The organism is Chryseobacterium sp. 22543, from assembly GCF_052044565.1.
Taxonomy (GTDB): Bacteria; Bacteroidota; Bacteroidia; order Flavobacteriales; family Weeksellaceae; genus Chryseobacterium.
In genome coordinates this window covers 366,337-481,679 of record NZ_JBQENH010000004.1, presented here as the reverse complement: position 1 = coordinate 481,679, position 115,343 = coordinate 366,337, and the positions used below count along the sequence as shown (strand labels likewise).

Genomic DNA, 115,343 nt, shown 5'->3' with positions numbered 1-115,343 from the left:
TTTTTGCTCTATCAGCAAGGTTGTCTTTTTCTTAATGAAAACAGCATAAATGAAGATCATTGTCAAAACAACGATGAATAAAGTAATCGTAAAGATGATGACCAAATTATTCTCTTCCATATCTGAAAAGGATTTATCTTATTTTTTCTTGTTTGTTCCAAATTAAGCCCAATATGAGTATACCGTTACTGATCAGATTCAGCATAAATAAAATGAAGAAATAAATAGTCTCCGAAACAGTAGTTCTGAAAAAGAGTATCGGAATACTTCCAATAAAAAAGATCAGTAAAGCCACTGATATCCAGAATGGTAAATAGCTCTTTATTTCCAGTATCTTATCAGAATTAAAGGTTTGGTACAGGAACAAAATAATTGAAAATAACAACAGAAGAATATCTACATACAGCATATTAAAAGAAAAATGATGAAGCAGATCGTCTTCCGTAGAAAACATTACAGCAATATTGAGGACGAAAAGAGCCAGGATGATAGTCTGTATCTTTTTGAGCAGCGGAACATATAATAACTGGTGATAATAAAATAAATACAAAAAGAATACGATCATTAAAAACCCAATTACATAAAATATGTCCGTAGGCAGGTTTGTCAGGTCGTAGTAGAAATAACAGAAAATATCAATCAGGGAAAACAACAGATATCCAATAATAAAAAATAAGTTCTCCTTTCCGGTTTTTCTATGTTTTATGACCATTAAAAGCATCACTATGATGGATAGGATTATCGATATCTGTTTCCCTGTTTCAATATTCCAGTTCATAATTTTGTGTTTTTAAGGCATGGTTCCTGACAGGGTTTTTGGAGGTGGTGCCAGATTGGTCATATTCATAGATTCTATAGAAGGGACGTCTGTATTTTCCTCGGTGGACGCCGATCTGGCCATCGCATTGTCACCTTTTCTTTTTTGGGATGTAGGAACTAAAAATATGGTTTGATAGCCTGCATATTCAGGTTTTGCCATTTTGTTTTTAGGATGATTCACAGGATATTTTCCCATATAGATCCTGATTCCCGGATTTTTTAATTTTTGTTTTTTGGCATTTTCTTTTACGTATTTAATATAGCCTTCCATATCTTCCAGTGAAAACCAGTACCATCGGGAATCAGGTTCACCGTTTCTGTATTTCATGAGAATTTCATGATTGGTTCTCGTGTATTCATCAAAAAGGACCCGGCCTTCACGATAGCTTATCAGTTTCTTTTTATAACTGTTACTAACGGGTTCTTTAGGAGGTTCAGAGCAGCGGGTGCAGCTTAAAAAACAGAGCGTTAGAATAAATGCTGCACAAAGCAAACTTAAAGTCTTAGTAAAAAAGGAAGTTTTCATTTTTATGGTTTTTAATTTTATGGAACAAAATTAGCTAATGGCACAACTATAAAAAAGAGGGAAAACACTGTTTTTATCCTTTACTAAATTTACGGCTTTTTAATATTCAGTTGAATATGAATTATTGATTTGTTTTTATTTAAAAAAAAATATTAATTATGATTATTAAAATAACAATATCTGTTTGGTTCCGAAACTAAGTATAAAAAACAGGACCGGGAAGAGATTTCCGGTCCTGTCAAACAAGATTAAGTGTAAAATTTAGCCTTTAAAGGCAAAAAGGATAATTCAAAATGTGTTCAGATTTTTATTGATCTTAATCTATGTTTAGGGGAATTGATAGTAATGGTACTTTATTTTTATAAGCCATTATAGCTGTTTTACTTCGGTGAAAAAGAGATTCTATAAGGTTGTATTTGTAGGGAACCATAGTCAGAAGATCCGGGTTTGTGAGTCTGATTTCCTCCTCAATAGCTTTGATAACTTCTATGGATTGAGTCATTTTAAAACTATATTTAATATCATCCAGATCATATCCGGAATTCAGGTCAATATCATGAATAACCTCGGCAAAATCTTCCAGCCTTTCACTTACATTGAATACCTCAATCTCAGCATTAAACTTATTAATGAAATAATAAATATCATTCATTGCTGTCCAGGTCATGCTTTTGTGGGTATCATAAGCAAAAAGAATTTTCCTGATTCCCGTATACTCTATATGGGCAGGGACAATTAATATCGGCTTTTTTATTCTATGGATAGCTCTTGTTACACTGTTACCCAAAAGCTTTTGTTCAAGCGTTTTTTCTGCGATTCCCATCACAATAAAATCACATTCGTGGATCTGTATGCACTTTTCAAGCTCTTCAATAAAATTGCCGGAAGCCAGATGATATCCGGTTTCTATAGCATAAAGCGTCGTAAGTCCGGCGGCCTTATCGTCCAGTTTTTTCTGATTTTTAAGCGTTTGAGCATAGAAAAAATCTGCTGAAGCCTGGGCATTCAAAGCATGAATGGATACGGTTTGAAGATTAAAAAGTATAATCCTGTATTTATTTTCTTTAGCCATAGATGCCGCATAATGAGTAGCATTTTCAGCTTCGTGGGAAAAATCTGTGCAGACAATTATTGTTTTCATTGTTCCGGATTTAATACTGCAAAACTATGGTATACAGGATTTCACCTATGGTAAAAATAAGGTGACATTGCATAAAATGATGATGAACTGTCTTTTTCAGGTGATGAAGCGTCACATCCATTTGAACGCTGCTATTTTACGTTTCAGGTACGGTTTTGGCGGTCTCGGCTAAAATAGGAGGGATTCGTCTAAAATCTATTTCTATATTTACATTCATAAAATCCCGGATATGAATAGGATTTCTACCATCAGAAAAAATATAGTAAGAAATAAGAAGATTCTTTCTACCATGAAGAGAAGGCTCGTGATCTGGGCAGTAGCAGTAGTTACTTTCTGTGTTTTTTCCTATCTTATTGATCCTTTTGACCCTATTTGGAAAGAATATTTGAACGCTCCGCTGAGGATGATTCTGGAAGATGCCTCATGGATTGTCTTTTTTTCTATCATCATCTCAGAGGTAAGTATATTTATAGACAGAACACTCAATAAGCTGCTTCCCTGGAGTAACAGAACCGTGAAGCGATTGCTCATCCAGTGTTTGATTCAGATCGTGGGAAGTGTCATGATTGTGATCATTATTAATGCCATTGTAGACTGTACCTCAGTGACATTACCCGAAATGGATTCCCGCAAAGAATACACGCTGTTGGGACAATGGATCGCAACTAATATTGTAATATCGTTGATTATCAGTGCCTTTAATACCGTGGATTATTTACTTGAAAACTGGAAAAAAACTGCCGTAGAAGCAGCCCAGCATAAACTTAGGGCATCAAAACACAAGCAGGCTGCTATGGCGGCAGAGCTTCAGGCTCTTAAGCTTCAGATAGACCCTCATTTTATTTTCAACAACTTAAGTGTACTGTCAGAACTCATCCTTGAAGATCAGCAGCTGGGGTATGAATACTCAGAGAAGTTTGCAAGAGTATACAGATATCTGTTGGTCAATTCCAAAAAAGATATTATTGCAGTAGAAGAGGAGCTCAAATTTTTAGAATCCTACATCTTTCTGATTGAAAAAAGAATTGGTGAAGGTGTTATATTCAAAATAGATATTCAGGAAGAATACAGGTCCAGATTTACCCTTCCACTGTCTTTACAATTGTTGGTTGAAAATGCCATTAAGCATAATCAAACTTCTAAATTAAATCCTCTGGAAATTCACGTTTATACAAACCCTGAAGGAGAATTGGTGGTTTCCAATACATTTCTGCCTTTGATCAATAAGCCGGATTCCTCAGGAGTAGGACTCACCAATATTATTGCACGGTACGAAATCCTGGGATATCCTAAGCCTGTAATTGAAAAAACGGAAGATAAATTTATTGTAAAACTCCCATTGATATGAAGATTAATAAAGTTTTAATCGTTGAAGACGAAAGACCCAATGCTGAAAGATTAAAAAGACTGTTGTTGAAGTTAAGACCCCATATCGAAATCCTGTCTGTAGAAGACTCGATAACCTCAACAGTACACTGGCTGGAAAATAATGTCGTTCCGGATGTCATCATGATGGATGTACGCCTTGCAGATGGGCTCAGCTTTGAAATATTCAACAAGCATGAAATTAAAAGTGCAGTTATATTCACTACAGCATACGATGAATATGCAGTACAGGCATTTAAATACAACAGTGTAGATTATCTGCTGAAACCCATTGAAGAAGAAGAGCTGGATGCCGCTTTAAAACGTTATGAAACCTTTATGGAAGCCGTTCCGGTAGTAGGAACAGCTATTGAAGGATTATTGAATTATATTCAGCCGAAAGATTACAGAAAGCGCTTTCTCATAGCCCACAGAGATGGATATAAAACCGTTTTGGCAGAAGATATCCTATACATTTATACTGAATTGGGAATCAGCAAAGCGATGTTGAATACAGGGGTGGTAGAGAATGTTCCGCAAACGCTGGAAGAACTTGAGAAACAGTTAGATCCCAAATTCTTTTTCCGGGCCAACAGACAATTTATTATTCACATCAATTCAGTAAAGCAAATCTTTAATCATTTTAATGGAAAGCTAAAACTGGAACTGAGAAAACAGCCCGATATGGAAGTGGTTGTAAGCCGTGAAAAAGCCTCTATTTTCAAATCCTGGATGGATTATTAATCTCATAAAAACAAAAAAAGACTACTTTATCTAAAAGCAGTCTTTTTTTTGTTTCAGTCTTATTTTACCCAGAAAATCTTTTTTTTATCAGATTTATAAGAGAAAACAGCTGTTTTCCCTTCATTTTTACTATCATACGTTTCACCTGCGATTAATGACACTTCACCCAATTTCTAAGTGAATATCCTTATTATATGAAGTTATTTTGCTCCTGTAAAATTTAAAAACTCATGTTATGAATTACAGAAAAGGATATCTGGTACTCTCACTTACAGCTGCAGCAATACTGTCCTCGTGCGGTTCCGGGAATGGCCAGGAAAATGCCCAGCAGATGCAGCAGGCATTGCCTACAGATTTTATCCAGGTGAAGTCCGGAGATGCCGATGTGTCTACAGGATACCCGGGAAGCATAGAAGGGCAGGACAATGTAGATATTAAAGCACAGGTAACAGGTTATCTGGAAGCAGTATATATCAAAGAAGGACAATATGTAAGTAAAGGACAGACCCTTTTCAGAATAAATCCATCCGTATACAACGAACAGGTAAATACCAATGAAGCCGCTTTAAAATCTGCTCTGGCGGCACAGGAGACAGCAAGACTTGAAGTTGAAAAACTAAAACCTCTTGTCGAAGGAAAAGTAGTTTCTGATATGCAGTTGAAAACAGCTCAGGCAAGCTATAAAGCCGCTTCAGCACAAGTAGCACAGGCACAGTCATCATTAGGATCATCAAAAATCAATGCCAATTTTACCTATATCAAAGCTCCCGTGAGCGGATATATAGGAAGAATTCCAAATAGAGTAGGAAACCTTATCAGTCCGTCAGATGCTTCTCCTTTGACAACACTTTCAAGCATAAATAGTGTGAATGTATACTTCTCAATGAATGAAGCTGATTTTATCGCGCATAGTAAAGCTTCGGTATCAGGAAATAATGCAGAAGATGTAGAACTGATCCTTGCAGATGGTTCCACCTATTCTCTTAAAGGAAAATTGGAAAATGCCAGCGGAAACTTCGATAGAAATACAGGAAGTATTCAGATGAAAGCTGTTTTTCAAAATCCCGATAAATTATTGAGAGCCGGAGGAACAGCAAGAGTAATGATTCACAATGCACTGAATGGGGTGATCAAACTTCCGAAAACATCTGTGAAAGATATTCAGGACAGGTTCTTTGTCTATAAACTGAATGGTAAGGATAAAGTGAAAATGACCCAGATTACCGTTTCTGGAAGCACATCTCAGGATTACTTTATCAACGAAGGCGTGAATGCAGGAGACAAGATTGCCATCAACAGAATTGATGCTCTTACAGACGGCGCACAGGTTGTTGCGACAACAGTTCCTTTGAAATAGTTGTATAACCATTCTTAGAAAATTCAAAAAATGTTAAAAAAGATAATAGACCGTCCGGTACTGGCGACGGTAATATCCCTTATCATTGTTATTTTAGGGATCATAGGATTAAACCAGCTGGCAGTGACCAGATTCCCGGATATTTCCCCACCTACCATTACTGTTTCAGGATCGTATCCGGGAGGAAACAGTGAAACAGTGATCCGTTCCGTGGTAACTCCACTGGAAGAACAGATTAATGGAGTGGAAGATATGGAGTATATGAAATCCAGTGCAAGTAATGACGGCACATTTTCGATCTCCATCATATTCAAACAAGGTGTGAATGCAGATCAGGCTGCTGTAAATGTCCAAAACAGGGTACAGCAGGCCACTCCGATACTTCCTCAGGAGGTGGTGAGAATGGGACTGACTACATCCAAGCAGCAGAACAGTATGGTATTGATTTTCAATATTTATACTGAAGATAATAAACAATATGATGAAACCTTCCTTCAGAACTACGCGAATATTAATCTTATTCCGCAGGTCAAAAGGGTAAAAGGAGTAGGGCAGGCCATGGTATTTGGGTTGAAAGATTATTCCATGAGAATATGGCTTAACCCTCAGAAAATGTCATCTTACGGTCTTGAGCCGGCAGATGTTTCCAGAGCGATTGCTGACCACAGTTTGGAGTCAGCTCCGGGTAAGTTGGGAGAAGAATCTGATGCGGCTTTAGAATATGTCATCCGATATAAAGGGAAAAAGAACAAGCCGGAGCAATATGAGAATATCATTGTTAAAAATACCGGAAGTCAGGTAATCAGGCTTAAAGATGTGGCCCGTGTAGAGTTCGGAGCGATTTCAAATACGGGAGATAACCTTTCCAATGGGAAAAATGCGGTTACTGTAGCGATTATGCAGACCACAGGATCCAATGCCAATCAGATTGAAATAGGAGTAAACAAAGCCCTTGATCTGTTGTCAAAATCATTCCCTCCAGGTATTAAATATACAAAGGTAATGAGTACCAAAGAGAGATTGGATGAGGCTACAGGACAGGTGAAGTCTACCTTGATAGAAGCATTTATACTGGTATTTATTGTAGTATTTATCTTTTTACAGGATTTCAGATCTACTATTATTCCGGCAGTGGCAGTTCCGGTAGCGATTATCGGTACCTTCTTCTTCCTTCTGGTCTTAGGATTTACCATCAACGTACTGACGCTTTTTGCCCTTGTACTGGCTATCGGTATTGTCGTCGATGATGCGATTGTAGTAGTGGAAGCCGTCCACAGTAATATGGAAGGAACTAACCTTTCAGGAAGAGAGGCTACTCACAAAGCGATGAGTGAGATTACAGGAGCTGTTATTTCTATTACGCTGGTAATGTCTGCAGTATTTATTCCTATCGGATTTATGTCCGGTTCAGCAGGATTATTCTATAAGCAGTTTGCCTATACATTGGCTATAGCGATCATTATTTCTGCGGTTAATGCATTGACTTTAACTCCAGCTTTATGTGCTGTATTTTTGAAGAATAACCATTCGGGAGAAGGTAAAAAGCCAAAAGGATTCGGGCAAAGATTTGCGGTGGCATTCAATGCCGGATTTAATAATATGACCAACCGTTATGCAAAAGGAGTTCGATTCTTAATTGGACGTAAATGGATTGCAGGAGGGTTAATAGTAGTGGTTATCGGTGTCGCAGGATGGCTCATGTCAAGCACTCCAAAAAGTTTTGTACCCATGGAAGATGACGGATTCTTTATGTACACCTTAAGCATGCCTCCGGGAACGGCATTGACAAAAACTACGGAAGTTTCCAACAAAATCAATGAAATCTTAAAAGGAGTAGATGCCGTTCAGGAAAATACTTCCATTACAGGATACAACCTGCTTAGTAACAGTGCGGGGCCAGCTTACGCCATGGGATTTGTTAAACTGAAACCCAAAAAAGAAAGAGGTGAAGTTCAGGATATCCAGGAGGTTGTTGATATGGCTAATGCAAAATTGGGAGTGATCAAAGAAGGAAGTGTAATGACCTTCAGAATGCCTCCGGTAGAAGGATACGGAATGACGAATGATGCAGAGGTCGTACTTCAGGACCGTATGGGAAGAGATCCTCAGGTTCTTAAGGCCAAAGCGGATGAATTAATTGGTCAGCTGATGAAGGTCCCGGAAGTAGCATTTGCCTACACGATGTTCAGGGCAGATTATCCTCAGATGGAGCTTGAAGTGAATGAAGATAAAGCAAAACAGCTGGGAGTAAGCATTTCAAACCTGTTAGGAACCGTTCAGACGTATTTCTCAGGAGATCAGTCTCAGAACTTCTCAAGATTCGGGAAATTTTACAGAGTGAATATTAAGGCAGATGGTGTTTTCAGAATGGATGAGCAGGCCTTCAATGATATTTTCGTGAAAAATGAAAAAGGAGATATGGTGCCGGTGAATACACTGATCACTTTGAAAAAAGTCTATGGTCCGGAATCTGTTCAGCGTTATAACCTTTACAACTCATTAAATATCAACGTATCTCCAAAACCGGGAGTAAGTAACGGAGAATTGATGGGGAAACTGGAGCAGACCTTAAGCAAATTGCCTTCTGACTACAGCTACGAATGGACGGGATTGAGCCTGGAAGAGAAATCTGCAGGAAATCAGACGATTGCCATCTTCGGATTATGCTTGCTTTTCGTATACCTGCTATTGGCAGCTCAGTATGAAAGTTATATCCTTCCTCTGGCAGTAATGCTTTCTATCCCAACGGGAATTGTAGGAGCGTTCCTGGGAATAAAAGCGATCGGACTGGATAACAATATTTATGTGCAGGTAGGATTGATTATGCTTATTGGATTATTAGCCAAAAATGCCATTCTTATTGTTGAATTTGCTATCCAAAGGAGAAAATCAGGGCTTTCGATCCTGGATTCTGCACTGGAAGGAGCGAAGGCGAGATTACGTCCGATTATCATGACTTCATTAGCCTTTATTGTAGGAATGGTTCCGCTGATGATTTCTTCAGGAGGAATGGCTTCAGGAAATAAATCAATCAGTACAAGTGCAGCAATGGGAATGCTGAGTGGAGTGGTTTTGGGAGTTTTTGTAATTCCTGTACTCTACATGTTTTTCCAGTATCTGGATGAGAAATTCTCTGCCAAAAAGAAGTACAATACGATAGAAAATCAATTGACAAATGAGAATATTTAATATAAAAAACTTCCTTATTTCAGGCGCAATGGCATCACTGCTGATGTCTTGTGCCGTAGGGAAAAAATATACAAGAACAGACCTTCAGGTTCCGGAAACGTACAAAGAATCTGTACAGGTAACAGGAGATACGGTGGTTCTTCCATGGAAAACTTTTTTCAAAGATCCTAAATTGATAGGCTTAATAGATAAAGCACTTTCAAGAAATAACGAAGTAAACGTAGCCCTGAAAAATATCGAACAGCTGGATCTGATCTATAAACAAGCCAAGCTGGGACTGATGCCGACATTGGATTTAACCGCTGGGGCGAATAGAAGCTGGGCGTCCAAAAATACTCTTAACGGCTCTCTTAATGAACAGTTTGTTGGAACAAAGTATATGGATGATTTTAGTGCCGCCCTAAGGCTTTCCTGGGAAATAGATATCTGGGGAAAAGCTAAAATGCAGAAAGAATCTGCCGCGGCAGAATATTTTGGACAGAAAGAAAACCTGAATGCGATAAAAAGCAGGATCGTAGTTCAGGTTGCGCAGGCTTACTATAATCTCATAAGTCTGGATGAACAGCTGAAAATAGCCGAGCAGAACATTGAACTCAGTGACAATACTCTTACAATGATGAATCTGCAGTTTAAAGCTGGACAGATTAATTCATTGGCAGTTCAGCAGTCAGAAGCCCAAAAGAAAACAGCTGAGCTACTGATCCCTTTAGCAAAACAGAATATTTCTATTCAGGAAAATGCACTGAGCATTCTTTGTGGGGAATATCCCACCAGAATAGAAAGAGAAGGAAATCTTAAAACAATGATTCCGGAAAATAGATTGTCTGAAGGATTGCCCGCCCAGCTGCTGAGCCGCAGACCGGATCTGAAAATGGCAGAATTTAACGTAATTAGCCTGAATTCCAAAACCGGACTGGCAAAAGCAGCCATGTACCCAAGTATCAGCCTGAGCCCGCAGATAGGAGTGAACTCAAATAAGTTCAGCTCATGGTTTGACATTCCTGGATCTATTACCAAAACAATTGCAGCAAATCTGGCAGCCCCGATTTTTCAGAAAAAACAATTGAAAACAGCTTACGAAACTGCATTGATTGAACAGGAAAAAGCAGTCATCAACTTTAAACAATCTGTAATGACTGCTGTGGGAGAAGTTTCCGATGCCATGGCCAAGTCTAAAGGTTCTTCAGAAAGACTGCAGCTTTTAGAACAGAGAACAGCCATTCTGGATAAAGGAATCAATGATGCCCTGAAACTGTATAAAAGCGGGATGGCAACCTATCTTGAAGTCATTACAGCTCAGAACAATAAACTTCAGAATGACCTGGAAGCCATTAATGTAACCCTTGAAAGATTAAATGCAGAAGTAGACCTGTACAGATCGCTTGGAGGAGGAGTACAATAACATGTAAATAATAGATATTAAATTAAAAGGAAGCTGCATCTTATAGCTTCCTTTTTTTTGTTATTTCTAAAGGTAAATACAATTTAATTGAGCATAAGGTCCGGAATTTGCACAGGAGTGATGAAATTTTACACTCATTAAATCAGTGATTTATGAAAAATTTTATCTTTTTTTCAAAAATAGATGCAAGATTTTTGAAAAGTAGGATTTATATAGATGAGTACTCGAAAATAATTAATGTTTAACGAAAAAAGTAATGCAATGAAAAGATTGACAGTACCCCGATTTTTTATAACAGTTTTAATGGTTTTAGTAGGATTTACTTTATCCTCTTGTAATGATAATGATGGTCCGGACATACCTCCTGTAAAAATGGAAGACTTAAAAGGAAACTACAAAGGTAAGCTGGTTATTGTGCAGGGAAATAGCAAAAGAGAAGGAATAAAAGAATTTAAAGTAAAAAAAGATACAATCTCGTTTGCTGAATTTCCAATAGAAGAAATTGTAAAAACTGTGGTGAAAAATCCTGCAAAAGCAGAAACCGCATTGAAATTAATGGGAAAAGTGAAGTATGACCTTAAGTATGCTGCAGTAATTAATACTGCGAATAATGTGATAGAACTTACATTTGCTCCTAAGGCTATGGAACTTCAGATCCCTGTAGACGGAGTGAATAAAAAGACCGTTGTAGAATTTGTAGCGAAACAAAAAGGATATTATGTAGGATTGGACCAGACACTGAGGTATGCTGTAACAGCAGAAAAAATTACAGTAGATGGTACATTGATTACCCCTTATGAGGTGATTGATTATAATTTTCCATTCTGTATAAAAAATTAATTAATAGATATTATCATCAATGGATTGCACTTTATTGTTAAGATGCAATCTATTTTTGCTTGACAGTTTTATAACATCCCAGTGGATACGGAGGCAGCAGTATATGGAAGAAAGTAAAGAACAGATTTTGGTAAAGCACCTTCTGAAGAAGGAGGAAGCTGCCTGGAAAGAGCTTTTTGGAGCTTATTCCGGAAATCTGGCTTATGTCTGCTCCCGTTATGTGGCTGAAAAAGAAGATGTTCATGATATACTTCAGAACAGTTTTATCAAAATGTTCCGTTCGATAGAATCTTTTGAATACAGAGGAAGTGGGTCTTTGAAAGCCTGGATGACCCGTATTGCTGTCAATGAATCTTTGAAACATATCAAACAGAAAGGAGATTTTAATTCTGCGGTGGAAGTGGATGATCTTCCGGATATTCCTAATGAAGAAGAACCGGACTTTGAAGAGGTTCCGCGTGATGATATTATGATGATGATAAGAGCGCTTCCTGAAGGGTATAGAACTGTTTTTAACCTGTTTGTATTTGAGAAAAAAAGCCATAAGGAGATTGCCGGACTGCTGGGAATTGCAGAAAATTCTTCTGCATCTCAGTTTCACCGTGCAAAAGGACTGCTTGTTCAGAAAATAAAAGAATTTAAAATGTCAAAAAAAGCACAATATGAATAATGAATGGCTAAATAACCTGCGAAACAGAATGGATGACCATGAAGAGGACGTTCCGGAAGGATTGTGGGATGACATCAAAGATGAACTATTTTCCGGGGAAGAAAACAACAGTATTCCCGGGTTTATCCCAGAAATTCATGAAGGAGGAAAAAACAAGAAAGAGAAGGGAACCGGTGCAGGAAAAAAAACGTTATTCTATCGTCTCGGAGGTATTGCAGCTGCCATTGCACTGCTCTTTTTACTGACGAAACTCCTGCCACAGAATGATACAGGTAAAACCCTGTCTCAGAAACCGGCAGATGTGAAAAAAGAAAAGGAAAAGAATTCTTTAAAACCTTTGGAAACTGAACATCTCTCAAACGGTGAAGTGAAATCCGGAACAGTACCTTTTTTAGCTGAAAAAATATCAAAAGCAGGTGGTCCGGAGAAAAAGTCAGGACAGAAATATTTTAATACTGAAGAAAAAAATGAAGTAGGGAATATTCAGGATATTCATGAAATCATCAAACTTCCAGCTGTAATGGAGCCTTTTCATCAGGAGAGCAAGATCGCTCAGAAAGTATCTCATACCGATGATACAGTAAAAGAACCGGCCATAGAGAAGACCCCTGATGAGGTTCTTTTCAAACAGGAAGAATTAAAAGAAGTGTATGCAGAGAATACAAAACATACCACCAAAAAATCCCGTGACAAAAAGTCGTGGATGCTGAGTATGCTTACAGGAAATGTTGCTTCCAATTCTGCAGAACAGCAGTTTCCGGGATATGCTTCCATCACTGGAAAAGCAATGAATGTTGAGCAGGTCTGGAGTACTTCTGAATATCATGATGATCCTCTGACAGCAATCTTTCTGGCAAATCAAAGTCAGCCGGTTGAAGCAAGAATCAGACATAAGGTGCCTGTTACATTTGGATTGTCTCTTTACTACAATTTAGGAAAAAGATGGGGAATAGGAACAGGACTGAATTATACGAAACTTTCTTCTGAATTGCATTCAGGAACGGAGAACAATTATATTAAAGGAGATCAGACAGTTCATTATATAGGAATTCCGGTGCAGGTCAATTATAATATCATTCAGAAAGGGAGATTTACAGGATATGTTACAGGCGGAGCACTTGTTGAAAAACCTATAGCAGGAAATATCACAACAACTTATGTGGTGAATGATGAAATAAAGGAATCCTCAAAAGAGCGTGTGGAACCAAAACCTTTTCAGTTTTCGGTTAACACTGCGGTAGGATTTCAGCTGAAGGTCATAGACAAAGTCGGAATTTATGCTGAACCGGGAATAGGATATCATTTCAAGGAAGAAAATGCTCCTAATACCATTTATAAAGAGAAACCATTTCATTTTAACATGAAATTCGGGATCAGAGTGCTGCTGGATTAATGTTGGGGATTTTAAAACAAAACCAAACTTAATTATTATATATGAAAACAAAACTAATTTTTTTAGTGTTTTTACTATTCAGCATTCTGGATATAAAAGCACAGTGTACCCCTACCATTACCAGTCCGAGACTTGGACAGAAATATCCGGGAACAATTTTGTTCTGTGATGTGGAAGATGAAATAATTTCTACTACACAGACCTATGGAAGCTATCAGTGGTACAAACAGGAATGGACTTGGCAGACACCCAACAACAATCCTTGGGTGGCCATTCAGGGAGCTACATCGCAGCAGTTAACCGTTAGCGGTAATGACCAGCTGAATTATTTTAAAGTAGTCGTTACAGATGGGGATTGTACAGCAGAAAGCCCGGCAGTATTTGCTGATGGATTTGTATATGGTCTTCCGGCTATGATGACAACTTATACTCCCGGAACCTATCAGGAAAATATGGGAACCGTGAATGTATGTAATGGAGCATCTGTACAATTTGATAATATATTTCCTGTTGTATATGGCAAACATACCTGGTTCAGATGTGTACCAAGCAGTAATCCTGCGTTGCCGGGAGATCCCTGCATCATTCCTGGAGTGATAGGAGATACATATGTTGCGACAAGTTCCGGAAAATATGGCTTTTATGCCTGTACAGAATATTGCCCGGATCAATGCCAGATGCTGGATCCGTTTGCCTTTGTGGAAGTGAATTTCGGAAATTGGGATTTCTGCACCAATCTGGGAACAGGAGAGGTGAAGACTAAAGATAATAATCTGAAAATCTATCCCAATCCTACAGCGCAGCATCTTTATATCGGAAAAGAATCGGATAAAATCTATAAGGAAGTTACCATTATAGACATGTCCGGAAAACTTGTTCTAAAGAAAAATGACCACAGGTATAATCAGGCGATTGATGTAAGTCAGCTCGTGCCAGGAAACTATATCATTGTTTCTAAAAGCGCAGATGGAAAAGAATATAAAAATAGATTTATAAAGAAATAAGATTACATAGTCTGAATGTGTTAAAATTTTGATTGTGGGAAGGAAGATTGGATGTCAGAGGAGGGATGTTTCTTGTATTGAAGAAGAACTAGAGTAATTTATTTTAATACTTTACGCTCAATAGATAAAATTTCATCCTTGTTAATCTAATGACGTCATAATTACCCCCAAAAAGGAATTCTCTCTTTCCGGCATCCGGCTTCCTGACTCACATTTGGCATTTTATCCGGAATTCAGATGAAATAATCTCTTTCGTTAGTTTTTAATAATGGTTGGATCGGTACAATTTTTTGTGCCGATTTTTTTATTTTGAGTTTTTCTTAATATCTTTTTAAATATCCCTTTCTGACTAGAATATCATTCATGTAAACATCAGATTTTCAAAATAGTATATTCATTATTTTTACTTCAAAAACACACCATGCTGATCAAAATTTATGGAAGTGCAATTCATGGAGTGGCTGCACAGACAATAACAATTGAAGTGAATGTAGATACCGGTGGAGTAGGATACCATCTGGTGGGTCTTCCTGATAATGCGATTAAAGAAAGCAGCTATAGAATCTCTGCCGCACTGAAAAATGTAGGATATAAAATTCCCGGAAAGAAAATCACAATCAATATGGCTCCGGCGGATCTCAGAAAAGAAGGTTCTGCCTATGATCTAAGTATTGCCATTGGTATTTTAGCGGCTTCAGATCAGATTTTGGCTGAGGAAATTGAACATTATGTTATTATGGGCGAGCTTTCTCTCGACGGAAGCCTGCAGCCCATCAAAGGTGTTTTGCCCATCGCTATTCAGGCAAGAGAAGAAGGCTTTCAAGGAATTATTCTCCCCAAACAAAATGCCAGAGAAGCCTCCATTGTCAATGATCTTGACGTATATGGGGTAGAAAATATCAGAGAAGTTATTGATTTCTTTAATGAAGGAAAACCGCTTGAAAAAATGATATTGGACACCAGAAAAGAGTTTCATGAGAGAATCAACGATTTTCCTTTTGATTTCTCCGAAGTTAAAGGTCAGGAAACAGCCAAAAGAGCGATGGAAGTCGCAGCTGCAGGCGGACATAATATCATTTTGATCGGTCCGCCAGGAAGCGGAAAGACCATGCTGGCTAAAAGGATTCCCAGTATTTTACCTCCATTGACCCTGAAAGAAGCTTTAGAAACAACAAAAATTCATTCCGTAGCCGGAAAAATAGGAACTGAAGCATCATTGATGACCGTTCGTCCCTTCAGATCTCCGCATCATACTATTTCTGATGTTGCTTTGGTAGGAGGTGGAAGTTATCCGCAGCCCGGAGAGATTTCCCTGGCTCATAACGGAGTGTTATTTCTGGATGAAATGCCAGAATTTAAGAGAACCGTGCTGGAAGTGATGAGACAGCCTTTGGAAGATCGTGAAGTAACAATTTCAAGAGCACGGTTTACAGTAAACTATCCGGCAAGCTTCATGTTGGTAGCCTCTATGAATCCCAGCCCAAGCGGCTTCTTCCCCGATGATCCTAACAATACCTCATCTGCTTATGAAATGCAGCGCTATATGAATAAACTTTCAGGGCCGCTTCTGGATAGGATTGATATTCATATTGAAGTTCAGAAGGTGGAGTTTGAACAGCTTTCCGAAAAAAGAAAAGGAGAAATGAGCAAAAACATCCGGGAACGTGTCCTGAAAGCAAGAGATATTCAGAATAAAAGATATCAAAGCCTCAATATCAGCAGTAATGCTCAAATAGGGCCTAAGGAAATTGAAGCCTTTTGTGAGTTGGATGAAACTTCTTTCGGTCTCATCAAGTTGGCAATGGAGAAACTAAATCTTTCGGCAAGAGCATATGACAGAATACTGAAAGTCGCCAGAACAGTTGCTGACCTTGAGGGATCTGAGAATATCCTGTCTCATCATATTTCTGAAGCGATACAGTACAGAAGCCTGGATCGTGAATTTTGGAATGGTTAGTTTTATATTTGATTGATTTTAAAATAAATAGAAAAGATGTTTTCATAAGTTTAATTCGACTCTCTGGAATAAACATAGTAATTATGTAACGCATAGGTTAAAATATTATGTTAAGTTTGATTACCAAATTATTAAAAATATTACATTATGGAAATCAAATTTTTAAACACTGAATAAAAACTTACCTCTCGTTTCTGAAGAATATATAATCTGTTTTTCTTCTTTCCGATTCAATAAATAACGTTTGAACGCTGTTTACTGTTCTGCTCTCTGAGTGGATCGCTTAAGGCTTTATGTCATTCAGTTTTTTAAACTATTAAGCAAACACATTTAGTAACTAAGCTGTGGTTATGCCTTATGTCTGGTTGTTTCCTTATTTCATAGAGTCTAAAATCAACTTAGAATAGGGTTGAAGCCATTAATTACAAATTTTTAAACCAAATCAAATTATTATTATGTCAAACACAATTCCCTCATTAGAAACCTTATCAATAGGTACAGCTGTATTACTGTCGCCTGAAGACAGAGAAAAATTGTTAAACGGATTCAATAAAACCGGCTGGGACTATCATCATGAAGAAACATTAGAGTCTCTTTTCCGAAAACAGGCACTCCTTCATCCCGATAAAACAGCCGTTGTTTATCAGGATCAGGAGATCACGTATCGTGATTTAGATGAGAAAAGTAATCAGATTGCCAATCTGTTATTGAGCCATGGAATCAAAGAAGGTAAGTATGTTCCTGTCTGGCTGGACCGTTCTTTAGAATGGGTTGTTGCTGTTCTTGGCGTGATCAAAACTGGAGCAGCATATGTTCCTATAGATCCTGCTTATCCTGCTAAAAGAGTAGAATTTATTCTTTCGGATACCGCCGCTGATATTATTATAACCAATCAAAATCTTGAAAACCTTTTATCCGAAACTGAAAGAACAAAAGTATTTGATCTGAGCAGCATGGAGAATCTTAATCATCTACCTTCTGAGTATCCGGAAATTATAATTCACCAGAATAGTCTGGCATATACAATTTATACTTCAGGCTCTACCGGAAAACCGAAAGGGGTAATGGTAAGTCATCAGGCTATACAGCACCTGGTAACCTGGCACAATCATCATTTTCACGTGGATCACAGTTCAAAACTGACCCTCGTAGCAGGATTGGCATTTGATATATCTGTATGGGAAACCTGGTCTGCCCTTACTTCCGGTGCAACTCTTTTTATTGCAGATAATGAAGACAGAACAGACACTCATGCATTGGTAGATTACTATAGGAGAAATCAGATTACACACGGTTTTGTGCCTTCTGTTTTAGCGCCGGGTGTAGTTAATTACTCGCGGAATTATAATGATCTGAAGTTGAAATATCTCTTTACCGGAGGTGAAAAACTGAAGCCTGTACTTACTACAGAATTAAGCTACGAACTGATAGACTATTACGGACCTACGGAATGTACCGTATTTGCAACATTTAAAAAAGTGAAAGATATCAATGGAAAATATATCTCTTCAATAGGGAAACCCATTGCTAATGCAAAAGCCTATATTTTAGGTGAAAATAGAGAGTTATTACCTGTAGGAGCTGTGGGAGAACTGTGTATTGGAGGAAATATTTTAGCAGATGGATATCTTAATAATAAAGAGCTTACAGATTCCAAATTCATTCCCAACCCATTCAATGAAAAAGAAAAGCTTTATCGTACCGGTGATCTTGCCAAATGGAAGCCGGATGGCAATATTGAATTTCTTGGAAGGATAGATAATCAGGTGAAGATTCGTGGATTCAGAGTTGAACTTGGAGAAATAGAACGCACGCTGGTTCAGCAGAAAGATATCAGAGAAGCCGTGGTCATTAGCAAAGATACGGAAGGAAGCACCAAATATCTGATTGCTTTTATTGTATTAAAGCCTGATGCAGCAAAAGATGTTTCGTCAGTCCGAAATACTTTGAAAGAAGAACTTCCGGGTTATATGATTCCTGCCCAGATTATTTTTATAGATAAAATTCCGTTGACGGCAAATGGAAAAACAGATGCTCAGGCTTTAAAAGATCTGGCAGATAAAGAAGCGAAAGAACTTATTTCATTTGAGCCGCCAACCAATGAGACAGAACGGATTGTTGTTGATATCTGGTCTTCAGCACTGGAAAGGCCTGTTATTAATATTACAGATAATTTCTTTGATATCGGTGGAAACTCTCTGTTAGTAGCAACAGTTGCTGTGGCATTGCAAAGAAAGCTGGATATAAAAGTGTATCTGCGGGATATTTATCAGTTTCCGGTGTTGCAGGAGCTGTCGGAAGTTCTTATAGCAAGATCCAAAGCAACAAGAGAGGCTGTTCCCATGGAAGATGTAGAACCTTATGTTGAATTGCAGAAAGATGTTTATCTCGCTCCCGGAACTGTTTTTGCGGGTGGATTTGATCCTAAGCAGGTGGAAAATCCAACGACCATATTTTTAACGGGAGTTACAGGATTTGTAGGAATTCATCTTTTGCAGGAGCTTCTGGATACTACAAATGCTGATATTTACTGCCTTGTAAGAGCTCAGGATCAATTTCATGCGATGGAAAAGATAGAGAGGTGTTTTAAACAATATAAAATTCCTCAGAAAGAAGAGCAGAAATCGAGAATTATTCCGGTCATCGGAGATCTGGCATTGCCGGCTTTGGGACTGTCAGAAGAAATATTCTCAAAACTGGCAAAACAGACCGATCTGATTTACCATTCCGGAAGTTCCGTAAACTTCATTGAGCCTTATTCTTACATGAAAGCTCCAAATGTAGAAGGATTAAGAGAGATCATCAAATTGGCCGGAGCAGAAAGGACCAAATGTCTTGCTTTGTTATCCACCATTTCGGTATACAGCTGGGGACATGTGTTTACAGGAAAAACAGTAATGCTGGAGTCTGATGATATTGAACAGAATTTAATGTCTGTAAGCAAAGACATCGGTTATGTGAGAAGCAAGTGGGTAATGGAGGCAGTAGCAGATCTGGCGGCAAAAGAAGGGCTTCCATTGATTACTTATCGTCTTGGATATGCAATGTGCCACAGTGAAACAGGAGCAAGCGCTTCCTATCAATGGTGGTCCGGATTGGTGAAAAACTGTATAGAATTCAAATCTTATCCTGCATTGACTGAACTTAGAGAAGGGCTTATCACAGTAGATTATATGACGAAATCTATGGCTCATATCACAAAAAATAAAGAGGCAATAGGTAAGAAATTCAACCTGATTGCCCGCCCGGAAACCAATCTTACGCTGGAAGGATTCTTCGGACTCATGAAAAAGTATTATCCTTTCACCCTGAAAGATCTTCCTTATAAAGAATGGCGAAAACAATGGGAAGATGACAGTAAAAATCGGTTATATCCACTGACAAGCCTTTTCAGGGACAATATGCATGAAGGTTTATCCACCGTAGAGCTTTATCAGAATACTTATGTATGGGATTGTTCCAATGTGATTCAGTTTCTGGAGGGTTCAGATATTCAGGAACCGGTATTTGATAAAAAAATACTGGATTCCTATTTAAAATATCTGGGAATTCCGGTTGAATAGTATTTAATAATTGAAAAAGCCCAAACAGATTCTGCTTGGGCTTTATAATGCTTATTCTTGTTTTACTACAATTTAAAAATCAGACATTCATATCGTCTCATCTTTTCTTTATTTGAAGATTAATTGATGGTTACTTTAATTACATTCTGAACAGCAGGAACAGGATACTGGGTTCCTACTTTGGAAATGACCTTACTTTCAATTTGTGGTGTTCCTCCAAATAATGCCTGATGATTTCCAGCTCCAGGATATTGGTCAATACCTGTTCCGGAATCAAATAATGAGGTTTTTGAACTGATGTCTCCCTTAGTGTTGGCATCAATGCTTTGTTCATTGGCATAGAACCAATCATTGGAGAAACCAAACATTGTTGCATAGGCAATTTTATCACCCGGTTCAGCATTGAAATTTGTTGTTGCCTTACTTCCCGGTGCTACAGGAGCATTCCCGGCAACATATACACCTTGTACATTGGGTAAAGATTTTAAACTGTTTTGAAGTTTGGCTACATTTCCAAACTGGGCAATGTCTTTCAGTCCCATTCCGTTATCTGTTTTACCCAATTCATACATTGGATTTTTATCACCACGGTAAACAACAATCAATGCAGGAGAAAGTCCTGTCATAATTCCGGTATTGGCATTCAGTTGAGTCATCATTTTACTGATATTCCCAATTTGAGCAATATCTGTGATTTCAGGATTTGATAAAGCGTTAGGAGTAAAGAACGGGGCACTGTTCAGCAGCTGAGAACCATTGTAGTTGGAAACAGCCCATACTCCGGGAGAAAAAGGAGTTTCGTTGGCAGTTCCGCCAGATGTATTGGTAATGGTGAGGGTGAATTCCGAAGTTACATCATTGTAAGCCAGACTGAGCTTCATAAGCTGTGAAGCGTTTACATTAGGAACCTGCATGATGGGTTTACTTTCAACCTGTCCTGTGGTATCATCTTTAGTTCCGTTATCCCATAGCCGTACGCTTGAAGAAACATCTCCGGTAATTGCATTTCCATTGGTGTCAAACAGTTTGATGCCCGGCTGTTGGGAGGCAAAAAACCAGTCTTTTGATGCTCCGTACATTGTAGCAAACATTAACGCTTGTGTTTTTCCTGCACTGAATGTAACAGAAACAGATTGTCCGGGCGAAATAATAGGAGCAGTTCCCATTCCCTGAAAACTTCCGCTTTCTACAAAATCTTTAGGCGTTACCACATTTTCAAAGGTAATTGTTCTTTGAAAAGCCATGTCCGTCATCATGTCGCCATTTGAATCACTGCATGAAGAAAGAGTGAATGCCGCTAGAGTAGCCGCTGCTAAAACTGATGTTCTAAAAATAAACTTGTTCATAAAAGTAATTTTTTATAGTTATAAATGGTATTTGTAACTATAGTCGGCTACTTTTTGAGATCCTGACAAAAAATATTTTCTTAATTCAATTTTTTTTCAATGTATAGTTTCTGAGAATGAAAAGTAGGGTAAATTATATTCCTTTTTTTCCATCCAGAATCATCTGAATCATTTTTATCCTCCTGTTTTCTCTTGTTTCCGGCTTCTTGGCTTCTTCAATCCAGCGGATGTATTCTTTTTTGTGCGTGTAGCTCATTTTGTCAAACAGACTTTTTGCGTCCAGATTCTCATTAAAGACAGAGACGATATCATCGGCAATTTCAACGACCCTCTCTTCTTTGTCCTCAGTAAGAGAAACGGAAACCTCATCCCCGAAAGTTTTCCCAAGCTGCTTCCTGATCTCCTGTGTAAGGCCTAAAATATGACAGTCTGATTTCATTTTGGCAAGGCTTCCACGATATTCAACATTGTCATCAAATATAGCTTTAATCTTTACTAACCCTTTTTTATTAAACAGTTCTTCTGTAGAAAAAGGAAACTCTACAAATGCAGCGTTCATCTCTCCGTTTTGCTGAATAATAGCTGAAAATTTGATCATTTGAGGATTCATGATGAAAGATTTTAATGGTTAAAAATAAAAAAACCGTGAAAGTAAATTTCACGGTTTCAAAAATAAATCAAATAAGATTATTTTTTATTGATTTTCTTAGGCGTTGTTGTAGTACCTGAGTTTTTAGTTTTTGTATCAGCTGGAGTGTTTTCTCCTCTTACAAGCTTCAATTCGTCAACTAATCTTCTTGCACCAGCAAACTTATCGATTGTCCAAAGAACGAAACGAACGTCTACGTTGATTGTTTTCTGCCATTCCTGCTCGAATACGATATCACCGCTTAATGCTTCACTGTTACCGTCGAAAGCAATACCGATAAGGTTTCCGTCTCCATCAATTACCGGAGAACCAGAGTTACCTCCTGTAATATCATTGTTAGAAAGGAAGTTTACAGGCATATAACCTGCTGCATCTGCATACTGTCCGAAATCTTTAAGGTTGTAAAGGTCAATCAGTCTTTGAGGAAGATCAAACTCTTCATCCCCTTTCTTGTATTTTCCAACAAGACCAGTCATATCAGTATAATAGTTATCAGTAATACCGAAATAGTTTCTGTCATTTCTGATAGGTAATTTATCTACAGTACCGTAAGTTAATCTCATGGTAGAGTTAGCATCCGGGTAGAATTTTTTCTCAGGCATAGCCTTCATTAATCCAGCTAAGAACAGACGGTTGTTTTTCGCAAAATTATCATCTATTTTAACAAATCTTTCTGTGCTTATCTTTTGATCTGCAATAATTCCGTTAGCTGCTTTCCAAAGTGGATCAGCATCAAGTTTCAATGCATCTGGATTCAATAAGAAGTTCGTTGCAGAAGTCTTATTAGCGAAGATTGAAGAGTAAGCTAGATTAGAAACATTCTTAGAGTCCAACCCTAAAATAGTAGCAGAAGCAACCTCAGGATTTTTAACTCTTGCTTGGTAAAGACTTGTCATAGCTGCAAGCATTTCTCCTTCCAAAGATGGATTAAAGTTTTCATAAGCCGCTTTGATAGCTGTTTCAGTTTTAGCTTTCATTGCCAGCCTTCCCTGCATATCCTGAGCTGCATAAGCTTTAAGAGCAGATCCTACCTGTAATGCAAGGGTAATATATTTTGCGTTTCTTGAAAACTGTGAAGCATAGTTTCTTTCAACATTTCTTTCAGAAACTTGCTTGTAATACATTCCAATATCTTCCAAAACACCATTGTACTGATCGTTTCCTGGCATTGCAGCCCATTTGTTGTAAGTTTCTTCGATCTTTTGTTTGTCAGAAATAGTTCCGTTTTTCTCTACAGCATCAATAGTTCCCTGTCTGTTTTTCCAGTAGTTTGCTACTGAAGCATATTGAGAAGCATAGTTAAGCTGAGTTGCTTTATCCTTATCCATGTACTTTTTCATTACATCCATGGCAAGTTTAGAAGCTTCAACCCAAGCCGGATAATCTTTAGTTACCATTTGCTGAATTCCGTAAGAAGTCAGGTAACGGTTTGTTCTTCCAGGGTAACCTAAGATCATTGAGAAATCACCAGGTTTAATTCCCTTAAGAGAAACCGGAAGGAAATGTTTAGGCTTCAAAGGAGTATTGCTTGGAGAATATTCAGCAGGATTTCCTGCAGCATCAGCATATACTCTGAAAACAGTGAAGTCTGCTGTATGTCTTGGCCATTCCCAGTTATCTGTATCTCCCCCGAATTTTCCTAATGAGGAAGGTGGAGCACCTACTAATCTGATGTCTTTATAATCCTGATATACGAAATAGTAGAATTCATTTCCGTTGAAGAAATCTCTTACCACTACAGTATATTTTCCGTTCTCAGAGTTTTCTGTTTGAATTGCTTTTGTTTCAGCATCAATAACAGCTTTTCTCTCTGCTCCGGTCATATTGTTGTTTAGTTTAGAAGTGATTCTCTGCGTAGCATCATCCATTCTCACTAAAAATCTTACATAAAGATCCTTTGCGTTGAATTCGTCTTTCTGTTTCATAGCCCAGAAACCGTTCTTCAAATAATCTTTTTCTGGCGTAGAAGCCGCAGCAACAGCACCGTAACCACAGTGGTGGTTTGTAAATATAAGTCCTTTATCCGAAACAATCTCACCTGTACAGAAACCACCGAAACTTACGATAGCATCTTTTAAACTTGAATTGTTCACAGAATAAATTTCTTCAGGCGTAAGGTGTAGACCCTCTTTTTGCATATCAACACCGTTAAGTCTTTTGATGAGCATTAGCAGCCACATCCCCTCATCCGCCCTCATCTGAGCAAAGCCCAGTAAGAAAGTGAATAGTAGAAATAGTCTTTTCATTTTATAAAATAATTTTTGTGTCGCTAATTTACTAATTTTTACGAGATTCTGTCCCGGATTGGTATGAAAATGGGATGATAATCCGCATGAAAAAGATACTCTCATCAATTTTTGCAGTTTTATTTTTAGGACTTGTTTTAAATTGTTCCTCAGTGCCGGATAAAAATCCTTCCCTTCAAAGGCAGTGGATGTTGATTTCTTTTGATGGTTTTTCAAAAGAACAGTTGATTGCTAATAAAGCTGAAATGAATCTGACAGCCAGTATGGTTGACAATAAAATTCAAGGGAATGCCTATATGGGATGTAACCAGATGTCTTTTGTTTCTGAATTTAAAAAAGGAGGAAAAGTAAAGATTTCAAGCGGAATAAGTACCATGAAAGCCTGTCAGGATATGAATCTTGAAGCCTCTTTTCAGAAAAAAATTGAAACGATGACTAAGTATTCTATTGAAGGACATTTTCTTACCTTGTCCGATGATCAAGGAAATACAATGAAATTTGTAGCTGCTGATTGGGATTAATAATACCCATATCATAATATAAAAGTCCGCCTTGCAGCGGACTTCTTTGTTTGAAAAATCTAGTTTGGTTATCAGCTTTTTGCGGTTATTAGCTTTTGAGGGTCATTAGTTTTTGGGAATTGTTTTTTTTATGTCTTCCAGGGTTGCTGTGTTAGGCAGCCCGGTAACTGTCATTTTTGTGTTCCTAGAATTTATAGTATTGTGAGATGCCTGTCTGTTTGGGATTGTTTTTTTTAGGTCTTCAAGACTTGCTGTATTAGGAAGAAGTTTTCCTGAATTATCTGCAGCTGCTTTGGGCTTGGAATCCTGTTTTTTTACTTCAAGTCCATGATCAGTAACAAGACCTGAGTTTACAGTTTTCTTTTCATTGTTTTCCTTGGCTTCCTGCATTAGTTTTGCCTGTTGTTCCTGTGCCTGTTTTACAACCAGTGTTTGATCTTCCTCTATCGGAGCCGCTTTTTTATTTTCCTGAGCATAGATAATACTGCTTAAAAATAATAACGGGATAATATATGCTATTTTCATGACGGTTTATTTTATGTTGACTAATACTTGAATTTTTCCAATCTCTTTTTGGTCATAATCCTGAAGTGCTTTTCCGATTACCTGTCCTATTTTCACCTTTTTGATATCTGCTTTCATTGCAACACCTGTTTTAGATGAAGTTACCAAAAGGTCTCCTCTTTTTATTTTCCCATTCTCAAGACATACTTTGGTAGGAATTACCCCAATGACGCCCATGGGGGCTTTATTGGAAATATCAGTGTCAATATGTTCCTCCGTAAGAAGTACACCTGGTTTGGTAGCATATACTCCTGCCACAAGGCTAGAATAAGGTGTTGAAGATTTTTCAACGGTTCTGTCTGCACTGGTTGAGATGACTAGAATATCACCGGGTTCGTACTGAGAAATGTTTCCATTGACATCAAAGACCTCTGCAACGTCAGCACCGCTGCTTTGAGTTCCTCCATTAAAGAATCCACGTCCGGTATTGTCAATACGAGCCACATTTACAGCACTGGGATTGCCGGATCTGAATACAGCAATAGAACCGGCACTTCGGGTTTCTGCTGTAAGAGGAGGATTGGTATTGGAGGTGTTATAATTAACGAACCTTGCGGCGCGGCCTGTTCCAAAATTAGGAATCCATGCATAAATAGCACTTCCTGTGCCGTCTGCTGTGGTTTCTACACCATCCCCTGTGTTGGATGCATTAGCTGTTATACCGTTACCATTACCATCTGCAATGGCAATTAAAGCGGGTCCGTTTCCTGCAGGATTGGAAGCATGGAATAATCCGCCGAAACCTCCGGTTCCTGAAGATATCCCATAGATACCCGCTGTTCCGAAATTGGCAAATTGAGAGTTAACTTCTCCTCTCACTGCCGCTGAAGTTCCTGTGGTTCGGTCTACTTTAAAATTTCCTGCAATACCGTTTCCTACAGTGGTTACGGTTATAACATCGCTGGTATTATTCTCATTGAAGATGTTAAACCTTCCGGCTCTTCCGGTAGCAAATGTAGGAACCCATGCATAGAGAGCATTTCCAGCGCCATCAATGTTGGTTTCAATTCCGTTTCCGTCTTTGCCTGCATTGGCGGTGATCGCATTTCCGTTCCCGTCGGTAAGGGCAATTAATGAAGCTCCGTTTCCTGCAGGGTTTGATGCATAAAATAAGCCGGCACGTCCTCCCGTACCGGAAGAAATTCCAAAAATAGCGGCGGCACCAAAGTTTCCGAAAATGGTGTTTACTTCCCCTCTTACTGCAGCACCCACACTATTGGTGTTGTCAACCAGAAAAGAGGCTGCATTTCCCTGGGTGTTGTCCGGAATGTTTCCATTTCCATTGGTTTCTACCTCGAAAGTATTTCCTGTAGTATTCGTTTGGTTAAAATTTTCAAATCTTCCGGCACGGCCAGTACTGTTATTTAAACCTACCTGCCCATAAACACCTATTCCGGTTCCGGATGTATTGGTAGCCACAAATCCTCTTACTCCATATCCTCCTCCGTCATTACGTCCTACTACAGCTCCGGCAATATCACTGGTAGTTCTGCCCACTACTGCTTCACCAGCTGCGGTGTTGTCACCAACAATACCTGCAGAAGATTGGGAAGAGGTGGAACCGTGTACCCCAAATCCTGCTCCGGTAGAACTTCTTACTCCGGCTCCATTTCCTGAGGTCGTAACATTTACAACTGTACCATTCCCTACGCTGGATGCATTAAGAGCAACATTATTATTCGCATTATTGAAGATTGAAACACTTGCAGGGATTCCGTTATTACTGGTAGCAGTAAGACCGGTTCCTGTATTGCTGTTGGCATAAACCCCGGTTCCGGCAGCACTGGCATTACCATATACGCCTAGTCCATTTGGGGTTACGCCATATACTCCCCATCCGCTTCCGGCCTGGCTTCCATATACACCCACGCCTAATCCTCCGGTTCCGTTATTGATACCACGAACTGCTGAAGAAAATCCTCCCGGAGCTGTATTGGTAACAACTCCTCTTACTGCTGCAATATTTGACGTAGTTGTATTGTTGTTACCTTCTAAAGATGTTCCATCACCATCATTAGTTAATGAAAATAAGGTTGAGGCATTATTGACTGTATTAGTATAGGGAATAGCGAAGCTTCCGCCTCCGCCACCTGCAGATTTGGCATACATAGCATAGGGAACACTCAGCAGCTGGCTCGTTCCTACTATCGTGTAGCTGGTTCCTCCGGCAGGGTCAGTTTCTGTTTTTAAATAATAGCTTCCTGCGGGCCAGTCGATAGTGGCAAATGTTCCTGTAAGCACAGTTCCTGTTCCTATTTCAAGGCTGATAAGCCCATTGGCATTGGTATTTCCGGTGAGCCTTTCTGAATAGACTGCGGCGCCGGCAGGAGATCCCTGCAATATACTTGCTTTCACGGCTATACCTTGATTGACTAAGAGTTGTCCGGAACCGTTTCTCATGACAGCTTGGTAGCTCATTTTTTCCGGAGCCTGAGAAAGTCCCATAAAGAAACCGGTCAGGATCCAGAACAGTAATAATATTTTTTTCATGGCATTTTATTTTTTGATGATTTTAAATGTTTTAATATTTTCTCCGTTTTGAGTGATCCTGATGATATACATTGCAGAAGGAAGTGAGGAGAAATTAAGCTCAGATTTTGATTGTGAGATCTTATCTTTTTTTACCAGCTTACCTTGGGCATCAAATAACTGATACTCTGATCCTTTAAAATTATTTGAGGTAAAATCCAAATACAAATAATCTCTGAAAGGATTGGGGTAGAGCAAAATGCCTGTGAGTTCAGAAGAGGTTTCAAGGGAAGTAAGAGTGATGATTTCGTAAGGCTGTTGTACGCCTTCGAAAACCTGTCCTGTTCCTTTTTCGAGGTAGGTCATCTGGCCTACACTGTAAGAAACAAAACCATTAGCTGCTGAAGCATCCAGTCCGGTTGCCAAAACTGCAGATTGTGCGTGCAGTATGGAGATGGAAAAGACAGACAGAATAATACAATAAATAGATATTCTTTCCATGGATAACAGTTTTGGTGATTAATAGATGTGTTTTTTCTGGGGGAATTTGGGAAGACTAAATTACCACCGATCTTAATCAAATGACAGGAAAATAGACCAACGACAGAAATAATCGACCAATGGCGTTTTGTGAATTATGATGGAATGTTTGTTGGGCTTTTTTTAAGGATGAAAAAAAGAAAGATTATCCTTATAAGTTCTGCCGATAGGAAGTTTGATATGATGGGCAAGTTCTATCTCATGACAGCTTTTTCCACGGATAAGGTGACGTGGTACCGCGTAGCTTCTGTGAATTCTGACAAAAGAATCAAAAAAGTTTTTTTGCAGGAGGTTTCCCAGAGAATTTAAAATACAGTGATTTTTTTCAAGAGTGATAATTCTGGTGTAATCTTTCAGAGCTTCCAGATACAGAATGTTTTTCATTTTAATCTGAAAAATATGTCCTCCTTCTTTTATTTTGATGCAGTTTTCTCCTACCATAGCATCATAGCATTCACATTTTTCTTTCACTTCAAAAAAATCAAAAAGCTTCTCCATAGAATAATGAAAGCGTTCTGCGGTAAGGGGTTTGGTGATAAAATCTAAAGTACTGATCTCAAAAGCTCCGGCAGCCAGTTCAGGATGGGAACTTACAAAAATACAGGCAGGGATCTTATGGGCCAGCCTCCGGAATTCAAGTCCGTTCATACCCCGCAAATTAGTCTCGATAATCAGAAGATCAGCAGGAATGTCAAGATAGGGAATTGCCTTTTCTGCAGAATCAAAAGAGGCGACAATTTCAATGTTTTGATATTGTCTGATATAATGCTGAAGAACCAGTCTGTCCAGTTCATCATCATCAATAATCATACATCTAATATGGGTAATCATGATATTCCGGAGATTAGTTTTTGATTTAAATATTTAAAAATCAGAAAATTATTACATAAAGTTATTGATTTTTTATAAAACTTTTACTGGCAAACTTAAATTTATATTAAAATATGTTATTAAATAAAAATTGATTTTGTTTTTTTTCTGAAAAATATTAACTTGTAAAAATCATAAACATAGATAGAACTTAATGTTAGAAAAGAAAGAACATAACTATGAGAAAGCGGTCTTAGTGGGTGTTATTACTCAAAATCAAGACGAAGAAAAACTGACAGAGTATTTAGATGAACTTGAGTTTTTAGCTTTCACAGCCGGAGCAACCGTACAAAAGCGTTTTACCCAAAAACTGACTCAGCCGGATTCCAAAACCTTTATCGGAAGTGGAAAAGCAATTGAGATAAAAGAATATGTAAAAGAAAACGAGATAGGAACTGTAATTTTCGATGACGAACTTTCTCCTTCACAGCTTAAAAATCTGGAAAGAGACATGGAGGTTAAGATTTTGGACCGTACCAATCTTATTCTTGATATTTTTGCCCAGAGAGCTCAGACTTCTTATGCGAGAACTCAGGTGGAACTAGCACAATATCAATATCTTTTGCCACGATTGACGAGAATGTGGACTCACCTTGAGCGTCAAAAAGGAGGAATTGGAATGAGAGGTCCCGGAGAAACGGAAATTGAGACTGACCGTCGTATTATCCGTGACAGGATAACCTTACTGAAGGAGAAGCTGAAGACAATCGACAAGCAGATGGCGACTCAGCGTAATAACCGTGGGAAAGTAGTTCGCGCAGCTTTGGTAGGATATACCAACGTTGGAAAATCTACTTTGATGAATTCTATTTCAAAATCTGAGGTTTTTGCAGAAAATAAACTATTTGCCACGCTGGATACCACAGTAAGAAAAGTGGTGATCGGAAACTTACCATTCCTGCTTACGGATACGGTAGGATTTATCAGAAAATTACCTACTCAGCTGGTAGAATCATTCAAGTCTACTCTGGATGAGGTTCGTGAAGCTGATCTTTTGATTCATGTAGTGGATATTTCGCACGAGAGTTTTGAGGATCATATAGAATCTGTAAATCATATTCTGATGGAAATCAATGCTCATCAGAAACCAATGATTATGATTTTCAATAAGATTGACGATTTCAGCTATGAGAAAAAGGATGAAGACGATCTTACCCCTTCAACCCGTAAAAATATTTCGCTGGAAGAGTGGAAGAAAACATGGATGGGGAAATCAAAATATCCAACGGTATTCATTTCTGCTTTAACGAAGGAAAACTTTCCGGAAATGAAGAAAATGATTTACGATGAGGTGATGAAAATCCATATTTCCAGATTTCCTTACAACGATTTCCTTTTCGAATATTTCGATAACGACGAGGAAGAAGAAAGCAACAATTAATGAAATATCACTTTTTCCTTTTATTCATCATGTTTTCGGTTTTTGGTTTCAGCCAGAAATCAAAACTTGATTTAAAAGCTGTTGAGAAAAGTCTTAAAAATTCTGATTCTCCTTACAATTATGAGAAGCTTATTTTTAAATATAAAGGATATCCAAAATCTTTGGACAGCATAGAGTCACAATATCTTTACTATGGAAGAAATTTCAGAAAAGATAAAGTAAGTACGTCAGACGATAGCTTTAAAAATCTTGCTGAAGCCTTTAAGCAGAACAATTTTGCAGACTGTATCAAGCAGGGAAAAACCTTGTATGATAAAGATCCTACGAACCTGGATATTTTGCTGATCCTTCTCAGAGCATATGATTCTGTGAAGGATGGCAGCAATTTTATGCATCATCTGAATCAGTTTCGTTCGCTTACGGAAGGAATAAAAGTTTCAGGAGACGGAAAATCGGAAAAAACAGCCTATATCGTCAATTCTGTAGGAGATGAATATATTCTGCTGAATATTCTGAATATAGGAAAGGATTATACAAGAAGCTCAAAACCTGCTAAGGATGGTATGTTTGATGTTTGGGAAAAAGAGGGGCAGCAGCTCTATATTAAAATACTCTATTTGGAACTCACCAATTAATCATAAAATAAAAAACACTTAGTGGAATTATATTATTCATTTTCAGCATTAATCGTATTAGCATCAATATTTGCATATCTCAATTACAGGTTTTTAAAACTTCCAAGTACCATCGGAATTATGGTGATCGCCATTGTGGTGTCTATTTTTCTGGTAATGTTTGGAGAAACAGTACTTCCGAGAACTTTCGGACATCTTCACAACCTTATGAACGGTATCGACTTTACAGAGGTGTTGATGGGAGCAATGCTTAATTTCCTACTCTTTGCAGGAGGAATTCATATTAATATTAATGATCTGAAAGAACAGTTCAGACCTGTAGTGATATTTTCCACAGTGGGAGTTGTGATTTCTACTTTTGTGGTAGGATTTGGAATGTTTTATCTGCTTCCGTATGTAGGTGTTAAGCTTCCTTTTATCTACTGTCTTGTTTTTGGTGCTCTGATTTCACCTACCGATCCGGTAGCAGTTCTGAGTGTACTGAAACAGGCGAATGTCTCAAAATCACTGGAAACAAAAGTAGCCGGAGAGTCTCTCTTCAATGACGGTATGGCGGTTGTGGTCTTTACAGTGATTTTACAGCTGGCAGTCGGGAAAGAAGTGGATCTGAGTGTTGAAACTATCGGATTGCTTTTGCTTAAAGAAGCCGGAGGAGGGCTTTTACTTGGGGTTCTGTTAGGATGGGTTACTTCAAGATTGATGCGTGAAGTGGATGACTATATTATTTCCGTATTAGTAACGCTTTCTGTAGTGATGGGAGGTTATCTTATTGCAAGACAAATGCATATTTCAGGGCCGCTGACTATGGTGGCAGCTGGATTGTTTATGGGGAACTTCAACAGAAGTTTTAAAATGAAATCGGTTACTCAGGATTATCTGATCAAATTCTGGGAACTGATTGATGAAATTCTGAATGCCGTATTATTCCTGTTCATCGGATTTGAACTCTTGATGATAAAAGATCTGAAGCATTTTATGATTCCTGGATTACTGGCAATTATCGTAGTGCTGCTTGCAAGATTTATTTCTATCTGGGGGCCTACGAAGTTTACCTCTTTAAGAAGAAGTTTCAGCCCGCAGACCGTAAAAGTTCTGGTTTGGGGAGGAATCAGGGGTGGAGTTTCCATTGCGTTGGCAATGTCTATTCCTAAAAGTGAATACAGTGAGATTATTTTAAGTATTACGTACTGTGTAGTAGTCTTCTCGATCATCGTTCAGGGGCTTACCATTGCCAAGGTAGCCAACCCCAATAAGATTGCAAAAGAAGAGGAAGAACAGGAGAATATTGCCTTAGAAGAAAAAGCTTAAAAACGCTTATACTATGAGCATTGTTAAAGAAATACAGGAAGCACTGGCTGTTCTATCCATTCCTGAAAAAGCAGAATTCTTTCCAAAGTTTTTCAAAACCGGAAAAGGAGAATACGGTGAAGGCGATTTATTTCTGGGTGTAAAAGTTCCGGATCAGCGTTCTGTTGCCAAAGAATATTATCCGAAAATAAATTTGGAAGAACTCAGTATATTAATTTCTTCCAAATACCATGAACATAGGCTGACAGCGCTTTTTATGCTGATTTCAAAGTTTGAAAAAACAAAAGATAAAGCTGTGAAAGAAGAAGTGGTTGCGTTTTATCTTAATCATCTTTCTCATGTCAACAATTGGGATCTGGTAGATTCAAGCTGTTATAAGATTTTGGGCAGATATGCTTTTGAAAATCAGAAAGAAAGCCTTCTTAGGGAACTTTCTGAATCTGAAGAAATGTGGCGCAAAAGAGTGGCTGTTGTCGGGACGATGCATTATATAAAAAAAGGATCATTTGATCTTACTAAGGAGTTCGTAACCAGAAACCTGAAGCATCCTCACGATCTGATGCATAAAGCAAACGGATGGCTGTTACGCGAAATGGGAAATAAGAATGAAGGAGAATTGATCAGCTATCTGAATTTGTATTACAGAGAAATGCCGAGAACCTGTCTTCGGTATGCTATTGAAAAGCTGGATGAAGATCTTCGCCAGGATTATCTGAAAGGGCGTATTTAAAAAAGAATAAAATCAATAGTAGTGTAGTTTCCTGTCCTGAAAAAGTACCGGAAAACAGCTATTTATGCTCAAAAAATTAAAGATTGTAAGGATTTAAGGTCAGAATTGAGTAATTTTGTGCCTTTAAACCCAATCATGAAAAATTTTCTCAGATTATTTCTTCTATATATTCCTTTGTTACTCTTGACAAGCTGTTTCGATATTCTTGATAAAGTAAATGTCAAGGCTGATGGAACGGGAGAGTATACAATTATTTTGAATGCCAGCAAAAGCAAGACAAGACTGGCATCCATCTCAAAAATGGAAACCATTAACGGGAAAAAGGTTCCTAAAAAGACTGACATTGAAAATAAAATCAATGAAGCAGCAAAAATTTTTAAAGGAACTCCCGGAATCAGCAACGTGAAAACATCCATGGATTTTGATAATTATATTGTCAAACTGAGCTGTAATTTCAAAAAGATTGAAAACATTAATACCGGTCTGGAAAAACTTAAAGCTCAGAATATATTGGGTAAAATGGTTCCAACACAAGTGTACAGTCAAAATCTTGAGAAAAAGACATTCGCAAGAAATAAGGTCAATACCTTCAAAGAAGATTACAACAAAATGAGCAAGGCGGATAAGGAAGTTTTTAACAATGCCAGATATACTTCCATTATGCAGTTCGAAAGTACAGTGAAATCACAAACGAATAATACGTATGTGCTTTCTCCCAATAAAAAAGCACTCAAACTGGAAGCTGATATTCTGGATCTGATTCTTCAGAAAAAACAAATACAAAACACAATTCTTTTTCAATAAATTTCTAAACTATAGTCATGAAATCTATCTTATTAAAAACACAAAAAATTATTTTTGTACTCTTTGGTTTTACACTGGTTTTTGCCCAAAATAGTATGAAAATCCCTACTGATGCTGTATTTTATATGGAAGTCAACGGGAAAGAGCTTAACAACAAAATCAACTGGAATAAACTGAATCCTTTGCTGCACGAATTGAGCAAAAAGAACAAAGAAAACCTTTCGTGGACAGATTATTCCAAGACCGGGATCAAATATGATGCTGTTCAATACCATTATGCAAGCTTTAATGATTCTATTAGGGCATACAATACTCATTTTATTATTGATAATAAGGAGAAATTTCAGGAATTTATTAATTCTGTCAAGAAAAAAGGACAGGAGGTTTCTAATAAAAAGAACTATTCTTACGTAGACATCAATGATGATGTTTTTGTTGCCTGGAACGGAAACCGTGCAGTTCTTAGGATGATAAGCTATACCAAACCTTATAAAGATCTTTGGTCAGAAGAAGCTGTTACAGACAGCACTGCTGTTGCCGTTGACAGCGTTTACGCAGAAACGGGAGATACTGCTTATACTGATGAGCCGGAAAAACCTTTTGATTATAAAGAAGAAATTAAAACCCTTAAAGACGATATTAAGTATCTGAAGGAAAGCATTAAAGATAACAACAACGAGATCGCAAGAATTCAGAAAGATATCAAATACCTGCAGAAACACCATAAATATCCTGAAGAGAAGGAGAGTACTGAAAATGAAGGGGAAGTGCCTGCTGATGCTTATGCTTACGATGAAGAAGAGGATATCGCTTACAAAAAAGAACAGGATTCTATCCGCAGAGAAAACTTTAAGGTCATTAAAAAGAATGCTGAAGATCATTTTGACCAATACTTCAGTTCAAATCTGGAAATTGAAGTTCCTAAAGAAATGCTGGCATTCAGAGATGCCAATTCTGATGTTTTTGTTTATACAGACTATGGAAGAATCGTGAATGAAGGAATTTATGGCAAGATGACGAAGTTCTACAGCTATGGGCAGTTCTTTAAAAATATGTATAACTCCAACTATTCTTACAATCTGTATTTTGATAAAGATAAGGTAAGACTCGTTAATAATTATCAGCACAAAAATGCTGACATTCAAAAGAATATTTCTGCTATTTATAAAGGAAAGAAAAATAAAAAACTATTGGAATTGATCAATGAAAAAAGTGTTGGTTACTATGCTATGAACGTGAATGGAGCCAAATGTTTTGATATGATGTACAGCCTGCTTCAGGATTCCGGAGAAAACGAGTACAAAAAGGAAATGGAGCTGATTATGGAAACGATGAAAATTGTTCTGGATGAAGAGGCCATTACCAAAATAGCACCAGGAAACGGAATCTTTGTTTTGAATGAACTGAAATCTAAAAAAGTAGAGTACACCGATTATGAATATGATGCTGATTTCAACGAAAAAGAAGTAAAGAAGACTAAAGATATCGCTGTTCCTAACTTTACTTTTGCCTTTGCAACGGAGAATGAAGGCTATTGGAACCGTATTTTTGATGTAATGACTACCAATAAAAAATTGGCTAAGAGATTCTCAAAAAAAGGAAATCTTTACACCTTTAAAGAAGAAAAGAACGGAGGATATATAGATCAGTTGTTCTTCACGGTAAAAGATGGTGTTGTTTATCTAATGAGCTCGGCGGACAATATTTTACCCGTAAATCAGTCTGATATTTCCAGAAAATGGGCGAAAGATTCGGCTAAATATCCATTATCAGGAAGATTGGATATCCAAAAACTTTTGACAGGTTTAGACAAAGAATTCAAAAGTCCTAAAGAGAGAAAAGCGCTGGACGCGATCAGAAAAAATGTAGGTGAAATGTATTATAAGACAGAAGTGAAAGGAGAAAGTATCCAGACAGAAATGAATTATAATATTAAAGATTCTTCAGAAAACAGCTTGATGTATTTCTTTGATGTATTCGATCAGGTTTTTAAAACAAAAGAAACAGAAGAGAAACCACAAATTTTATAGATGAATAAAAAGAAGATTATTATCCCGTTAGTTTTATTGCTGGCTATTGCAGTATATTTTGTGGTTTTTTATAAAAATAAGAACCTCAGATATATTCCTGAAAATGCAGATGCCGTAGTTTTAATTGATATAAAGAAAGTAACGGGACAATACCTCTTCAGCCTGGCAACGCATCCTTCCCATTGGTCCGGAAGCAAAGCCAAGGGCAAGAGTTCAGGTTCTTTGAAAGACTCAGGAATCAGAATTCCGGATTTTCTACAGATCTTCCATCTTAAAGACACAAAGTTCTCAGAATGGTACAGTATTTTAGAACTGAAAGATTCTCAAAAATTCATCACCTTTTTAAAGAAACAAAACTTTGTAGATAAAGGGAATAGTCGTTTTCAGAAGGATCAGCTATTTATTATGATCAATGGAGACCATTGTGTTGCAGGGACTTCAGATCTGGCTTTTGAAAAGATTCAGAAAAATATTCTTAAGACTTCTTCAAATCCTGTTTTGGATGCAGATCAGTTTATCCATAATACGGCCGGGAGCATTTCTTTCATCTCAGGAAAGAAAATTCAAAACTTTTCTATTGAATTGCATGATAATGAAATTGAAATAAAAAACAATTCAAATCCTGAAATTTTTAACGCTGTCGCCTCCAAACTTCAGAACGGGAATCATTTTCTGGAGTTAGAATTAGATAAAGTAAACATCAGAAATTTTAGCCGTTTCTTCAATAAAAGTATCGCTGATTCCTCACAGGCTATTTACTTTAAAGCAATAGCGGATCTTGAACAGGTCAATGATACAATTATCAGCTATGAGTATGATGACAATTTCAATGAAGTTGAAAAAAAGACCTTTCAAAAAATTACCCAACCTAATTATACGCTTGATATTAAAAGTGATGATCCCCAAAAAACATGGAAGTATTTCAAATCTAAAAAGTGGGTCAACAGTGAAAATCAATTTACCGCAATTCCTTTCCAACCCAATAAAATCAGTCAAAATAATGATGATGTTGTCATAAAATCAAGCCGAAAACCAATAACATTATCACCACGTTTACAAGAAAATTATATTTTCATCAGAAACAATGCTTTATTGTATTCTTCTTTGAAAACGCTTGGTAATACTGAAAAAAGGATCATTTCAGATATAGATTATGTGTTGTATGGGAATAGGTCAAAGGATTATTGGGTGAAAATAAAAGCAAAAAACGGAGAATTACCCTTAATTTTACGGTGGTAAGCATAAAACCGAATAAAATTATCTATTAATGGCTCCATCAGATATCGCATTACTTAAAACCTTTACTCATTATTTTTTGCATCTTGTTTTTCCGATCTTTATTGCTTTGATTTTTTATCGTAAAAACTGGAAAAAGGCTTATTTTATTCTCTTGGCTACCATGCTGGTAGATCTGGACCATCTTTTTGCCAATCCGATTTTTGATCCATCGCGGGAAAGTATAGGTTTTCACTTCTTACATTCATATTATGCCATTGCGGTGTATTTTTTGCTGCTGTTTTTTAAAGGAAATATCAGAATTATAGGAATTGGGTTGCTGTTTCATATGTTCACAGATTATCAGGACTTTAACTTCTGGCCTTATTAAAATATTATTAATATTTTCTTTTGATATTGAAAATTTCATAGATTTTTTGTATTTTGTAGTCACTTATGAAACCTAAAGAATTCTTACATTATACCTATATTTTTCCTCTCCTTGCGGTAGGGTACTACTTTTTCGGACTGATGGGATCGGGTGTTCTTTATGATATTCTTGCGGGTGTTTTACTGATCGGAAGTGTATTGTCAGCAGTACACCATGCTGAAGTAGTAGCTCATAAAGTAGGGGAGCCTTTCGGAACCATTATTCTGGCTCTTTGTATCACCATTATTGAAGTCGCGCTTATCATCTCGCTGATGGTGGCCGGCGGAGATCAGGCGATCACGCTGGCCAGAGATACGGTTTTTGCCGCTGTAATGCTTATTCTTAACGGAATTCTGGGAATATGTATTCTTGTAGGCGGCGTTAAATATCATGAGCAATTCTTTGCAAGAACCTCAGCAACTACCTATCTGGTAAGTATTGTTTCAATCCTGATACTTACCCTTGTCCTTCCCAATTTTACTTCAAGTGTCAACGGACCTTTCTATAACGAAGCACAGCTTATTTTTATATCTATTGCATGTCTTGTCATCTACGGAGTGTTCCTGATGGTGCAGACTGTGCGCCACAGAAGCTATTTCATTGTTCCTGATGAGCATCCGGAAGAACATTATATTCCGTCACTGACAAAAACGCTTATCAGTTTTGGTTTTTTGGTGGTTTGCCTTGTTATTGTAGTACTCATGGCAAAAGGATTATCTGATACAATAGAAGGGATGGTACAAAGTCTTGGAGCACCAAAATCCCTTGTTGGAGTCATTATTGCAGCCGTTGTACTTCTTCCTGAAGGAGTTGCCGCAATTAGAGCAGCAAGAGCCAATCAAATACAATCCAGCTTGAATCTTGCGCTGGGTTCTGCATTGGCAAGTATCGGCCTGACTATTCCTGCTGTTTCTGCAGTATGTATCATGTATGATATTCCACTGGTATTAGGGTTAGACAAAAAGGATATTATCCTGCTTTCTTTATCCGTATTTATCGTAATGCTTTCATTAAGCCGTGGAAAAACAAATGTTCTGTACGGAACTGTTCTACTGGTGAATCTCGCAGCCTATATCTTTACAGTAATTGTTCCTTAAAAAAGCAAATTTATTATTTGAAATAAATCTTGGGTTTCGTGCCTCATATCACGCTTTCCGATCCCCTGTACCACATTATAGCCTTCTCGCCAGCTCCATTTTAAAAGCCATGAGTTTGGCTATGTTTTCGGATTTGTAGATTGCCATATCTGCGTTTTCTCCAACAAAATTTTCTTCAATAGTCGTACGCCAAAGCAAAAGCCATCTGTCAAAATGCTTCTGCTCCATTGCCTGTATTTCATTGATAGGGAAATGTACACCCATTGGATTTCCTTTATACGTCATTTGTCCAAAAAGGATAGACTCCCAAAAAGAATACATCTTGGGAAGATGTTTGTCCCAATCTACTTTAGCGATATCATTAAAGAAAAAGCTTATGGTTTCATCTTTAACGACTTTGCTGTAAAATTTATTGACTAGGTCTTCAATATCTTCTCGTGATTCAAGCTTTTTCATAGCCCAAAGTTAGTGTAAATCATATAAAAAATTACAGCCTCTAAATTGATAAATTTCATATAAACAGCATTTTAGAGTAAAATACAGGATAATCAGATGGGAAATTGGGAAAAATTAAAATTTGATTAATTCGCAAAAAAACAGATTAAAAGAGCTTATTTTTTGTAAATTTAAGTATTAAACGCTAAAAAAATTATTAAAATGATTAAAAAAATCAATTCTTTTTGGTTTCTCTTATTGATGCTTTCGGTATCATGTTCAAGAGATGAAGTGAATACTATTAATGATGATTCAGAAAAGGTGAATTCTGCTGATGTAAAGAAAGTACAGTTGACAGAGGCTGAGATGCTGCAGAAAGGCTGGAAAATTGTAGATGAGTTTAAATTGTCAGATAATAACAGTCTGAGTGTAAACAGTCCGGCTAATGAAGAGCGTGAAATCCCTTTCAAGCCTAACCATTTGAAGGATATGGGATATGATATCGGTTTTTCCGGAGAAAGAACAAGGTTGAAAAATGTTTTTGCTTACGTTGGCCAGATCCCGGATGGAATTATCTTTAATCCTGATCTTTCTGTAGATGGAGATACCCGGAATACAGCTCCTAATCCTAATGTTTCCATTGTTTTAGGAACTCCTGAGGTAACGATAAAAACCGACGGAATAGATTTGCCGGATAATGCTTATACTACGGAAGCTATTAATAATGGAGATCGTGAAAGCGAAATTACGGTATCCTATTCTTACAAAAAGGGATATTCTACCTCCTGGAAACGTACTGTTTCAGGATCATTTGAAGTAGCTGCATCTGTATCTGTTGATATTCCGTTGGTTGCAAAAGCTTCAGCAAGCACTAAAGTTGTTGTAGGAGGAGATACAACGGAAGGCACAGAAAATTCTGAAGAAATTACAGAAACCAGTACTTACAAGGCTATTGTCCCGGCACACTCTAAAAAGACCATTTCTATCCTCACGAAGCTAAAAGGATCTTCTGTAGAATACTTTGTTCCCATGAAATTGAATGGAAGATTGCAGGCTAACTTTCCTTCTCCAGTCAATGGCCATTATTATTGGGCTTTTCCTATTGAAAACTTCCCTAATTTTCTTTCTAATATACATGGAGAGTCAGGGACTGTGAAATCGGTCAGCAATGTAAGCGTTACGGTCCTGGAATCACCTGCACAAACTATATAAAGCCACTTTGATCAATATAATATAAACAGCAGAAATTCAAAACTTTCTGCTGTTTTTGTGTGTGTTGTTTTGAATACAAACATCATAAAATCCTGTGGAAAAATAATCTGTTATCTGAATGATGAATGTTAAAGAAATGATGGCTAAAAAACATAACTTTGCTTTTTTAAATATTATAAAAACAAAAGGGAAGAGCTGATCATCAACCGGCTTATTTGCAGAGAGAAATCATTATATAACACAATCAAAATGATTAAAAAATGACAGGAGGATTCAGAAAAAAGATCCGTCAGAAAAATGCGGAGAACAGTGGTTTTGGAACCAATGCATCCGGAAGATTTATCAATAAAGACGGCCTCCCGAATGTTCAGAGAAGAGGCGTGAATGTCTTCAACAGGCTAAGCTGGTATCATACCATGCTGAATCTTTCATCATTCCGCTTTATTTCCTATTTGGTTATTGCTTATATTCTTATCAATCTTCTTTTTGCAATGATCTATTACCTGATTGGTGTGGAACATCTTACAGGAATTGATAAAAGTGATCCGCTGAATGAATTTATCGACGTTTTTTTCTTCAGTTCCCAGACCTTCACAACAGTTGGATATGGAAGAATTGCTCCGGTGGGATTTTTGGCCAGCCTTGTGGCTACTTTTGAGGCTTTTTTGGGATTGCTTACCTTTGCTATTGCAACAGGGCTTTTTTACGGAAGATTTTCAAGACCAAGAGCATATCTCAGGTTTTCTGATATAGCTGTGATTGCTCCTTTTCAGGAATCTTCGGCCCTAATGTTCAGGCTGGCTCCTTATAAAAACAATGCGCTGACAGATGCAGATGTGATTCTTTCTGCAGCTATTGAAGTCATAGAAAATGGAGTTGCTAAAAGTAATTTTTACAGACTTGATACACAGTTAAATAAGATTAATACTTTAGCTCTCAACTGGACTGTGGTACATAAAATTGATGAAAACTCTCCGTTTTACGGCTTTTCTGAAGATGATTTTAAAAATACGGATATTGAACTTATCGTACAGGTACGTGCATTTGATGAAGTGTTTTCAAACACCGTAGTGCAGAGATCTTCATATACTACCGGGGAAATTGTTTACGGGGCTAAATTTGTTCCGATGTATTATCCAAGCAAAGAAAGCCTTACGACGGTTCTTGATCTTGATAAAATAAATGAGTATAAGAAAGAGGATCTTCCGGATTTTGTAAGAAATAATGAATAAATGAATTTAGATTTTTATAAAAAACAAGCGATACAAAAGCAGAAAGAACACAAGAAATTTCTGGACGGATTAAAGAAGAAACCGCCCAAAAATCTCGATTATATTGTACAGGAGACCCATGATGAAGTTTTTGATGAAATAGATTGTTTAGAATGTGCCAATTGCTGCAAAACAACCGGCCCTTTGTACACGGAAAAGGATATAGAGCGTATTTCCAAACATCTTCGTATGAAGTCTGCTGATTTTGAATCTAAGTTCTTAAGAGTAGATGAAGATAATGATAAGGTATTGCAGAATCTTCCCTGCCATTTCCTGAACAATGATAATACCTGTTCTATTTACGAAGTAAGACCTAAAGCATGCCGCGAATATCCGCATACAGACCGTAAGAAGATCTACCAGATTAATAATCTGATGCTGAAAAATACGGTTATCTGCCCGGCCGCGTTTGAATTTGTAGAAAAAATGATGAAGAATATAACGAAGTAGATTTCAAGGATGGAAGCAGGATGATGGGAGAGGGAAGCTGTTACACCAAAGAATTGATGTTTCAACTGCGATAAACTTCAAGCTTCAAGCTTCGATCCTCCAGCCAAATTATTATAATTATTTTGCAAATTCCTCTTAAATAATTATAAAGTACGTTAAATAAGCTTATTACATATAATTTTATAAATGATGCTTCGTTTAAGTTAAACAATCATTTAAATATTACATTATGAAAAAGTTATTTTTAACGGCAGCGTTTACATTAGTCGGAGTAATCGCAGTATCAGCACAATCAACACCACAAAAGCCGGCGGATACTTCTACTAATAATCCAACGACAACTCAAACCCAACAACCGAATACACAGACTACAAGTCCTTCGGATCCAAAGACTCAACAGGAAAAGACACCTGCAACTACAATGGAAACTGCTCCTGCAACTGACCCAACTGTAAGTACAACACCTACAGATGCAACGAAACCTGCAGATGCACCTAAGGAAGAAAAGAAAGACAAAAAGAAGAAAAAGTAAAAGTACTTTAGCAAACACTAGTCGGAATCCTGAAATCTTGTATTTCAGGATTTTTTTTGATCAATTTCCTCTACCCTGAATAGAAGAATCTTAGTAATCAGATCCAGCGGAAGATCTTCATGAATTGGAAACTGCACAGCTCCTTTAGAGAATTTATATTTTCTCTCTTTAAAATCTGTCTCAAAATTATGGATACCTTCAGCGCCTGGATAGAATCCGATATGCTTTTTATATCCCGCAAAATAAATTAAAGGTTTTCCTTTGTACCTGAAAGCAGGCATCTGATATCCAATATACTCTTCCAGACCAGGAACCAGTGAATGGATGGCTTGTTGTAGTTCAAGCAGTTTTTCCTGTACTTCTATGGGGAACAGAAGAATGTATTCATCAATATTTTTAAAAGCGTTTTTCATGATATAAAAATAAAAAAAAGCACTGCATATAGCAGCGCTTTCTCCTTTCACTTTTTACTTTTTTCCCATTATCCCGGGAACAGGCTATATCAAAAAAGGTCGGGAATTTTTCCCAACCTTTGTTTTTCTGTTACACAACTCCTTGAGCCAACATTGCTTCTGCTACCTTTACGAAGCCGGCAATATTTGCACCTTTCACGTAGTTTACATAACCGTCTTCATCTTTTCCGTAGTCTCTACAAGCTTTATGGATACCAATCATAATTTCCTTTAATCTTGCATCAACTTCTTCAGAAGTCCAGTTAAGACGGATAGAGTTCTGAGTCATTTCTAATCCTGATGTAGCAACACCTCCAGCATTGGAAGCTTTACCAGGAGAGAATAATACTTTATTATCTAAGAAATAGTTGATGGCGTCTAGTGTAGAAGGCATGTTAGCTGCTTCAGTTACACAAACACATCCGTTTTCAACTAATTTTCTTGCATCATCTAAATCTAATTCGTTTTGAGTTGCAGAAGGGAAAGCAACATCACACTTCACATCCCAAGGACGTTTTCCAGCATGGAATTCAGCAGAAGGATATTTTTTAGCATAATCTTCAGCTCTGTTGTTCCCTGAAGATCTAAGCTCTAATAAATAATCAATCTTTTCTCCACTGATACCGTCTTTATCATAGATGTACCCATCTGGTCCAGAGATTGTTACTACTTTAGCGCCTAGTTCAGTTGCTTTTTTGATCACTCCCCAAGCTACGTTTCCGAAACCTGATACTGTTACTGTTTTACCCTGGAAATCCTGTCCGATAGTCTTAAGCATCTGCTCAGCGAAGTATACTACACCGTATCCTGTAGCTTCAGGACGAATCAATGAACCTCCGTAAGCAAGACCTTTTCCTGTAAGAACTCCTGTAAACTCGTTTCTGATTTTCTTGTACTGTCCGAATAAATATCCGATTTCTCTTGCTCCAACACCGATATCTCCTGCAGGTACGTCTGTTTCAGGACCGATGTGTTTGCACAATTCTGTCATGAAAGCCTGGCAGAAACGCATTACTTCCATATCAGATTTTCCTTGTGGATCGAAATCTGAACCTCCTTTACCACCTCCCATTGGAAGAGTTGTTAAAGAGTTTTTGAATACTTGTTCGAAAGCTAAGAACTTAAGAACTGATAAGTTTACAGTAGGGTGGAAACGAATTCCTCCTTTGTATGGTCCAATAGCAGAGTTCATTTGAATTCTGAAACCTCTGTTAACCTGAATTTCTCCTTTGTCATCAACCCATGGAACTCTGAAAATAATAATTCTTTCAGCTTCAGCCATTCTTTCAAGCAGCTTCATTCCGGTATATTCTTTTTTAGTAGCAATGAATGGAATTACAGTTACGGCAACTTCTTTTACAGCTTGTAAGAATTCCGGTTCGTTAGGATTTTTTGCTTCAATTTTTGCAATAAACTCTTGGATTTTCTGGTCAATATTATATTGTTCCATATATTAAGGTTGAATATTATTGTCAACAAATTTAATTTTTTTTTCAAGATTCACAACACTGTATTTCAACATTGTTAAAAATTAAATAATAATGTTTCGTAATATTATTAAATTGATAATTTATGTTCAAATTTTATTAAAAATGAAATGTTATGTGTGAAATAATGCAATATTAAGAAATCATTAAATCTTAAATTGCGATGAATTGCCTCCCGGAAAATGATTTTACTTTCCCTAAAAGTTCCAATTCCAAAATTATTGGTAAAATTTTGTAGGGAGGAATATTAATTTTCTGTGACAGATCATCCAGAGAAATCTGTGGTTGGTCTTTAATAGATTGATATATTAAATATTGATTGTCAGACAATTGTATTGTGGTCTCACTATAAGGAAATAACTCTTCGATTTTTTCTTTGGGACCATTAAACCCAAGCATGCTTATAAGATCTTTTATAGTAGAAATGGCTGTTGCTTTATTATGGAAAATCAGCTGATTACATCCCTGGCTGCAGAGGTCTGTAATTTTTCCGGGAAGGGCAAAGACATCACGGTTATAATCATTGGCAAAAGCAGCAGTGCTTACAGATCCTCCTCCAAAACCAGTTTCCACCACAATGGTTGCGGGAGACATTCCTGCTACAATTCTATTCCTCTGGATGAAGTTTTCACGGTCTGGTTTTTGGGAAGAGCTGAACTCTGTGATTAATGTACCTCCTTCCTCCAAAATTTTCTCTGAAAGTTTTCTGTTTTTTGATGGATATAAATATTGGAAACCATGTGCAAGAACTGCTACAGTGGGTTTTCGATGAAGAATAGACTGTTCATGAACCTCTTTGTCAACTCCAAGAGCGAGACCGCTTACTGATGTATATCTTGAAGATTGGGTTGCTTCAAAAAAATCTTCAATAAATTTTTGACCATAGCCAGTCATATTCCGGGTTCCTACAATACTTACTTTTGACAGTGTATCATCAATCTTTCCTTTCTGATAAAGAATAGCCGGTGCATCATTACATTCATTAAGCAGTAAAGGAGTTTCACGAAGATGCTTCAGCCTGATCTGAATATTATTCTTTTCGCAAAAATTTATTTCTTCTTCTGCGAATTCCAAATGGTTGTTATTCCCAATATCTGAAACTGTTTTTTGTCCTATGCCTTCCAGTTTTTTATATTCTTTCTTTGCTCTTTTCCATGCTTCCTGAGCACTTCCAAAAGTATGGACAAGTTTATGAAAATGAATATCACCTATCTGGCTGCATTCGCGAAGGGCGATTGCATAAAAGTATTCTTCGGAAATCATGTGTGTTTTTTTCAAATGTAGTGAAATTAAGTTTTTATTTTTTCCTTAATTCATCCAAATGATCCCAGATATCATCTCTTTTTTTATATGGAAGCTCCATAAAATCTTCCGGATGGTTTTCCTTGTATTCCTGCCACAATTTATCATCCTTTTCGCTATAATAATTCGGAAATTCCCAAATGAACTTTTTCTTCTTTTCCCCAACATTTTTAAAAGCAAACGCAATAATACTTCCGACTACTGCTCCGGAAAGATGGGCCTGCCATGAAATTTTACTCGGTTCCTGCATGTTATAAAACAGCTCTTCAGGCAGCATTCCCCAGATTAAACTTCCATAATAAAGTACAACAAGCATTGAAATGGTAAGAAGTTTTGTATTCCATTTAAATACCCCGCTGAAAAAAAGGAAGAAGGCAAGAACATAGACTACACCACTGGCTCCGATGGTACAGGTGTACATATATTCGCCAGAGAAAATGTCAATAGGAGGAAGAAGCCATACTAAAAGCCCTGTTGCCAGCCAGCCGATAATAAAAACTTTATTTGCTACGATTGGGTAAAACTGATAGAGCAAAAACATAAGTGCGGCTATCGGAATAGAATTTCCTATAATATGATCGATGTTTCCATGCAAAAGAGGAGAAGTAACTATACCCAGCAGCCCTTCAGGCAAAAGCGGTATAATCGCTCCAAAACAGCTTTGAAAAAAGCCCTGCATTTGTAAAAAATACCCAAACCACATCGCAGAAAGCATCAGCAATGGGTAGATAATCGCTCTTTTGGAAATTGCATTTTTAAACATGAGGATTTTACGTCAAATCAAAAGCCAATAATAAATTTCGGAAAATTTGTCGATGAATCAATTTCTACTTCCTTGATTTTAAGACAAAAGGTGTCAAATTTATTTTTTAAACTTATTATTTTGGCATTGATTTTATAGAGATATGTTATTGTTAGGTATTAAACTTTATGAATTAGGATTCTTTAAAGCTGAATTTACCTTTAAAAAAAATTATATTAATACTTTTGCATTGAAAATTATTTGAGTAATGAAGAAGTTTTTATTGATTCTTTCCTTTTTTATGGGGATTTATGCAAGTGCACAAGAAGAATTGAAGAAAGATTCTGTTGTGGTAGACACAGTAAAATACTGGTCAGTTTTAGGAAAAAACACTTTAATGATCAATCAGGCAGCCTTTTCAAACTGGGTAGGAGGTGGAGCCAATAACGTGGGATGGCTTGCTGGTATCAATTATAACATAACTTATGAAAAAGACAAAGATCTTTGGGAGAATATTGTTATCCTAGGTTATGGACAAAATGATACGAAGGGGCTTGGAATAAGAAAGACTCAGGATGTTATTAATGTTTCTACAAATTACGGGAGGAAGTTTTCAAAAAGCTGGTATTTCTCTGGTGGAGTAGGGCTGCAGTCCCAGTTTGCCGCAGGGTATGAAGATGGGAATAACCCTGAAGCAAAGAAAATATCGAATTTTATGGCACCAGGTTACGTGAATGTCGGTATGGGTATCACCTACAGACCTAATGACGATCTTACGGTTACTTTACGTCCTGTCAATGCCAGATGGACTTTTGTATTGGATAAAGATCTTCAGACCGCAGGAAGTTATGGTTTGAAAAGTGATGGTGATTCTTCTTTATTGCAGTTCGGTTTCCTGGGAACGGCAATTTATAAGCTGAAAATAATGGAAGATATTTATTTAACGAATACTGCTTCGGTCTTCTCGAATTACCTTGACCGTCCGGACAGATTGGTTCTCGCTTACGGTGCGCTGTTAAACCTTAAAGTAAACAAATATATTTCCTCCAATGTGACGGTTGATTTGCTGTATGATCACAACCAAATCGAAAAAACTCAGCTGAAACAAACCCTTGGAATCGGCTTCGCTTATACCATTGATAATGGTGTGAAACGTTCTGACCGTAAGGACAGTCAATGGTGGATTAAAAAATAATATAACTATATCAATTCTAATATAAAAACACTTCAGAAATGAGGTGTTTTTTGTTTTTTAAATACTGTCATTTTAAGTTGACTTAAGTTTGGGATGCAATATAGTGTTGTTTAAATGATTTGTTTTCATTGTATTACAGGCGAAAAATCAATTATGTTAAATTCATTTTAAAGTGAATTTTATTTAGACGTAGATTATTATTTATACATTTGTAATAAATCATTATTATGAAAAAACTTTTATTGATCAGTTCCATTTCTTTTGGAGCGATAGCTTTGGCGCAAGAAACTAAAACAGAGGCTCCGGCAGCAGATACCGTTAAAGCCTGGTCTATTCAAGGACAAAATACATTAATGCTTAACCAGGCTGCCTTTTCAAACTGGGTAGGAGGGGGAGCCAACAACGTAGGATGGCTTGCTGGTGTCAATTATAACCTGACTTATGAGAAAGGGAAAGATCTTTGGGAAAATATCATTATTCTGGGCTACGGACAGAATAATACCCAGGGAACAGGTGTGCGAAAAACTCAGGATGTTATCAATCTTTCTACAAACTATGGTAGAAAATTTGCTGAAAGCTGGTATTTCTCAGTAGGAGCCGGTCTTCAGACTCAGTTTGCTCCGGGATATGAAGATGGGAACAACCCTGATGCTAAAAAGATTTCCAATTTCATGGCTCCGGGATATCTGAATGTGGGTGCAGGGGTTACCTATCGTCCTAATGATAATTTGACCGTAACATTACGTCCTGCCAACGCGAGATGGACTTTTGTTTTAGATAAGGATCTCCAGACTGCCGGAACGTATGGCCTTAAAAATGATGGTGATTCATCACTTTTCCAGTTCGGTTTCCTTGGTACTGCCATTTATAAGATCAAAATCATGGAGAATATTAATCTGACCAATACAGCGTCTGTATTTTCAAATTATCTGGATCATCCGGATAGATTGGTATTGGCTTATGGAGCGGTCTTAAATATGAAGATTAATAAATATATTTCATCCAATATTACCCTGGATCTGCTGTATGACCATAACCAGATCTGGAAAACACAGCTGAAGCAGACATTGGGCGTAGGTTTGGCTTACAATTTTGATAATGGTAAGAAACGTTCAGATAATAAGGATAACCAAGGCTGGCTAAAGAAATAAACAAGATAAGATACCCGTAAGAAATAAAAAAAGCACTTCAAAAAGAAGTGCTTTTTCGTATCAATATATATAAGTCTTAGAATTCTATATCTACTCCTAGTTTCTCTGCCAATAGCTTTGAAATTTTCTCTTTTAGAGGCTCTATATCAATATTTTGCATGGCATCATTTGCGAAAGCATATAAAAGTAATGCCTGAGCTTCTTTTTTAGAGATTCCTCTTGCTCTCAGGTAGAATAAAGCATCTTTATTCAGCTGACCTACCGTACATCCGTGAGAACATTTTACGTCATCTGCAAAGATCTCCAACTGAGGTTTTGTATCAATGCTTGCTCCTTCACTTAGCAACACGTTATTGTTTTGCTGATAAGCGTTTGTTTTCTGAGCAATTTTATCTACAAAAACTTTTCCGTTGAAAACTCCGTGGGCATTGCCATCGAAGATTCCTTTATAGTTCTGATAGCTTTCACAGTTCGGGAAGTTATGGTGAACTGCCGTGTGGTGGTCTACCAACTGATCTTTCCCGATGATTGTGATTCCGTTCATGAATGAATTGATGTTTGATCCATTATGAATAAAATCAAGGTTGTTTCTTACCAGTTTACCTCCGAAAGAGAACGTGTTTACAGTGGTTAAGCTGTCTTTTTCCTGTCTTGCGAACGTACTGTCGATAAGATAGGTTGTGTTGTTGTCATTCTGAAGCTTGTGCCAGTCAGCTTTTGCATTGGGATATGTAAAGATTTCCGTTACAGAGTTTGTCAATACATAGGCGCTGTCAAAATTATGATGGCTTTCAATTACTTCTACTTTGGCTCCTTCTTCTACAATCAAAAGGTTTCTTGTATTGTAGAACGTATTCTCTTCCTGATTCTGAGAAATATAAAAAACGTGGATTGGTTTTTCAATCACTACATTTTTAGGAACTTTCAAAAAGAAACCGTATTTGCAGTAAGCAAGATTTAAGTTTGTAAAAGCTTGATCTTTAGAAGCAATAGTGTTGAAGTATTTTTCAAAAACCTCTTTATGCTTCTCATCATTCAATGCATAGTTGAATGAAAGGAATTCTACATTTTCAATAGAAACTTTTGAAAGTTCCTTGTGAAGTTTACCATTTACAAAAACAATCCAATCAAAGTTTTCTTCTCCAAGGTGCAGTTCATCAAATTGCTCTTTGGTGATATTGTGGCTCTCCTTCGGGAAGAAGTTGTAGCTTTTTTCCGTGATTTCCTTTAGATTGGTATATTTATATTCTTCGTCTTTTTTTGTCGGAAAACCAACATTTTGAAACCTCTGAAGAGCTGCTTTTCTACTGTCATCCAGAAATCTGTGACGAAGACTCTCCAAAAATTCATTATGGTTCTCTATAATTTGTTCTTTTAATGCCATTACTGGTATATCTGTGGTTTGCACCATTTTTTCTTTTTTTATTAACTAAAATATTGTTATTCCGAGGAATAGGGAACCCAATTTTAATAGTAGAGATTCTTCTTTTTACAGGGTTTATGAATAACTGTGAAAATTATAATCTCTGAAATAATATATTTTCTTCTTAGTTAAGAAGCCAGTCGTAACCTTTTGCTTCAAGTTCTAATGCTAAAGATTTGTCACCGGTCTTGATGATTTTTCCATCTGCTAAAACATGAACGAAGTCAGGTTGAATATAATTAAGCAATCTCTGATAGTGCGTAATCAAAAGAACTGCATTTCCTTCATTTTTAAAGTGATTTACCCCATCTGCAACGATTCTCAAAGCATCAATATCCAATCCGGAATCAGTTTCATCAAGAATAGCCAGTTTAGGATTAAGCATCATCATCTGGAAGATCTCATTTCTTTTCTTTTCACCTCCTGAGAATCCCTCGTTTAATGATCTTGAAAGGAAATCTTTCTTGATACCCAGTTTTTCGGATTTTTCACGGATTAATGCAAGCATTTCTTTTGCCGGCATTTCTTCCAATCCGTTTGCTTTTCTTGTTTCGTTCAAAGCAGCTTTGATAAAGTTTGTCACAGAAACTCCCGGAATTTCCACTGGATACTGGAAAGAAAGGAAAATTCCTTTGTGAGCTCTATCTTCAGGGGCATCTTCAACGATATCTTCTCCCTGGAAAAGAATTTCTCCACCAGTCACTTCGTAATCTTCTTTACCAGCGATTACAGAAGAAAGGGTAGATTTCCCAGCTCCGTTCGGCCCCATGATAGCGTGAACTTCGCCTGGCTTTATTTCAAGATTAATACCTTTTAATATTTCTGCGCCATCTTCAATTTTGGCGTGAAGGTTTTTAATTTCTAACATTTTATTTGCTTAAACAAATTATTTTTGAATTCTATATACTAAACTTTCAGGTTGACCAGGGACATCATTCAGTGTCCCGATTTGTATCATACCTGCCTTTTCCAATACTTTAACAGAAGCTATATTACTGGGACGGACAATGGCGAATATTTCTTCTTTACTGTCTTCGTTTAACCCAAAATCTATAGCTTTCTTTGTGAATTCTGTGGCGTATCCTTTCCCCCATGCCTCGGAAGCAAAACGATAGCCTAAATTCAATTTTTCTTCTTCTCCGTAGAGTTTATAGCTCAATCCTCCAAAACCTATTATATTTTCTGGATCATCCTTTTCAACAATCACCCAGCCTCCAAAACTGTACTTTTCCCAATGATCAAGCATTCTTGTAAATGTGCTTTCTGCTTTTTCAAAACTCATTGGTCCGCCTGGATTATGAATATTGGTTTGAGGATCATGATTAATTTCAAAGAATCTTTCAAAATCTTCTTTTGTAGGTTTTCTTAAAATTAATCTTTCTGTAGCTATCATATTTTCTTATCCTACTGAACCTTCTAATGAAATTTCAAGTAATTTCTGTGCTTCAATAGCAAATTCCATTGGAAGCTTGTTCAAAACTTCTTTACTGAAACCATTCACGATCAAAGCAATTGCTCTTTCCGTATCAATACCTCTTTGGTTACAGTAGAAAATCTGATCTTCCCCGATTTTTGAAGTCGTTGCCTCGTGCTCTAACTGTGCAGTAGGATCTTTGATTTCAATATATGGGAAAGTGTGAGCTCCACATTCATTACCCATCAATAAAGAGTCACATTGAGAAAAGTTTCTTGCTCCTTTTGCTGAAGGCATTACTTTCACCTGTCCTCTGTATGAGTTTTGAGATTTTCCTGCAGAAATACCCTTGGAAATAATCGTTGATCTGGTATTCTTTCCAATGTGGATCATTTTCGTTCCTGTATCTGCATACTGGTGGTTGTTGGTTACCGCAATAGAGTAGAACTCTCCAATAGAATTATCTCCTTTCAGAATACAAGAAGGATATTTCCATGTTACTGCTGAACCTGTTTCTACCTGAGTCCAGGAGATTTTTGCATTTCTTTCGCAAAGTCCTCTCTTCGTTACAAAGTTGAATACCCCTCCTTTACCTTCTTCATTACCGGGATACCAGTTCTGAACTGTAGAATATTTGATCTCCGCTCCGTCCAAAGCGATCAGTTCCACTACCGCAGCGTGAAGCTGGTTTTCATCTCTTGATGGTGCTGTACACCCTTCAAGATAAGAAACGTAACTTCCCTCATCAGCTATAAGAAGTGTTCTTTCAAACTGTCCTGTTCCTGCCTGGTTGATACGGAAATAAGTGGAAAGCTCCATTGGGCATTTTACGCCTTTGGGAATATAACAGAAACTTCCGTCAGAGAAAACTGCGGAATTCAATGCTGCGTAGAAATTATCTCCTCTCGGAACTACTTTTCCAAGATGTTTTCTTACTAAGTCAGGGTGGTTTTTAATGGCCTCAGAGATTGAACAGAAAATAATTCCTTTCTCTGCCAATGTATCCTGGAAAGTAGTTTTCACAGAAATTGAGTCCATTACGATATCTACGGCAACTCCTGAAAGTCTTTTTTGCTCTTCGATATTGATCCCTAATTTTGCAAAAGTTGCTAATAATTCAGGATCTACTTCGTCAAGACTTGCCAGTTCCGGCTTTACTTTAGGTGCAGCATAGTAACGGATTGCTTGAAAATCCGGTTTCTCATACTTGATATTCGCCCAGTTAGGCTCTACCATTTTCAACCAGATTTTGAAAGATTCCAGTCGCCATTCAGTCATCCATTCCGGCTCTTCTTTTTTAGCAGAGATCGCACGGATGATATCCTCATTTAAACCGATCGGGAAATCTTCATAATCAATCTTCGTTTCCCAACCGAATTCATATTTTTTATTTTCTAGATCGACCCTTAAATCGTCTTCTGTATATTTACTCATTATTATTTTTTAGATTTCAGATGGTAGATTTCAGCATTCAGAATGGCTCTGATATCTGTTATCTAGTATCTAATGTCTTTTCTCTAAAGACTAAATGATTCTCCACATCCACATGTTCTGGATGCATTCGGGTTGTTAAATACAAACCCTTTTCCGTTCAATCCTCCTGAATACTCAAGAGTTGTTCCTGCCAAATAAAGGATGGATTTTTTATCTATAATAATTTTGATGTTATTATCTTCAAAAATCTGATCTGTGTCTGTTTTTTGGTTATCAAACTTTAAAACATACTCTAAACCAGAGCATCCGCCGCTTTTCACCCCTACTCTTATATAATCTTCAGCAGGGTTAAAGCCATCTTCAGTCATCAACTGGATAGCTTTCTCCTTTGCATAGTCTGATACTTTTATCATTGTATTTATTTAGAATGATTTAATGATGCAAAAATACGAACTAATTTCCGCAATCTCAAATCGAAGATATCTATTTTAATGATTCTTATATTAATAGCGATTTTGAAAAGCATGATTTATGTTAAAATTAGATAAATTTCTTATCGTGATACGGAAGATTCTGTTTCTGATTTTAACCTTGAATCATATTTTCTATCTATAAATAAAATTGGTAATGGGACAAAAAATAATAATTTTTTTTGTATTGTTTTTCACCGCACTGTCTTATGGACAGACCACCAGATATGTTTATGAAACGCTGGTAAACCCAGATTCTATCAATCTGGTAAGTATGAAAAGTGAAAGAACTTTTCTGGATATTAAGGAAGGACGATCCTTATTTATCAGTGAAAATAAATTGATAAGAGACTCTCTTTTTACTGCTCTGAGATCAGAAATGAAGGAAAATAAAAAAGAGGAAAAAGATTTTTCAAAACAGGAAGGAAGAAAACATTTTGAACCTACTTTTTTTGAATATTTTATTACAAAGAGTATTCCCGACCAAAAAGTGTATTATTATGAAAAGGCAGCTGGAAAACAAATTTATTATCAGGAAGACAGACCTGTAAAATGGGAAGTGACCAATGTTGTTGAAAAACAAAATGGATATTCAGCCCAAAAAGCAGTTGCAGAATTTGGAGGAAGAGTCTGGACAGGATGGTTCACAAAAGATATTCCTTTGTCGGACGGACCTTATAAGTTCTCAGGATTGCCAGGACTGATTGTAAAACTGGAAGATGACAAAGGAGACTATAAATTTGATCTTGTTAAAAAGATTATCGTTAAAAATGCTTTTGAAGAACAGATAAATGCTGATGCCAAGCAAAGTACAAGAGTTAATTTCCATGGTGATAAAGCGGCTCTGGAACTTGAATTTGGTAAAAACAGAAATACTATGGCGGGAAATAACGGTGGCGGAAATATGAATTTTGGCGGCGGAAGGCACGGCGGTGGTATGAATGGAGGAGGAATGAAAGGCGGCGGCCACGGTGGCGGTGGCGGGATGCATAGAGGTGGAATGGGTGGTGAAAACCAGAGTCCCTCTATGTCACAAGGCTCATCGGTAGATGTTCCTTCCTTTACGGGCACAGCCCAGAACCCAATTGAATTAAAATAAAGAAAATATAAATGAAAAAATTAGGTATTATTGCATTGGCACTCTTTATACAGAATGTTTCTGCACAGACAAACAGGTTTGTGTATCAGGTGACTATGAAGCCTGATGCCGAAAATAAAACGGATATTAAGACAGAAAATGCTTACCTGGATATTTCTCCGGAAAAGTCTGTGTTTTATTCGGAAAACAGGATTAAAAGAGATTCCATCATGCAAAAAGCATTTCAGGGCGGTGGTGGAAGAGGAAGTATTAACAGAGATCAGATGGAGGGCTTGAGAACTAATATCAATTATTCCATAGAAAAAGATAAAACAAATCAAAAGACGTATTTTAAAGACAGAATTGGCCGTGATCTCTATTCGTATGAAGAAGACAGACCACTAAATTGGAAAATTGAATCAGAAACAAGAAAAATAGGTGAATATAAAGTTCAGAAGGCCGAAACTGATTTTGGAGGCAGAAAATGGACAGCATGGTTTACAACAGATCTTCCTTATCAGGATGGACCTTACAAGTTTGGAGGACTTCCGGGGTTGATTGTAAAAGTAGAAGATGATAAAGGAGATTATTCTTTTGATTTAATGAAAAACTACAAAATCACGGAATTTCCTACTTTGAATCAGTTTGGAAATACTTTGAAAGTAAAAAGATCAGATTATTTAAAACAACAGCAGAAATTTAAAACTGATCCTATGTCATTCATGAGCCAGGGTGGAGGTTCAGGCGGATTTTCGACAACAGTGAGAGCTGGTGGTGGAAGAGGTCCTGGAGGCGGTGGTGGAAATCAGAATCCTGCCGATATGAGAAAAAGAATGGAAGAAAGGGTAAAAGAAGAAGCTAAGAAAAATTCTAATCCTATAGAATTGCAATAAATAAAAAAGCGGCCTTACTTTAAGGCCGCTTTTTTATTTTGTATAGTCTGAATAATTCTGATAAATTATTTTAATAATTGGTTGAAAGTATCTCCTTGTCTGATATCTCCGGTGTTGTAGCCTTTCATAAACCATTCTTTACGCTGTGCAGATGATCCGTGAGTAAAGCTTTCCTGATTGACATATCCCTGACCTCTTTTCTGAATGTTGTCATCTCCAACGGCTTCTGCAGCATCTATGGCAGCCTCAATGTCTCCAGGTTCCAGTATATGTTTGCTGTCATTTGTTTTTTTAGCCCAAACTCCGGCATAGAAATCAGCCTGTAATTCTGTAGCCACAGATACTCTGTTCATCTGTTCTTCAGAATATCTTCCACTTCTTCTTAACGCATCTACTTTTTGTGTGGTTCCTAAAAGTGTCTGAACATGATGTCCTACTTCGTGGGCAAGAACATAAGCTACCGTAAATTCTGTTACTTTAGCTCCGAATTTTTGCTGAAGCTCACCGAAAAAACTCATGTCCATATATACTTTCTGATCAGCCGGGCAATAAAATGGTCCCATGGCAGATTGAGCTGTACCACATGCTGAAGAAGTTGTATTTTCGAAAAGAACAATACCCGGATCGGTATAGGTCATTCCGTTTTCAGTGAAAATCTGATTCCAGGTCTGGCTATTCCATGCATCCATCATTTTGACCATTTCCCCAATTTGTTTTTCCCCGGTTGTAAGCTCTCTTTGTTCACTGGAATTTCCGGAAGACTGCATACTGCCGGAATTCAAAATACCGGATGGGTCACCTCCCAAAAAGAATACAATGGCTGCTATAATTAAAGTTCCGAGCCCTCCGCCTACAATCATACCACCATTTCCTCCTCCGGAACCACGGCGGTCATCAACGTTTCCGCCTCTGTCGTCTGTCCATTTCATAGTAATAAATTTATTCGTTAATTTAAATATTTTACGCCAAACTTTATGCTAAAAATATTTAGATATTTATCTGTTAAGTTGTTTCGTTTTTAGCCAGTAGGAGGTAGATTGATATGCTGATACGGCATCATCTACCAGTTTTTGGTCTGGATCTTTTAATAATTTTTCGTCGTAATACAGCTTAAAAGCTGGGGCCAGATCGCTTTTTTCCAATTCCAAAGAATATTGTTTTACCTTTTTTACCGGAGAAATAATGGTAAGACGCCCGTCTTTTATAAATCCAAGATCCTGATATGTTGCAACATAAGCTTTAGGTTGGAATTCTTTTTTGAAGACATCCTGTCCCAGAAATTTAGACTGATAACTGAAATTCAAAAGTCCCAAAACGGTTGGCATTACGTCTATCTGAGACATTAATCCATCAAACTTTTGAGGCTGAACAAACCCTTCTGAAAAGATCATCGCAGGAATTCTGTATTTATCCATCGGAAGTTCCGTTTTCCCGGCACTCGATGCACAGTGGTCTGCAATGATAACAAAAACAGTGTTTTTATACCAGTCTTGTTTCTTAGCCATATCAAAGAATAATTTAAGAGAGTAGTCGGTATATTTTACACCGCCTTCACGGGATTTTGCTGTTCCCGGAATATCTATTCTTCCGTCAGGATAAGTAAAAGGTCTGTGATTGGAAACCGTCATCCAGTGATTGAAAAATGGTTTCCCTGATTTTGCTTCAGTATTCATCACCTGAATCGCTTTTTTTGCCATATCTTCATCAGCAACCCCCCAAACATTGGCAAAAGTGATTTCTTCAGGTTTAAAATTATTTCGGTCTATAATTCCGTAGCCATTTCCACTAAAGAAATCCTGCATATTATCAAAATAGCTGTATCCGCCATATAAAAACTTAACATCATAGCCTTTAGATTTGAATACATTCCCGGTTGTAAATTTGTTTTTATTATCATCTCTTTTGATGATACTTTCTCCCGCTGTCGGTGGAATACACAATGTTAAAGCTTCCAGACCGCGTACTGTTCTGTTTCCGGTAGCATAAAGATTGGTAAACATCAATGACTTCTCTGCAAGGCTGTCAAGGAAAGGAGTAATTTTTTGTGTGTTGCCGTAATGTTCCATGAAATCTGCGGAAAGACTTTCAATAGAAATCAATACAACGTTTTTCTTCATTTCAGGCTGCTCAGCAACAATATTTCTTGATAATGTCTGCTGTGGATACTGACTTAGAAAATTCTTTTCGGCCTGCTGTTGATTGATCTGTGAATAAAACTGGAAGTAATCCAGCTCATTATGAGTAAAAGCCCAGTAGAACTTTGGAAGTCCGTTGGCCTCAATTTCGTCTGCAAAAACATTGTCTGACCTCATTTGAATCAGAGAAGGAATCGCCAGTGCACTAAGGGCGCAAAGTACCATGAAACTCCCCAGAAGAACCATTTTTTGTTTAAAATCCGGAAGCTCCAGCAGCTCATCTTTTGTTTTCTTATAAATGAACCATGTGATGGTAAGTGTAACGATCATTATCCCTGAAAATAATGGAACGACAGGATAGCTTTCCATGATATTTCCAATAACTTCATTGGTATATATCAGATAATCTACTGCAATAAAGTTATACCGAACTCCGAATTCATTGTAAAAGAAGTATTCACTTACTCCATTGAAAATAATCAGAAGAACATATAATAATAATGTAATGAAATATAGAGTGTTACGAATCTTTGTTCTTTGGGTCGGAAGGAAAAGCATCAATCCGAAGAAAAGGGTTTTTATTCCAACAAAAACAAGTGCTACCTCCATGATAGAACCTCCATATTGCTTGAAAATATTGTTAGGAACAAGCCATATATAAAGGAAGAATAAGACCAGTGCTCCCAAAATAATGTAGCCGTAAGGTTTTTTATATTTTGAATTGGAAAGGAAGAGAAAATAAAGCGCGAGAACAGAACTGGCAAGAACGAATACAAAAATATCATTCACCATGCCTATTAACAAGACTTTTAGGACCTCGAAAAACCTAAAGCTAGCTGTGGTAATAGGGTGAAAAAAGAATACTGTTCTTATTATCAATGAAATAATAAGATAGAAAACTCCTAAATATAGGAACGGTTTTATTTTTCTTAAAAACATGTATTTACTGTCTTTATTAGTTTTCACAAAGATAGTTTTTGTATAGAACTTTTGATAGAAAAAAACAAAAACATCCTGTTTATTAGTAAGATTTGTGATTTAAAATACCCAATAAAAAAGGACTATTAAAAAATAGTCCCAATATATTGTTAAGGCAATCTGCGGTTAAGAGTGTCCGAAACCGATATTTCCTTTTTTGTCAGATAATTTCTTTTTGAAATCAATCATTCTTAAAGCGGTAACGGCTGCTTCTACCCCTTTGTTTCCAAGATCACCACCGCTTCTTGCGATAGACTGCTCTTTGGTATCATCTGTCAATACGCAGAAAATAGTAGGGGTGTCAGTCATAATGTTACAGTCTTTGATTCCCTGTGCTACTGCAGAACACACGTAGTCAAAATGAGGTGTTTCCCCACGGATCACACACCCGATAGAAATTACTGCATCATATTTTCTTTCTTTGCAAAGCTGCATGCTTGCATAGTTGAGTTCAAAGGCTCCCGGAACAGGGAAAAGTTTGATGTTTTCAGGTTTTACCCCTTCTTTTTCAAGAATTTCCAAGGCTGCATCACGAAGATTGTACGTTACAAAATCATTCCACTCAGAAAAAACAATGCCGATAGAAAAATCTTCGGCATTAGTTATATGAAGTGGCTTGTAATCGGAAAGATTAACTGTTGCCATTTTTTAGTAATATTTAGTCATTTCAATATAAGAATCAGACATTCCGTTGTCGTAGTCCTGATATTTCTCATCAATTGCAGAGAAGTATTTTTTAGCTTCTGTATTTTTCTTTAATCCTAAAGCAACGATACCTGCTTTTCTTGTGAAATAGTATGTTGTATACGGATCATCAGAAGCGGTTGCTGCTTTGTCTAATAAAGCTAAAGCTTCATCGTTTTTGTTAAGACCTGATTTTGCATCTGCCATAGCTCCGAATTTCATTGCTACTAAAGTTTTGTTGTCAGATGAAAACTGGTCTAAAAGATCATAAGCTTCCTGGAATTTTCCTTCTTTGAACTTCAATAAACCTGCATTATAAGATGAAAGTTTACCGATTTTAGTAGAAGAATATTCGTTATATGTACCTACAAAACCTGGGTTAGCTGCAGATTTTCCACCCAAAGCATCTTTATCCTTACCTTCAGTAAGACTTTTTTGAGCAGAAAGGAAACTTTTCACAGCTTCAGCGTTCTTTGGAGCAACTATAAATTGCTTGTAAGCGAAGAATCCTAACACTGCTAAAATTAATGCTCCAAATACAAAACCTAGAGGTTTTGAATATTTTTCAACAAATCTTTCAGTGTTTAAAGCTTCTCTGTCAAGGTCTTTAAAGAACTCAACCGTTTCTTTACCTTCTTGCTCGTTCTGAGCACTCTTTCCCAATTTTGCCATAAGTTTTTAAAAATTGAAATGCAAATTTAATTGTTTCTGAGAGATTTACAAAATACTTTGTTTATATTGTTGATTTTATTTAAACAAATAATGTAAATTCTTATAAAAACGCTTCGACTCCGCTCAGCGTGACACTTCTAATAGTACTAATTGTACAGCCTTATTAGCGTTGTCATGCTGAGCGGAGTCGAAGCATATATCTTTATCTTGTTAGGATCAATCTTAATATCCTAAAACATGATACACTTCTGCACCAAATTTTTTCAATTTTTCATCACCATTCAAATCTTTTAAGCCAATAAGGAAACTGAATTGGGAAACAGTTGCGCCCTGTTTTTCTACCAATTTAGCTGCTGCTTCAGTAGTTCCTCCGGTTGCTAAAAGATCATCATGAATCAAAATTCTTTGTCCTGGCTTTATTTGTCCTTCACGGGTTTCAATAATAGCGCTTCCATATTCCAGATCATATTTTTCTGAAATGACGGGAGGGGGTAGTTTTCCTGCTTTTCTGATCAGAATGAAAGGAACTTCCAATGCTACGGCAATAGCGATTCCAAACAAATAACCACGGCTTTCGATTCCGCAGACTGCATCTACTTTTCCTTTACTGAAGGCTGCAAGATCTGCAATCACATCTTCGTAAAGTTTCGGATCTAAAAAAATGGGTGAAATATCCTTAAACTGTATTCCCGGAATCGGAAAATCAGGAATATTTTCAATTGTTTCTTCTAGTTTTTTGATCAGTTCTGCTGAAGCCATTTATTAATTGATTTTATAGCTAGAAATTTTCCAGTCACCGTTTACATTTTTAAGCCCGAAAGTTACTTTCAATGAAGTTGTCTTACCGCTTTTATCTGTTACATCATAGGTAGCATTTACGCTTGCACTGTTGGCTGTAGTACCACTTGTTGTAATATTCTTTACGCTTACATTTTTCACAGCTCCAAAACCTGAATTAGGATTAGAGAAAGATTCATAGCTTCCCCAGTTTGGATTGCTCGATGTATCGTAAGCCGCTTTTAAGTTCTGTGAACTTACGCTGTTCAAAAATTTGCTTACTGTATTTTTAGGATCAGCAGTCGGCTGTTTTGGCGTAGCTGGTGCCGTTGGAGTAGCAGTAGCAGGATCTGTAGGGGTTCCAGTAGTTGCTGTTGGATTGTTTGGATCAATAACTGCGCTTGGTTGTTCCGGTACAGCTGTTGTATCAGTTTTAGGAATGGCAGGAACTTTCAGAGCTGCTGCATTCACATCAAGACCGATTTTTGACATTTTGAAAGTTTTCGCAGTTGTTTTTACAGAAACTGTGATGTCGATTTTGTTATCTACCACTTTTGCTGCCGGAATAGAAGAGAACTTCAAGTTGAATCCTTTAAAGTTATTATCCTGCATCAGGTTTTTAGCGGTAGCAAGTCTTACTCCGTTACTGAATACTTCAAGGGTTGCTTCCAGACCTGCTCCTGTGAAAGATACCGGGTTTCCTGCTGCATCTACAAGTCTTGGTACAATTTGAATGGCAGTAGGAGCTCCGGAACCGTCATCGCCTGTAGGTCTTGTAATAAGGCTTAATGATCCTGCTTTTACGTCATTAGGATCGCTTTCTTTGGCTTTATCATCTCCGAAGATGTTCATTTCTCCGAGTGATGGCGGGGCAGTACTGGCCCATTCTATTCCGTTTTTCTGCGCAACTTCGTCTGCAAGGGACATAATTTCAGGAACTTTTTTTCCATTGATCAGTTTTCCAAGGGCTTTTAGCTCGTTTATATCACCATCAGCTTCTACGCCAAATGTTTTAAGGATATAAAGAGCCTCATTAAACTTAATCTGTTTAATGGTAGGTAAACTGGAAGTCATATCATTGATACTTGACTGCAGTGTTTTAGTATTCGTAGCATCTACATGATCTTTCTTACATGCTGTAAAAAGCAACAGACTGAAAACAAGTAGAAAAGAAAACTTTTTCATTTTTATTTGGTTTGTTGCAAATTTAATAAAACCTTTATTAATACTGGATTTTATTTTTTACTTTATGTTTTTTGCTTATTTATTATTTTTTTCCGGAAATGGATGCTGTTCTTTTAATTTTAGAATTCAATTGAGATATTTAGTACTCCGGAACAGAGTTTTCATTATTTTTTATTGGTTTGTTCTTTTAAATCACCTTTGAAAAAACTGCTGAAAATAGTCTGCATATTAGGAAATGACGAATCCTGCCAATAGGATGTCTTGTAATTACTGTTGTCTTTATCAAACTTCACTTTATCAATATCATTGTCATTGCTGAAATTAAGTTCTGTTGGATAAAAATTAGTATAAAGTGTTATCTGATTGTAATTGGGTTCACTTTTATGTTTCAATTTTACAAAAACAAGTTCATTATATTCCAGGAAATCTTTCAGGGTTTTTTCAGATCCTTTTTCAAAAGACATGTTTAAAATTGTTTTTATATCGTAAAATCTATATCCAAAGAATGAAAATTCTTTATCCTGAAGGGCTGCACCAGTAATCTCTATTTGATCTTTATGTTCACCCTTCAACTCTTTAACGGTATTTCTTTTTGTTTTATATTCTTCCGGGTTTCCAACATTTTTAAGTTTGGGTAGTTCCAGAGAATTGCTATAATCCCATTTTGAAGTTTCTTTTTTCTCATTTTTAGATTCTGCCAGCCTGAAAATTCTGTATTGTTCTACATTGGTACTTTTCAGTTTTTTGGATTTATTATCAAAAATGTAGGTTACAATTCCGTCTGCATAACTATTCAGTTTATTGTTCACCGTTACATAAGCATTAAAATTTCCTTTGATGAAAATGTATTTGGCAGGCTTATTATTTTTAATAACAACTGTTTCAATTTCTTTCACCTGGTCATTGATTTTAATGACTGGCTGATCAAAATCGGAATAGGATAGGGTGGCAACCAGAAAATTATTATAAACCAGCTGAAACTTTTCTTGGGCAGGTGACAGCGATTGCTTGTCAATCTTACCATCAATATCAGAGTAGGCGAGTATGCTTCCGTCTTTGCCAAATACGGAAACTCTGGGAAGAGGATTATTATTTTTTTCAGAAACAAATGTAATGACCTGTGCATTTGTGAATACGGAGATCAAAATGAACAGAAGGTAAACAAAGTGAATTTTTTTCATTGCAGTATTTTGTTTTTGGTGTTAATAGTAAAAACAGACTTCTATATAGAGACGAGAAAAACAGAAAATGGTTGCCTGAAAATTCTTATTGACGTCACTGCATAAAAAAAGACTGATCGTTAAACAATCAGTCTTTTATAATTTTATTTTGTTACAAGTCCTTAGAAAGGATACTCATAAATTTCGGATTCGTGTAAGAATGGGTTTCCTGTAGGAATCAACTTCAGTTTAGATAAAGCTGAAAGAACAGTAAACATAAATAATCCAGCTACGAATAGAACTGCTCCCAGGATTAACAAGAATACTTCAGGAGTGTTCCAGTATGGTCCTACCGTTCCCGGCATTACCATGTTGAAGTAATCTAAAAGGTGTCCTAAGATAACTACTACTGCCATTGTGGTAACTACTTTGTAGTTTCTCTTGATGCTGCTGCTTACTAATACCAATAGTGGTAATAAGAAGTTTACAATCAGCATTGGTAAAAACGTTGTACCATAGTGCTGGAATCTACCGAAGAAATAGTTAACCTCTTCCGGAACGTTTGCATACCAGTAAAGCATGAACTGAGCGAACCATGTATATGTCCAAAGCATACTTGTAGCGAAAAGGAAAACTCCTAAATCGTGTAAGTGGTTGTCATTGAACTGTGGTAAGAAACCATTTTTCTTAAGATAAACACTTAATAAGATGATTACAGCAATACCACTTGAAAGGCAGCTAACCATTGAATACCAGATATACATTGTAGAATACCAGTGAGGGTCAATAGACATCAACCAGTCCCAAGCCCAAGCTGCAGAAGCAAATCCGAAGAATACGATATAACCTACCGCCCATCTGTAAAGGAATTGATACTCAACTTTAGATTTAGTCTCATCTACTTTTTTAGACTGAGCTTTCAGTTTCCAAGCGAAGAAAGAGGCACCTAGTACATAGATGAACGTTCTGATTGCATAGAAAGGAATATTTAAGAATCTTTTCTTTTCAAATAGGATCACGTCAAAATGAGCAGACTCTGGATTTGTCAATTCAGGGTCCATCCAATGGAATAAATGACCATTATGAGTGATGTTTAAGATCATCAGGATAATCAGGATTGCACCACCGTAAGGAATATAAGAAGCAATAGCCTCCATTACTCTTGTGATGATAATTGGCCATCCTGCGTGAGCTGCGTGCTGAATACAGTAGAAGAACAGTACAGCGCAACTTACTCCAAAGAAAAAGACTGCTACAAAGTGCAGCGATGCTAATGGCTGGTTGTGAACCTGAAGCTCAGCATGCTCTAAATGAGCTGCGTGATCCTGTGGCCCAACCATTTCACTTGAGTGTGTAGGAGCATCATGACCAGAAGCATGAACAGCTTCCATCATTTGTTCTATTTTCTCAGTAGAAATTCCTTTGTTCATAAAGAAACCAATACCGAAAAGAACTAAACCTACAACAAGAAGTATTATAGAAGTTGATTTTAATTTTGGTGAAAAACTATACATTTCTTTTCTTATTTTTTAGTTTCGGTAGTCGTTTCAGTTGTTGCTGGTGCCGCCGCTGTAGCTGCTGCCGGTGCTGCTGCTCCTTTTTTGAAAGCACTCATCACATACAATGCTACTCTCCATCTGTCTCCTGCGTTCAGTTGTCCCGCATAAGATCCCATGGCATTTCTACCGTTTGTTAATACATAATGAACAGATCCTACAGTAATTTCTCTGTCTGCATAGTTGGGTACTCCAGAGAATGCCCCACTTTGTACGATAGGTCCTTGTCCATCACCTCCTGTTCCGTGACATGCCGCACAAGTGTGATCAAACAAGATTTTTCCTCTTTCAATATCCTTTGCTGCATTAGCTGGATTTAGAGGAGATACTGTAAGTTTTTTAGAAGCATCATACCCAGCGTTGTACTCGTCAACATTTTTAGGTAGTAAGCTTTCTTCAAAAACGCCATCTTTATTTTGAGAAACAGATCCTTCTACTGGAGCAAGACCTGTTGCACCACTATTTTTAACAAAAGCAGGAATTTCATTTTCATGATCTGAATAAGCATCCTGTGCTTTCATCAATGGATCATAAGCTACCGGAAAATACATATCCGGGAAATATACCAGCGGAGTATTGTCCTTTGGTCCACAAGAGTTAAGTAAAACCGTTGTTAAACCTAAAACCGCTGTAATTTTTAATACATTCTTTTTCATTTTAAGCGTCTTTAACAGTTATTTCTTCAACTCCAGTTTCAATAAGCAACTGTTTTACAGATTCTACATCTTCAGTTACAAATTCCATCATGAATTTATCATCAGTAGTTCTCGGGTCTGGGTTCTGAGCAGGAGCTCCTGGATACATTTTGTTTCTAACCAAGAAAGTTAAAGACATCATGTGAGCAGCACAGAATACCATTAATTCGAACATTGGAACTACGAATGCCGGCATGTTGTGTGCCCAGTCAAAAGCTGGTTTACCACCGATATTCTGCGGCCAGTCATGATTCATCACATACCAAGTTACAGTAGCACCGATAGTAACACCGTAAAGAGCATATAAGAATGCGGCATCAGAAATTCTAGTTTTCTTTAACCCTAAAGCCTTGTCTAGTCCGTGAACCGGAAACGGAGTATACACTTCGTTTATAGCGATTCCTTTATCGTTGAATGCCTTAACGCCGTTCATTAAATCGTCGTCGTCAGCATAAAGTCCGTATACAATTTTAGTGGTGCTCATCTCCTTCTTTTGCTTTATAAGTTTCACCTGAAATTTTCAGAATCGATTTTAATTCAGCCTGTGCAATTACAGGGAATGTTCTTGCGTATAATAAGAACAAAACAGAGAAGAATCCGATAGTTCCTAAATATACACCCACATCAATGATCGTTGGCTTAAACATTGTCCATGATCCTGGTAAGTAGTCTCTTGAAAGGTTGATAACGATGATATCAAAACGCTCAAACCACATACCGATGTTGATGATTAATGCAACAATGAATGTCCAGATAATGTTCGTTCTAAGTCTTTTGAACCAGAAAGAAGCAGGAACCACAAGGTTACAGATGATCAATGACCAGAATGCCCACCAGTAAGGTCCTACAGCAGCACCTGGAGAAAGATATGTGAAATCTTCAAATCTAGATCCTGAGTACCATCCGATGAAATATTCAGTAGCATAAGCTACAGTTACCATACCACCTGTAAGAACGATTACGATGTTCATAATTTCGATATGATACATTGTAATATAATCTTCTAAGTGACAAACTTTTCTTGCAATTAACAATAGTGTTTGTACCATTGCAAATCCTGAGAAAATCGCACCAGCTACGAAATAAGGAGGGTAGATTGTTGAGTGCCATCCTTTAATAACTGAAGTTGCGAAGTCAAAAGATACGGTAGTGTGTACTGAGAATACAAGTGGAGTTGCCAAACCTGCAAGAACCAAAGAAAGTTCTTCGAATCTTTGCCAGTGTTTTGCTTTACCACCCCAACCGAATGCTAGGAATGTATAAATTTTCTTAGTCCAAGGGGTTTTAGCTCTATCTCTGATCATTGCAAAGTCAGGGATTAGTCCCATGAACCAGAATACAGTTGATACTGAGAAATACGTCGAGATCGCAAATACGTCCCAAAGTAGAGGAGAGTTGAAGTTCCCCCAAAGAGAACCGAATTGGTTTGGTAAAGGGAATACCCAGTATCCAACCCAAACTCTACCCATGTGGATTACAGGGAAGATTGCTGCCTGTACAACCGCAAAGATCGTCATCGCCTCTGCAGATCTGTTTACAGACATTCTCCATCTCTGTCTAAATAATAATAATACTGCGGAGATTAGGGTCCCGGCGTGACCGATACCTACCCACCATACGAAGTTGGTAATATCCCAACCCCAGTTAATAGTTCTGTTAAGCCCCCATGCTCCAATACCTGTCCCGATAGTGTAAGCGATACAGCCGAATCCATAGAGGAATAGAACTAGTGCAGCATATAATGAGATCCACCATAATTTACCTGCTCTTTCTTCGATAGGTCGTGCGATATCTTCTGTAATATCGTGATAAGTTTTGTGACCAATAATTAGAGGTTCCCTTATCGGAGCTTCGTAATGTCCTGACATTTTTTACCTATTTATTATTTAAACTTTAATTTTCTACTCTGTTTCTTACTTTAGTATGATAGAACACGTTTGGTTTTGTGCCGATCTCCTCTAGTAAATAATATCTTCTGTTAGATGCATATTGCTCTCTAATTGCAGAATCTTTATCATTCATGTCTCCAAATGTCATTGCTCCAGTAGAACAAGCTTTAGAACAAGCAGTCTGGAATTCTCCATCCTTCACTTTTCTTCCCTCTTTCTTAGCCTCAAGAATAGTATTCTGAGTCATTTGGATACACATTGAACATTTCTCCATTACCCCTCTAGTTCTTACAACTACATCCGGGTTAAGTACCATTCTTCCTAAATCGTTGTTCATGTTGAAATCGAACTTGTCATTTAGGTTATAAGTAAACCAGTTGAAACGTCTTACTTTGTACGGACAGTTGTTTGCACAATATCTTGTACCGATACATCTGTTGTAAGCCATATGGTTTTGACCTTGCTTACCGTGTGAAGTAGCCGCTACTGGACATACAGTTTCACATGGAGCGTGGTTACAGTGCTGACACATTACAGGTTGGAAGATTACATCCGGGTTGTCTGCAGGGTGGTTTAATGCTCCTCCGTCTCCGAACGCAGTACCATACAATTCTGGTACAGCCATTCCTTCTTTCAATCCTTCGTATACTTCTACCTTTTGTCTTGATGAATAGTAACGGTCAATTCTTAACCAGTACATATCTCTTGACATTCTTACTTCTTCTTTTCCTACTACAGGAACGTTGTTCTCTGCCTGACAAGCAATAATACATGCTCCACAACCAGTACAAGAGTTCAAGTCGATAGATAAGTTGAAGTGAGGTCCATCCGTATCATCGAAAGCATCCCAAAGGTCGATTTTTCTCGCTGGAAGTGCTCCACTGATCGTGTGGTATTCCAAAGGCTTATTCCATCCCTTGTGTTCATCATCAAAAGCAACGTTAATGAATTCAGCTAAAGGAACTTCCTTAGCGATTTCATAACGACCCATTAATGTATTTTGAAGCTGGATACCTGCAAATTCGTGGTCTTCTCCTGTCTTCTCTATTTTAACACCTGAAAGAGCAAGGTTAGAACCATCAAATAAAGGATAAGCGTTTACCCCTGTATCTGCAGTTGCTCCTGAGTTTTTCTTACCATAACCAAGTGCAAGACCTACAGATCCTTCAGCTTGTCCTGGCTGTACAAATACAGGAACGTTTTCTATTTTAACTCCGTTTACAGTAAGGTTTACAATAGAACCATCTAACTGCATTCTTGCATTAAGATCGTTGTCAATTGCAAACTTCTCTGCGTCTTTAGGAGAAATTGTAAGGTAGTTATCCCAAGACATTCTTGTAATTGGGTCAGGTAATTCTTGCAACCAAGGGTTGTTCGACTGAGTACCATCTCCCATTGAAGTCTTAGTGTATAATACTAATTCTAATTCAGAAGCTTTAAAGTTTCCTAGTTCAGCAACAGCCTGTGCAGCGTTTCCACCTGCATAAGATAAAGTTGCTGTGTTTGTAGAAGCGTTGATACCGTTGTACAATGCTTTGTTGAAAGAAGTACTACCTAAAAGTGAAGCTGAGCTTGCTTTTAAATAATCGTAGTAATTGTTTGCGGCATTGTTTTTACCATTCTTCCAAACCAATAGAGACTCTTCAATCTGTCTTGATTTGTAGATTTTCTGGATGGTAGGCTGCATCAATGAATATACTCCTGTCTGTGGTTCGATATCTCCCCAAGACTCTAGCCAGTTAGCTACAGGAATTACAGCTTTCGCTGCTTTGTACATTTCATTTTTCTTATCTGCTACTGCAATTACGTAAGGAACTTTTGATAAAGATTTTTTGAAATCTTCTCCTTTTGGATGAGAGTAGATAGGGTCTACGTTGTTTGTAACTAATACACCAACTTGTCCACCGTTTACCCATCCAAGGAATTCCTGGTATCTTGCACCGTTAAATTCTTTCAGTAAGTTTGCTTTACCTGTGAAAGCTACTGAACCTAATTTCTGGTTGATTAAGTGTGCTAAAACCTGTGCTCCTTTAGAACCGTCAGCAAAAACAACAGCTTTGCTTCCTTTTGCTTTCAATTCGTTAGCAATTTCAGTTGCAGTCTTATCAGAAGTACCAGCACCTACGATTGCATTGTAAACTTCAACTAATGTTTTGTTTACAGCACTTGGTTTTAATCTGTATCTTGAGTCAGCATTAGCACCAGTTAATGACAGGTTAGATTCCACCTGGATGTGTCTCAACATGCTTGCTCCCGGTTTTCTAGCTGCTGCATAAGAAGTTTCTAAGCTTGAAGCGTTATAGTCTCCTAAGAAATCAGCCTGGAAAGCAACTACCAATTCAGAACCTTTAAGGTCATAAACAGGCAATGCTCTTTGTCCGAATACTTCCTGAGCTGCATCTAATCCTGCAGAGTAAGGGAAAGCATCATAAGTTACTAATTCAGCTGTAGGATATTTAGCTTTGAATTCAGCGAATAACTTTTTGAAAGTTGGTGAAGCAAAAGAGTGTGATAAAACCACAATCTTTTTGCCAGACGCTTTAGCTTCTTCTAAACCTTTAATAACGAAGCTGTCTACTTTATCGAAAGTTTCGTCTTTACCGTCTAGTTTAGGCTGCTTTACTTTATCATTATCATAAAGAGAAAGTACACTTGCCTGAGCTCTTGCGTTAGTTTTACCTAAATCGCCACCAGCCGGGTTTGGTTCAATTTTGATGGGTCTACCTTCACGGGTTTTTACTAAAACACTAGCAAAGTCGAAACCGTCAAAATATGTTGAAGCGTAATAATTAGGGACTCCCGGAATAATATCATGCGGCTTTACCACATAAGGAATCGTTTTGATTACCGGAGCTTCGCAGGCAGCTAAAGTAACTGCTGCTGTAGAGAATCCTAGCAATTTAAGGAAATCTCTTCTTGAAGTACTTGATCCGTTTTTCTCAGCATCTCCAAGGAAATCTTCTACCGGAATTTCTTCCTGAAACTCTTTAAGAGCCAGCTTACCATTTAAAGCTGGGTCTTTAAGTTCATGAATACTTCTGAATTGTATTTTGTTTGAAGCCATTTATACTTCTAATTTTTTAGTTATTAATAATGACATTTACCACACTCAAGACCTCCAATTGCATCTACAGTGATCTTACCTCCATCTTGTGGATATTGTTTTTTCAACTTGTCATGTAGATTTTTGAAGTACTCTTTATTATAACCGTTGTTCATATCAACTTCAGTCGTTCTGTGGCACTCGATACACCATCCCATAGTAAAGTCGTTAGCCATTTGAACAACATTCATTGTATCAATTTTACCGTGACAAGCTTTACATACAACATCAATTTTGTTGTTAGGATTCTTTTTGTTGAAAGAATTGATGATTGCTTGTTCTCCAGCAATTACGTGCTGTGAGTGGTTGAAGTAAACGAAGTCTGGCATGTTGTGGATTCTTGTCCATTCAACCGGTTGTGTTTTTCCTGTGTACTGTTGTTTTGCAGGATCCCAACCTGTTGCCGCGTAGATCTTCTGGATTTCTCCGTCATAGAATGCCTTATCTTTTCCTGGCTCCATGTAGTGATCTGCGTTATATTCGGAAATTGTTCTGTGACAGTTCATACAAACGTTCATAGAAGGAATTTCAGATACTTTTCCGTATTTAGCACTAGAGTGACATAGCTGACAGTCAATTTTTTGTTCTCCAGCGTGAATTTTGTGAGAGAAGTAGATAGGCTGCTCAGGTTTGTAACCTTTGTAAACCCCAATCCACATCAACCAGTTCCATACTCCATAAGCAGCTAAAATAGCAAGAATTGCTAATAAACCTTTACCAATGTAGTGGAGCTTCTCATACATTTCACTGAAAGAACGAACTCTTGTTTCGTTAAGCCCAGCTAAATCTTCAGATTGACCCAGTTTTACCAATTGTCTTAGTTTTACTAAGATCCAAACCAGTAAACCTGCGATCGCTAAAAGTGAAATGATAACAACGTTTGTAGTAGTTTTGTCTGCAGGTGCTGCCGCAGCGGCGTCAGTTGCAGGAGTTGCTTCCGGCTTTTTCTCTTCCGGAGCAGGAGGATTAGTCGTGAAAGCTAAAATGTCGTCAATATCCTTATCTGTAAGATTTGGAAAGACCTGCATTTCAGTCTTATTAAACTTTTCAAAAATCTCATTGGCGTATTTATCCCCAGAAGCTCTCAGAGCTTTGTTGTCTTTGATCCACTTGTGAAGCCAATCTTTGTCTACACCACCTTCTGTCTTTACTCGTTCTACAACCCCCTTTAATGGTGGTCCAACAACTTGTTTGTCCAGCGCGTGACATGCAGTACAATTCGCTTTGAAAAGTTTCTCTCCGTTTTTAGGATCGCCGTCTTGCCCGTAAAATGAAGCACTGGTTGATAGCAATAAGCCTATTGCGATCAACGTTTTTTTATAATGCTTTCTCCAACTAATCATTTAAATTATCTTATGTTAGTAAATTATTGAACATTCAATCAATTCGGCAAAAATAATATTTTTAACAGGAATTTAACGGTATATCTAAAAGGGAAAATATCATTTACGTTTAATTTGTATTGATTCTAAATAACCTGTTTGGTATAGTTTTTTAATTTGTATAAATTTGCGAAAACAAGTTTAAATGAAAAATTTGATTAAAATATTTTCGATATTATCACTATTTGGTTTTTATAATATTGAAGCCCAGCAAGTTGTTAAAAAAGATACCCTTTCGGGTACGGAACTTGTTATGACAATGGATTCCAAAATAAATGCAGCTTTGGAAGGAATTGAAGGAAAATGTGCTAAAGTTACTCCCGCAAATTATCCTAAAGATTCCGGTTCCAATGATATTGGAGTTTCTACAGGGATCAATACAAAACCTCCCAAAATCTTTGTGCCGAGCAGAGAACTTACGAATGCTGAAATTTGTAAGAAAAATCCTAGAATTTTAGGTTTTAAAATTCAGATTACTACTGTGAAAAGTAACGAAGAAGCCAATGAAGTAAAGTCTTATTTCAGAAAAAGATTCCCTAACCTTAAAGTGGAAACGGATGCTTCTTTAAGACCTAACTACAAGATTTTGGCAGGAAGTTATTTCACAAAACAAAGTGCGGCTGGTGATCTTTCAAGAATCAGAGAATATTTTAAATCTGCGGTAGCTGTACAGTACAGAATTTTCTGTGCGGAAGCAAAATAGAATTGAATTCATTTCAACATAAAAACAAAAAAGCTGAGAAATTTTCTCAGCTTTTTTTATTGGTAATAAGTTTCCATAAACCAGAAAAATTCAGCCATTCGAAATAAATTGTTGGCCAGTAGATAGACAAACAGTAAGATCACAGTTAATGTTAAGACTGACATTACTTTACGGGACGATCTGTAGGAATAAAAAAGCCATCCCAAAAGAAGTGGATACACGAAAACAAAATGTCCTCCATAAATGGATGAAGTGTGAAGTCCGAATCTCATAACACAATGAATCACAATGTCAACGAAAAAAGAAATGGCGATAACCTGAACCCATTTGTTTTTGAAATTTTTAAAATAACTCCAAATAATCAGGGTCAATAATATGGTTATAAAAAAGTAAGGAAAAGCAGAAGAATAAAGGTCCATATAAAGTCCTTTAAAGTCGAATCCCTTCATATTGTGTTTATCCGAAATAATAAATCCCGGGAAAAGAATATTGCCTCCGAAAAAGAAGGAGAGAATCATGTCCCAAGTGGGCATTGATTCTACATTAGAGAATTTTTCGTACTGCTGGTTGGTTTTGGAAAATATATTCTGATATTTAAAATCAATTCTATTCAAATAGAGTAGTACAAAACAAATTACTGCAATTGTTACCCTAAACACTGCATTTCCGAATTTTTTCCAGTCTCTGAAAAGATTTTTTTCAAAAAGGAGGGGAATGAAAACTTTTATAAAATTGGTAATAGTAAGCCCGCCGATGGTAATTCCGGCAAGCGAAAGAGCAATTGCAGGTGTTTTTTCTTCTTTTCTGAGTTTTATTGCTGCGTAATAATTGTATAATGAAAGTAAAAACAAGGTGTAGGTGAAATTTTCCGGAGTAAAGGACAATATGATATTGGTTGAAAAAACTCCAAAAAACAAAATGATTAATACACTTAACCATAGCGGGAGACAGATAATGTTTTTTAAATATTTAAAAACCTGAACAATGTTTAAGCTGATAATAATATTGCTGAGCCAAGCCAGTGTAAGCCTGAAGTTGGTGTCCATTTTTCCGCCTGAAATGAATAATGAGAATTCTCTTACCCAATTGAAAAAATAATAGGATAGAGGATGTCTTTCAAAGCTACCCCCTGTCATAAGGATAGATTTGTTATCAAAACTGAAATAAGCATCCCATGGAATTCTGCTGTCAAAAATAATTCTGTAATGAAGGGCGATGTATGAGCCTAAAATTCCATAGCAGATCATAAAAAAAAGAAAGACAGCCAGCTCGGTGTAAGTGGAAGGAAAAATAAGTTTAAAGAAATTGATTGTTTTTGTTTTGATAAGAGACACGTGTCAGATTTTTTGCAAAAGTAAAATAAAAAAACCACCAAAGCTGGTGGTTATGTAAAGATTGTATAAACGTTGTTATTGTTTTATTACTTTTTCTGTTTTCGATGTTCCATCAGAAAAATCTACTTTTAATAAATAGATTCCTTTCGGAAGCGAAGAAATATCTAATCTTTCAGAAGTATTATTAAGTAGAGATTTTCCGCTCGCATCAATTACAGTTGCAGATTTGATTTTTTTATCTGCTTTGATGTTGATTTCTCCTCTTGTTGGATTTGGATAAATGGAAATACCGCTGTTTTTTGTTTTTGAAGTTTCAGATGTACCAAGAGTTCCATTAGCAACAACCTGTACATCATCTACTGAAACAGCATCAGCATCAGTTGCCATATACTGGAATCTTATTTTTACATTCGCCTGTCCTATGTATGTACTAAGGTTTTTTTGTACAGTAACCGTGTTATAAAAATCAGTATCTATATTACCATCACCGTCATCAGTAAAGCCGGGTTCGCTATCTTCATTCCAAAGAGTAACCCAGTTAGTTCCCCCATCTATTGATATCTGTGCCAGAAGATTTCCTTTGTTCAGGCTTATCATATAGCCCCAGCCAACTTTTACTTTGAAGCTTAGGGTTGGACTTGTCGCTCCAGCTAAACTGAATGAAGGGCTTGTAAGGTATGCTGTGTTAGAGCCAGCAATCCAGTCAATAGTAGCAGAATTATTTCCGGCAATAGTAAATCTCGTTTTGAGTTCAATAGAAGATGCTGAAGTTCCGGAAAAAACAGAACTTGTTAAATCCCATGCTCTTGATGCGTTTGTGTTAGTTTTAGTCCATCCTGTTGGAGGAAATGTCGCTCCTTCGAAATTTTCCGAAAGTAGGGTCTGGGCATTGCCGTAAAAGCATGATGCCAATGCTAAAGAAAGTACAATTTTTTTCATATTAAAGATTTTTCTAAATATAGTGAAAATATTTAATATGATGATAATATGGTAATTAGATATGTCTTTTGTTGTTGAAATTTTATGAGCTGCATGAAAGTGTTGAACATCCTGCAGTATCGTCATAGCCGGAAGGTCTTTTGACGGAGAACTCAGGGTATAATTCCTGATAAGGAAATTCTAAAGCTTTGGTGAGTTTTTCCAGCATTTCTTTTTTGCCGTTATTGATCTCTTCAATGCATTCGTAAAGAAGATAATTTCTCAGGATGAATTTTGGGTTTGTTTTTTTCATCATCGCTAATGAAGCCTCTTTTGATATAGAATTTAAACCTAATCTTGCTTCATAACTTTTAATGAAATTGCTAAGTTTTTCCAGCATTTCTTCATTTAAAGAGATATAAGAAACCTCTTTAAAATGTCCTTTGATATCGGTATCCGGAGTTATTTTTTCCAGTTGACTGAAAAACAGGGTGTAGTCTAGCTGAAGTTCCTGCATTAATCCCTGCCAATTGGTGAAAAAATTCTCATCTTCTTTTTGTAGCTGATCCAGTCCGAATTTTTTACAAAGCATCTGATCATGAGCCTCCCAGAAATACGTTCCAAAATTATTTAAGGTGTCTTCTAAAAACTTTTCATCTTTAATTAAAGGATGGAGTGCATTCGCAAGCTGCCAAAGATTCCATTGGGCAATCTGTCCCTGTTTTCCGAATGCATATCTTCTTCCCGGAAGGTCTGTGGTATTGGGGGTGAAATTCAAATCATATTCATCCATCATGGAGTAAGGTCCATAATCGATGGTTAATCCCAGAGCAGACATATTATCTGTATTCATCACTCCATGTACAAATCCCACTCTGAACCATTCAACCATTAAATCTGCGGTCCGGGTACAGATATTTTGAAAGAAATCTCTGTATTTCTGGCTGTCTGATGATGTGATTTCCGGATAATAATTTTCAATGGTGAAATCGGTAAGTTCCTGCAGACTGTTGTATTCTCTTTGAGCAGACATCAGTTCAAAATGTCCGAAGCGTAAGAAGCTTTCAGCAGTTCTGATGACCACTGCGCCTTTTTCAAGCTGAGGATTTCCACTGTACATAATATCGCGCATTACATCTTCGCCCGTAAAAGCCAGGCTGAGTGCTCTTGTAGTTGGAACTCCTAAATGATGCATAGCCTCACTCATCAGATATTCGCGTACAGAAGATCTCAATACGGCCCTTCCATCAGCATGTCTGGAATAGGGGGTTGCTCCGGCACCTTTCCATTGGATCTCTGTTTTTTTTCCAGCTTCATTTGTGATTTCACCCGCAAGTATCGCTCTTCCGTCTCCGAGTTGTCCTGCCCAGTTTCCAAACTGATGTCCTGCATAAACTGTAGCATAGGTTTTAACATTTTCCGGAAGGTTATTTCCAACCAGAAAGTCCAGATCTTTATCTTCAAATTTTCCTAATCCTATTTCTTTGGACAGAACTTCATTAAAAGCAATTAATTCGGGTTGACCAAAACCAGCAGGTTTGATGGTAGCAAATAAAACCTTTGGGGTATTTCTCTGCATAGGATTGTTTGAAAAGTCACCTGGAAAAGTCTCGATAAAAGGTTGTCTGATACGTTCGATATTCATCCTTCAAAGGTATTAATTATAAAAGAAAAGACCTTCCAAATTATTGAAAGGTCTTATGTATTTCTAAAAGAGAATTTATTTATTGAAATCTACTTCATCATTGGAATGAAGATTTTCATTGATGTTGTCCTCTTTCTTTTCTGTTGGTTTTTTAGGCGTAGGGTCTGCCGGCCTTGGATTTTTGATCTCATCGATCGTCTGAAGGCTTCCATCGTCTCCATAGCCTCCGCTTAATCCTTTAAGGTTTGAACAGCCGTCTTTCCAATCGGAAGGTTTAACAAACTTATCATCAGGAGTAACTCCTAAGCTTTTATCTGCCCATACTTTCTTCATGAAAATTGCCCAGATCGGCAATGCCATTTTTGCACCCTGACCTTCACCGGTTCCAAAGAAGTGAGTTGCTCTGTCTTCCCATCCAACCCATGCTCCGGTTGCTAATTTTGGCGTGATTCCCATAAACCATCCGTCAGAGTTGTTCTGAGTTGTTCCTGTTTTAGCGGCAATTTCTACTGCTTTTGAAATTCCTCTTCTTCCCAGCTCTCCGGAAGCGGTTCCGTACTGTGCAACACCTTTCATCAGTTCAATCATGGTGTAAGCATACATTGGGTTCATGACCTCTTTTGGTTCTACATTTACTTCCTTGATTACTCTACCGTTGGCATCTTCAATTCTCCAGATCATTTCCGGTTTATTGTGATTACCATAGTTGGCGAAAGTACTGTAAGCACCTAGCATTTCATAAATAGTAATGTCTGATGAACCTAAAGCGATTGTATTGTTTCTTGGAATATCTTCTGTTACGCCCAGATCTCTTGCGGTCTGGATAACAGCATCTACTCCTGTCATTTCAATTAATCTTGCAGCAACAGGGTTTTGAGAGTGCGCTAATGCATCTTTTAAAGTAAGCATTCCTCCTCTTCCCGGCACATGCCATCCGTTATGATCATACGTTCCGTTAGAAACAGCTGAACAAGGAGTCATTCCCAGTTTCATGATAGCGGTTGCATACACGAAAGGTTTGAAGGTAGATCCTACCTGTCTCTTACCCTGCTTGATGTGGTCATATTGGAAGTGCTGCCAGTCGATACCTCCTACCCATGCTTTGATCTCTCCGGTTCCAGGAACCATAGACATCAGACCTGCCTGTGCAATTTGTTTGTGGTATCTGATAGAATCCCAAGGAGACATTTCAACTTCTTCTTCTCCGCTCCATGTGAATCTTGAAGTTTTGATTGGTTTCTTGAATTCCATCATAATGGAGTCTTCCGGCATTCCGTCAGCTTTTAACAGCTTATATCGCCCGGTTCTTTTCATAGCCTGAAGCATCACATCTTTGATCTGTTTGTCATTAAGATAGTAGAAAGGTCTGTTTTTTCTACCTCTTTGTTCTGCATCAAATCTTTTCTGAAGATCCGTTAAGTGTTCTTTGATTGCTTCTTCTGCATACTTCTGCATCTTAGAATCAAGCGTAACATATATTTTTAAACCGTCTTTGTAAAGGTTAAGTTTTTTGCCGGTTTCTTTTTCATGAGTTTCAAGATATTTATCAATCTCTTTTCTCAGATAGAATTTGTAATAAGCCGAATATCCGTCAGTGATGCTTTTAATAGGGTGAAAGTCTACTTCAATAGGAGTATTGGCTGCTTTTTCATAGGTGGCAGCATCAATATATCCGGTTTTCTGCATTTGATCCAATACAACATTCCTTCTTTCTTTTGCCTTTTCAGGGTATCTGTAAGGATTATTTTTTCTTGGATTTTCAAGCATTGCTACAAATGTTGCAGCTTCAGGTAGTGTAAGTTCCGAAGTCTTTTTGTTAAAATAAACTCTGGAAGCCATTTCAATACCGTTAGCGTTGAAAAGGAAATCAAATTTATTGAAATAAAGAGTAACAATCTCTTCTTTGGTATATCTTTTCTCAAGGCTTACCGCTACTACCCATTCTTTTAATTTCTGGAATGCTCTTTCAACTTTATTTTGAGAAGCATTTCCTGTGAAAAGAAGTTTTGCCAGCTGTTGAGTGATCGTAGAACCACCACCACGGCCACCACCATATGCCACGGCTCTTGCGATAGAATATAAGTCGATTCCTGAATGTTCTTTGAAACGCTCATCTTCTTTAGCCTGAAGGGCATAAATAAGGTAAGGAGGAAGATCCTTATAAACGATAGGCTGTGTTTTTTCCTTTTCGAATTTACCCAGCATAACTCCGTCTGAAGAAATGATTTCTGAAGCGACAAAGATATCAGGATTTTCAAGTTCTTTTACATCAGGCATTTCCCCAAGAAATCCTTGAGAAACTGCAAAGAAAAGTCCTGAAATTCCCAAAACTACCGCAACGAGTCCAATCCAAATAAATGAGACCCATTTTTTCCAGGAGGTATCTTTCTTTTTTTTAGGAGGCAGAGGAAATGTTTTCCCCTTATTTCCTGCATTTTTTTTGTTTTCTTCCATTTATGGTTACGGTTTAGCCGTTTCTATTTTTACCCCAATATCCTCAATTCCTGAAAGGTTGTCATTTCTCATCGCCTGGGTCAGACCGATTTCATATTTTCCCTTTCCCGGAAACTGATAATTCAGTTTATACTGAAACAAAGTTTCCTTTGTATCACCAAAGCCTGTACCAAGCCATTCTCCATTAGGTTTTGCCAGCACATAATTCAAGGTGTCAGTTTCCTTTTTTTTGTTCTGGAGATTGGTGAAATTCACAATGAATCTTATATTGCTGTAAGGATAACTATTGTTGTTTCTTACGACAAATATAATATTTTTAGGATTCTGCGGATCTGAAATTTCAAGATTAAATTTTTGCTCATTTTTCTTATTCCATTTGTTATCAACGGAATTCATGATGACATCTCCTCCTGATGAAGAGTTACAGCTAAAGAAAAGGATAAGGGAAAATAATCCTAAAATTTTATGCATTATTATCTTTTTTTGGAGGATATTTCTTTTTAAATTTCTTCTTGTTCGGGCTGTTTTGTGGCTTGTTTTCAGCATCAGAATTACCCTCTACTTTTTCCACGGGCGCTTTTTGCTGTGGATGTTGTTTTTGAGGTCTGGGCTGATTTCCAGATTGAGCATTAGGGTTTTCGGGTTTTTCAGATCTTTCAGGTCTGTCTTGTCTCTCCGGTCTGTTTCTTTTTTGACCTTGTGGCTGTCCTTGTTGCCCCTGTTGGTTATTGCTGTGCTTGTTCTGGTTGTTTCTGTTCCTGTTTCCTCTGTTTTTCTTTTCAAAACGATCCACACTGTTTTCCTGGATCAAATCAATATTTTGAGTAGAAGCTTCCGGTTGTTTCAAGTCTTCCAGAGGAAGAATTTTTTCTCCTCTTTTATTTTTTGAAATCAGTTTTTTAACAAGATCAATATCGAAATCATACCATGCAATGGAGCTGTCTACGTAAGCAAACCACATTTTCTTTTTGAAAACATCAATTTTGATACAAAATGCTTTTCCTTTCTCTGTTTCTAAAGTGGTTGAAGAAGAAGGGAAGTTGCTTAATGCATCCAAATAGCTGTCAAGCTCATAATTAAGGCAGCATTTAAGCTTACCACATTGTCCAGCCAGCTTTTGAGGATTAATGCTCAATTGCTGATATCTTGCTACATTGGTATTTACCGATCTGAAATCTGTAAGCCATGTAGAGCAGCAAAGTTCACGTCCGCAAGATCCAATTCCACCTACTTTTGCCGCTTCCTGTCTGAAACCGATCTGTTTCATATCGATCTTAGTACGGAATGCACCGGCATAATCTTTAATTAACTGTCTGAAATCCACTCGGTTTTCAGCAGTGTAATAAAAGGTTATTTTTGAAGAGTCACCCTGGTATTCCACATCGGTAACTTTCATTTCGAGGCCTATTCTCTGAGCAATTTTTCTTGCTTCAAGCTTTACACCGTCTTCTTTTTTTCTTGCTTCCTGCCATACCTCAAGATCTTTTTGGTTGGCCTGTCTGTATATTTTGAGTGCCAATTCTTCTGAAAACTTTTTCTTTTTCATCTGAATCTTTACTAATTCTCCCGTAAGGCTTACAACGCCTACATCGTGTCCCGGACTTGATTCTACTGTAATTACGCTACCAATATGTAAAGGAATATTATTTACATTTTTATAAAACGATTTCCTGTCATTTTTAAATCTAACTTCTACAAAATCACACCTGTTAGGTGCCGGATTGTTGATGTCAGATAGCCAGTCAAAAACACTTAATTTATAACTATTCCCGCAGGTATTTACACTTTCACAGCCATTTGCGGTTTTCTTAGGGCCGCAAGAATGTGCAGAATCGCCGGATGTTTTACATCCACAACTCATATTACTATTATTTATAATCTGCAAATTTATGTATTTTTATCTTTATGCAATTCTAAAATACTTAAATAACCTGAATTCGGAACAAAACATTGATGTATTTTAAGTGAGAACGATAGCTGGAGCCCGAAATAAGCCTGTTATAACGGAAATAGTTGGATCAGAGTTTTTTTTAACTTTAACATTTATTATCATTTGATTCCCTGTTCCGAACTTTTGAGGTAAGATATCTTAAAAATTAAACACGCGTTTAATATTAAACGATGAAATAGAGATTGTTTTAAAATATTTTTAAATGCTTAATAATGAAAAATTTGGCTTTTGTTTATTTGAAGGTGTTATTTTAAACATAGTTTTCTTTTAGGATATTGTTTAAAATATTAGCAAATATTAACAGACGTATTCAAAATAATTTTATATTTGGCTTATATAATAATAGTCTATGAAAAAAATATTAGTATCAACTGCTTTATTGGCGGGAGTTCTATCTTACGCAGGAGGCTTCAGAGTTTCCCTGCAAGGGGTAAAACAATTGGCAATGGCGCATACTAGTGCTCATGCCGAAGACGCGAGTGTGACATTCTTTAACCCTGCGGGTATGTCATTTATCCCTTCCAAACTGAGTGTAGTGGCAGGAGGGTTTGGTGCAAGTAATAAAGTTACTTTTCAAAACTTCAATACTTTACAAAGTGCAGAAACAGATAACCCTATAGGGACTCCTTTCTACGCGGCGATTACTTATAGACCAATAGAGAAACTTACCGTAGGTCTTAGTGTTACAACACCTTTTGGAAGTACAATAAAATGGCCTGAAAACTGGGAAGGTAAAGAATTGGTTCAGAAAATGGAACTGAAAAGTTTCTACTTCCAGCCAATGGTCTCTGTAAAACTGGCTCCTTGGGTATCTTTTGGTGCCAGCTACATTTACGCAAGAGGAAAGGTAGATTGGGATAAAGCGGTAACGCAATTCGACGGGAAGGTAAATATTAATGATGAAAATGCAACCGGACATGGATACGGATTTGGTTTCTATTTCAGACCTGATCCGAAACTGGACATAAGTATTGCCTACCGTTCAGCAATAGATATGAAAGCGAAGAGCGGAACGGCTACATTCCAGTTTCCATCACAATCTGTTTATACGCAGCTGAAGCTGAATGCAGCAGGACAAGATGGTTTCTCGGCGGTTCTTCCATTGGTTGAAGAATATACAATTGGTTTAACCTATAAAGTGACACCAAAATGGCAGGTTTCTGCAGACTTTAACTATCATGGATGGGAAAGATACAGCAAACTTACTTTAGATTTCGAGAATGCTCCTATTGGGAACAATCCATCGGATCCTACTATTCTTACCAATCCTAAGAACTTCAGAAATTCCAAAACATTCAGATTGGGAACTCAATATGCGTTCACTAATATGATCTATGGACGTTTGGGGGCGTATTATGATGAAGCTCCTTATACAACTGACAACTTTATCCCGGAAACACCTTCATATGATACGTATGTAGTTACAGGTGGAGTAGGCTTTAAGCTGAAACAATTCGGAATTGATGTTGCAGGAGGATATGCAATGCCTCAGTACAGAAAGGTAAACAATGTTAATATAGGGCTTAACGGACAGTCAAAAGCAACAGCTTTCTACTTTGGTCTAGGTTTCTCTTATAATCCATTTTAATTTTAGAAGACTATGAAAAAAATTATAATATCGACAATTGCAGTTTCTGCACTTCTTTTTACAGTAACAAGCTGTAATACGGATTTCGATACGGATGTGAAAGATATCCCGGTAACAAAAGGAGACGCAGACTTTTCAAAATATATATCGTTAGGAAACTCCCTTACATCAGGATATCGTGATGGTGCATTGTACAGCAGTGGCCAAAATGAATCTTATCCAAGCATCATTGCCGCACAGATGAAACTTGCAGGCGGCGGAGACTTTAAACAACCTTTGATGCCTAATGATATAGGAGGATTCAATAATCTTCCTGGTTTTCCTGGAAAATTGACTCTTCAGGTTGTTAATGGATCTTTAGCTCCTGTGCCAAGTGGGGCAGCAGCAGCATTGGATATGTTGTCCGGAGGAGGTACTTATAATAATATGGGTGTGCCGGGTGCGAAATCATTCCACTTAGTAGCTCCTGGATATGGTAGCCAAGTTGGTCTTGCAACAGGAACAGCTAATCCTTATTTTGTAAGATTTGCTTCTTCTGCTACAACAAGTGTGCTGGCTGATGCTATGGCTCAGAAAGCTACTTTCTTCTCACTTTGGATAGGAAATAATGATGTATTGTCATATGCTACCAATGGAGGAACAAACTCTCAGACTGTAGGAGGAGTTACAACGTATTCAATTGCTACGGTTCAGACAGGAAATACAAATCCTACAACTTATAAATCAAATGATATCTCTGATCCTGCGCTTCTTGCCGGATCTATTAAGGCGGTTTTAGATGGTCTTAAAAGTGTAGGAACAACAAAAGGAGTTATTGCTAATATTCCTTCTGTTACTTCAGTTCCTTTCTTTACTACGGTGCCTTATAACCCTTTGACACCTGCACTTTTAGGTTCAAATCTTACAACTCTTAATACGAGTTTATACGGTCCTTTGAAGCAAGCACTTACTGCTTTTGGTGCTGGAGATAGAATTAATTTACTTTCTGCAACAGGCCCAAATCCTGTTTTAATTAAGGATGTTGCTTTGACGGATTTATCTGCTCAGCTTACAGCGGCACTTACTCCTTCTTTAGGATTGCCTACAGCTACTGCTTTTGGACAAATCTTTGGCCAGGCAAGACAGGCGACAGCAGATGATTATATTTTGCTTACTACAAGTTCTGTAATCGGAAGTACGGCGCCAATGGTTCCGTCTCCGGTAAATATATATGGAATTTCTTATCCGTTACAAAACCAACATGTATTAACAAAAACAGAAGCTGGTTATGTGAAAACAGCCACAACGGCATATAATGCTTCTATAAAAGGGCTTGCTGATTCTTATGGGCTTGCATTTGTAGATGCTAATACGAAGATGCTTGAACTGAATTCACAGTCAGGAATTGTATTTGACGGAGTAAAGTATACTGCAACATTTGTTAGAGGAGGAGCTTTCTCTCTAGATGGAGTTCACCTTACAGGTCGTGGATATGGTATTGTTGCTAATGAATTTATTAAGTCTATCAATGCGAAATACAAATCTACACTTCCACAGGTAGATCCGAACAAATATTCAGGAGTTAAATTCCCTTAATAATTGATAAAATAAAAACTTAGAAACCACAGGAGTAAATCTTGTGGTTTTTTTTTAAATTTGCAAAATCTTTTAAAAAGTAAAAATGGCCGATCAGTTAAGTTATCTATTTTGTACAAGAACCAGCAGGGACTTGGCAGAGAAAATTGCCCAGAATTATGGGAAAGAATTAGGGAAAATCAACTTTCAGGAGTTCAGCGACGGGGAATTTGAGCCTGTTTTGGACGAATCTGTAAGAGGAGGAAGAGTTTTCCTGATTGGATCTACATTCCCTCCTGCAGACAATCTTTTGGAACTTCTTCTAATGATTGATGCAGCGAAAAGAGCTTCTGCAAAGAGCATTACCGTTGTAATTCCTTACTTCGGACTTGCCAGACAGGACAGAAAAGACAAACCAAGAGCGCCGATCGGTGCGAAGTTAGTTGCAAACCTTCTTACAGCAGCAGGAGCAACAAGAGTAATGACAATGGATCTTCACGCAGATCAGATTCAGGGATTCTTCGAAATTCCGGTAGATCATTTATATGCTTCAAGTATTTTTGTAGATTATATCAGATCTTTGAATCTTGATAATCTTACTATTGCTTCTCCGGATATGGGAGGTGCGAAAAGAGCTAAAAACTATGCAGGTCACTTAGGTGCTGAAGTAGTAATTGCTTATAAGGAAAGAAAAAAAGCGAATGTTGTAGAAGAAATGTTCCTTATTGGTGATGTTACAGGTAAAAACGTAATCCTTATTGATGATATGATTGATACTGCAGGGACACTTTGTAAAGCAGCAGATATCTTAATTGAAAAGGGAGCAAAAACAGTAAGAGCTATGGCAACTCACGGAGTGCTTTCAGGAAAGGCTTATGATAATATTGAGAGCTCAAAATTATTGGAAGTTATTGTAACTGACTCAATTCCTGTTAAAAATAATTTGTCATCTAAAATAAAAGTGCTATCTTGCGCCCCATTATTTGCAGATGTTATGACCATGGTTCATGAGCATAAATCAATTAGCAGCAAGTTTGTTATTTAATTGATTTTAAACAGATTGCAAATTAAATAAGAATAATTTTTTAAATTTATTATAAATGAAATCTATTACAATTCAAGGTACAAAAAGAGAAAACGTGGGCAAAAAGTCTACAAAAGCTTTACGTGATGCTGAATTAGTTCCTTGTGTTGTTTATGGAGGTGAAGCTCCTTTAAACTTCTCTGCTGAAGAGAAAGCTTTTAAAGGATTAGTATACACTCCTGAAGCACACACGGTATCTATTGAGGTTGACGGAAAAACAATTCCAGCTGTTCTTCAGGACATTCAGTTTCACCCAATTACTGACAAAATTCTTCACGTAGACTTCTACCAACTATCTGACGATAAGCCAGTAGTTATGGAGGTTCCTGTAAGAATTACTGGACGTTCAAAAGGTGTTGTAGCTGGTGGTGTTTTACGTCAGTCTTTCAGAAAACTAAAAGTAAAAGCTATCCCTGCTAACCTACCTGACGAAATCGTTGTAGATGTTACCCCATTAAGAATTGGTAACAAACTTTACATCGGTGGTATCAAAACAGAAGGATATTCTTTCATGCACCCAGACAATGCAGTAGTAGTTGCTGTTAAGATGTCTAGAAATGCAATGAAAGGAGGTGCAGCAGCAATGGATGATGAAGATGAAGAAGAAGTTGCAACTGAAGAAGGGGCAGCTCAAGCAGAAGAAACTGCAGCAGAATAAGAATTGCTTATTTAAACAATATAGACCCGTCATTTTTTTGACGGGTTTTTTTGTGTGCAGTGTCAAAAGAAATAAGAGGATTACAAATGACCTTAGTTCATCGTTTTATCAGCTTTCTTCACTGTATACTATCGAATATTTCTATCAACTGACAACTATCAGCTCTCGGCCTCATGCTTCCTTTCGGAAAAAAAGCCGTAAATTTGAAGTGTTCTAAATAAGGACGTCTTAATTTAAAAAATAAATAAATGTTTGACATTCAGGAAATAAGAAGCCAGTTTTCTATATTGGACAGAGAAGTGAATGGTAAACCATTGGTTTACCTGGATAATGCAGCTACATCTCAAAAGCCAAATTCGGTTTTGGAAGTCTGTCACGCATATTATACAGAACTTAATGCCAATGTTCACAGAGGAATTCATACCCTAAGCCAGCTGGCAACGGAAGAAATGGAACTTTCAAGAAGAAAGATTCAGAAATTCATCAATGCTGAACATGATTTTGAAGTGATTTTTACAAAAGGAACAACAGAAGGGTTGAACCTCATCGCTTATATTTTGACACAGAAACTGCAGAAAGATGATGAAATTATTATTTCTTATCTGGAGCATCATTCTAATATTGTTCCATGGCAGATGCTTTGTGAAAGAACCGGAGCAAAACTTCGTGTAATTCCAATTGATGAAAACGGAATTCTTCAGATGGATCACTTTGACCAGTTTTTAAGTGAAAAAACAAAGGTTGTTTCTGTAAACCAGGTTTCCAATGCATTGGGAATTGTGAACCCTATTGAAGAAATTATTGCAAAGACAAGAAAGAATACAGACGCTTATGTTGTGATTGACGGTGCCCAGTCTGCTCCGCATTTCAATATTGACGTACAGAAGCTGGATTGTGATTTCTTTGTGTTTTCAGGTCATAAAATGTATGCTCCCATGGGAACGGGTATTTTGTATGGGAAACGTGAAATATTAGAAGCTTTGCCGCCATTCCATGGAGGAGGAGAGATGATTGCAACATGTTCTTTTGAAGGAACTACTTATGCGGGTCTTCCATTTAAATATGAAGCGGGAACACCTAATGTAGGTGGAAATATCGCTTTAGGAGCTGCTGTTGATTTTATGAACAGAATAGGTCATGCCAATATTCAGAATCATGAAAATGCTTTATTGGAATATGCCCAGAAACAGCTTTTGGAAATAGAAGGAATTAAAATCTATGGAGAAAAAGCAAAGAGAACCGGTGTTGTTTCCTTTAATCTTGAAGGGGTGGGGATAGCCTCTGATGTAGGAATGATCCTTGATAAAATGGGAATTGCTGTAAGAACAGGACATCATTGTACACAGCCAATCATGAATTTCTTTAATATTGCAGGAACGGTAAGAGCCAGTTTTGCGGTTTATAATACTTTCGAGGAAATTGATATTCTGGTAGAAGGAGTGAAGAAAGCACAACGAATGTTGAGCTAATTAATTCTTATCATATAAATTAAAAAGCAGCTGTTGAGCTGCTTTTTTTATTAGTCCATCGGAACACAGTAGCACCTGCCATCAATAATGACCTGATAATATCCAATGGCGCATTCAAGGCAGATTTCTCCTCCTGCCATAATGCTTTTCAATTTTTCTTTGTTTAGTTTTTTCATATGATATGATTTAAAGGTTAAATATAAAGGTATAAATAATAGATAAATATTCTGATTCTTTTTAAAATTTATGTAATGTATTGATTTTATATATAATTGAATTTTGTAAAATATAATTCGTTAATTTTATATAAACATCAAATATTTTATTATGAAAAAATTATTTATTCTATTTTTATCCATTTGTGGAATATGTAATGCTCAAGTCTATTCTGAAGACTTCAACGGTAATGCTTTGCCGGCCGGATGGACAGTAGAAAATCCGGATACGGCTTTTAATTGGAATGTAGGGGTACAAAATGGCTTCGCAGGCTTTCCCGATGGAGCAGCTTTTTTTGATGATGATGATGCAGGGCCAACCGGAATTAATACGAATGCCAGACTGATTTCTCCTGTAATTAACCTTACCGGAGTTGTAAACCCACAGCTGTCGTTTAATTATGCTAATAAAATTTATGATCTTGACTCAACGTTGAAAGTGGAAGCTTTCAATGGGGCATCCTGGGTCCAGGTTTTTACCTCTTCGGGTGATGCAGGTGTTTGGGATATTGATTTTAATACCTTATCCTATATACTGACGTCTTATGCTTCGGCGGCAAATATCGATTTAACACCCTATGTGAATGCGGCTTTTAAGTTAAGGTTTGTTTATGATGACGTCGGAGACTATTCTTTTGGTGTGGTGGTGGATAATTTAACTATAACAAACGGGACCGTTTTGGCAGCTTCGGAGGTTTCTCACTCAGATAATATAGAAATATATCCAAATCCGGTAGGGGATAATATTCATATTAAACTTGATTCCCGAAATAAAGTAGAAAAAGTTAGTGTTGTGGATATGTCTGGGAAACTTATAAAAACATTTGATAAAGAATCCGACACCTATGATCTATCAGATCTGCCTAAAGGTACTTATATTATCATGATTACAAATAATAATAACGAAGTTCTGAAGAAGAAGATTGTCAAAAAATAGCCTTAGAATCAAATAATAAACTTAATCATACAAAAAAAACCTTATAGAATATCCTATAAGGTTTTGTGTATTTTTAAAAGAAATAATCTTATAAATTCGGTTTCCAGTCAACGACTGCTCTGATGAATGCTTCAGCATTTTCAACAGGAACATTCGGTAGAATACCATGGCCTAAGTTGGCGATGTATCTGTCTTTTCCGAAACGGTTGATCATTTCATTCACCATTTTCTTGATCGTCTCAGGAGTGGAGTGAAGTCTTGCAGGATCAAAGTTACCCTGTAAAGTCATCGTGTGATTTGTCAGTGTTCTTGCAAATTCCGGTTTAATAGTCCAGTCTACACCAAGAGCAGAAGCTTTAGACATGGTCATCTCTTCCAATGCGAACCAACATCCTTTTCCAAATACAACCACATGGGTAAGCGGGCTTAATGCTTCAACAATCTGATTGATATACTGCCAGGAGAATTCCTGATAATCTGTAGGAGAAAGCATTCCTCCCCATGAATCAAAAACCTGTACCGCAGAAACTCCTTTTTCTACTTTTCTCTTTAAATAAGCAATCGTTGTATCTGTAATTTTTTGCAGTAATAAATGGGCAGCTTCAGGCTGTTGGAAGCAGAAAGATTTTGCAATATCAAATGCTTTACTTCCTTTTCCTTCTACACAATAACAAAGGATTGTCCATGGAGAACCTGCAAAACCGATCAATGGGATCTCATTGTCCAGTTTCTGTAAAGTAAGTTCAATAGCATCAAAAACGTATCCTAAAGTATCATTCACGTCCGGAGTTTCAATATTCTGAACCTGTTCCATTGTTCTGATTGGAGTATCCAGCCAAGGACCAACAGATTCTTTCATTTTGAAATCAATTCCCATTGCCTGTGGCACTACCAGGATATCAGAAAACAGAATCGCTGCATCCAAAGGAAATCTACGGATAGGCTGTAATGTAATCTCAGCTGCAAGTTCAGGGGTCTGACATCTTGTAAAGAAATCATACTGATCTCTCAAAGCAATGAATTCCGGCAGATATCTTCCAGCCTGCCTCATCATCCAGACAGGAGGTCTTTCAACGGTTTCTCCGCGAAGTGCTTTTAAATATAGGTCGTTTTTTATCATAATCTATTTTAAACTAATATTACCGGCAATATTTCGGTAACAAATATTCTAAATTCTACTTCTGATTTCTCTTCTTATCAGTTCAAAGATGGAAGTCAGGGTATTTTCTTCAGAAGTAAAAATTTCTTCCTGTGTATAATTTTTCAACTCACCGGAAGTGGTTTCACCAATCGAAAAAAGCTTCATGCCTTCCAGAGAATTTCGCCTTGCAAAACTACGAACTCCGCTCGGACTAAAAAATACTGCAGCATGATATTTTTCATTTATTAAAGGATGAGTTTCCTCAGTATTGTATATCGTAACTTTTTTGTACTTAATGTTTTGTAAAGGAAGTTCTTTGTCCAGTACATTTATGGCAAGATTGCCACAGAAATGAAGAAACTGCTCATGCTGGCATTTTCCGATAATAAATTTGGAAAGAGTATCTGCATTTTTCAAAACCTTAAATGTTCCGAAGCCGTGTTTCCTTAATTCCCTCTTCGTTTTTTCGCCAACACAATAGATCTTGTTGTAGTTTTTGGCTGTAAAATCCTCATTAGGCTTAAATCTGTTTTTAAAAAATGAAATGACTCCATTAACACTTGTAAAGATCAATGAGTAATTTTTCAGATCAAAAGGACTGATCATAATCGGTTTGGTCTTAATTACCTCAACACAGTCAGCCAAAATATCCTCTCCTAATTCTTTGGATATAATCGTCTGGTCTATATTTTTGGTAAATAAGATTTTCATGTCTGTAAAATTAAGAAGATGAAAAAGATGAGCTAAAAGGATTTATAATCTGAAATATCAGATCTGGCTTTTGATTTCTGCCATTAATTCTTTTCCTCCGTTTTCAAGAACAACTTTTGCAAACTTTTCTCCAAAATTTTCTGTTGGAGTATATATAAAGTTTTCATCCACAGCAATGCAGTTTTTCCCATCCAAAGAGCAAAGAGCAGCCTTGAATCGGATCTGATCCCCGATGATTTCAGCAAAAGCTCCGATAGGGGCAGTACAGCCACCCTCCAAAGTGCTTAAGAAGTTTCTTTCAATCTCTACGCAGATTTGGGTAGGGTTGTGGTTGATCTGACGTACAATCTCATTGATCTCATGCTTTTCGGTATGTCCTGCAACGGAAATTACACCTTGTGATGGAGCAGGAATCATTAATGGAAGCATTTCGTAATCAATTTCCATTTTCATTCTTTTGATTCCGGCTAAAGATAGAATAGTCGCATCAAAGTTCCCGTCTTCCAGCTTTTGAAGTCTGGTTTGAATATTTCCGCGGATATCCGAAAAATCAGTAGTCGGATAATTTCTAAGCCAGAAGGCTCTTCTTCTCAAACTGCTGGTTGCCAGTTTAAGCTCATGGAATTCTTTATTCCTTGCAGATTCTTTTCTGATCAGAATGTCCTGAGGAAAATCTCTTTCCAGGTAAGCAATCATCTCAATATTTTGAGGCAATTGGGTAGGAACGTCTTTTAATGAATGTACGGCAATATCAATTTCGTCATTCAATAAGGCAATATCAAGGTCTCTTGTGAAAACCCCGGTGATTCCTAAAGAATATAAAGGTTGATTGAGGTTCTTATCGCCAGAAGAAACGATAGGAACAATCTCCGTTAAATAATTGTTGTTCTGAAGGTGCCTTGCAACCTCTCTAGCCTGCCAAAGTGCAAGTGCGGAATTTCTCGTTCCGATTCTAATGCTTTTCATTGAATTCGTTGTTTGGTTGTTCAACTAATATTTCGTGCATTAATTTACTAATTTCTTCGGCTTTTAAAGGGTTGTCGATGATATATTTTGCAAAACGGTTGGTGATTTTCTGGATCATTTTGTCAGAAAGTTCCATGTCCGTGATGTTTATGTATTTATTTTTTTTATAAAAATTATGCATTTCATTGCGTTCCATGTTCTTTAAAACGGCTTTGAAATGGTGGATATTCGGTGCCAGTTTTCTCTTTTTCTCCCATTCAATAAAGTCTTTCATCAGTTCCTTGATGATTTTTTCAGCTTTCGGGATTTCTCTTTCACGCTGTTGAATCGTTTCCTGGATCTGTTTTGAAAGCTCATCCACGTCAATCAATGTTACATTCTCATTTTCGGTAACATTCTTTTCAACGTTATGCGGGATAGAAAGATCAATGACCAGTGTTTCTTTTCCGTTCGGGAAATGGGACTGGTTGACAATAGGATGTTTGGCTCCTGTTGCCACAATAAGAATATCGGTGTTTTTTAATTCCTTGTCAAAATCAGAATAATCAACATGAGGAATATTATATTTCTGGGAAATCTTTTCAGCTTTCTCCTGAGTTCTGTTGGCAATTTTAATTTTCGGCTGAAAGACATGCTTTACCAGATTTTCAACAGTGTTCTGTCCAATCTCACCTACTCCCAATAGAAGGATGTTTTTTTCTGCAATCCTTTTCTGGCTGTTTAAAATATAATGAACCGCCGCATAAGAAACAGAAGCTGCACCATTGGAAATACCGGTTTCATTTTTTATTCTTTTCGAAATCTGAATAGCTGCATTGATGGCTCTTTCAAGATAAGGATTAGAATTTTGCCTCTCTTTTTTGAAACGGCTGTATGCTTTTTTGATTTGACCAATAATTTCAAAATCTCCGATAATCTGACTTTCAAGACCGGCAGCAACTCTGAAAAGATGGATCAGAGCTTCTTCTTTGGTGAGAATATTGGCAAACTGAAGGAAATCCGTAAGATGTACTCCAATGGTTTTACAATACTCTTCAGCAACTAAAAGATAATTGGGAGACGTGGTATAAATTTCGGTCCTGTTACAGGTGGAAACTACAAATGCATCCCCAAGATCTTCCTGGTGGACCCTGGAAACAAAGTTTTTGATGTTTTCATCAAAGAATGCAAACTTTCCTCTCGTTTCTACGTCGGCTTTCTCGTAGCTTATAGAAAGCACGGCAAAATTTGACGTTCGATGAATGTTGGAATACTGTAACATAAGCAGTCGCAAATTTACGCTTTTTTTAATTAATCACTCTCAGATAGTGTATATGATAATTATCGTAAAAAACTATAAGATGGTAAAGATAAAAGAGGAGAATGGCAAAAAGAGAATTTGCTTCTGTTAGGGTGATTTTCTTTAAGTTTTATTATTGGTTATTTTCATTTGTTAATTTTTTTAAGAGACATATGGGATTTTAAATGTAATGCAGTGGTGCTTAGAAGTCCGTTTGCTTGTTGTGAGCCTGCCTTTTTACCCTTCGTTGATTTCGCTTTTTCACCCTTTTATTAACCCATTAATTTTAGTTTAACTCAAAGTCTGTAAACATCTAAACTGAAAGTTAATAAAGAATTGTAAATTTTAATAAAACTTTAACCAAATTAAGTTGGTGGGAAATTTCTTTAGTAGTCTTAAATTTATATCTTTGTAAACTTAAAATCAGAAGAAAAATATGAGTTTATTTGATATGTTTACGCAAGAAATTGCGATAGACCTGGGAACGGCTAATACCCTAATTATCCATAATAATAAAATTGTTATAGATCAACCGTCAATTGTTGCAATTGAACGTTCTACGGGTAAACCCATTGCTGTAGGGGAACAGGCTAAGCATATGCAAGGTAAAACTCACGAGGATATCAAGACAATCCGTCCTTTGAAGGATGGAGTTATCGCTGATTTTCACGCTTCTGAACACATGATCAAGGAATTTATCAAAAAAATTCCTGGAATCAAAGGTAAATTCATACAACCTGCATTACGAATTGTAATCTGTATCCCTTCTGGTATCACTGAAGTTGAAAAAAGAGCAGTAAGAGATTCTGCTCAGAAAGTAAACGCAAAAGAAGTAAGGCTGATCTATGAACCAATGGCAGCTGCAATTGGGGTGGGAATAGACGTGCAGAAACCTGAAGGAAACATGATCATCGATATAGGTGGAGGTACAACAGAAATTGCTGTAGTAGCTTTAGGAGGTATTGTATGTGATAAATCTGTGAAAATTGCAGGAGATGTATTTACCAATGATATTGCTTATTATCTGAGAACTCACCATAACCTTTATATCGGAGAAAGAACCGCTGAAAGAATTAAAATTGAAGTAGGTTCTGCAGTAGAAGATCTTGATGTAGACATCGAGGATATCCCGGTACAAGGAAGAGACCTTATTACAGGTAAACCTAAAGAAATTATGGTTGGATATAAAGAGATTGCACGTGCATTAGACAAATCGATTATCAGAATCGAAGATGCGGTAATGGAAACTCTTTCTCTTACACCACCGGAACTGGCAGCTGATATTTATAAAACAGGTATTTATCTTGCTGGCGGAGGAGCGTTATTAAGAGGTCTTGCGGACAGAATCCACAAAAAGACAGGTCTTCCTGTATTTGTTGCGGAAGATCCGTTGAGAGCTGTAGTTCGCGGAACAGGTATTGCCCTTAAGAATATGGATAAGTTCAATTTCTTAATTAAATAATTTTAACTTTTTACGACTTTATATCTGAATGGGATTTTTGCTGAGATTATTTTCGAAGAATACTCTTTTCGTCTTCTTTATATTTCTGCAAATTATTGCTCTGGTTTTGATATTCTCCAGAAATGCCATGCAGAAATCCTGGCTAGCGGGGCAGACTGCTGCATTCAATTCCTGGGTTTCCGGATATATTGATGAAGGAGTTTCTTATCTGAAACTGAAACAGATCAACGAAGATCTTGTGGTTCAGAATAAAGCCCTTATGACTGAACTCTACGGAAAAGACGGATCGAAAAATCCTGTTTTCAAAAGAGTTCACGATACCATTGGTGGTGGGCAGATCTATACTTTTGTTGATGGGGAAATTGTTTTCAACAGTATCAACAGAAGGAATAACTATTTTACAATCAACCGTGGCCGTAGAGATGGAGTCTTTCCTCAGATGGGAGTAATGGCGCCAAGAGGTATTGCGGGAATTGTAATTAATTCTACAGACAGCTATGCATTAGTTCAGTCGGTCTTAAGTGTCAACAAGATCAGAATTAATGCAGCACTCAAAAATTCAGGATATTTCGGTACTTTAACATGGAATGGTGATAATTCCAGAGTGATGCATCTTGCGGATATTCCAAAATATGTTGCATTAAAAGTAGGAGATACTGTTGTTACAGACGGTAAATCTGCAATCTTCCCTAAGGGAGTAACAATTGGTACTATTGCGGGATATTCTGTAGATAATAAAACCGGCTTCTGGGATATCTCCGTTGAGCTGAGTGAAAAAATGGGAGCGTTGAACAAAGTATATGTAGTGAAGAATCTTAAGAAAGCAGAAGTGCAGAAGATTCAGGACACTATGCAGGCTGTAATAAAAAAAGAAAATGATTAGCAGGACTTTATTTACTGATATATTGATCATGATTTTTCTTGTGGCATTACAGATATTTGTATTGAACAGGATTACGCTTTTCGGGAAGTATACTCCGGTATTATATCCCGTATTTGTCATGTTTTATCCTTTTTTCAGGAATAAATTTCAGTTTCTGGCACTGAGCTTTTTAATAGGACTGTCTATTGACGGCTTTCTTTATTCGTGGGGAATCAATGCATTTGCAACAACGCTGATTGCTTATTTCAGAACGTTGATCTTCAGGACTTCTACTGATACATCTACGGATTTTTTCTCTTTTCAGTCCCTTCAGTGGGCACAGTTTTTACTGTTTTTATTTTCCAGTATTTTCCTGCATCAGCTTTTGGTACAGTATATAGAATTCTTTAAGTTTAGCAGATTTTTCGAAATATTATTTAATGTGTTGGTAACTAGTGTAATTTCATTTATATTTATAGTCATCTACGCATTAATATTTAAAATCAAACAAAAAGTTTGAACACACGTTATTTTAAAATTTTTTCCATCCTCGTTGTTATCGCCCTTATTTTTGTGGCGAGGCTTGCCTATTTACAGTTATTTACGGACCGTTATGCATTGAATGCAGCGAATACCTCCATCAAAACCGAATATGTTATTCCACAGCGTGGAGTCATTTTTGACAGGAATGGTAAAATCATGGTGGGAAACCAGCCCGCTTATGAAGTTTCTTTTACACAGGCTTTAATGCGTCCGGATTTTGATACTCTCGGATTCTGTAATCTTATGAAGATCTCCAAGGGAGATTTTATCAAAAGAATTGATGTAATTAAAAAGGAAAAATATTATTCCAAACTGACTCCGATGACTTTTCTGAAGGATCTGAGCAGAGAGGATATAGCAAGAGTACAGGAAATTATTTTTAAATATCCTGCCTTCACTATTGTGCAAAGACCTCAGCGTCAATATGAAGTTTCCACTTCTGGTAACCTTCTGGGATATACCAGTGAAGTGAATGAACGTGAAATAAAAAAAGACTCTGCATACTATTTACCGGGAGATTTTATCGGGAAAACAGGAGTTGAAAAATCCTACGAAAAAGAACTTCGTGGAGTAAAAGGAGTGAAATATATCCAAAAAGATATCAGGCTCCGAAATATTGGGTCTTATAAAAACGGATCTTTGGACAAGGATGTAATTACAGGTAAAGATATTACGTTAACTATTGATTATGATCTTCAGAGAACCGCTGAAGAAATGCTTGTAAACAAACACGGTGCAATTGTAGCTATAGATCCTAATAATGGAGAAGTACTGGTAGCTGCTACCGGACCGGATATTGATCCTAATCTTTTCACAGGACCTTACAAATCTAAAAATTTATATGCTCTGTCAAAAGATACGCTTTACGAAAATAAGCCGACTTTTGACCGTTCTTTACAGGCAGGTTATCCTCCGGGATCAACGTTCAAATTGTTGACTGCTCTGGCTGCCATGCAGATGGGAGTAATGGATGAAAAGACTATTTTCCCTTGTGGTGGTGGTTTTTTCTATAAAGGAAAAAGAATTAAAGGCCATGGTGGAGCAGATCCGCTTATTCCTTCAATTCAGGTTTCCAGTAACTGTTTTTTTACCTATGCATTTATTGCAATCATCAAAAAATATCCGGGAAATCCTTCAAAAGGGGTTGATGAATGGAAAAAAATTATGAGCAGCTTTGGAGTAGGAGAATTTTTGAATAATGATTTTGCTGTGGGTGCAAAAGGAAGAATACCTTCAGGAGACTTTTATGAGAAAAGGTTTAAAGCCATCATGAAAGCAAGTGGTTCCAAGAGAACTGATTTTAAAAACTGGGACGAGATGTCAACCGGTGCAATCTATAATGGGATGGGGCAGGGTGATGTTTTGGTAACTCCTATTCAGTTAGCAAACTATGTAGCTGCTATTGCCAATAAGGGATGGTATTACACGCCTCATATTGTAAAAGGAATTGACGGAAAGTCAAATCCTGATCCAAGATTTAAGGTTAAGCATCAGACTTTAGTTGATCCAAAACATTTTGAACCTGTTTTAAAAGGTATGGAAGCTGTGGTTTTGAGAGGAACAGCAAGAGGGTTGAAATCCAATGACTTTACACAATTAGCCAAAACAGGTACAGCACAGGTTCCTCAGGGAAAGGATAATTCAATCTTTGTACTGATTGCTCCTGCTGATAAACCAAAAATTGTGGTGGTTGCAGTAATGGAGCATGCCGGATTCGGTGCTACATGGGCAGGACCGGCCTGTACGGTAATTGCTGAAAAATATATCACGGGTGATTTGAAAAGAGAAAATCTTTATAAAAAAATGATCACTTCGAGTTTCATGCCGGAATATAAGAGGCAGTGGATTGCAGATTTGAAACGTAAAGGCTTATACGTTGATCCTAAACCGGATTCAATCAAACAAAAAAAAATAAAAGACAGTCTGGAGCTGGTGAAACAACAAAAAGCCAAGCTGCAAAAGAAAATAGAAGAGGAAACTAAAAAGAATAACACTGCTAAAAAAACTGTCAAGCAATGAAATGGACTGAAGGAATAGATAAATTAGGTCTTGGGCTGTATTTCCTGCTTTGTGTTTTTGCCATTGCAAATATTTACAGTGTTGACCAGAAACTTGGGGAAAAGCAATTGGTCTTTTTCTGTATTTCTTTATTTGTAGGACTTATGATATTTTTCAGCAGAAGTAAGTTCTTTGAAAATATGGCAGGGATTATTTACATTGGCGGAGTCTTATTGCTTATCGGACTTTTTCCCTTTGGAAAAGAAATTCTGGGACAGAAGAACTGGTATAAATTCGGAAGTTTTACCATGCAGCCTGTAGAATTTGCGAAGATAGGGACGGCGCTCATGCTTGCCAACTATGTTTCCGGACCTGATTTTAATCTTAAAAACCGGAAGTCTTTATTGACTACCTTAGCTATTATTGGCGTTCCGGCGGTTGTTGTTCTTGCTATTCCGGATGTAGGCTCCATGCTTGTATTTATTGCATTTTTCATTGCCTTATACAGAGAAGGGCTGAGTGGTCTTTTGTTTGGAATAGGATTCCTTTTTGCCGGAGTTTTTCTGATTTCATTGGCTGTTCCTCCTATTTATGTTGCCATAGCTGTTCTGGTGATTGCCGGTATTCTGATAGCGATGAATTATCATAGAATGTCCTGGGATGTAATTTCTATTTCGGGAATTTCAGGATCTATTCTTTTACTGTGCGGACTGGCTTTCGCATCTCCTTATATTTTAGAAAAACTTCCTAAACACCAGAGAGAAAGAATTGATGTTCTTTATAAAGGTGAAAAGGCATTCAGAGATACTTCAGGATACAATTTATTATATTCCAAAACGGCTATCGGATCCGGTGGGCTTTGGGGGAAAGGATACCGTGAAGGATCAGTTACCCAGGGGAAATTTGTACCCGAGCAGGAAACGGATTATATCTTTTGTACAGTAGGAGAAGAATGGGGCTTTTTAGGAAGTGCGATTCTTATCTTATGCTACATGATCTATATTGGAAGGATATATTATCTTGCAGAAAGGCAGAAATCTACTTTTAACCGTGTCTTCGGATATTGTTTTGCCTCTATTCTTCTGATGCACTTTTCAATCAATTTAGGAATGGTTATGGGGCTTTTCCCTACGGTTGGGATTCCACTTCCGTATTTCAGTTATGGAGGAAGTTCTCTATTAGCATTCTCTATGATGACTTTTATTTTCTTTAAACTTAATTATTCGGATAAAAACAGCTTGGTGTAACGGTCTTTAAGATCAAAAAGCCAACGGCTAAAAGCTGAAATTTTTATTCTTATTTAAAATCTGCCCTGAGGTGGAGTATATTGTCATTGATAAATCATACAAATATGAAAGAAGCTTATTTTCTGGATCAGGATTTCGAAAACACAGACTTTTCTCAATTAGAAAAAGGCGAGTACGAAAACTGTACTTTCCGAAACTGTAATCTTGAGTATGCAAACCTTTCCGGATTCAGTTTTACAGATTGTGAATTTATGGAGTGTAACCTCAGCATGGCAAAGATTGTGAGGACAGCTTTTCATGATGTGATTTTCAAAGAATGTAAAATGTTTGGACTCCAGTTTAATGATTGTAATGCATTCGGATTATCTTTTACATTTGATGGATGTGCTTTAAATAATTCTGTTTTCTATCAGACATCCATTAAGAAAACGGTTTTCAAAAATTCCAGGTTAATTGAAGTAGACTTCACAGAATGTGATGCTTCAAATGCTGTCTTTAGTAATTGCGATCTGTCGGGCGCTGTTTTCGAGACAGCAAATCTTGAAAAAGCAGATTTCAGGACATCGGTCAACTATTCAATAGATCCGGCTTTAAACAGGCTTAAAAAGGCCAAATTCTCGCTTTCTGAAATATATGGACTCTTGTATAAGCTGGATATTGAAATTGATAAGAACAACTGACTTCTGAATCGTTAGCTTAGCGCTTCAATTCATAGATGCAAAATGTAATATTGAATTAATAGGAGTGGGTTTTAGCCCGCTTTTTTCTTTAGGAATATTCCTCCTTGGTTTTAGCTGAAACTTAGTCAAAATTCAAGCATATAAAAAAGCCATCAGAATTCTGATGGCTTCATTATTTAAATCAATTATTTATAAAATTAAAAATTTGCTGGTGTAGCGGGAGTAATTGCTGCTAAGTTATTGTAAGCTTCTCCTTCTTCGTTGATCACTCTTTTGGCGAATCTGAACTTAGGTCCCCAATAAGAATCATTCAGTGAAGAAATCATTACTCCTTTTGATGTTGCTGCGTGGATAAACTTAATCTCTCCCTCTTCAGTAACACTTTCTACAATACCTACGTGAGAAATTCTTCTTCCGTGAGAAAAGAAAATCAAATCTCCTTTCTGTAGTTCTCCTTTTTCAATTCTTTCTCCTTCCTGAGCCTGAGATGCTGCTACTCTAGGTAAGCTAAGACCTGCTGCTGCTCCGAATACAGAAAGAACAAAAGCTGAACAATCTATACCGTTTCTTGTAGTCCCTCCATATCTGTAAGGAGTTCCAAGGTATGTTTCAGCTTCTTCAAGGATACCGTCAATGGTTTTATTATGTTTGATTGCTTTTGCAATCTCAGAATTCTTAACTGCTTTTTTAGCACTAGCGATAGATGCAGCCTTTTCAGCCAGGAAAGAGTCGATAAGTTTCTGCTTATCCTGCTCCATTCTTTTGTTGTCTATAGAAGCTAGTTTGGCATCTGTTTTGTATTCTTTTGTGTAAGTTGCTGGTTTTGAAACCACATAATTTGTAGCACACGATTGCAATGAAACTGTAGTAACTAAAGCAACTAAATAAAACAAAACTCTTTTCTTCATATATATTTGATTATCCGTGTTAAAAAGGAATATTTATTTTCAAAAGCAATACAAAAGTAGAGATTCCGAATAAAAGACCCCTGATATGATAATTGTCAGGATCTTATTTTAACACATTTTAACATATGATTTGCATATGTTAAAGAAAAATAAACCGCAACAGCCTGTTTTTGGCAAGTGTGCGGTTTTTTTTATTAAGATTCTTTAACAAACGATATCGAATTTCTTCTATATATCAGGTTTTATAATGTAAAGCTTTCATTTTCATGACTGTTAATAAAACAAAAAAAATTCCCCGGAAAACCGAGGAATTTAAACTAATATGGAACTTTACAGGACGTTATTTTGTAAACAACATTTCTCTGTATTTTGTCATCGGCCAAAGCTCATCGTCTACCATCATTTCAAGATCATCAGAAGCTTCTCTGATGACATCAAATAAAGGAATTACTTTGGTGCAGTAAGATTCTGCCTGCTTTTGGCTATTTGCTACAGCTTTCGCTGCTTCTCTCGCTTTAATAAGATCTTCAACACCAAGTTTAATCTTGGAAACGTTTTCAGAGATATTCGTAATTAAACTCATTTGCTCTTTTGCCAATGTTTTGAATTCTTTATCTTCAAAAATATCTTTTAGACCTTTTACGTTTTCAATTAATCTGTTCTGATATTTTAAAGCAGAAGGGATGATGTGATTTCTTGCGATATCACTTAAAACTCTTGCTTCAATATCAATTACAGTAGAATATTTCTCTAATTTGATTTCGTTTCTTGCTTCAACCTCTCTGTGAGTAAATACTCCAATCTCTTCGTAAAGGGCAACGAACTTTTTATCCATTTCCTGTTTAAGTGCTTCAGGAGTGGTTTTTAAGTTGTTTAAACCTCTTTTCTTAGCTTCTTTTGCCCAGTCATCAGAATATCCGTCACCTTCAAACATAATGCTCTTACACTGTTTGATGTACTCTCTCAATACATTGAAGATTGCTTCGTCTTTTTTAAGACCAGTTTCAATAAGAGTATCCACTTCTTTTTTGAAGTCTAATAATTGTTTTGCAGCAATCGTGTTCATTACTGTCATAGACTCTGCACAGTTAGCAGAAGATCCTACTGCTCTGATTTCAAATTTATTTCCGGTAAATGCAAACGGAGAAGTCCTGTTTCTGTCTGTATTATCTAACAGGATTTCAGGAATTTTTCCAACTACATTTAATTTAAGATCTGTTTTTTCGTCCGGAGAAAGTTTTCCTTCTGTTACTTTTTCCAGTTCTTCCAGTACTCTGAACAGCTGGCTTCCGATGAATACGGAAATAATTGCTGGCGGAGCTTCGTTGGCACCTAGTCTGTGGTCATTGCTGGCAGATGCAATACTTGCTCTTAAAAGGTCAGCGTATTCATAAACTGCTTTGATTGTGTTGACGAAGAATGTTAGGAACTGTAAGTTTTTCTTTGGGTTTTTCCCAGGGCTTAATAAGTTTTCTCCAGTGTCAGTTGCTAAAGACCAGTTGTTGTGTTTACCACTTCCGTTTACGCCTGCAAATGGCTTTTCATGGAATAAAATATGGAAATGATGCTTGTGAGCAATTCTTGCCATGATGTCCATCAATAGGGAGTTGTGATCTACAGCAACGTTTACTTCTTCAAACATTGGAGCCAGCTCAAATTGGTTGGGAGCTACCTCGTTGTGTCTTGTCGTTACAGGGATACCCAATTTCATACACTCTATTTCCAACTCTTTCATGAAATTCATTACTCTTGTAGGGATAGAACCGAAATAGTGGTCGTCTAGCTGTTGTCCTTTTGCCGGAGAATGTCCAAGCAATGTTTTACCTGTTAATACAAGGTCCGGACGGGATTGATATAATGCTGAATCTACAAGGAAATATTCCTGTTCCCAGCCTAAAGTAGGAGTTACCTTTGTTACATTTTTGTCAAAATACTGCATTACGTTAGTGGCAGCTTCGTCTACAGCATTTAAAGCTCTTAAAAGAGGAGCTTTGTAATCTAACGTTTCTCCTGTATAAGAAATAAAGATAGATGGGATACATAATGTAGTTCCCATGATGAAAGCAGGAGATGTAGGATCCCAAGCGGTATATCCTCTTGCTTCAAAAGTATTTCTGATACCTCCGTTAGGGAATGATGAAGCATCTGGTTCCTGTTGGATCAATAGGTTTCCACTGAATCTTTCAATAGCTCTTCCTCCTTCAATAGGGGTAAAGAAAGAGTCATGTTTTTCTGCCGTCGTTCCTGTTAAGGGCTGAAACCAGTGGGTATAGTGCGTTACACCTTTGCTCATCGCCCAGTCTTTCATTGCTACAGCTACCTGATCAGCGATATGTCTCTGGATTTTAGTTCCTTTTTTTACCGCATCCATAATAGAATTGAATGCTTCTTTTGTTAAATATTCTCTCATGGTCTCTTCTGAGAAAACATTTGTACAGAATAATTCTGACAATTTTGCAGGAACCTCAACAGAGTTATCTTTTCTGAAGTCCTTAAATGGTAGGGTTTCTAGTGCTTTGAATCTTAAGGTTGACATGTTTGAGTGATTTTTTACAGGGCAAATTTACAAAAAAAATGAATCGAAATCATTTTAGCCCTAAAATTTTTAGGGGTGTTTTGAAATTTTATATAATTTAAACGCTTGTTTGGGTGTTTTTGGCAGGGTGGTTTCCTGGTTTGTTGGTAAAAGTTAACATTCGCAGGCTTGAAAAATTAAAGATATTAACTTTAACTGCACAAAAAAGAAGATACAATCCAAAGAGAATCATGGAATTGTATAGCATTAAAATTACAATTATTTTAAACTAACTCTTGATTTTTTTTCTGAAAATAAATAAAAAATCGGATGTTCAATAGAAAATGAGCACAGAAGAGGATTAAAATAATACTATAATAAGTATCTGACAAAATAATGGGGCGAGTTAAAAAAACCGCTTATCTATAGGTTTTAAACAACTTGTTAAAAGATAGTTAAAATAAGTTGAGTGGAGATTTTGTATATTTGTGTGAAATTTATTTTATGACAAATTCTAGAGCAAGAGAAACAACGGAGGCTATTGAAAGACTATACATTTCTATGAGACACTTATTTTATAGAGGGTTTTTCAAGCCAGGAGGAGTTTCAGGAGAAAGCATCAGAAGCTTGCTGAAGACAATCAACCCAGAGATTTATGGTACCATGAATATTCCAAGCAAATTGGAACTTGACGGGTTGATGTATGTTTTAGACAGACTTCCGGAAGGGATTGAAGAATGTGCTTTTATTCATCTTACATCAGATGAAGGGTTTGATAAAGGAAGTTTCGAACCTATTGTTCCAAAGAAAAGAAGAAGAAACTGTTATAGAATAGACGAACACCAGATGAATATTGAAGTTCTTTTGGGCCGTTCCGAAATTTATGACATTCTTACCCACCTGACATTCCTGTTTATAGAAGCTGATAAAATCCGTAACCTGGCATTCATTCAGGATGAAAACTGGAAGCCGACCCGTGCCTTTAAGATTATCGAAGAGGTGGTGAAAGGAGAAAAGAAATTCAGTAGAAAAGAAAAAGAGGTGGCACTTATTCATCTTTCTTCTTTAATAGGACGATCTTTTGATGAAACGTTAAATGCTTACAATACTTTCGGTGATGATCATAATCCTGACCGTTTATTCAAAATCATCTACAACTTAGGAAAAGTAAGTCTTGAAGATGCCAAAAGCAGCAGAGAAAGAGAAATTCATTTCAGTGCTATATTAAAGGAAAGAGTAGGGCACCACTATTTTGGTGAGAAATGGGCGAATAAAGTGAAAGAGGTTTTGTTTGAGAATGATCTTCATATGAGACCTTTGCATATTATTTCTGCCAATATGCATTCCGTGAAAAATATGCTGTATGCCAATAATGTCCTTAAAAAGAAGCAGCATCATGAGATCGACTATAAACTATACGAAGACATCTCCAACAAAAAAGAACTTCGTGATAAAGTATCAAAGTATGCTTTGGAGGAAGGGATGATCCATATTGCTGATAAGAGTGGAAGTAATATAGATGTTCAGATTATAGATCTGAGCAAGACAGATCTGAAGAATACGCCATTTGCAGACAGTAAGTTTACAGGAGATGATGTGATTATGGTCTTCGATTATGCTTTCGGAGAGCAGGCTTTTGAGGTAATGGATGAACTTTTAAGACCTTTTGAGCATAAAGGGGAAATCTATATGATGAAAGTGAAATCTGTTTCTATTATGGGTAAAGCAGGAATTCTTACAGGAGAAAAAGGAGATATTATGATTCCTACTTCTCATATCTTTGAAGGAACTGCAGACAACTATCCATTTGAGAATGCATTGAAGCTGGAAGATTTCAAAGATGATGAATTAAAAGCTTTTGAAGGTCCGATGATTACTGTTTTAGGAACTTCACTGCAAAACAGAGATATCTTATCCTACTTTATGAATACTTCATGGAAAGCGATTGGGCTTGAAATGGAAGGAGCACATTATCAGAAAGCAATTCAGGTAGCTTCAAAGATCAGACATCATATTTCACCGGATCTGTTTGTAATGTATGCTTATTACGCTTCTGATAATCCATTGGAAACAGGAAGTACATTATCTTCAGGAGGACTAGGACTTACAGGAGTAAAACCAACCTATCTGATCACTTTAAGAATTCTTGAAAAGATTCTAAGAAGTGGAAAGAAAGAAGTTTCTGCTAAGAAATAATTGTAATTTAAAATTATAATATCAACCTCAGATGTATTTTGCATTTGAGGTTTTTTGTATTTGTAGATCCTTGACAAGGATCTAGTCTTTCATTTAATATATACTGTTAATTCTGTTATTCTTTTTAAATCAACATTTTGTAATTCCGGACCAGAACTGAGTTCATCAATAACGATATGATCACCGGATTTCAGATTAAAAATCTTTTCTTTAGCAGATTTGTTAAATTTGTCACTATTATTAACCATTGGTTCTTCCTCATTAATTTGGTAGCGAAATTTCGTGACCTTTCCCAACTTAATAACTAATTGGGGAATGAAATATTCTATTTTAGAATTAGCAAGTTCTTCTTTTGATAAAGTAATTTTTTCAATTTTGTTGTTAATACTTGCGAAAGGATTGTTAATGTTTAATATTCGATATTCTCTTTTATCTGTGATTGCTTTACCTTTAACAAAACCGGTTATTGTAATTTCCATTGAAGAACCTAAACCTGGAGTAATGAAATATTTATTTTCACTCTCTTTATAAACCCCCGGTCCGCTTACTTTTATACTATCAGACTTGGGCATATAGATTGTCAGATGATTTTTAATACCTCTGTATAGGATATTAAGTTTTTCATTTTCTATGATAGATTTAATATTTGAATCTTTTGAAGATAAAATATGTTTTTTGGGTGTACAATAAATGCAAACACATAAAATAAGAGTACAGTAAATAAATTTTTTCAAAAGAATGATAAATTAATTTGCTAAAATATATAAATTTCTATAATAGGAGTTTTTTTATGAAACAATATTTCATCTTATTATCACTATTCATGGTCCTTAACAAAACTTATTTAAAAATTACTCATCATCATGTGTGAAATCTTTATTAGTTGTAAAATCCACTAGAGTAAAAATAATTATCTTTAGGAAAATTAAGAATATGAGCCCAACATTACAACTCGCTAAAAGATTCAGAGAAGTTATGCTGGATGGTCTCTGGATCGCCAATACTAATTTTAAAGACCAGCTTTCAGACGTTACCTGGGAACAGGCGGTGAAGAAGATTGATTCTTTAAATACCATTGCTATGCTCACTTTTCACATTGATTATTATATTGCAGGCATCGTCAATGTTTTTGAAGGAGGTGATCTCGAGATCAAAGATAAATTCAGTTTTGATCTTCCTCCCATAGAGTCTCAGGAACAATGGGAAGGATTGTTAAATAAACTTTGGATAGATTCTGAAAAGTTTGCAGCATTACTCGAACAGATGCCTGAATCTAAGCTTGATGAGGTATTTGTTGATGAAAAGTACGGGACTTACCGAAGAAATATTGACGGAATGATTGAACATAGCTATTATCATCTGGGACAGATTACTTTAATTAAAAAACTTTTGAAAAACTAATAAGAGATTCACGGAGATACTTCCAAAGCAGTGCACCTTGTCAAGATTTTAAACCTTGACAAGGTGCACTGCAAATAAAGCTCAAAAAAAATTTAACAATTCAGAGTGAAATCCATCTAAAACCATAACAAACAGAATAAAATCTCAAAATAACTCCTATTTGAGATTCTTATTAAATTACATACCTTTAAAAAAAAATAAAATTTTAAATGAGAAAATCGGCTGCAATCATTTTTGCGTTTATCATTTCACAATTTCAGGCTCAGCAAGGAGCTTATTATCAGCAGGCTGCGAAGTACAAGATGGATATTGATGTTAATGCTGAAAAATTTACCTATCAGGGAAAACAGACTTTAGAATACACCAACAATTCACCGGATGAGCTGAATGTAGTGTATTTCCATCTATATTGGAATGCTTTCAAACCTAATTCCATGATGGATCAGAGAGTGACTTCCCAAGGCAAAAATGGTGACGGAAGGTTGCAGAAAGATGGTATTTCCAGGCTGGCTTCCATTCCAAAAGATCAGGAAGGTGCTCAGAATATCCACTGGATTAAACAAAATGGGAAAGATCTGAAATTTGAAGTTCAGGAAACCATTATGAAAGTATATCTGGCAGAACCTATCAAACCGAATTCTACAACTACTTTTACGATGGACTGGGATTCTGTAATTCCTCAGCAGATAAGAAGAAGCGGAAGAAACAACAGAGAAGGAGTAGATATGACAATGACGCAATGGTATCCAAAAATTGCAGAGTACGATTATGACGGCTGGGCAACTTTTGATTATCTGGGAAGAGAATTCCATGCCCCATTCTCAGATTTTGATGTTACTATTAAAATCAACAAAGATTATGTTGTAGGAGCAGGAGGAATCCTTGAAAATCCGACAGAAGTAAAAGGCTATGATGCCAATGCTAAAATAAAAACTGAAAAAGACAAGAAAGCAACCTGGAAATGGACAGCGAAAAACATTCTTGATTTTGCCTGGAGTGCAGACAGAGATTATTCTGTAGAAAGCTTCAATGTTCCGGAAGGACCAAAAGTATATCTGGTATATCAGAAAAATGATAAAACAAAAGCATGGGGCGAATCACAGCCTTATATTACCAAATATTTCCAGATCATGAATACTCACTTTGGAAAATATGTATACCCAACATATGCATTTATCCAGGGAGGAGATGGCGGAATGGAATACGGAATGTGTACCATGATTTTAGGGGAAGCCAAAAGCGTTAAAGATTTAATGGGCTTAATGGCTCACGAAGGATCCCATTCGTGGTATCAGCAAATGCTTGCCACTAACGAATCTGTACGTCCGTGGATGGATGAAGGTTTCACGAGCTATGCAGAAGGTTACACGATGTATCAGTTGTTCCCTGAAGACCTTCCGAATCCTTTTGCTAAAACACTTGATGCTTACAGAAACTTTATTAAAAAAGGAATCGAAGAACCTGCGGTTTGGCTGGGGGATCATCATGATAATGGTACAGCTTATACATATGCATCTTATGTAAAAGGTGAGTTATACCTGGTACAGCTCGGATACATTATGGGAGAGCAGAATCTTGCAGAAACCTTAAAGCAATACTATGATCAGTGGAGCATGAAGCATCCTTCAGACAGGGATTTCCTTCACATTGCACAGAAAGTTTCAGGGATGGATCTGAAATGGTTTCATAATTACTGGATCAATACTACAAAGACCATTGATTATGGAATAAAGGATGTAAAATATGATGCAAAATCTACAACCATTACCTTAATCAACAATGGTCAGGTTCCAATGCCAATTGATTTTGGTGTGATGACAACGGACAAAAAAGTTGTTACTTACCAGATTCCGTTGAATATGACTCATACATGGAAACAGAAGGATATTTATGGGGATCTTAAAACAATGCCTTACTGGCCTTGGACTCAGAAAGAATACACCCTTACCATTCCTTATACAAAATCTCAATTATCTGTTCTTGGAATTGATTTAAGCCAGAGAATTGCTGATGTGAATATGGAGAATAATTTTGTAGAAGTAAAATAATTACAAAATAATACTATAAACGGCGCGGAAATAAAATTTCCGCGCCGTTTATTTTAAAGAAAAGATTAGCTGATAAATGTTGATGTGGATATATTTTTAAGATAGACTTAATTTATAAGAGATCCGGGGCTAGTTTTTATAAAAATGATTAAATTTAATCCCTCAAAATCAAGCAGGAATTTCAATTATAAATCATGAATTTCTTCTGAAAAATATATCAATGAATTCAATCGTAATAAACGTAGGAAACAGCAATATCAGATTTGGTCTTTTCAATGGTGATAATTGTGATATTTCGTGGGTAATCAATACAAAACCTTACAGAACAGCAGATGAGCTTTACGCACAGATACTGATGCTTTATCAAACCTATAAAATTGAGCCAACAGAAATCGATAAAGTAATTATCGGGTCAGTAGTACCTCAGCTTACCAAGGTAATGAGCTCCGGGATCAAAAAGATTCACGGAACTACTCCTGTAATTGTTGATAGGTCAACTCCTTCGGGAGTTCAGGCAAAATCTAAGCAGATGGGAACAGATATCTATGCAAATCTTGTGGCAGCACATAATCTGTACCCGAACAGGAAAAAAATTGTCATAGATTTCGGAACGGCTCTTACAGCCAGTTGTGTAACAGAAACAGGGGAGACACTGGGAGTTATTATTGCTCCGGGAATTGTAACCTCCCTAAATTCATTGATCAATCAGACTGCACAGCTTCCGGATATAGAACTGAAAAAGCCAAAATCTGTTTTGGGATTAGATACGGTAACCTGTATGCAAAGCGGAATGGTATATGGTTTCCTTGGAATGGTAGAAGGTTTTGTGAATCGTATCAACGAGGAGGTAAATGACGATTGTTTCGTAGTAGCAACAGGAGGTGTTTCCCATATCTATAAACCGCTGACAGATAAGATTCATGTGATGGACAGGCTTCATACATTGAAAGGTCTTTATTTCCTTGGGAAAGATTTATAAATTAAAAGATTATGGCCGGGTTGAACCCAAGTCTTATCTTACACCTAACTTTAACCTTAATACAATGGAAAAATTTCCTATCATAGAAACCGAAAGACTGATTCTCTCACAGCTGGAAGAAAAGGATGTTCCTTTTATTGTTGAATATCTTCAGCATAGGATTTTTTCTGATCTTACCTCTAATATTCCTTATCCTTATATTGAAAATAATGCCAGATCGTGGCTGAAAATGTCAAAAGAAGCTTTTGATAATCAAACAGGATATACTTTTGCTATCCGGAATAAAGAAGGACATATCATAGGCGCTATTGGGCTGCATGATAGGGATGATGATAAAGCAGAGCTGGGATACTGGATAGGCATGTCTTACTGGAATAAAGGGTTTGTAACAGAAGCAGCAGGAGCAATTGTAGATTTTGGGTTTAATGACCTGGGTTTTCATAAAATATTTGCGACCCATTTTTTTCACAACCCGGCATCCGGAAGAATAATGGAAAAAATAGGAATGGAACAGGAAGCTGTTTTAAAACAGGAAATAAAGAAAGACGGAGCGTATTTTGATATAGTGAGATATTCTATTTTTAAAGACTGATTCCGAGGAATATGAATACATTCCTGATTATATAAAAACAAAAGGCAGAGGAAATTTTAATTTTCTCTGCCTTTTTATACTATTATTATTTTTTGAACTATTGGGCGAGGGCTAAAGTCCGCCAAAACCCGGATCAAATTCCTTCAATAGAAAGGTTTATCTTTTACTTTTAAAAAAATCTTTAACAATAGAAGAGCATTCTGCTTCCATAATTCCTGTAATAATTTCTGTTTTCGGATGCAGAGAAAGATGTTTATTGATAAACCCTCTTTGTTCATCCCTTGCACCAATCACTACTTTTGAGATCTGAGACCAGGAAAGTGCTCCTGAGCACATCACACATGGTTCCATGGTTACATACAATGTACAGTCTTTTAAATACTTTCCTCCAAGGAAATTTGCTGCTGAGGTGATAGCCTGCATTTCTGCATGAGCGGTAACATCATTCAGGGTTTCGGTAAGATTGTGGGCTCTTGCGATAATCCGGTTATTGGAAACTACAACACACCCGATAGGAACCTCATCTTTTTCCAAAGCGGCTTCTGCTTCCTGCAGGGCCATTTTCATATAATATTCGTCAGTAAACATTTAATCGGTTATCGTTAAAGTTAAAGGGAGTTTAAAACGATAAGTGGTAGGATCACCTTTCAGCATTGCCGGAGAAAACTTTTCTGCAAGAGAATATAATGCAATCTCTGCCTGTCTGTTGAAGGTGAAATTATCACCCTGTGCATGAACATTGCTGACAGTACCATCTTTTTCTACAATAAAATCAACATCTGTTTTTATCATTTTTTCTACAGAATACACTCCGTCAACATATAGCAGATTGGCTACTTCCTGTCTCAAAGAATTAAGTCCTCCGGGATAATCTGCAATCTTTTCTGCATCAGAAAATTTTTCAGAGGTGAATGTAGGATTTTTGATGGTTTGGAGGTCTTCCAGATTTCTTACTTTCAATAAAGCTCCGATTAAGGCATTGTTTTCAATGCTGTCCATTTTTTTCATGAAAAAGAGAAAATCTCCTTTTATGGCCACTTTTTTATCCGTATTGGATTCAGCATCAAACTTTTTTTTGAACTCTTTATTCAGCATATTTCTGTGCTGGTTGTAATAGCTCTTTACAAGCCTGAATTCTTCTTTCTGCTGCGCCAGAAAAAAGGTGGAGATAAAGCAGCTGATGCCAATAAATAAAGTTTTCAATAAGGGTATATTTATGTAAATATAACAAAAAATATGAAATATATTTTTTATAATCAGCTTTCAAGATAGCGGTTCAAAGATTCCTGCAAATGATTACGGATATCATCAACTAAACCTTTAGGTTCCAAAACCGTTACTTCTTTTCCATAAGAAAGAATCTCTTGCATAAAGTCATAAGTAGGATGGAGGAAGAACTCAAAATAAATCTCTTCCGGATTTTCTTTAGTCTCTTTCTGAGATTGATGAAGAGGGAAGCTTCTGATATATTCTCCCTGATGGCGGCTGCATTTCAATACAATATTCTGTGGTTTCTGCTCTGTCAGATTCATTACTCCGAATGCATTTTTGAAATGCTCTCTGAAATTATATTTGTACTTCTCTCTAAACTGATTTTTTGCTACGTCAAGATAGTTGATTCTATCAAGCCCGAAAGATTTCAACGCTTTATCTTTTGTGTCGATGGCAATAAGATACCACCGGTCTTTGGATTCTTTTAAGGCTAAAGGATGAACTTTTCTTGAGGTCATCAGTTTGTTTTTGTAATTGTAATGTTCAAAACTTACAACCCTTTTATTTCGGATGGCGAAGAACAGGTCATAAAAATGCTCCACACCAGTGGGTTTGCGGCTTTCAAAAAAGATAAAATCTGAAAAATCGGGATGAAGATTCAAGGCGTTGCTTACCTGGAAAGATTCCAGTAATTTTTGGTTGTATTCATCCACTTCCATGATCGGGCGGCTCTCAATATAGTATCGGTTGTCCCCTTTTTTCTTGTTGTGAATGGAAAGATTAAAAAGATTGGAAATCTCCCGGATATCCCTCTGAAGAGTACGGATAGAGTAGCTCTTGATCTCAGCATCCTGGAATTCAAAAGAGTTTAGAAGATATTCCTCCAGCTGAGAATAGGTAGCTGGAGAACTTTCTAATCTTTTAATAATTAAGGCATATCTTGTCAGATAAAAATCTTTCTTCATTTCTTTTTCTTATGTTGCAGCAGAACTGCGTTTCATGGTAACGTTTTATAAGACAAATATATGCGGTTAATACGACAAAACGTGTCGTGTTTTAATTTTTGTGGAAAGTTTTAAAGAAAACTCCAACTATCAGTTTATAATTATATTCTTTTTTTCTAAAATAAACAACCGTAAAGTGTCTTAACTTTACGGTTGATATTTTTATGGAGTATGATGATTTATTTTATTTCATAAACTATCATCTTTCCGTATTCCTTATCATCTCTATCATTATATGATTCATTGAATATAAATAGCTCAGGTACTTTATCATTATTAATATCCATACTGTTAAAAGTGATCCAATCCGTAGATTCATAATGACGGATAGGTAATTTTATTTCGCTATATCCTTTTTTGGACAAAAAATAATCTTTACCTTTTTTTCTGATTTGATAATCTTTTGTATCCCAGTTGATTGTTTTATTAGAATAATTTTTAAAGTCCAAATTCATTAATTCTGACTGAAACTTATACGTTTTAAACATCTTCGTTGATCCATTTCCTTTAATTAAAGGAAGAATAGCTTTGTTATCCTTTAATAAAACTCCATTACTCCAGGTTTTAAGATTATTATCATCAACATATATACAAAATAAACTGTCATTAACATATACTTTAGCATTATCACCATAAGTCTGTTCAGTGAAAACTTCATTAATTTTCAATTGATTAGGTGTTGCTGAAACTTTTTCTTTCTGGCATGAAGAAAGTACAGAAATGAGAATAATAAATAAGATCCAACTTTTAGATTTCAGTGGGAAATACCTTTTTGATACCACCGTACTCATTAAGCTCGACCTCATAAGTATGAATTTTTTTCTTACCGGGATTATTAGGGTCTGGAAGTTCAACCTTGTGGCAAGGTGTACCATCTGGAAGATAATGTGGGATTGGAATAATTTCATGTGGTGCAGGTAATTTATTAGGATTTAAACTAAAATATTTTTCAATACGATCTGTGTCGTAAATATAAGAAGTATGTTCAAAATCAAATAATCTTTTAACATATATCTTCTCTGCTTTTTTTGTTTTCTGAAGCCAATAATATTGTCTTGCTGTGTACCAGGGTCTGGAATATTTACCTTCATTAATGTTCATATCCATTGTATTGCCTTGACCATGCCAATTATTATATCTTGAAATAGGTTTTGCAGTAAAGATTTTTGTCAGCATGAATTCAATACATCCATTGAGATCACTCCCGTTCTGTTTGTCATTATATTTTGATAAATATTCTCCATTGTCAACATAATCTCTTACTTTAAGGTTACTATTCCATCTATTTGGAAAACTTCCTACTTCGTCACCATATTTGTTTATAGATTTTCCTTTTGTTAAATAATAATAATGACACTTATACATATAATTGGTACTTCTTCCAGAATAAGCAGAAGATCTATTCATTATAACTTCAAAATTTTTATTGTTTTGAACCAAATTCAAATAGATGTAAGCTATATCCCAAAGTGCTTTTCTTCCATTACTTGATTCAACCAATACTGCAGACATAAAAATTGCCTTTTGCTCGTCACTTAAATATGTGAAAGGTTTTCTAACGGTTGAAATCAGGGATTGGTTTTCGACTTGTGGATTATCAGAAATATTGACTTCAAAAATATTACTGTATTTTGCTCCTCTTTTAGGACCACTTACTCCGAGATAGCATAGAATGGAATCAATATCTTGGTTTTTAATGGCTTTGTTTTGTGCTAACAGATTAAAAGGAATATTAATGATGAAATTATTAGCTTTTATTTCATAATACTTATCAATTATTACTTTATCATTTCCTACATTCCTTTGATTTGATTTGGCTTCAAATACAACAACTCTAATAAATTCGGTTGATTTGGGATTATAATTAGTAGATATTTCTACTTGAATATAATCATTGAAATTTTTAGGATAATGCAAAATTTGAATTGTTAAATAAGGTGTTTCACCTCCTCCGTTATCTAATCCCAGAGCTTTTATTTTAGAGGTTCCAAGTGCTTTTATTGTGCTCATTTTTTTAATTTTAATGTTATGAGAAATAAAATGGCGGATTAACCGCCATTTTGTTAAAAAATATTAGCCTAAAGTACTGGTATCTTTTTCTCCATGCTGTAATTGTGCTTCTTCATCTAAACTGAAACTTGTTTCAAACTCCAGTTCTGCTGGGTTTTCACAATTCTTAGGATCATTTTCCGGGAAAATCGGTAAAGGCTGCTTCACTGGAAGTCCTGTAGACTTATCCTGAAGAATCGTCAGTGTAGTAGGGATTCTGGTAATCCAGTATTTACCTTGAGGCTCGCCGGTTGGCTGTCTCATTTCATCTACGATACTCATGTACATGGGGTCTCCGATTACAGGTACAGATCCTCCGTTCCAGATCAATCCTGTTTCAAGGAAGAACTGAACGGCTGCTTCGAAACCTGGTTTTACAGTAACGATAATTCTTGCCATACCTGCCTGTAGGAAGCTTCTGAATAGAGGATCCATACTTTCGCTCAGGTAGAACTCCTGCCAGCTCTTACGGTTAGCCCAATAGTAAGGATAGAAGGTATAATCCATGATTTCCCATTCAAATGCCTGTTCCATAAACTTGGCAAGTGCGGTATATCTATCCAGATTATCACTCAGGTATACCTGGAAATTATCCATTGTTGTTTTCTCATCAGCACCATTTGTTAATTCCTGACCTAATGTAGACAGATAATCCTGTAATAAATAGGCAATACAATTGTGCTTTAATACATCATGCTCCATATAACGGTAGAAAGTATCCTGTCTTTCTTTAAGCTGTGCTTCTTTTTCTTTCTGCTCAGCATCCAATCTTGCCTGATCTTCCTGGAATTTTGTATAAGCTGCTTCATAGGCTTTAATAATTTCATTGAAGCTTTCTGTTTTCCAGTTATTGATAAATGCATCACTCAATTCACAATTTACCACTACTTTGATGGTATAACTTCTAACATTGTGTCCCTTTACCTGGAAAGATATATTACCTGTTATATTGAAACCAGATGATCCATCATCAAAATTAAGATCTCCACCACGTTCAGAACGGCCTATCATATCTCCTTTTAAGTTGGAGAACATTACTTCAGAATAACGTGATCCTGACCATCCGCCCCCTCTGTTT

102 protein-coding genes (2 of these 102 only partly in view) are annotated in these 115,343 nt (G+C 36.8%); 48 read left to right on the top strand and 54 right to left on the bottom strand.

What is annotated here, in order from left to right:
* From ACTJIP_RS16570 to ACTJIP_RS16555, 4 genes are all read right to left on the bottom strand, one after another.
* Positions 1-120 carry the 5' portion of a sensor histidine kinase gene (locus tag ACTJIP_RS16570; protein ID WP_077413319.1) on the bottom strand. The gene continues 651 nt to the left of window position 1, outside the view, so 120 of the gene's 771 nt are visible here — the first part of the coding sequence; its start codon is at positions 118-120; its stop codon lies beyond the left edge, outside the window.
* A gap of 13 nt (positions 121-133) precedes the next feature.
* The gene (locus ACTJIP_RS16565) at positions 134-778 is read right to left on the bottom strand and encodes a hypothetical protein (RefSeq protein ID WP_077413320.1); all 645 of its coding nucleotides are present in this window, start codon (positions 776-778) and stop codon (positions 134-136) included.
* Positions 779-790: 12 nt separating this feature from the next.
* A complete protein-coding gene (locus ACTJIP_RS16560) occupies positions 791-1,345 on the bottom strand; it encodes a hypothetical protein (RefSeq protein WP_219072017.1) in 555 nt (184 codons plus the stop codon).
* A 316-nt stretch (positions 1,346-1,661) separates the two neighbouring features.
* On the bottom strand, positions 1,662-2,486 hold the full coding sequence (locus tag ACTJIP_RS16555) for a universal stress protein (RefSeq protein WP_180564907.1): 825 nt from the start codon (positions 2,484-2,486) through the stop codon (positions 1,662-1,664).
* Here ACTJIP_RS16555 and ACTJIP_RS16550 point away from each other — a divergent pair.
* The 12 genes from ACTJIP_RS16550 to ACTJIP_RS16495 all read left to right on the top strand — a co-directional run bounded on the left by ACTJIP_RS16550 (position 2,464) and on the right by ACTJIP_RS16495 (position 19,970).
* Complete coding sequence (locus ACTJIP_RS16550) at positions 2,464-2,658, top strand: hypothetical protein (RefSeq protein ID WP_180564908.1); 195 nt, start codon at positions 2,464-2,466, stop codon at positions 2,656-2,658. The two genes, ACTJIP_RS16555 and ACTJIP_RS16550, sit on opposite strands and share 23 nt — an antisense overlap.
* Positions 2,659-2,715: 57 nt before the next feature.
* Positions 2,716-3,834, top strand: a complete 1,119-nt coding sequence (locus ACTJIP_RS16545; protein ID WP_077413323.1) for a sensor histidine kinase — start codon at positions 2,716-2,718, stop codon at positions 3,832-3,834.
* The gene (locus ACTJIP_RS16540) at positions 3,831-4,595 is read left to right on the top strand and encodes a LytR/AlgR family response regulator transcription factor (protein WP_077413324.1); all 765 of its coding nucleotides are present in this window, start codon (positions 3,831-3,833) and stop codon (positions 4,593-4,595) included. Before ACTJIP_RS16545 ends, ACTJIP_RS16540 begins: the two co-directional genes overlap by 4 nt.
* 235 nt (positions 4,596-4,830) lie before the next feature.
* Positions 4,831-5,952 carry an efflux RND transporter periplasmic adaptor subunit gene (locus ACTJIP_RS16535; RefSeq protein WP_180564911.1) on the top strand — a complete coding sequence of 374 codons (1,122 nt, stop codon included), beginning with the start codon at positions 4,831-4,833 and terminating at the stop codon, positions 5,950-5,952.
* A gap of 30 nt (positions 5,953-5,982) precedes the next feature.
* Positions 5,983-9,141: an efflux RND transporter permease subunit gene (locus ACTJIP_RS16530; RefSeq protein WP_440704848.1), complete on the top strand. Its 3,159-nt coding sequence runs from the start codon at positions 5,983-5,985 to the stop codon at positions 9,139-9,141.
* Positions 9,128-10,543 carry an efflux transporter outer membrane subunit gene (locus ACTJIP_RS16525; protein WP_440704847.1) on the top strand — a complete coding sequence of 472 codons (1,416 nt, stop codon included), beginning with the start codon at positions 9,128-9,130 and terminating at the stop codon, positions 10,541-10,543. The genes ACTJIP_RS16530 and ACTJIP_RS16525 overlap by 14 nt, the downstream gene beginning before the upstream one ends.
* A gap of 261 nt (positions 10,544-10,804) precedes the next feature.
* Positions 10,805-11,383 carry a DUF4840 domain-containing protein gene (locus tag ACTJIP_RS16520; RefSeq protein ID WP_077413667.1) on the top strand — a complete coding sequence of 193 codons (579 nt, stop codon included), beginning with the start codon at positions 10,805-10,807 and terminating at the stop codon, positions 11,381-11,383.
* Positions 11,384-11,486: 103 nt separating this feature from the next.
* The gene (locus ACTJIP_RS16515; RefSeq protein WP_077413328.1) at positions 11,487-12,053 is read left to right on the top strand and encodes an RNA polymerase sigma factor; all 567 of its coding nucleotides are present in this window, start codon (positions 11,487-11,489) and stop codon (positions 12,051-12,053) included.
* Positions 12,046-13,446 carry an outer membrane beta-barrel protein gene (locus ACTJIP_RS16510; protein ID WP_077413329.1) on the top strand — a complete coding sequence of 467 codons (1,401 nt, stop codon included), beginning with the start codon at positions 12,046-12,048 and terminating at the stop codon, positions 13,444-13,446. Before ACTJIP_RS16515 ends, ACTJIP_RS16510 begins: the two co-directional genes overlap by 8 nt.
* Positions 13,447-13,487: 41 nt before the next feature.
* Positions 13,488-14,450, top strand: a complete 963-nt coding sequence (locus ACTJIP_RS16505) for a T9SS type A sorting domain-containing protein (protein WP_077413330.1) — start codon at positions 13,488-13,490, stop codon at positions 14,448-14,450.
* A 421-nt stretch (positions 14,451-14,871) separates the two neighbouring features.
* Entirely contained in the window at positions 14,872-16,407 is a 1,536-nt protein-coding gene (locus ACTJIP_RS16500) for a YifB family Mg chelatase-like AAA ATPase (RefSeq protein ID WP_077413331.1), read from the top strand.
* A gap of 455 nt (positions 16,408-16,862) precedes the next feature.
* Entirely contained in the window at positions 16,863-19,970 is a 3,108-nt protein-coding gene (locus ACTJIP_RS16495; RefSeq protein ID WP_440704846.1) for an amino acid adenylation domain-containing protein, read from the top strand.
* Between the two features lie 119 nt (positions 19,971-20,089).
* Here ACTJIP_RS16495 and ACTJIP_RS16490 read toward each other — a convergent pair whose 3' ends face one another.
* From ACTJIP_RS16490 to ACTJIP_RS16480, 3 genes are all read right to left on the bottom strand, one after another.
* Complete coding sequence (locus ACTJIP_RS16490) at positions 20,090-21,316, bottom strand: spondin domain-containing protein (RefSeq protein WP_440704845.1); 1,227 nt, start codon at positions 21,314-21,316, stop codon at positions 20,090-20,092.
* Positions 21,317-21,449: 133 nt separating this feature from the next.
* Positions 21,450-21,926, bottom strand: coding sequence for a YdeI/OmpD-associated family protein (locus ACTJIP_RS16485; protein ID WP_180564919.1), 477 nt, complete (start codon positions 21,924-21,926; stop codon positions 21,450-21,452).
* Positions 21,927-22,003: 77 nt separating this feature from the next.
* Positions 22,004-24,211, bottom strand: coding sequence for a S46 family peptidase (locus ACTJIP_RS16480; protein WP_077413668.1), 2,208 nt, complete (start codon positions 24,209-24,211; stop codon positions 22,004-22,006).
* A gap of 86 nt (positions 24,212-24,297) precedes the next feature.
* On the opposite strand from ACTJIP_RS16480, the gene ACTJIP_RS16475 reads away from it, so the two are divergent.
* Positions 24,298-24,732 carry an META domain-containing protein gene (locus tag ACTJIP_RS16475; protein WP_428168565.1) on the top strand — a complete coding sequence of 145 codons (435 nt, stop codon included), beginning with the start codon at positions 24,298-24,300 and terminating at the stop codon, positions 24,730-24,732.
* A gap of 105 nt (positions 24,733-24,837) precedes the next feature.
* Here ACTJIP_RS16475 and ACTJIP_RS16470 read toward each other — a convergent pair whose 3' ends face one another.
* From ACTJIP_RS16470 to ACTJIP_RS16455, 4 genes are all read right to left on the bottom strand, one after another.
* Positions 24,838-25,257, bottom strand: a complete 420-nt coding sequence (locus ACTJIP_RS16470) for a hypothetical protein (RefSeq protein ID WP_077413335.1) — start codon at positions 25,255-25,257, stop codon at positions 24,838-24,840.
* A gap of 6 nt (positions 25,258-25,263) precedes the next feature.
* Positions 25,264-27,786: a beta strand repeat-containing protein gene (locus ACTJIP_RS16465; RefSeq protein WP_077413336.1), complete on the bottom strand. Its 2,523-nt coding sequence runs from the start codon at positions 27,784-27,786 to the stop codon at positions 25,264-25,266.
* A gap of 6 nt (positions 27,787-27,792) precedes the next feature.
* Positions 27,793-28,266, bottom strand: a complete 474-nt coding sequence (locus tag ACTJIP_RS16460; RefSeq protein WP_219072026.1) for a T9SS type A sorting domain-containing protein — start codon at positions 28,264-28,266, stop codon at positions 27,793-27,795.
* 162 nt (positions 28,267-28,428) lie between these two features.
* The gene (locus ACTJIP_RS16455; RefSeq protein WP_257468803.1) at positions 28,429-29,136 is read right to left on the bottom strand and encodes a LytR/AlgR family response regulator transcription factor; all 708 of its coding nucleotides are present in this window, start codon (positions 29,134-29,136) and stop codon (positions 28,429-28,431) included.
* A 193-nt stretch (positions 29,137-29,329) separates the two neighbouring features.
* On the opposite strand from ACTJIP_RS16455, the gene hflX reads away from it, so the two are divergent.
* The 9 genes from hflX (at position 29,330) to ACTJIP_RS16410 (ending at position 38,805) form a co-directional block, all read left to right on the top strand.
* Positions 29,330-30,556 carry a GTPase HflX gene (gene hflX, locus ACTJIP_RS16450; RefSeq protein WP_077413338.1) on the top strand — a complete coding sequence of 409 codons (1,227 nt, stop codon included), beginning with the start codon at positions 29,330-29,332 and terminating at the stop codon, positions 30,554-30,556.
* Positions 30,556-31,191: a DUF4919 domain-containing protein gene (locus ACTJIP_RS16445; RefSeq protein ID WP_440704844.1), complete on the top strand. Its 636-nt coding sequence runs from the start codon at positions 30,556-30,558 to the stop codon at positions 31,189-31,191. The genes hflX and ACTJIP_RS16445 overlap by 1 nt, the downstream gene beginning before the upstream one ends.
* 21 nt (positions 31,192-31,212) lie before the next feature.
* Positions 31,213-32,499 carry a cation:proton antiporter gene (locus tag ACTJIP_RS16440; RefSeq protein WP_440704843.1) on the top strand — a complete coding sequence of 429 codons (1,287 nt, stop codon included), beginning with the start codon at positions 31,213-31,215 and terminating at the stop codon, positions 32,497-32,499.
* Between the two features lie 13 nt (positions 32,500-32,512).
* Entirely contained in the window at positions 32,513-33,229 is a 717-nt protein-coding gene (locus tag ACTJIP_RS16435) for a DNA alkylation repair protein (RefSeq protein WP_180564922.1), read from the top strand.
* Between the two features lie 135 nt (positions 33,230-33,364).
* Positions 33,365-34,033: a hypothetical protein gene (locus tag ACTJIP_RS16430; RefSeq protein ID WP_077413342.1), complete on the top strand. Its 669-nt coding sequence runs from the start codon at positions 33,365-33,367 to the stop codon at positions 34,031-34,033.
* A 17-nt stretch (positions 34,034-34,050) separates the two neighbouring features.
* Positions 34,051-36,063, top strand: a complete 2,013-nt coding sequence (locus tag ACTJIP_RS16425; RefSeq protein WP_077413343.1) for a hypothetical protein — start codon at positions 34,051-34,053, stop codon at positions 36,061-36,063.
* Positions 36,064-37,302, top strand: a complete 1,239-nt coding sequence (locus tag ACTJIP_RS16420) for a hypothetical protein (RefSeq protein WP_440704842.1) — start codon at positions 36,064-36,066, stop codon at positions 37,300-37,302.
* Positions 37,303-37,330: 28 nt separating this feature from the next.
* Positions 37,331-37,669, top strand: a complete 339-nt coding sequence (locus ACTJIP_RS16415; RefSeq protein WP_180564924.1) for a DUF6122 family protein — start codon at positions 37,331-37,333, stop codon at positions 37,667-37,669.
* A 65-nt stretch (positions 37,670-37,734) separates the two neighbouring features.
* Complete coding sequence (locus ACTJIP_RS16410) at positions 37,735-38,805, top strand: calcium:proton antiporter (protein WP_426481164.1); 1,071 nt, start codon at positions 37,735-37,737, stop codon at positions 38,803-38,805.
* 75 nt (positions 38,806-38,880) lie between these two features.
* On the opposite strand, the gene ACTJIP_RS16405 is transcribed toward ACTJIP_RS16410, so the two are convergent.
* Positions 38,881-39,261 carry a group III truncated hemoglobin gene (locus ACTJIP_RS16405; protein WP_180564925.1) on the bottom strand — a complete coding sequence of 127 codons (381 nt, stop codon included), beginning with the start codon at positions 39,259-39,261 and terminating at the stop codon, positions 38,881-38,883.
* A 201-nt stretch (positions 39,262-39,462) separates the two neighbouring features.
* Between ACTJIP_RS16405 and ACTJIP_RS16400 the strand changes: the two genes are divergently transcribed.
* The 4 genes from ACTJIP_RS16400 to ACTJIP_RS16385 all read left to right on the top strand — a co-directional run bounded on the left by ACTJIP_RS16400 (position 39,463) and on the right by ACTJIP_RS16385 (position 42,705).
* Positions 39,463-40,452 carry a hypothetical protein gene (locus tag ACTJIP_RS16400; RefSeq protein WP_219072029.1) on the top strand — a complete coding sequence of 330 codons (990 nt, stop codon included), beginning with the start codon at positions 39,463-39,465 and terminating at the stop codon, positions 40,450-40,452.
* A gap of 260 nt (positions 40,453-40,712) precedes the next feature.
* Entirely contained in the window at positions 40,713-41,684 is a 972-nt protein-coding gene (locus ACTJIP_RS16395) for an ion channel (RefSeq protein ID WP_180564926.1), read from the top strand.
* Entirely contained in the window at positions 41,685-42,173 is a 489-nt protein-coding gene (locus ACTJIP_RS16390) for a YkgJ family cysteine cluster protein (protein ID WP_180564927.1), read from the top strand.
* 229 nt (positions 42,174-42,402) lie between these two features.
* Entirely contained in the window at positions 42,403-42,705 is a 303-nt protein-coding gene (locus tag ACTJIP_RS16385) for a hypothetical protein (RefSeq protein ID WP_077413351.1), read from the top strand.
* Between the two features lie 44 nt (positions 42,706-42,749).
* On the opposite strand, the gene ACTJIP_RS16380 is transcribed toward ACTJIP_RS16385, so the two are convergent.
* From ACTJIP_RS16380 to ACTJIP_RS16365, 4 genes are all read right to left on the bottom strand, one after another.
* Positions 42,750-43,118, bottom strand: a complete 369-nt coding sequence (locus ACTJIP_RS16380; RefSeq protein ID WP_180564928.1) for an iron chaperone — start codon at positions 43,116-43,118, stop codon at positions 42,750-42,752.
* 130 nt (positions 43,119-43,248) lie between these two features.
* Positions 43,249-44,607, bottom strand: coding sequence for an NADP-specific glutamate dehydrogenase (gene gdhA, locus ACTJIP_RS16375; protein ID WP_047376148.1), 1,359 nt, complete (start codon positions 44,605-44,607; stop codon positions 43,249-43,251).
* A gap of 190 nt (positions 44,608-44,797) precedes the next feature.
* A complete protein-coding gene (gene dprA, locus ACTJIP_RS16370) occupies positions 44,798-45,907 on the bottom strand; it encodes a DNA-processing protein DprA (protein ID WP_077413353.1) in 1,110 nt (369 codons plus the stop codon).
* A 34-nt stretch (positions 45,908-45,941) separates the two neighbouring features.
* Complete coding sequence (locus ACTJIP_RS16365) at positions 45,942-46,709, bottom strand: rhomboid family intramembrane serine protease (protein WP_077413354.1); 768 nt, start codon at positions 46,707-46,709, stop codon at positions 45,942-45,944.
* Between the two features lie 247 nt (positions 46,710-46,956).
* Between ACTJIP_RS16365 and ACTJIP_RS16360 the strand changes: the two genes are divergently transcribed.
* Together ACTJIP_RS16360 and ACTJIP_RS16355 are read left to right on the top strand one after the other, a co-directional pair.
* On the top strand, positions 46,957-47,883 hold the full coding sequence (locus ACTJIP_RS16360) for a DUF3078 domain-containing protein (RefSeq protein WP_077413355.1): 927 nt from the start codon (positions 46,957-46,959) through the stop codon (positions 47,881-47,883).
* A gap of 227 nt (positions 47,884-48,110) precedes the next feature.
* Entirely contained in the window at positions 48,111-49,034 is a 924-nt protein-coding gene (locus tag ACTJIP_RS16355; RefSeq protein ID WP_219072033.1) for a DUF3078 domain-containing protein, read from the top strand.
* Positions 49,035-49,110: 76 nt separating this feature from the next.
* Here ACTJIP_RS16355 and sufD read toward each other — a convergent pair whose 3' ends face one another.
* The 5 genes from sufD to ACTJIP_RS16330 form a co-directional block, all read right to left on the bottom strand.
* On the bottom strand, positions 49,111-50,418 hold the full coding sequence (gene sufD, locus ACTJIP_RS16350; protein ID WP_077413671.1) for a Fe-S cluster assembly protein SufD: 1,308 nt from the start codon (positions 50,416-50,418) through the stop codon (positions 49,111-49,113).
* A 163-nt stretch (positions 50,419-50,581) separates the two neighbouring features.
* Positions 50,582-51,325, bottom strand: a complete 744-nt coding sequence (sufC, locus tag ACTJIP_RS16345; RefSeq protein WP_077413357.1) for a Fe-S cluster assembly ATPase SufC — start codon at positions 51,323-51,325, stop codon at positions 50,582-50,584.
* An 18-nt stretch (positions 51,326-51,343) separates the two neighbouring features.
* On the bottom strand, positions 51,344-51,850 hold the full coding sequence (locus ACTJIP_RS16340) for a GNAT family N-acetyltransferase (protein ID WP_077413358.1): 507 nt from the start codon (positions 51,848-51,850) through the stop codon (positions 51,344-51,346).
* Positions 51,851-51,856: 6 nt separating this feature from the next.
* Positions 51,857-53,305, bottom strand: a complete 1,449-nt coding sequence (gene sufB, locus ACTJIP_RS16335) for a Fe-S cluster assembly protein SufB (RefSeq protein ID WP_077413359.1) — start codon at positions 53,303-53,305, stop codon at positions 51,857-51,859.
* An 83-nt stretch (positions 53,306-53,388) separates the two neighbouring features.
* A complete protein-coding gene (locus ACTJIP_RS16330; protein WP_027372006.1) occupies positions 53,389-53,718 on the bottom strand; it encodes a HesB/IscA family protein in 330 nt (109 codons plus the stop codon).
* A gap of 214 nt (positions 53,719-53,932) precedes the next feature.
* Between ACTJIP_RS16330 and ACTJIP_RS16325 the strand changes: the two genes are divergently transcribed.
* Complete coding sequence (locus ACTJIP_RS16325; protein ID WP_440704841.1) at positions 53,933-54,874, top strand: GLPGLI family protein; 942 nt, start codon at positions 53,933-53,935, stop codon at positions 54,872-54,874.
* Positions 54,875-54,885: 11 nt separating this feature from the next.
* Positions 54,886-55,746, top strand: a complete 861-nt coding sequence (locus tag ACTJIP_RS16320; protein ID WP_077413361.1) for a GLPGLI family protein — start codon at positions 54,886-54,888, stop codon at positions 55,744-55,746.
* A 65-nt stretch (positions 55,747-55,811) separates the two neighbouring features.
* Here ACTJIP_RS16320 and ypfJ read toward each other — a convergent pair whose 3' ends face one another.
* The 13 genes from ypfJ to ACTJIP_RS16255 all read right to left on the bottom strand — a co-directional run bounded on the left by ypfJ (position 55,812) and on the right by ACTJIP_RS16255 (position 71,923).
* Positions 55,812-56,675, bottom strand: a complete 864-nt coding sequence (ypfJ, locus tag ACTJIP_RS16315; RefSeq protein ID WP_077413362.1) for a KPN_02809 family neutral zinc metallopeptidase — start codon at positions 56,673-56,675, stop codon at positions 55,812-55,814.
* 66 nt (positions 56,676-56,741) lie between these two features.
* On the bottom strand, positions 56,742-58,820 hold the full coding sequence (locus tag ACTJIP_RS16310) for a sulfatase-like hydrolase/transferase (RefSeq protein WP_440704897.1): 2,079 nt from the start codon (positions 58,818-58,820) through the stop codon (positions 56,742-56,744).
* 165 nt (positions 58,821-58,985) lie between these two features.
* Positions 58,986-59,504 carry a 6,7-dimethyl-8-ribityllumazine synthase gene (gene ribH / locus ACTJIP_RS16305; protein ID WP_034734563.1) on the bottom strand — a complete coding sequence of 173 codons (519 nt, stop codon included), beginning with the start codon at positions 59,502-59,504 and terminating at the stop codon, positions 58,986-58,988.
* A gap of 3 nt (positions 59,505-59,507) precedes the next feature.
* Complete coding sequence (locus tag ACTJIP_RS16300) at positions 59,508-60,215, bottom strand: tetratricopeptide repeat protein (RefSeq protein ID WP_440704840.1); 708 nt, start codon at positions 60,213-60,215, stop codon at positions 59,508-59,510.
* Between the two features lie 222 nt (positions 60,216-60,437).
* Positions 60,438-60,974, bottom strand: coding sequence for an adenine phosphoribosyltransferase (locus ACTJIP_RS16295; RefSeq protein ID WP_180564930.1), 537 nt, complete (start codon positions 60,972-60,974; stop codon positions 60,438-60,440).
* 3 nt (positions 60,975-60,977) lie between these two features.
* Positions 60,978-62,177, bottom strand: a complete 1,200-nt coding sequence (locus ACTJIP_RS16290; RefSeq protein WP_077413366.1) for a hypothetical protein — start codon at positions 62,175-62,177, stop codon at positions 60,978-60,980.
* 164 nt (positions 62,178-62,341) lie between these two features.
* Positions 62,342-63,358: a hypothetical protein gene (locus ACTJIP_RS16285; RefSeq protein WP_077413367.1), complete on the bottom strand. Its 1,017-nt coding sequence runs from the start codon at positions 63,356-63,358 to the stop codon at positions 62,342-62,344.
* Positions 63,359-63,519: 161 nt separating this feature from the next.
* The gene (locus tag ACTJIP_RS16280) at positions 63,520-64,851 is read right to left on the bottom strand and encodes a hypothetical protein (RefSeq protein WP_047380198.1); all 1,332 of its coding nucleotides are present in this window, start codon (positions 64,849-64,851) and stop codon (positions 63,520-63,522) included.
* Between the two features lie 8 nt (positions 64,852-64,859).
* A complete protein-coding gene (locus ACTJIP_RS16275) occupies positions 64,860-65,549 on the bottom strand; it encodes a c-type cytochrome (RefSeq protein ID WP_219072037.1) in 690 nt (229 codons plus the stop codon).
* A 1-nt stretch (position 65,550) separates the two neighbouring features.
* Positions 65,551-66,072 carry a DUF3341 domain-containing protein gene (locus ACTJIP_RS16270; RefSeq protein ID WP_047376185.1) on the bottom strand — a complete coding sequence of 174 codons (522 nt, stop codon included), beginning with the start codon at positions 66,070-66,072 and terminating at the stop codon, positions 65,551-65,553.
* Positions 66,059-67,456 carry an NrfD/PsrC family molybdoenzyme membrane anchor subunit gene (gene nrfD / locus ACTJIP_RS16265; protein WP_428168572.1) on the bottom strand — a complete coding sequence of 466 codons (1,398 nt, stop codon included), beginning with the start codon at positions 67,454-67,456 and terminating at the stop codon, positions 66,059-66,061. Before nrfD ends, ACTJIP_RS16270 begins: the two co-directional genes overlap by 14 nt.
* A gap of 25 nt (positions 67,457-67,481) precedes the next feature.
* Positions 67,482-70,541, bottom strand: coding sequence for a TAT-variant-translocated molybdopterin oxidoreductase (locus ACTJIP_RS16260; protein WP_077413370.1), 3,060 nt, complete (start codon positions 70,539-70,541; stop codon positions 67,482-67,484).
* Positions 70,542-70,564: 23 nt separating this feature from the next.
* The gene (locus ACTJIP_RS16255) at positions 70,565-71,923 is read right to left on the bottom strand and encodes a c-type cytochrome (RefSeq protein WP_077413371.1); all 1,359 of its coding nucleotides are present in this window, start codon (positions 71,921-71,923) and stop codon (positions 70,565-70,567) included.
* Between the two features lie 184 nt (positions 71,924-72,107).
* On the opposite strand from ACTJIP_RS16255, the gene ACTJIP_RS16250 reads away from it, so the two are divergent.
* Positions 72,108-72,665 (top strand): SPOR domain-containing protein, encoded by a 558-nt coding sequence (locus ACTJIP_RS16250; protein WP_047380203.1) that lies wholly within the window; start codon positions 72,108-72,110, stop codon positions 72,663-72,665.
* 56 nt (positions 72,666-72,721) lie between these two features.
* Here ACTJIP_RS16250 and ACTJIP_RS16245 read toward each other — a convergent pair whose 3' ends face one another.
* The 6 genes from ACTJIP_RS16245 to ACTJIP_RS16220 form a co-directional block, all read right to left on the bottom strand.
* Positions 72,722-73,999 (bottom strand): DUF6080 domain-containing protein, encoded by a 1,278-nt coding sequence (locus tag ACTJIP_RS16245; protein WP_232539034.1) that lies wholly within the window; start codon positions 73,997-73,999, stop codon positions 72,722-72,724.
* 75 nt (positions 74,000-74,074) lie between these two features.
* Positions 74,075-74,938 (bottom strand): T9SS type A sorting domain-containing protein, encoded by an 864-nt coding sequence (locus tag ACTJIP_RS16240; protein WP_180564932.1) that lies wholly within the window; start codon positions 74,936-74,938, stop codon positions 74,075-74,077.
* An 82-nt stretch (positions 74,939-75,020) separates the two neighbouring features.
* Positions 75,021-76,562 (bottom strand): protein adenylyltransferase SelO, encoded by a 1,542-nt coding sequence (locus ACTJIP_RS16235; RefSeq protein ID WP_219072039.1) that lies wholly within the window; start codon positions 76,560-76,562, stop codon positions 75,021-75,023.
* Between the two features lie 75 nt (positions 76,563-76,637).
* A complete protein-coding gene (locus tag ACTJIP_RS16230) occupies positions 76,638-79,016 on the bottom strand; it encodes a transglycosylase domain-containing protein (protein WP_077413374.1) in 2,379 nt (792 codons plus the stop codon).
* 6 nt (positions 79,017-79,022) lie between these two features.
* Positions 79,023-79,487, bottom strand: a complete 465-nt coding sequence (locus ACTJIP_RS16225) for a gliding motility lipoprotein GldH (RefSeq protein WP_077413375.1) — start codon at positions 79,485-79,487, stop codon at positions 79,023-79,025.
* Positions 79,480-80,877 carry a PSP1 domain-containing protein gene (locus tag ACTJIP_RS16220; RefSeq protein ID WP_077413376.1) on the bottom strand — a complete coding sequence of 466 codons (1,398 nt, stop codon included), beginning with the start codon at positions 80,875-80,877 and terminating at the stop codon, positions 79,480-79,482. The genes ACTJIP_RS16225 and ACTJIP_RS16220 overlap by 8 nt, the downstream gene beginning before the upstream one ends.
* 439 nt (positions 80,878-81,316) lie before the next feature.
* Between ACTJIP_RS16220 and ACTJIP_RS16215 the strand changes: the two genes are divergently transcribed.
* The 5 genes from ACTJIP_RS16215 (at position 81,317) to ACTJIP_RS16195 (ending at position 87,320) form a co-directional block, all read left to right on the top strand.
* Positions 81,317-82,555 carry an OmpP1/FadL family transporter gene (locus tag ACTJIP_RS16215; RefSeq protein WP_047380209.1) on the top strand — a complete coding sequence of 413 codons (1,239 nt, stop codon included), beginning with the start codon at positions 81,317-81,319 and terminating at the stop codon, positions 82,553-82,555.
* Positions 82,556-82,567: 12 nt separating this feature from the next.
* Positions 82,568-84,130: a G-D-S-L family lipolytic protein gene (locus tag ACTJIP_RS16210; protein ID WP_440704839.1), complete on the top strand. Its 1,563-nt coding sequence runs from the start codon at positions 82,568-82,570 to the stop codon at positions 84,128-84,130.
* A gap of 85 nt (positions 84,131-84,215) precedes the next feature.
* Complete coding sequence (locus ACTJIP_RS16205; protein WP_077413379.1) at positions 84,216-85,154, top strand: ribose-phosphate pyrophosphokinase; 939 nt, start codon at positions 84,216-84,218, stop codon at positions 85,152-85,154.
* Between the two features lie 55 nt (positions 85,155-85,209).
* A complete protein-coding gene (locus ACTJIP_RS16200) occupies positions 85,210-85,851 on the top strand; it encodes a 50S ribosomal protein L25/general stress protein Ctc (protein ID WP_180564934.1) in 642 nt (213 codons plus the stop codon).
* Positions 85,852-86,099: 248 nt separating this feature from the next.
* The gene (locus ACTJIP_RS16195; protein WP_180564935.1) at positions 86,100-87,320 is read left to right on the top strand and encodes an aminotransferase class V-fold PLP-dependent enzyme; all 1,221 of its coding nucleotides are present in this window, start codon (positions 86,100-86,102) and stop codon (positions 87,318-87,320) included.
* Between the two features lie 50 nt (positions 87,321-87,370).
* On the opposite strand, the gene ACTJIP_RS16190 is transcribed toward ACTJIP_RS16195, so the two are convergent.
* Positions 87,371-87,496 carry a GNAT family acetyltransferase gene (locus tag ACTJIP_RS16190; RefSeq protein ID WP_077413382.1) on the bottom strand — a complete coding sequence of 42 codons (126 nt, stop codon included), beginning with the start codon at positions 87,494-87,496 and terminating at the stop codon, positions 87,371-87,373.
* A gap of 151 nt (positions 87,497-87,647) precedes the next feature.
* On the opposite strand from ACTJIP_RS16190, the gene ACTJIP_RS16185 reads away from it, so the two are divergent.
* Positions 87,648-88,472, top strand: coding sequence for a T9SS type A sorting domain-containing protein (locus tag ACTJIP_RS16185; protein WP_180564936.1), 825 nt, complete (start codon positions 87,648-87,650; stop codon positions 88,470-88,472).
* 88 nt (positions 88,473-88,560) lie between these two features.
* Here ACTJIP_RS16185 and hemE read toward each other — a convergent pair whose 3' ends face one another.
* Genes hemE through hemA form a run of 4 tightly spaced genes read right to left on the bottom strand, consistent with a single transcriptional unit; the run spans position 88,561 to position 92,551 of the window.
* A complete protein-coding gene (hemE, locus tag ACTJIP_RS16180) occupies positions 88,561-89,592 on the bottom strand; it encodes a uroporphyrinogen decarboxylase (RefSeq protein ID WP_077413384.1) in 1,032 nt (343 codons plus the stop codon).
* A 48-nt stretch (positions 89,593-89,640) separates the two neighbouring features.
* Positions 89,641-90,324, bottom strand: a complete 684-nt coding sequence (locus ACTJIP_RS16175) for a uroporphyrinogen-III synthase (protein WP_180564937.1) — start codon at positions 90,322-90,324, stop codon at positions 89,641-89,643.
* Positions 90,325-90,381: 57 nt separating this feature from the next.
* Positions 90,382-91,290 carry a hydroxymethylbilane synthase gene (gene hemC, locus ACTJIP_RS16170; protein WP_077413386.1) on the bottom strand — a complete coding sequence of 303 codons (909 nt, stop codon included), beginning with the start codon at positions 91,288-91,290 and terminating at the stop codon, positions 90,382-90,384.
* The gene (gene hemA, locus ACTJIP_RS16165; RefSeq protein ID WP_047376233.1) at positions 91,277-92,551 is read right to left on the bottom strand and encodes a glutamyl-tRNA reductase; all 1,275 of its coding nucleotides are present in this window, start codon (positions 92,549-92,551) and stop codon (positions 91,277-91,279) included. Before hemA ends, hemC begins: the two co-directional genes overlap by 14 nt.
* 454 nt (positions 92,552-93,005) lie before the next feature.
* Here hemA and ACTJIP_RS16160 point away from each other — a divergent pair, with 454 nt between their 5' ends.
* The 6 genes from ACTJIP_RS16160 (at position 93,006) to ACTJIP_RS16135 (ending at position 99,361) form a co-directional block, all read left to right on the top strand.
* Positions 93,006-94,031: a rod shape-determining protein gene (locus tag ACTJIP_RS16160; RefSeq protein WP_045491741.1), complete on the top strand. Its 1,026-nt coding sequence runs from the start codon at positions 93,006-93,008 to the stop codon at positions 94,029-94,031.
* Positions 94,032-94,059: 28 nt separating this feature from the next.
* On the top strand, positions 94,060-94,914 hold the full coding sequence (mreC, locus tag ACTJIP_RS16155) for a rod shape-determining protein MreC (protein ID WP_077413387.1): 855 nt from the start codon (positions 94,060-94,062) through the stop codon (positions 94,912-94,914).
* On the top strand, positions 94,907-95,413 hold the full coding sequence (locus tag ACTJIP_RS16150; protein ID WP_002982456.1) for a hypothetical protein: 507 nt from the start codon (positions 94,907-94,909) through the stop codon (positions 95,411-95,413). Before mreC ends, ACTJIP_RS16150 begins: the two co-directional genes overlap by 8 nt.
* Entirely contained in the window at positions 95,410-97,455 is a 2,046-nt protein-coding gene (locus ACTJIP_RS16145; protein WP_077413388.1) for a penicillin-binding transpeptidase domain-containing protein, read from the top strand. The genes ACTJIP_RS16150 and ACTJIP_RS16145 overlap by 4 nt, the downstream gene beginning before the upstream one ends.
* Positions 97,452-98,681, top strand: a complete 1,230-nt coding sequence (gene rodA / locus ACTJIP_RS16140; RefSeq protein WP_077413389.1) for a rod shape-determining protein RodA — start codon at positions 97,452-97,454, stop codon at positions 98,679-98,681. The genes ACTJIP_RS16145 and rodA overlap by 4 nt, the downstream gene beginning before the upstream one ends.
* Positions 98,682-98,785: 104 nt before the next feature.
* Positions 98,786-99,361, top strand: a complete 576-nt coding sequence (locus ACTJIP_RS16135; RefSeq protein WP_219072042.1) for a pentapeptide repeat-containing protein — start codon at positions 98,786-98,788, stop codon at positions 99,359-99,361.
* A 197-nt stretch (positions 99,362-99,558) separates the two neighbouring features.
* Here the strand turns inward: ACTJIP_RS16135 and ACTJIP_RS16130 are convergent, their stop codons facing one another.
* Positions 99,559-100,269 (bottom strand): C40 family peptidase, encoded by a 711-nt coding sequence (locus ACTJIP_RS16130; protein WP_077413391.1) that lies wholly within the window; start codon positions 100,267-100,269, stop codon positions 99,559-99,561.
* A gap of 340 nt (positions 100,270-100,609) precedes the next feature.
* Positions 100,610-102,805: a glutamine synthetase III family protein gene (locus tag ACTJIP_RS16125; RefSeq protein WP_180564939.1), complete on the bottom strand. Its 2,196-nt coding sequence runs from the start codon at positions 102,803-102,805 to the stop codon at positions 100,610-100,612.
* Between the two features lie 483 nt (positions 102,806-103,288).
* On the opposite strand from ACTJIP_RS16125, the gene ACTJIP_RS16120 reads away from it, so the two are divergent.
* Entirely contained in the window at positions 103,289-104,980 is a 1,692-nt protein-coding gene (locus tag ACTJIP_RS16120; protein WP_077413393.1) for a DUF6909 family protein, read from the top strand.
* Between the two features lie 89 nt (positions 104,981-105,069).
* Here the strand turns inward: ACTJIP_RS16120 and ACTJIP_RS16115 are convergent, their stop codons facing one another.
* Complete coding sequence (locus ACTJIP_RS16115) at positions 105,070-105,714, bottom strand: GldM family protein (RefSeq protein ID WP_175627172.1); 645 nt, start codon at positions 105,712-105,714, stop codon at positions 105,070-105,072.
* A 199-nt stretch (positions 105,715-105,913) separates the two neighbouring features.
* Between ACTJIP_RS16115 and ACTJIP_RS16110 the strand changes: the two genes are divergently transcribed.
* The 4 genes from ACTJIP_RS16110 to ACTJIP_RS16095 all read left to right on the top strand — a co-directional run bounded on the left by ACTJIP_RS16110 (position 105,914) and on the right by ACTJIP_RS16095 (position 110,000).
* Complete coding sequence (locus ACTJIP_RS16110) at positions 105,914-106,381, top strand: DUF1572 domain-containing protein (RefSeq protein WP_077413395.1); 468 nt, start codon at positions 105,914-105,916, stop codon at positions 106,379-106,381.
* Positions 106,382-106,590: 209 nt separating this feature from the next.
* Positions 106,591-108,429 (top strand): M1 family metallopeptidase, encoded by a 1,839-nt coding sequence (locus tag ACTJIP_RS16105; RefSeq protein ID WP_180564941.1) that lies wholly within the window; start codon positions 106,591-106,593, stop codon positions 108,427-108,429.
* Positions 108,430-108,649: 220 nt separating this feature from the next.
* Positions 108,650-109,408, top strand: coding sequence for a type III pantothenate kinase (locus tag ACTJIP_RS16100; protein ID WP_077413397.1), 759 nt, complete (start codon positions 108,650-108,652; stop codon positions 109,406-109,408).
* Positions 109,409-109,472: 64 nt separating this feature from the next.
* Positions 109,473-110,000 (top strand): GNAT family N-acetyltransferase, encoded by a 528-nt coding sequence (locus tag ACTJIP_RS16095; RefSeq protein WP_180564942.1) that lies wholly within the window; start codon positions 109,473-109,475, stop codon positions 109,998-110,000.
* 156 nt (positions 110,001-110,156) lie between these two features.
* Here the strand turns inward: ACTJIP_RS16095 and ACTJIP_RS16090 are convergent, their stop codons facing one another.
* The 6 genes from ACTJIP_RS16090 to ACTJIP_RS16065 all read right to left on the bottom strand — a co-directional run.
* A complete protein-coding gene (locus tag ACTJIP_RS16090) occupies positions 110,157-110,588 on the bottom strand; it encodes a nucleoside deaminase (protein ID WP_047376259.1) in 432 nt (143 codons plus the stop codon).
* Positions 110,589-111,203 carry a hypothetical protein gene (locus tag ACTJIP_RS16085; RefSeq protein ID WP_228408593.1) on the bottom strand — a complete coding sequence of 205 codons (615 nt, stop codon included), beginning with the start codon at positions 111,201-111,203 and terminating at the stop codon, positions 110,589-110,591.
* 53 nt (positions 111,204-111,256) lie between these two features.
* Positions 111,257-112,177: a helix-turn-helix transcriptional regulator gene (locus ACTJIP_RS16080; RefSeq protein ID WP_077413398.1), complete on the bottom strand. Its 921-nt coding sequence runs from the start codon at positions 112,175-112,177 to the stop codon at positions 111,257-111,259.
* A gap of 218 nt (positions 112,178-112,395) precedes the next feature.
* Positions 112,396-112,884, bottom strand: a complete 489-nt coding sequence (locus ACTJIP_RS16075) for a hypothetical protein (RefSeq protein WP_440704838.1) — start codon at positions 112,882-112,884, stop codon at positions 112,396-112,398.
* 79 nt (positions 112,885-112,963) lie between these two features.
* Positions 112,964-114,226 (bottom strand): hypothetical protein, encoded by a 1,263-nt coding sequence (locus tag ACTJIP_RS16070; protein WP_077413400.1) that lies wholly within the window; start codon positions 114,224-114,226, stop codon positions 112,964-112,966.
* A 63-nt stretch (positions 114,227-114,289) separates the two neighbouring features.
* Positions 114,290-115,343, bottom strand: the final stretch of a protein-coding gene (locus tag ACTJIP_RS16065) for a hypothetical protein (RefSeq protein ID WP_228408595.1). It continues 2,744 nt past the right edge of the window; 1,054 of the gene's 3,798 nt are visible here — the last part of the coding sequence; its start codon lies off the right edge, out of view; the stop codon is at positions 114,290-114,292.

Bases quoted from the DNA above. Each gene is read 5' to 3' on its own strand.
- ACTJIP_RS16415 (WP_180564924.1), top strand. From the start codon at position 37,331: ATGGCTCCATCAGATATCGCATTACTTAAAACCTTTACTCATTATTTT.
- ACTJIP_RS16390 (WP_180564927.1), top strand. From the start codon at position 41,685: ATGAATTTAGATTTTTATAAAAAACAAGCGATACAAAAGCAGAAAGAA.
- ACTJIP_RS16360 (WP_077413355.1), top strand. From the start codon at position 46,957: ATGAAGAAGTTTTTATTGATTCTTTCCTTTTTTATGGGGATTTATGCA.
- ACTJIP_RS16325 (WP_440704841.1), top strand. From the start codon at position 53,933: ATGGGACAAAAAATAATAATTTTTTTTGTATTGTTTTTCACCGCACTG.
- ACTJIP_RS16420 (WP_440704842.1), top strand. From the start codon at position 36,064: ATGAATAAAAAGAAGATTATTATCCCGTTAGTTTTATTGCTGGCTATT.
- hemE (WP_077413384.1), bottom strand. From the start codon at position 89,592: ATGATAAAAAACGACCTATATTTAAAAGCACTTCGCGGAGAAACCGTT.
- ACTJIP_RS16385 (WP_077413351.1), top strand. From the start codon at position 42,403: ATGAAAAAGTTATTTTTAACGGCAGCGTTTACATTAGTCGGAGTAATC.
- ACTJIP_RS16255 (WP_077413371.1), bottom strand. From the start codon at position 71,923: ATGATTAGTTGGAGAAAGCATTATAAAAAAACGTTGATCGCAATAGGC.
- ACTJIP_RS16535 (WP_180564911.1), top strand. From the start codon at position 4,831: ATGAATTACAGAAAAGGATATCTGGTACTCTCACTTACAGCTGCAGCA.
- ACTJIP_RS16320 (WP_077413361.1), top strand. From the start codon at position 54,886: ATGAAAAAATTAGGTATTATTGCATTGGCACTCTTTATACAGAATGTT.
- ACTJIP_RS16400 (WP_219072029.1), top strand. From the start codon at position 39,463: ATGATTAAAAAAATCAATTCTTTTTGGTTTCTCTTATTGATGCTTTCG.
- ACTJIP_RS16565 (WP_077413320.1), bottom strand. From the start codon at position 778: ATGAACTGGAATATTGAAACAGGGAAACAGATATCGATAATCCTATCC.
- ACTJIP_RS16270 (WP_047376185.1), bottom strand. From the start codon at position 66,072: ATGAGCACCACTAAAATTGTATACGGACTTTATGCTGACGACGACGAT.
- ACTJIP_RS16105 (WP_180564941.1), top strand. From the start codon at position 106,591: ATGAGAAAATCGGCTGCAATCATTTTTGCGTTTATCATTTCACAATTT.
- ACTJIP_RS16275 (WP_219072037.1), bottom strand. From the start codon at position 65,549: ATGAAAAAGAATGTATTAAAAATTACAGCGGTTTTAGGTTTAACAACG.
- ypfJ (WP_077413362.1), bottom strand. From the start codon at position 56,675: ATGAAATGGACAGACGACAGAGGCGGAAACGTTGATGACCGCCGTGGT.
- ACTJIP_RS16380 (WP_180564928.1), bottom strand. From the start codon at position 43,118: ATGAAAAACGCTTTTAAAAATATTGATGAATACATTCTTCTGTTCCCC.
- hemA (WP_047376233.1), bottom strand. From the start codon at position 92,551: ATGTTACAGTATTCCAACATTCATCGAACGTCAAATTTTGCCGTGCTT.
- ACTJIP_RS16125 (WP_180564939.1), bottom strand. From the start codon at position 102,805: ATGTCAACCTTAAGATTCAAAGCACTAGAAACCCTACCATTTAAGGAC.
- ACTJIP_RS16525 (WP_440704847.1), top strand. From the start codon at position 9,128: ATGAGAATATTTAATATAAAAAACTTCCTTATTTCAGGCGCAATGGCA.
- sufB (WP_077413359.1), bottom strand. From the start codon at position 53,305: ATGAGTAAATATACAGAAGACGATTTAAGGGTCGATCTAGAAAATAAA.
- sufC (WP_077413357.1), bottom strand. From the start codon at position 51,325: ATGTTAGAAATTAAAAACCTTCACGCCAAAATTGAAGATGGCGCAGAA.
- ACTJIP_RS16355 (WP_219072033.1), top strand. From the start codon at position 48,111: ATGAAAAAACTTTTATTGATCAGTTCCATTTCTTTTGGAGCGATAGCT.
- ACTJIP_RS16495 (WP_440704846.1), top strand. From the start codon at position 16,863: ATGTCAAACACAATTCCCTCATTAGAAACCTTATCAATAGGTACAGCT.
- ACTJIP_RS16445 (WP_440704844.1), top strand. From the start codon at position 30,556: ATGAAATATCACTTTTTCCTTTTATTCATCATGTTTTCGGTTTTTGGT.
- ACTJIP_RS16135 (WP_219072042.1), top strand. From the start codon at position 98,786: ATGAAAGAAGCTTATTTTCTGGATCAGGATTTCGAAAACACAGACTTT.
- ACTJIP_RS16260 (WP_077413370.1), bottom strand. From the start codon at position 70,541: ATGGCTTCAAACAAAATACAATTCAGAAGTATTCATGAACTTAAAGAC.
- ACTJIP_RS16365 (WP_077413354.1), bottom strand. From the start codon at position 46,709: ATGTTTAAAAATGCAATTTCCAAAAGAGCGATTATCTACCCATTGCTG.
- ACTJIP_RS16110 (WP_077413395.1), top strand. From the start codon at position 105,914: ATGAGCCCAACATTACAACTCGCTAAAAGATTCAGAGAAGTTATGCTG.
- ACTJIP_RS16175 (WP_180564937.1), bottom strand. From the start codon at position 90,324: ATGAAAATCTTATTTACCAAAAATATAGACCAGACGATTATATCCAAA.
- ACTJIP_RS16500 (WP_077413331.1), top strand. From the start codon at position 14,872: ATGCTGATCAAAATTTATGGAAGTGCAATTCATGGAGTGGCTGCACAG.
- ACTJIP_RS16185 (WP_180564936.1), top strand. From the start codon at position 87,648: ATGAAAAAATTATTTATTCTATTTTTATCCATTTGTGGAATATGTAAT.
- ACTJIP_RS16220 (WP_077413376.1), bottom strand. From the start codon at position 80,877: ATGAGTTGTGGATGTAAAACATCCGGCGATTCTGCACATTCTTGCGGC.
- ACTJIP_RS16465 (WP_077413336.1), bottom strand. From the start codon at position 27,786: ATGAAAAAAATATTATTACTGTTCTGGATCCTGACCGGTTTCTTTATG.
- ACTJIP_RS16235 (WP_219072039.1), bottom strand. From the start codon at position 76,562: ATGAATATCGAACGTATCAGACAACCTTTTATCGAGACTTTTCCAGGT.
- ACTJIP_RS16295 (WP_180564930.1), bottom strand. From the start codon at position 60,974: ATGGCTTCAGCAGAACTGATCAAAAAACTAGAAGAAACAATTGAAAAT.
- ACTJIP_RS16100 (WP_077413397.1), top strand. From the start codon at position 108,650: ATGAATTCAATCGTAATAAACGTAGGAAACAGCAATATCAGATTTGGT.
- rodA (WP_077413389.1), top strand. From the start codon at position 97,452: ATGAAATGGACTGAAGGAATAGATAAATTAGGTCTTGGGCTGTATTTC.
- ACTJIP_RS16160 (WP_045491741.1), top strand. From the start codon at position 93,006: ATGAGTTTATTTGATATGTTTACGCAAGAAATTGCGATAGACCTGGGA.
- ACTJIP_RS16195 (WP_180564935.1), top strand. From the start codon at position 86,100: ATGTTTGACATTCAGGAAATAAGAAGCCAGTTTTCTATATTGGACAGA.
- nrfD (WP_428168572.1), bottom strand. From the start codon at position 67,456: ATGTCAGGACATTACGAAGCTCCGATAAGGGAACCTCTAATTATTGGT.
- ACTJIP_RS16250 (WP_047380203.1), top strand. From the start codon at position 72,108: ATGAAAAATTTGATTAAAATATTTTCGATATTATCACTATTTGGTTTT.
- ACTJIP_RS16080 (WP_077413398.1), bottom strand. From the start codon at position 112,177: ATGAAGAAAGATTTTTATCTGACAAGATATGCCTTAATTATTAAAAGA.
- sufD (WP_077413671.1), bottom strand. From the start codon at position 50,418: ATGGCATTAAAAGAACAAATTATAGAGAACCATAATGAATTTTTGGAG.
- ACTJIP_RS16395 (WP_180564926.1), top strand. From the start codon at position 40,713: ATGACAGGAGGATTCAGAAAAAAGATCCGTCAGAAAAATGCGGAGAAC.
- ACTJIP_RS16485 (WP_180564919.1), bottom strand. From the start codon at position 21,926: ATGAATCCTCAAATGATCAAATTTTCAGCTATTATTCAGCAAAACGGA.
- ACTJIP_RS16425 (WP_077413343.1), top strand. From the start codon at position 34,051: ATGAAATCTATCTTATTAAAAACACAAAAAATTATTTTTGTACTCTTT.
- ACTJIP_RS16095 (WP_180564942.1), top strand. From the start codon at position 109,473: ATGGAAAAATTTCCTATCATAGAAACCGAAAGACTGATTCTCTCACAG.
- ACTJIP_RS16470 (WP_077413335.1), bottom strand. From the start codon at position 25,257: ATGAAAATAGCATATATTATCCCGTTATTATTTTTAAGCAGTATTATC.
- ACTJIP_RS16230 (WP_077413374.1), bottom strand. From the start codon at position 79,016: ATGGAAGAAAACAAAAAAAATGCAGGAAATAAGGGGAAAACATTTCCT.
- mreC (WP_077413387.1), top strand. From the start codon at position 94,060: ATGGGATTTTTGCTGAGATTATTTTCGAAGAATACTCTTTTCGTCTTC.
- ACTJIP_RS16310 (WP_440704897.1), bottom strand. From the start codon at position 58,820: ATGTTTTTAAGAAAAATAAAACCGTTCCTATATTTAGGAGTTTTCTAT.
- ACTJIP_RS16070 (WP_077413400.1), bottom strand. From the start codon at position 114,226: ATGAGCACAATAAAAGCACTTGGAACCTCTAAAATAAAAGCTCTGGGA.
- ACTJIP_RS16480 (WP_077413668.1), bottom strand. From the start codon at position 24,211: ATGAAAAGACTATTTCTACTATTCACTTTCTTACTGGGCTTTGCTCAG.
- ACTJIP_RS16240 (WP_180564932.1), bottom strand. From the start codon at position 74,938: ATGAAAAAAATTGTACTTTCTTTAGCATTGGCATCATGCTTTTACGGC.
- ACTJIP_RS16300 (WP_440704840.1), bottom strand. From the start codon at position 60,215: ATGGCAAAATTGGGAAAGAGTGCTCAGAACGAGCAAGAAGGTAAAGAA.
- ACTJIP_RS16430 (WP_077413342.1), top strand. From the start codon at position 33,365: ATGAAAAATTTTCTCAGATTATTTCTTCTATATATTCCTTTGTTACTC.
- hemC (WP_077413386.1), bottom strand. From the start codon at position 91,290: ATGAAAAGCATTAGAATCGGAACGAGAAATTCCGCACTTGCACTTTGG.
- ACTJIP_RS16210 (WP_440704839.1), top strand. From the start codon at position 82,568: ATGAAAAAAATTATAATATCGACAATTGCAGTTTCTGCACTTCTTTTT.
- ACTJIP_RS16120 (WP_077413393.1), top strand. From the start codon at position 103,289: ATGACAAATTCTAGAGCAAGAGAAACAACGGAGGCTATTGAAAGACTA.
- ACTJIP_RS16215 (WP_047380209.1), top strand. From the start codon at position 81,317: ATGAAAAAAATATTAGTATCAACTGCTTTATTGGCGGGAGTTCTATCT.
- gdhA (WP_047376148.1), bottom strand. From the start codon at position 44,607: ATGGAACAATATAATATTGACCAGAAAATCCAAGAGTTTATTGCAAAA.
- ACTJIP_RS16455 (WP_257468803.1), bottom strand. From the start codon at position 29,136: ATGATTACCCATATTAGATGTATGATTATTGATGATGATGAACTGGAC.
- ACTJIP_RS16555 (WP_180564907.1), bottom strand. From the start codon at position 2,486: ATGAAAACAATAATTGTCTGCACAGATTTTTCCCACGAAGCTGAAAAT.
- ACTJIP_RS16225 (WP_077413375.1), bottom strand. From the start codon at position 79,487: ATGCATAAAATTTTAGGATTATTTTCCCTTATCCTTTTCTTTAGCTGT.
- ACTJIP_RS16290 (WP_077413366.1), bottom strand. From the start codon at position 62,177: ATGAAAAAGTTTTCTTTTCTACTTGTTTTCAGTCTGTTGCTTTTTACA.
- ACTJIP_RS16510 (WP_077413329.1), top strand. From the start codon at position 12,046: ATGAATAATGAATGGCTAAATAACCTGCGAAACAGAATGGATGACCAT.
- ACTJIP_RS16090 (WP_047376259.1), bottom strand. From the start codon at position 110,588: ATGTTTACTGACGAATATTATATGAAAATGGCCCTGCAGGAAGCAGAA.
- ACTJIP_RS16490 (WP_440704845.1), bottom strand. From the start codon at position 21,316: ATGAACAAGTTTATTTTTAGAACATCAGTTTTAGCAGCGGCTACTCTA.
- ACTJIP_RS16515 (WP_077413328.1), top strand. From the start codon at position 11,487: ATGGAAGAAAGTAAAGAACAGATTTTGGTAAAGCACCTTCTGAAGAAG.
- ACTJIP_RS16540 (WP_077413324.1), top strand. From the start codon at position 3,831: ATGAAGATTAATAAAGTTTTAATCGTTGAAGACGAAAGACCCAATGCT.
- ACTJIP_RS16280 (WP_047380198.1), bottom strand. From the start codon at position 64,851: ATGTATAGTTTTTCACCAAAATTAAAATCAACTTCTATAATACTTCTT.
- ACTJIP_RS16520 (WP_077413667.1), top strand. From the start codon at position 10,805: ATGAAAAGATTGACAGTACCCCGATTTTTTATAACAGTTTTAATGGTT.
- ACTJIP_RS16340 (WP_077413358.1), bottom strand. From the start codon at position 51,850: ATGATAGCTACAGAAAGATTAATTTTAAGAAAACCTACAAAAGAAGAT.
- ACTJIP_RS16130 (WP_077413391.1), bottom strand. From the start codon at position 100,269: ATGAAGAAAAGAGTTTTGTTTTATTTAGTTGCTTTAGTTACTACAGTT.
- ACTJIP_RS16205 (WP_077413379.1), top strand. From the start codon at position 84,216: ATGGCCGATCAGTTAAGTTATCTATTTTGTACAAGAACCAGCAGGGAC.
- ribH (WP_034734563.1), bottom strand. From the start codon at position 59,504: ATGGCAACAGTTAATCTTTCCGATTACAAGCCACTTCATATAACTAAT.
- ACTJIP_RS16530 (WP_440704848.1), top strand. From the start codon at position 5,983: ATGTTAAAAAAGATAATAGACCGTCCGGTACTGGCGACGGTAATATCC.
- ACTJIP_RS16435 (WP_180564922.1), top strand. From the start codon at position 32,513: ATGAGCATTGTTAAAGAAATACAGGAAGCACTGGCTGTTCTATCCATT.
- ACTJIP_RS16475 (WP_428168565.1), top strand. From the start codon at position 24,298: ATGAAAAAGATACTCTCATCAATTTTTGCAGTTTTATTTTTAGGACTT.
- ACTJIP_RS16200 (WP_180564934.1), top strand. From the start codon at position 85,210: ATGAAATCTATTACAATTCAAGGTACAAAAAGAGAAAACGTGGGCAAA.
- ACTJIP_RS16330 (WP_027372006.1), bottom strand. From the start codon at position 53,718: ATGATAAAAGTATCAGACTATGCAAAGGAGAAAGCTATCCAGTTGATG.
- hflX (WP_077413338.1), top strand. From the start codon at position 29,330: ATGTTAGAAAAGAAAGAACATAACTATGAGAAAGCGGTCTTAGTGGGT.
- ACTJIP_RS16285 (WP_077413367.1), bottom strand. From the start codon at position 63,358: ATGAAAAAAATTCACTTTGTTTACCTTCTGTTCATTTTGATCTCCGTA.
- ACTJIP_RS16410 (WP_426481164.1), top strand. From the start codon at position 37,735: ATGAAACCTAAAGAATTCTTACATTATACCTATATTTTTCCTCTCCTT.
- ACTJIP_RS16150 (WP_002982456.1), top strand. From the start codon at position 94,907: ATGATTAGCAGGACTTTATTTACTGATATATTGATCATGATTTTTCTT.
- ACTJIP_RS16460 (WP_219072026.1), bottom strand. From the start codon at position 28,266: ATGGAAAGAATATCTATTTATTGTATTATTCTGTCTGTCTTTTCCATC.
- dprA (WP_077413353.1), bottom strand. From the start codon at position 45,907: ATGATTTCCGAAGAATACTTTTATGCAATCGCCCTTCGCGAATGCAGC.
- ACTJIP_RS16190 (WP_077413382.1), bottom strand. From the start codon at position 87,496: ATGAAAAAACTAAACAAAGAAAAATTGAAAAGCATTATGGCAGGAGGA.
- ACTJIP_RS16545 (WP_077413323.1), top strand. From the start codon at position 2,716: ATGAATAGGATTTCTACCATCAGAAAAAATATAGTAAGAAATAAGAAG.
- ACTJIP_RS16405 (WP_180564925.1), bottom strand. From the start codon at position 39,261: ATGAAAAAGCTTGAATCACGAGAAGATATTGAAGACCTAGTCAATAAA.
- ACTJIP_RS16560 (WP_219072017.1), bottom strand. From the start codon at position 1,345: ATGAAAACTTCCTTTTTTACTAAGACTTTAAGTTTGCTTTGTGCAGCA.
- ACTJIP_RS16505 (WP_077413330.1), top strand. From the start codon at position 13,488: ATGAAAACAAAACTAATTTTTTTAGTGTTTTTACTATTCAGCATTCTG.